92 protein-coding genes, 1 tRNA gene and 1 other RNA gene are annotated in these 107,978 nt (G+C 43.5%); 53 read left to right on the top strand and 41 right to left on the bottom strand.

Translation table 11 applies throughout. The features are described from left to right. Positions 1-282 precede the first annotated feature (282 nt). From CFE23_RS01625 to CFE23_RS01610, 4 genes are all read left to right on the top strand, one after another. Positions 283-1,080 carry a DUF3667 domain-containing protein gene (locus tag CFE23_RS01625; protein ID WP_291083048.1) on the top strand — a complete coding sequence of 266 codons (798 nt, stop codon included), beginning with the start codon at positions 283-285 and terminating at the stop codon, positions 1,078-1,080. A 133-nt stretch (positions 1,081-1,213) separates the two neighbouring features. Next, a complete protein-coding gene (locus tag CFE23_RS01620; RefSeq protein ID WP_291083045.1) occupies positions 1,214-1,474 on the top strand; it encodes a hypothetical protein in 261 nt (86 codons plus the stop codon). Positions 1,475-1,538: 64 nt separating this feature from the next. Continuing rightward, positions 1,539-2,006, top strand: a complete 468-nt coding sequence (locus CFE23_RS01615) for a hypothetical protein (protein ID WP_291083043.1) — start codon at positions 1,539-1,541, stop codon at positions 2,004-2,006. 88 nt (positions 2,007-2,094) lie between these two features. Continuing rightward, complete coding sequence (locus CFE23_RS01610; RefSeq protein WP_291083040.1) at positions 2,095-2,460, top strand: SCP2 sterol-binding domain-containing protein; 366 nt, start codon at positions 2,095-2,097, stop codon at positions 2,458-2,460. A gap of 218 nt (positions 2,461-2,678) precedes the next feature. Here CFE23_RS01610 and carB read toward each other — a convergent pair whose 3' ends face one another. The 3 genes from carB to rpmH all read right to left on the bottom strand — a co-directional run bounded on the left by carB (position 2,679) and on the right by rpmH (position 6,470). Further along, on the bottom strand, positions 2,679-5,531 hold the full coding sequence (gene carB / locus CFE23_RS01605) for a carbamoyl-phosphate synthase large subunit (protein WP_291083037.1): 2,853 nt from the start codon (positions 5,529-5,531) through the stop codon (positions 2,679-2,681). Positions 5,532-5,556: 25 nt separating this feature from the next. Then, positions 5,557-6,057, bottom strand: coding sequence for a hypothetical protein (locus tag CFE23_RS01600; protein ID WP_291083034.1), 501 nt, complete (start codon positions 6,055-6,057; stop codon positions 5,557-5,559). A gap of 251 nt (positions 6,058-6,308) precedes the next feature. Further along, positions 6,309-6,470 carry a 50S ribosomal protein L34 gene (gene rpmH, locus CFE23_RS01595; protein ID WP_008464848.1) on the bottom strand — a complete coding sequence of 54 codons (162 nt, stop codon included), beginning with the start codon at positions 6,468-6,470 and terminating at the stop codon, positions 6,309-6,311. Between the two features lie 152 nt (positions 6,471-6,622). Between rpmH and CFE23_RS01590 the strand changes: the two genes are divergently transcribed. Together CFE23_RS01590 and CFE23_RS01585 are read left to right on the top strand one after the other, a co-directional pair. Beyond that, positions 6,623-7,138 (top strand): DUF2892 domain-containing protein, encoded by a 516-nt coding sequence (locus CFE23_RS01590; RefSeq protein ID WP_291083031.1) that lies wholly within the window; start codon positions 6,623-6,625, stop codon positions 7,136-7,138. A gap of 165 nt (positions 7,139-7,303) precedes the next feature. After that, positions 7,304-7,981 carry a redoxin domain-containing protein gene (locus tag CFE23_RS01585; RefSeq protein WP_291083028.1) on the top strand — a complete coding sequence of 226 codons (678 nt, stop codon included), beginning with the start codon at positions 7,304-7,306 and terminating at the stop codon, positions 7,979-7,981. On the opposite strand, the gene CFE23_RS01580 is transcribed toward CFE23_RS01585, so the two are convergent. From CFE23_RS01580 to CFE23_RS01570, 3 genes are read right to left on the bottom strand one after another with little or no spacing between them, the layout of a single operon-like run. Further along, positions 7,982-8,356 carry a sulfite exporter TauE/SafE family protein gene (locus tag CFE23_RS01580; RefSeq protein ID WP_363331541.1) on the bottom strand — a complete coding sequence of 125 codons (375 nt, stop codon included), beginning with the start codon at positions 8,354-8,356 and terminating at the stop codon, positions 7,982-7,984. It lies immediately after the preceding gene. Between the two features lie 3 nt (positions 8,357-8,359). Next, positions 8,360-9,253: a lytic transglycosylase domain-containing protein gene (locus tag CFE23_RS01575; protein WP_291083025.1), complete on the bottom strand. Its 894-nt coding sequence runs from the start codon at positions 9,251-9,253 to the stop codon at positions 8,360-8,362. A gap of 49 nt (positions 9,254-9,302) precedes the next feature. After that, a complete protein-coding gene (locus CFE23_RS01570; RefSeq protein WP_291083022.1) occupies positions 9,303-9,959 on the bottom strand; it encodes an alpha/beta hydrolase in 657 nt (218 codons plus the stop codon). Positions 9,960-10,078: 119 nt separating this feature from the next. On the opposite strand from CFE23_RS01570, the gene CFE23_RS01565 reads away from it, so the two are divergent. Genes CFE23_RS01565 through CFE23_RS01555 form a run of 3 tightly spaced genes read left to right on the top strand, consistent with a single transcriptional unit; the run spans position 10,079 to position 11,445 of the window. Next, positions 10,079-10,795, top strand: coding sequence for a pirin family protein (locus CFE23_RS01565; protein WP_291083019.1), 717 nt, complete (start codon positions 10,079-10,081; stop codon positions 10,793-10,795). A 12-nt stretch (positions 10,796-10,807) separates the two neighbouring features. Next, entirely contained in the window at positions 10,808-11,092 is a 285-nt protein-coding gene (locus CFE23_RS01560) for an N-acetyltransferase (RefSeq protein WP_291083016.1), read from the top strand. Positions 11,093-11,103: 11 nt separating this feature from the next. Then, entirely contained in the window at positions 11,104-11,445 is a 342-nt protein-coding gene (locus tag CFE23_RS01555; RefSeq protein WP_291083014.1) for a hypothetical protein, read from the top strand. 110 nt (positions 11,446-11,555) lie between these two features. Here CFE23_RS01555 and mtaB read toward each other — a convergent pair whose 3' ends face one another. Beyond that, entirely contained in the window at positions 11,556-12,917 is a 1,362-nt protein-coding gene (gene mtaB, locus CFE23_RS01550; protein WP_291083011.1) for a tRNA (N(6)-L-threonylcarbamoyladenosine(37)-C(2))-methylthiotransferase MtaB, read from the bottom strand. A gap of 216 nt (positions 12,918-13,133) precedes the next feature. On the opposite strand from mtaB, the gene CFE23_RS01545 reads away from it, so the two are divergent. Then, positions 13,134-14,738 (top strand): ABC transporter substrate-binding protein, encoded by a 1,605-nt coding sequence (locus CFE23_RS01545; protein WP_291083008.1) that lies wholly within the window; start codon positions 13,134-13,136, stop codon positions 14,736-14,738. 3 nt (positions 14,739-14,741) lie between these two features. Here the strand turns inward: CFE23_RS01545 and CFE23_RS01540 are convergent, their stop codons facing one another. From CFE23_RS01540 to CFE23_RS01530, 3 genes are all read right to left on the bottom strand, one after another. Beyond that, positions 14,742-15,074, bottom strand: coding sequence for a hypothetical protein (locus CFE23_RS01540; RefSeq protein ID WP_291083005.1), 333 nt, complete (start codon positions 15,072-15,074; stop codon positions 14,742-14,744). Positions 15,075-15,085: 11 nt separating this feature from the next. Beyond that, positions 15,086-16,261: a GlmU family protein gene (locus CFE23_RS01535; RefSeq protein WP_291083002.1), complete on the bottom strand. Its 1,176-nt coding sequence runs from the start codon at positions 16,259-16,261 to the stop codon at positions 15,086-15,088. 348 nt (positions 16,262-16,609) lie between these two features. After that, a complete protein-coding gene (locus CFE23_RS01530; RefSeq protein WP_291082999.1) occupies positions 16,610-16,861 on the bottom strand; it encodes a type B 50S ribosomal protein L31 in 252 nt (83 codons plus the stop codon). A 232-nt stretch (positions 16,862-17,093) separates the two neighbouring features. Here CFE23_RS01530 and CFE23_RS01525 point away from each other — a divergent pair, with 232 nt between their 5' ends. The 9 genes from CFE23_RS01525 to CFE23_RS01485 all read left to right on the top strand — a co-directional run bounded on the left by CFE23_RS01525 (position 17,094) and on the right by CFE23_RS01485 (position 27,537). Further along, complete coding sequence (locus CFE23_RS01525; protein ID WP_291082996.1) at positions 17,094-17,624, top strand: DUF4199 domain-containing protein; 531 nt, start codon at positions 17,094-17,096, stop codon at positions 17,622-17,624. After that, entirely contained in the window at positions 17,624-18,580 is a 957-nt protein-coding gene (locus CFE23_RS01520) for a glycosyltransferase family 2 protein (protein ID WP_291082993.1), read from the top strand. The genes CFE23_RS01525 and CFE23_RS01520 overlap by 1 nt, the downstream gene beginning before the upstream one ends. Positions 18,581-18,582: 2 nt before the next feature. After that, entirely contained in the window at positions 18,583-19,071 is a 489-nt protein-coding gene (locus CFE23_RS01515) for an ORF6N domain-containing protein (RefSeq protein ID WP_291082990.1), read from the top strand. A gap of 177 nt (positions 19,072-19,248) precedes the next feature. Beyond that, complete coding sequence (locus CFE23_RS01510; RefSeq protein ID WP_291082987.1) at positions 19,249-20,973, top strand: phospho-sugar mutase; 1,725 nt, start codon at positions 19,249-19,251, stop codon at positions 20,971-20,973. After that, positions 20,974-22,806 carry an ABC transporter ATP-binding protein gene (locus CFE23_RS01505; RefSeq protein ID WP_291082984.1) on the top strand — a complete coding sequence of 611 codons (1,833 nt, stop codon included), beginning with the start codon at positions 20,974-20,976 and terminating at the stop codon, positions 22,804-22,806. It abuts the gene before it with no gap. 69 nt (positions 22,807-22,875) lie between these two features. Next, positions 22,876-23,577, top strand: a complete 702-nt coding sequence (locus CFE23_RS01500; protein WP_291082982.1) for a hypothetical protein — start codon at positions 22,876-22,878, stop codon at positions 23,575-23,577. A 103-nt stretch (positions 23,578-23,680) separates the two neighbouring features. Then, entirely contained in the window at positions 23,681-25,033 is a 1,353-nt protein-coding gene (locus CFE23_RS01495) for an autotransporter outer membrane beta-barrel domain-containing protein (RefSeq protein WP_291082979.1), read from the top strand. Positions 25,034-25,051: 18 nt separating this feature from the next. Then, the gene (locus CFE23_RS01490) at positions 25,052-26,134 is read left to right on the top strand and encodes an imelysin family protein (RefSeq protein ID WP_291082976.1); all 1,083 of its coding nucleotides are present in this window, start codon (positions 25,052-25,054) and stop codon (positions 26,132-26,134) included. A gap of 26 nt (positions 26,135-26,160) precedes the next feature. Then, the gene (locus CFE23_RS01485; protein WP_291082973.1) at positions 26,161-27,537 is read left to right on the top strand and encodes a di-heme oxidoredictase family protein; all 1,377 of its coding nucleotides are present in this window, start codon (positions 26,161-26,163) and stop codon (positions 27,535-27,537) included. A gap of 29 nt (positions 27,538-27,566) precedes the next feature. Here the strand turns inward: CFE23_RS01485 and CFE23_RS01480 are convergent, their stop codons facing one another. The 4 genes from CFE23_RS01480 to CFE23_RS01465 form a co-directional block, all read right to left on the bottom strand. Next, a complete protein-coding gene (locus CFE23_RS01480; RefSeq protein WP_291082970.1) occupies positions 27,567-27,920 on the bottom strand; it encodes a hypothetical protein in 354 nt (117 codons plus the stop codon). Between the two features lie 265 nt (positions 27,921-28,185). After that, positions 28,186-28,917 (bottom strand): hypothetical protein, encoded by a 732-nt coding sequence (locus CFE23_RS01475; protein WP_291082967.1) that lies wholly within the window; start codon positions 28,915-28,917, stop codon positions 28,186-28,188. Positions 28,918-28,982: 65 nt separating this feature from the next. Continuing rightward, entirely contained in the window at positions 28,983-31,409 is a 2,427-nt protein-coding gene (locus CFE23_RS01470; protein ID WP_291083333.1) for a TonB-dependent receptor, read from the bottom strand. A gap of 76 nt (positions 31,410-31,485) precedes the next feature. Further along, complete coding sequence (locus CFE23_RS01465; RefSeq protein WP_291082964.1) at positions 31,486-33,183, bottom strand: peptidoglycan DD-metalloendopeptidase family protein; 1,698 nt, start codon at positions 33,181-33,183, stop codon at positions 31,486-31,488. Positions 33,184-33,376: 193 nt separating this feature from the next. Here CFE23_RS01465 and CFE23_RS01460 point away from each other — a divergent pair, with 193 nt between their 5' ends. From CFE23_RS01460 to rny, 4 genes are all read left to right on the top strand, one after another. Continuing rightward, complete coding sequence (locus CFE23_RS01460) at positions 33,377-33,667, top strand: hypothetical protein (protein WP_291082961.1); 291 nt, start codon at positions 33,377-33,379, stop codon at positions 33,665-33,667. Positions 33,668-33,670: 3 nt separating this feature from the next. Then, complete coding sequence (locus CFE23_RS01455) at positions 33,671-33,994, top strand: cell division protein ZapA (protein ID WP_291082958.1); 324 nt, start codon at positions 33,671-33,673, stop codon at positions 33,992-33,994. Positions 33,995-34,046: 52 nt separating this feature from the next. Next, positions 34,047-34,155, top strand: a non-coding RNA gene (ssrS, locus tag CFE23_RS01450) — 6S RNA. A gap of 50 nt (positions 34,156-34,205) precedes the next feature. Then, a complete protein-coding gene (rny, locus tag CFE23_RS01445) occupies positions 34,206-35,771 on the top strand; it encodes a ribonuclease Y (RefSeq protein WP_291082955.1) in 1,566 nt (521 codons plus the stop codon). 45 nt (positions 35,772-35,816) lie between these two features. Here rny and CFE23_RS01440 read toward each other — a convergent pair whose 3' ends face one another. From CFE23_RS01440 to CFE23_RS01430, 3 genes are all read right to left on the bottom strand, one after another. Beyond that, on the bottom strand, positions 35,817-36,212 hold the full coding sequence (locus CFE23_RS01440; protein WP_291082952.1) for a response regulator: 396 nt from the start codon (positions 36,210-36,212) through the stop codon (positions 35,817-35,819). After that, on the bottom strand, positions 36,205-37,722 hold the full coding sequence (locus tag CFE23_RS01435) for a PAS domain-containing sensor histidine kinase (protein WP_291082949.1): 1,518 nt from the start codon (positions 37,720-37,722) through the stop codon (positions 36,205-36,207). Before CFE23_RS01435 ends, CFE23_RS01440 begins: the two co-directional genes overlap by 8 nt. Positions 37,723-37,804: 82 nt before the next feature. After that, positions 37,805-38,704: a site-specific tyrosine recombinase gene (locus tag CFE23_RS01430; protein ID WP_291082946.1), complete on the bottom strand. Its 900-nt coding sequence runs from the start codon at positions 38,702-38,704 to the stop codon at positions 37,805-37,807. A 395-nt stretch (positions 38,705-39,099) separates the two neighbouring features. On the opposite strand from CFE23_RS01430, the gene CFE23_RS01425 reads away from it, so the two are divergent. After that, positions 39,100-39,648, top strand: a complete 549-nt coding sequence (locus CFE23_RS01425) for a porin family protein (RefSeq protein WP_291082943.1) — start codon at positions 39,100-39,102, stop codon at positions 39,646-39,648. A 33-nt stretch (positions 39,649-39,681) separates the two neighbouring features. Here the strand turns inward: CFE23_RS01425 and CFE23_RS01420 are convergent, their stop codons facing one another. After that, positions 39,682-40,485 carry a hypothetical protein gene (locus CFE23_RS01420; protein WP_291082940.1) on the bottom strand — a complete coding sequence of 268 codons (804 nt, stop codon included), beginning with the start codon at positions 40,483-40,485 and terminating at the stop codon, positions 39,682-39,684. A 117-nt stretch (positions 40,486-40,602) separates the two neighbouring features. Here CFE23_RS01420 and CFE23_RS01415 point away from each other — a divergent pair, with 117 nt between their 5' ends. The 3 genes from CFE23_RS01415 to CFE23_RS01405 all read left to right on the top strand — a co-directional run bounded on the left by CFE23_RS01415 (position 40,603) and on the right by CFE23_RS01405 (position 44,039). Beyond that, positions 40,603-41,010 (top strand): TM2 domain-containing protein, encoded by a 408-nt coding sequence (locus CFE23_RS01415; RefSeq protein WP_291082937.1) that lies wholly within the window; start codon positions 40,603-40,605, stop codon positions 41,008-41,010. A gap of 69 nt (positions 41,011-41,079) precedes the next feature. Then, entirely contained in the window at positions 41,080-41,493 is a 414-nt protein-coding gene (locus CFE23_RS01410) for a type II 3-dehydroquinate dehydratase (protein ID WP_291082934.1), read from the top strand. A gap of 65 nt (positions 41,494-41,558) precedes the next feature. Then, the gene (locus CFE23_RS01405) at positions 41,559-44,039 is read left to right on the top strand and encodes a DUF5686 and carboxypeptidase regulatory-like domain-containing protein (RefSeq protein WP_291082931.1); all 2,481 of its coding nucleotides are present in this window, start codon (positions 41,559-41,561) and stop codon (positions 44,037-44,039) included. Between the two features lie 107 nt (positions 44,040-44,146). Here the strand turns inward: CFE23_RS01405 and murA are convergent, their stop codons facing one another. The 3 genes from murA to CFE23_RS01390 form a co-directional block, all read right to left on the bottom strand. After that, positions 44,147-45,460, bottom strand: a complete 1,314-nt coding sequence (murA, locus tag CFE23_RS01400) for a UDP-N-acetylglucosamine 1-carboxyvinyltransferase (RefSeq protein WP_291082928.1) — start codon at positions 45,458-45,460, stop codon at positions 44,147-44,149. A gap of 70 nt (positions 45,461-45,530) precedes the next feature. After that, positions 45,531-46,250: a DUF4290 domain-containing protein gene (locus CFE23_RS01395; RefSeq protein WP_291082925.1), complete on the bottom strand. Its 720-nt coding sequence runs from the start codon at positions 46,248-46,250 to the stop codon at positions 45,531-45,533. Further along, positions 46,251-46,535 carry a DUF493 family protein gene (locus tag CFE23_RS01390; RefSeq protein WP_291082922.1) on the bottom strand — a complete coding sequence of 95 codons (285 nt, stop codon included), beginning with the start codon at positions 46,533-46,535 and terminating at the stop codon, positions 46,251-46,253. A 291-nt stretch (positions 46,536-46,826) separates the two neighbouring features. On the opposite strand from CFE23_RS01390, the gene CFE23_RS01385 reads away from it, so the two are divergent. From CFE23_RS01385 to CFE23_RS01365, 5 genes are all read left to right on the top strand, one after another. Beyond that, complete coding sequence (locus CFE23_RS01385) at positions 46,827-47,366, top strand: AAA family ATPase (RefSeq protein WP_291082919.1); 540 nt, start codon at positions 46,827-46,829, stop codon at positions 47,364-47,366. An 83-nt stretch (positions 47,367-47,449) separates the two neighbouring features. Next, on the top strand, positions 47,450-49,348 hold the full coding sequence (locus tag CFE23_RS01380) for an ATP-dependent DNA helicase RecQ (protein WP_291082917.1): 1,899 nt from the start codon (positions 47,450-47,452) through the stop codon (positions 49,346-49,348). Beyond that, positions 49,345-50,292, top strand: a complete 948-nt coding sequence (gene fmt / locus CFE23_RS01375) for a methionyl-tRNA formyltransferase (RefSeq protein ID WP_291082914.1) — start codon at positions 49,345-49,347, stop codon at positions 50,290-50,292. The genes CFE23_RS01380 and fmt overlap by 4 nt, the downstream gene beginning before the upstream one ends. 177 nt (positions 50,293-50,469) lie before the next feature. Further along, entirely contained in the window at positions 50,470-50,742 is a 273-nt protein-coding gene (locus CFE23_RS01370) for an HU family DNA-binding protein (RefSeq protein ID WP_291082911.1), read from the top strand. Positions 50,743-50,883: 141 nt separating this feature from the next. Beyond that, positions 50,884-51,444, top strand: coding sequence for a YqgE/AlgH family protein (locus tag CFE23_RS01365; protein WP_291082908.1), 561 nt, complete (start codon positions 50,884-50,886; stop codon positions 51,442-51,444). Here CFE23_RS01365 and CFE23_RS01360 read toward each other — a convergent pair. Beyond that, entirely contained in the window at positions 51,441-52,280 is an 840-nt protein-coding gene (locus tag CFE23_RS01360) for an aminotransferase class IV (protein ID WP_291082905.1), read from the bottom strand. The genes CFE23_RS01365 and CFE23_RS01360 overlap by 4 nt on opposite strands. A 50-nt stretch (positions 52,281-52,330) precedes the next feature. Beyond that, positions 52,331-52,723 (bottom strand): START-like domain-containing protein, encoded by a 393-nt coding sequence (locus tag CFE23_RS01355; RefSeq protein WP_291082902.1) that lies wholly within the window; start codon positions 52,721-52,723, stop codon positions 52,331-52,333. 150 nt (positions 52,724-52,873) lie between these two features. Here CFE23_RS01355 and CFE23_RS01350 point away from each other — a divergent pair. The 5 genes from CFE23_RS01350 (at position 52,874) to CFE23_RS01330 (ending at position 74,051) form a co-directional block, all read left to right on the top strand. Then, a tRNA-Met gene (locus CFE23_RS01350) sits at positions 52,874-52,947 on the top strand. Positions 52,948-53,283: 336 nt separating this feature from the next. Next, complete coding sequence (locus CFE23_RS01345; protein WP_291082899.1) at positions 53,284-58,722, top strand: reprolysin-like metallopeptidase; 5,439 nt, start codon at positions 53,284-53,286, stop codon at positions 58,720-58,722. 341 nt (positions 58,723-59,063) lie between these two features. Continuing rightward, complete coding sequence (locus tag CFE23_RS01340) at positions 59,064-66,149, top strand: choice-of-anchor D domain-containing protein (protein WP_291082896.1); 7,086 nt, start codon at positions 59,064-59,066, stop codon at positions 66,147-66,149. Between the two features lie 334 nt (positions 66,150-66,483). After that, positions 66,484-73,056, top strand: a complete 6,573-nt coding sequence (locus CFE23_RS01335) for a choice-of-anchor D domain-containing protein (RefSeq protein ID WP_291082893.1) — start codon at positions 66,484-66,486, stop codon at positions 73,054-73,056. Between the two features lie 209 nt (positions 73,057-73,265). Next, positions 73,266-74,051 carry a T9SS type A sorting domain-containing protein gene (locus CFE23_RS01330; protein WP_291082890.1) on the top strand — a complete coding sequence of 262 codons (786 nt, stop codon included), beginning with the start codon at positions 73,266-73,268 and terminating at the stop codon, positions 74,049-74,051. Between the two features lie 66 nt (positions 74,052-74,117). On the opposite strand, the gene hisS is transcribed toward CFE23_RS01330, so the two are convergent. Then, positions 74,118-75,488 (bottom strand): histidine--tRNA ligase, encoded by a 1,371-nt coding sequence (gene hisS / locus CFE23_RS01325; protein ID WP_291082888.1) that lies wholly within the window; start codon positions 75,486-75,488, stop codon positions 74,118-74,120. Between the two features lie 132 nt (positions 75,489-75,620). On the opposite strand from hisS, the gene CFE23_RS01320 reads away from it, so the two are divergent. Next, a complete protein-coding gene (locus CFE23_RS01320; protein WP_291082885.1) occupies positions 75,621-76,865 on the top strand; it encodes an ABC transporter permease in 1,245 nt (414 codons plus the stop codon). Here CFE23_RS01320 and prmC read toward each other — a convergent pair whose 3' ends face one another. Both prmC and CFE23_RS01310 read right to left on the bottom strand, forming a co-directional pair. After that, positions 76,866-77,708 carry a peptide chain release factor N(5)-glutamine methyltransferase gene (prmC, locus tag CFE23_RS01315; protein WP_291082883.1) on the bottom strand — a complete coding sequence of 281 codons (843 nt, stop codon included), beginning with the start codon at positions 77,706-77,708 and terminating at the stop codon, positions 76,866-76,868. Positions 77,709-77,718: 10 nt separating this feature from the next. Beyond that, positions 77,719-78,201 carry a GNAT family N-acetyltransferase gene (locus CFE23_RS01310; protein ID WP_291083330.1) on the bottom strand — a complete coding sequence of 161 codons (483 nt, stop codon included), beginning with the start codon at positions 78,199-78,201 and terminating at the stop codon, positions 77,719-77,721. Positions 78,202-78,237: 36 nt separating this feature from the next. On the opposite strand from CFE23_RS01310, the gene ribD reads away from it, so the two are divergent. The 3 genes from ribD to CFE23_RS01295 are packed head-to-tail and all read left to right on the top strand — an operon-like array spanning position 78,238 to position 80,469. Next, positions 78,238-79,260 (top strand): bifunctional diaminohydroxyphosphoribosylaminopyrimidine deaminase/5-amino-6-(5-phosphoribosylamino)uracil reductase RibD, encoded by a 1,023-nt coding sequence (ribD, locus tag CFE23_RS01305; RefSeq protein WP_291082880.1) that lies wholly within the window; start codon positions 78,238-78,240, stop codon positions 79,258-79,260. After that, positions 79,238-79,855: an HAD family phosphatase gene (locus tag CFE23_RS01300; protein ID WP_291082877.1), complete on the top strand. Its 618-nt coding sequence runs from the start codon at positions 79,238-79,240 to the stop codon at positions 79,853-79,855. The genes ribD and CFE23_RS01300 overlap by 23 nt, the downstream gene beginning before the upstream one ends. Then, a complete protein-coding gene (locus tag CFE23_RS01295; protein WP_291082874.1) occupies positions 79,852-80,469 on the top strand; it encodes a YigZ family protein in 618 nt (205 codons plus the stop codon). The genes CFE23_RS01300 and CFE23_RS01295 overlap by 4 nt, the downstream gene beginning before the upstream one ends. 13 nt (positions 80,470-80,482) lie before the next feature. Here CFE23_RS01295 and CFE23_RS01290 read toward each other — a convergent pair whose 3' ends face one another. Continuing rightward, entirely contained in the window at positions 80,483-80,893 is a 411-nt protein-coding gene (locus CFE23_RS01290; protein ID WP_291082871.1) for a thioesterase family protein, read from the bottom strand. A 199-nt stretch (positions 80,894-81,092) separates the two neighbouring features. Here CFE23_RS01290 and dnaA point away from each other — a divergent pair, with 199 nt between their 5' ends. Genes dnaA through CFE23_RS01275 form a run of 3 tightly spaced genes read left to right on the top strand, consistent with a single transcriptional unit; the run spans position 81,093 to position 83,732 of the window. Then, a complete protein-coding gene (dnaA, locus tag CFE23_RS01285) occupies positions 81,093-82,520 on the top strand; it encodes a chromosomal replication initiator protein DnaA (RefSeq protein ID WP_291082867.1) in 1,428 nt (475 codons plus the stop codon). Then, positions 82,520-82,987 carry a low molecular weight protein-tyrosine-phosphatase gene (locus tag CFE23_RS01280; RefSeq protein ID WP_291082864.1) on the top strand — a complete coding sequence of 156 codons (468 nt, stop codon included), beginning with the start codon at positions 82,520-82,522 and terminating at the stop codon, positions 82,985-82,987. The genes dnaA and CFE23_RS01280 overlap by 1 nt, the downstream gene beginning before the upstream one ends. Before the next feature lie 28 nt (positions 82,988-83,015). Then, on the top strand, positions 83,016-83,732 hold the full coding sequence (locus CFE23_RS01275) for an SAM-dependent methyltransferase (RefSeq protein ID WP_291082861.1): 717 nt from the start codon (positions 83,016-83,018) through the stop codon (positions 83,730-83,732). A 30-nt stretch (positions 83,733-83,762) separates the two neighbouring features. Here the strand turns inward: CFE23_RS01275 and CFE23_RS01270 are convergent, their stop codons facing one another. The 7 genes from CFE23_RS01270 to dapF form a co-directional block, all read right to left on the bottom strand. After that, positions 83,763-83,969: a helix-turn-helix transcriptional regulator gene (locus tag CFE23_RS01270; protein ID WP_291082859.1), complete on the bottom strand. Its 207-nt coding sequence runs from the start codon at positions 83,967-83,969 to the stop codon at positions 83,763-83,765. Continuing rightward, positions 83,959-84,441: a hypothetical protein gene (locus CFE23_RS01265; protein WP_291082856.1), complete on the bottom strand. Its 483-nt coding sequence runs from the start codon at positions 84,439-84,441 to the stop codon at positions 83,959-83,961. The genes CFE23_RS01270 and CFE23_RS01265 overlap by 11 nt, the downstream gene beginning before the upstream one ends. Before the next feature lie 173 nt (positions 84,442-84,614). After that, the gene (locus CFE23_RS01260) at positions 84,615-85,253 is read right to left on the bottom strand and encodes a peptidoglycan-binding protein LysM (protein WP_291082854.1); all 639 of its coding nucleotides are present in this window, start codon (positions 85,251-85,253) and stop codon (positions 84,615-84,617) included. Between the two features lie 98 nt (positions 85,254-85,351). Beyond that, complete coding sequence (locus CFE23_RS01255; protein WP_291082852.1) at positions 85,352-86,182, bottom strand: DUF2279 domain-containing protein; 831 nt, start codon at positions 86,180-86,182, stop codon at positions 85,352-85,354. 83 nt (positions 86,183-86,265) lie between these two features. Next, a complete protein-coding gene (gene mltG, locus CFE23_RS01250) occupies positions 86,266-87,306 on the bottom strand; it encodes an endolytic transglycosylase MltG (RefSeq protein ID WP_291082850.1) in 1,041 nt (346 codons plus the stop codon). 12 nt (positions 87,307-87,318) lie between these two features. After that, positions 87,319-87,852: a GNAT family N-acetyltransferase gene (locus CFE23_RS01245; protein WP_291082848.1), complete on the bottom strand. Its 534-nt coding sequence runs from the start codon at positions 87,850-87,852 to the stop codon at positions 87,319-87,321. A gap of 3 nt (positions 87,853-87,855) precedes the next feature. Then, on the bottom strand, positions 87,856-88,638 hold the full coding sequence (dapF, locus tag CFE23_RS01240) for a diaminopimelate epimerase (protein WP_291082845.1): 783 nt from the start codon (positions 88,636-88,638) through the stop codon (positions 87,856-87,858). 148 nt (positions 88,639-88,786) lie between these two features. On the opposite strand from dapF, the gene CFE23_RS01235 reads away from it, so the two are divergent. Together CFE23_RS01235 and CFE23_RS01230 are read left to right on the top strand one after the other, a co-directional pair. After that, a complete protein-coding gene (locus CFE23_RS01235; protein WP_291082842.1) occupies positions 88,787-90,184 on the top strand; it encodes a Do family serine endopeptidase in 1,398 nt (465 codons plus the stop codon). A gap of 192 nt (positions 90,185-90,376) precedes the next feature. Then, positions 90,377-91,825, top strand: coding sequence for a glyceraldehyde-3-phosphate dehydrogenase (locus tag CFE23_RS01230; protein WP_291082839.1), 1,449 nt, complete (start codon positions 90,377-90,379; stop codon positions 91,823-91,825). Between the two features lie 59 nt (positions 91,826-91,884). Here the strand turns inward: CFE23_RS01230 and CFE23_RS01225 are convergent, their stop codons facing one another. Further along, a complete protein-coding gene (locus tag CFE23_RS01225) occupies positions 91,885-92,580 on the bottom strand; it encodes a hypothetical protein (RefSeq protein ID WP_291082837.1) in 696 nt (231 codons plus the stop codon). Positions 92,581-92,724: 144 nt separating this feature from the next. Here CFE23_RS01225 and CFE23_RS01220 point away from each other — a divergent pair, with 144 nt between their 5' ends. From CFE23_RS01220 to CFE23_RS01195, 6 genes are all read left to right on the top strand, one after another. Beyond that, on the top strand, positions 92,725-92,850 hold the full coding sequence (locus tag CFE23_RS01220) for a hypothetical protein (RefSeq protein ID WP_291082834.1): 126 nt from the start codon (positions 92,725-92,727) through the stop codon (positions 92,848-92,850). 15 nt (positions 92,851-92,865) lie between these two features. Beyond that, positions 92,866-93,147, top strand: a complete 282-nt coding sequence (locus CFE23_RS01215; RefSeq protein WP_291082831.1) for a hypothetical protein — start codon at positions 92,866-92,868, stop codon at positions 93,145-93,147. Positions 93,148-93,279: 132 nt separating this feature from the next. After that, positions 93,280-94,866 carry a hypothetical protein gene (locus CFE23_RS01210; RefSeq protein ID WP_291082828.1) on the top strand — a complete coding sequence of 529 codons (1,587 nt, stop codon included), beginning with the start codon at positions 93,280-93,282 and terminating at the stop codon, positions 94,864-94,866. A 33-nt stretch (positions 94,867-94,899) separates the two neighbouring features. Then, on the top strand, positions 94,900-95,448 hold the full coding sequence (locus CFE23_RS01205; protein WP_291082825.1) for a hypothetical protein: 549 nt from the start codon (positions 94,900-94,902) through the stop codon (positions 95,446-95,448). A gap of 194 nt (positions 95,449-95,642) precedes the next feature. After that, positions 95,643-96,224, top strand: a complete 582-nt coding sequence (locus tag CFE23_RS01200; protein WP_291082822.1) for a DUF6705 family protein — start codon at positions 95,643-95,645, stop codon at positions 96,222-96,224. Between the two features lie 205 nt (positions 96,225-96,429). Next, complete coding sequence (locus CFE23_RS01195) at positions 96,430-97,011, top strand: DUF6705 family protein (RefSeq protein WP_291082819.1); 582 nt, start codon at positions 96,430-96,432, stop codon at positions 97,009-97,011. Between the two features lie 267 nt (positions 97,012-97,278). Here CFE23_RS01195 and CFE23_RS01190 read toward each other — a convergent pair whose 3' ends face one another. Next, positions 97,279-99,546 (bottom strand): aconitate hydratase, encoded by a 2,268-nt coding sequence (locus CFE23_RS01190; RefSeq protein ID WP_291082816.1) that lies wholly within the window; start codon positions 99,544-99,546, stop codon positions 97,279-97,281. A gap of 324 nt (positions 99,547-99,870) precedes the next feature. On the opposite strand from CFE23_RS01190, the gene CFE23_RS01185 reads away from it, so the two are divergent. After that, positions 99,871-101,019 carry a hypothetical protein gene (locus tag CFE23_RS01185; protein WP_291082813.1) on the top strand — a complete coding sequence of 383 codons (1,149 nt, stop codon included), beginning with the start codon at positions 99,871-99,873 and terminating at the stop codon, positions 101,017-101,019. Here CFE23_RS01185 and CFE23_RS01180 read toward each other — a convergent pair. The 5 genes from CFE23_RS01180 to CFE23_RS01160 form a co-directional block, all read right to left on the bottom strand. Further along, positions 101,000-101,953, bottom strand: a complete 954-nt coding sequence (locus tag CFE23_RS01180; RefSeq protein ID WP_291082810.1) for a MoxR family ATPase — start codon at positions 101,951-101,953, stop codon at positions 101,000-101,002. The genes CFE23_RS01185 and CFE23_RS01180 overlap by 20 nt on opposite strands. Before the next feature lie 45 nt (positions 101,954-101,998). Further along, entirely contained in the window at positions 101,999-103,408 is a 1,410-nt protein-coding gene (locus CFE23_RS01175) for a peptidylprolyl isomerase (RefSeq protein WP_291082807.1), read from the bottom strand. Further along, on the bottom strand, positions 103,392-104,240 hold the full coding sequence (locus CFE23_RS01170; protein ID WP_291082804.1) for a hypothetical protein: 849 nt from the start codon (positions 104,238-104,240) through the stop codon (positions 103,392-103,394). Before CFE23_RS01170 ends, CFE23_RS01175 begins: the two co-directional genes overlap by 17 nt. Further along, entirely contained in the window at positions 104,241-106,205 is a 1,965-nt protein-coding gene (locus CFE23_RS01165) for a peptidylprolyl isomerase (RefSeq protein ID WP_291082801.1), read from the bottom strand. A 204-nt stretch (positions 106,206-106,409) separates the two neighbouring features. Then, the coding region (locus CFE23_RS01160) for an OmpA family protein (RefSeq protein ID WP_291082798.1) at positions 106,410-107,978 on the bottom strand (1,569 nt) is incomplete at its 5' end.

Genomic DNA, 107,978 nt, shown 5'->3' with positions numbered 1-107,978 from the left:
GTTGTTCTCTGTCGTTTTCTGGTTGGTTCCATTCGGTGGCTGGTTAGTCTCTTACGCCGCCTGGTTGGTTCCATACGCTGGAACAATGGGGTGATCAGTGGAAGTGGGGATGGGTTCATCAGATGACGTGCATGCACAAAGTGGAAAGCTATTGCACCCCATCGGTACAGCGTTTGTCGTTGGCGCTTCTACCAACAGCAAGAAAGTGGAATGGCATACAACGGAAGCGCTTTTTTTATAACTTCGTCGCAGCCGCCTAAACAAAAAACCGTCTTAACACCGATGACCCACAAAACCTGCCTGAACTGTGACAAAGAATTAACGGATCAATTTTGCGCGGGTTGCGGGCAAAAAGCCGATACACACCGCATCTCCTTTAAGCATTTCATTTTCCACGACGTGCTGCACGGCACCTTCCACATTGAAAGGGGCATGCTGTTTACCGCGACACAGGCGTTGACGCGCCCCGGAAAGGCAGCATTGGATTACATCGCGGGAAAACGGAAGCGTTTTTACAACGTGTTTTACCTGATCCTGATCCTGTTTGGAGTCATCCTGTTTTTGAAGCATTTCTACCATGAACTGGCGATTGCCCAGGGCGGGCATTTTGAGGAAGCTCCTTTTAGCGATGCTGCCAGCCGAAAGATGGACGACATCATGTCGCAGAAAAGCAAGATTATCGTATTGCTGTTTGTCCCGTTGGCGGCATTGAACAGTTTCCTGTTGTTTCGGAAAAAGCGGCTGAACCTCAGCGAACATTGTATCATTGCGGGTATGATGCTGCTCGGCATTATGTCGTTGTCTGCGATCGGCCACATCGTTTTTTACCTTTACCTGCTTACGGACAGCGATATGGTTGCCGATATCGTTGATTTCGGCACGCCGTCATTGATTGTGCTGTATGTGGGTTACGGATATTACAATGCTTTTGCGGCAACGTATTCCAGGGTGGGCGTTGTGGCCAGGATCATCTTGTTTTTTGCGTTGCTGTGCCTGGAGGCGGTTGCCCTGCTCTTGCTGCTGATTGGGTTTGTCACCGACTGGAAGTTTGGCACGGTTCATTTTTCGCCGTTTTCTTAAACAGTGCAGGAAAAATACTGAAGTGAACATGGCGCAGTCGGGTAGATGAATCGTTTTTTTGAATAACTTCGTTGTTACCGTATCGTTGCCTGAAAAGGTGCTGCACCATTGCTTAAACCAAAAACAATAAACCATGAAACACGAAAACCTGTCTGCCTTAAGCGACGACGCGCTGCAGCAGAAATTAAAGTCGATTAAAAACAAGAAAATAACCGACGGGGTGCTGATTGGATTTGCCTTTGGGATATCCGTTTACGGCGCGGCAAAAGGGCACTGGGGTTTGTTTACGTTCTTTCCTTTGATGATGGCGTTTATTGTAATCCGAAACGCGGCGGACACGAAACTCCTTGAGAGTGAAATCCTGAAGGAGCTGGACGCGCGGAAAGTGAAATAGTGCCGTTAAAACAAAGCCTGAAGAGTTCTTCTACAACTGTCTGAATTCCCTCTTAGATTAAAAAATGAAAATATCCTTTACCCTATTGTTTGTGCTGATGGCATGGACTGGTTTCTGCCAGGTCGAGGCCTGTGAGGAGTTTGACCTGTCCGAGGGTGAAATCAGCATGCAGATGGGCGCCGGTACGCCGCAAGCCTTTATTGCGCTGTCGCGGCGCGTTGGCGAGGCCACCGATGAGCGGAAGATCGTGTTCACCACGAATGTGCCCAAATGCAACAGCTTAAAGGGTATTTATGTCCGGCTTTCGAACTATGATATTCTGGGTTTCGAAGCATACCATCTTTTGTGCGAAGACCTGCCGGGCGGTGGGTATGCGCTGTCGGGGAGCATTGCCCTGACTGATGACCTGTATGACACCCTTTCGAAATACGAGATTGTTGAATTCAATCTTGGCGGCGTGGGCGTTTTGGTGCATCTGGAGTACTACGACGAATTCCGGTCGATGCTGGCCTGCCTGCACGAGGCGAAGTAGCTGCTGAAAGTCGGAAAAAAAATAAAAACAGGCTATTACAATATGTAATAAAATTCTTTATTTTTGGAAAAACAAAATCTTTAAAGATATGGCAGTAACTCCACAAGACGCGGCAACCATTTTTGACATCATCATTCCTGAGCATTTAGCACAGTTTCCAGATAAAGCGAACGAATTAGGCGGCGTCTATCAACTTAACATACATGATGATTACAGTCAATCTGGTGGCGAATGGACTCTTGACTGCGTATCCTACCCCCCTACCTGCCTGCGCGGCACTGTTGACCATGCCAATTGTACCATTGCGATCAATCATGAGGATTTTATGAACATCATCAGGAATAGAGATGACGCAATGCAGGAGTATTTCTTAGGTAAATTGCGTTTATTCGGAAGTGACGGGGAGCTTGCTCGATTTAACGATTTTCTCAATATTGTACGACCCGAATCCTGATTGAAATTTGTGTTGATCCTACATGGACCGCATCTTTTATTGACGTGATGTTTCATATGCATTTTTGTGACTGCACGTGGTGCGGATAATGGGCCGATTTACGCTTTGGGATCAGCATCGTCCATATCCTTTGCATTGCGCATCCGAATTAACTTTGGACCTGATACAAAAAAATCCCCTCATCACTGAAGGGATTTTCATTTTATGAATGCGGAAGATTATCTTGACAAGTACATCTTCCTTCTTGAGTACAATTCGTAGAACTGGTCGTCCTTCAAATCGTCGATAAACAAAATGCTTTCTCCGGTAGATTTCATTTCGGGCCCGAGTGCTTTGTTTACATTCGGGAATTTGCTAAAAGAAAACACCGGCTGTTTGATCGCGAAGCCTTTCAATTGTGGATTAAAGGTAAAATCTGTGACTTTATTCACACCCAGCATCACTTTGGTAGCGTAGTTTACATAAGGTTCACCATATGCTTTTGCAATGAATGGAACCGTACGGGACGCCCTCGGATTGGCTTCAATGATGTACACCGTATCGTCTTTGATAGCAAATTGGATGTTGATCAAACCGACCGTCCTTAGCGCCAAAGCGATTTTCTTCGTATGGTCCTTGATCTGCTGCATGACGAATTCGCCGAGATTGAATGGTGGCAAGGTCGCATTCGAATCACCCGAGTGGATGCCGCAGGGTTCGATATGTTCCATGATGCCGATGATGTAGACGTTCTCACCATCGCAGATCGCATCGGCTTCCGCTTCGATCGCGCCATCAAGGTAATGATCGAGGAGTAATTTATTTCCGGGAATATTTTTCAGCAGATCGATCACATGTTCCTCAAGTTCCTGTTTGTTGATGACGATTTTCATCCCCTGGCCTCCCAATACATAGGAAGGGCGTACGAGCAATGGAAAATCAAGCACATCAGCCAGCGCCGAAGCCTGATCGGCATTTTCAGCGACACCAAACTGCGGGAACGGAATCTTTAATTCGGTTAACAACTCTGAAAAACGTCCGCGGTCTTCCGCGAGATCCAGTGCATCGAACGAGGTTCCGAGAATCTTTATACCGTATTTGGATAACTTTTCAGCAAGCTTCAGCGCGGTCTGTCCGCCAAGCTGAACGACAACGCCTTCTGGTTTTTCATGACGGATGATATCGTAAATGTGTTCCCAGAAAACCGGTTCGAAGTACAATTTATCGGCGGTATCAAAATCGGTGGAAACGGTTTCAGGGTTGCAATTGATCATGATGGTTTCGTAACCGCATTCTTTTGCTGCCAATACGCCGTGTACGCAGGAATAGTCAAATTCGATGCCCTGCCCGATGCGGTTTGGCCCTGATCCTAATACGACGACTTTCTTCCGGTCGGAAACGATGCTTTCATTGGAAACGTATCTCTTCCCGTCAGCAGTTTCGATTTCTGCTTCAAAAGTGGAGTAATAATATGGGGTCTGCGCTTTAAATTCTGCAGCACAGGTATCCACGAGTTTGTACACGCGGTTCACGCCCATTTCCTCACGCAGTTTATACACCTGGCTTTCGAGGCAGCCCATCATGTGTGCGATCTGGCGGTCCCCGTAGCCTTTCTGTTTGGCTTCGAGCAACAATTCTTTAGGAAGCGTATCAATTTTATAAGTGGCGATTTCTCTTTCGAGCAAATGCAGTTCTTCGTATTGCTTTAGGAACCACATATCAATTTTGGTGATTTCGTGGATGCGGCTCAGCGGAATACCCATGGCAATGGCATCGTAAATTACAAACACACGGTCCCAGCTGGCGAAAGTCAGTTTTTCGATAATCTGTTCGTAGTTCTTATAGCCTTTTCCATCGGCACCGATTCCGTTCCTTTTGATCTCAAGCGATTGTGTGGCCTTGTGCAGCGCTTCCTGAAACGATCGGCCAATGCCCATCACCTCTCCTACTGACTTCATCTGAAGTCCCAAAGTCCTGTCGGCGCCTTCAAATTTATCGAAGTTCCAGCGTGGGATTTTGACGATTACGTAATCCAAAGTGGGTTCAAAAAGTGCTGAAGTCGATTTGGTGATTTGGTTTTGGAGTTCATCCAAATGATACCCGAGCGCTAACTTCGACGCAATCTTTGCAATCGGATAGCCTGTGGCTTTTGACGCCAGTGCTGACGACCTCGATACCCTTGGGTTGATTTCAATGGCCACGATATCTTCCTTTTCATCCGGTGAAACGGCAAACTGCACGTTACATCCGCCTGCGAAATTCCCGATCGAACGCATCATCAGGATGGCCATATCGCGCATCTTCTGGAAGGTGGTGTCAGATAGCGTCATCGCCGGAGCGACGGTAATCGAGTCGCCGGTGTGGATTCCCATCGGGTCCATGTTCTCAATGGAACAGATGATTACAACATTGTCATTCTTATCGCGGAGTAATTCCAATTCATATTCTTTCCAACCCAATAAAGCCTTGTCAATCAGCACTTCATGAATGGGAGAGGCTTCGAGTCCGCGTGTCAGCAAATCATCAAAATCTTCTTTTCTATGTACGAACGCGGCCCCGGTTCCGCCGAGTGTAAACGATGGGCGGATGACGAGTGGAAAACCGAATTCCTGCGCGATCTCTTTTCCTTTCAGAAAGGAGGTTGCTGTCTTTGCGGGCGCGGTGGGTACGTTGATGCGTTCGAGCAGCTGTTTAAACTGTTCGCGGTCTTCCGTAATATTGATGGCGTTGATGTCCACACCGATAAGCCTGATGCCGAAGTCTTCCCAAATTCCCTTTTCATCAGCTTCAAGACAAAGGTTCAGGGCGGTTTGCCCTCCCATCGTTGGTAAAACAGCGTCTATTTGCGGATGCTCTTTCAGAATCTGGACGATGGATTTGGTGGTCAGCGGCAGCAGGTAAACGTGATCGGCCATGGAAGGGTCGGTCATGATGGTTGCCGGATTCGAATTGATCAGGATGACTTCTATCCCTTCTTCGCGGATGGAGCGTGCGGATTGTGATCCCGCATAATCGAATTCGCAGGCCTGCCCGATGACGATGGGACCGGACCCAATTATCAGGACGGATTTGATGGAGTTGTCTTTTGGCATGTGTAGTTAGTTCAATTATAGTTGGTTATTGTTGTTGTGCGTAATAGTGTCCCCGAAGGCCCCTGGCTAATTTCTTGTTCCTGTTTTGGTCAAAGAGAAACATGTTCCAGAACCACATGGTTTGTCGCAGTTCGATACGGAATTCCCGCGTTGTAATCTTACCGTCGCGATTCTCTTCAAAACTGAAAACTTCACCGTCCTCCATATGAATGGGCAGTTGTCCCAGCGTTACAAACAGCGCGGTGACCGCCCCGGTACCGCAACTGGGGCCAAGCCTACCGATGGAGGGCTGGGCCAGCGTTATTTTTAACGGCGTCGTGGCGTCGTCTGTCAGTTCAAAAATCTCGGATTTGCGCAGGATTTTGTATTGCTTTTTAAGACTGTCCTTGTTAACGACATAAGCTTTTTCACGTTCCGACTTTATTTTCACATGGCGGTACTCCCGGGGCATGACCTGCCATGAATTGCAGGAAGTGGCCAACACCGACAGGAGCAAAAGCGTCAGGAAAAATAATTTCTGTTTCATTTCAGAACAGCGGATTAAAGGTTTAAAAGTTCCATATTTAACGGAGCGCTTAGCCCTGATGGAAGCGGCATCCTTTTATTTTTTTCTTTAAAAAATAAAAGATACAGCGGACAGCAGGAAAATGCTCCTGATCAAAAGCCTGCGAGGTCTTTCGCATTTCGACTTTTCACTTTCGACTAAAACGTAATGACAAGGTATAAAAAAAGGCGATACTAATTGAAGTAACGCCTTGATGATGTTTTTGTCAAACATTATTTTTTGTGTCTTGGTTCGCTGGAAACAGTCAGTTTATGTCTTCCTTTGGCCCTACGACGAGCAAGCACTTTTCTTCCATTTGCAGAAGCCATTCTGTCCATAAATCCGTGCTTATTTCTTCTTTTTCTTTTCGATGGTTGAAACGTTCTTTTGCTCATTGCTTGATATCTTTAAAATCTTATTTATTCTCTTTAGGTAGGCTTATTGCAAAACCGAGTGCAAATATACAAACTCTTTTTTTTCTGGCAAGTGGTTTTGAAAAAATATTTTTAATTGATTTTACTATCTTTGCAGCCTTAAAAAACCTAAGATGTACAACAAAAATATAAAATTGATTCTTGCTGCCGCTATCATTGGCACAGGAGTTTGGCAATTTATTGAAGGTGAAATCGGAAACGGGATTTTCCTGCTTCTTTTATCCCTCATTTTTATCTTCCTATATTATAAGAACGAATTTATCCTGCTCGCGTTCCTGAAATTAAGGAAACAGGATTTTCCGGGAGCACAGCAGTGGCTTTCCAAGATCCGGAATCCACAGACAGCATTGGTCAGGAAACAACAGGGTTATTACGAGTACCTGCATGGGTTGATGGTTTCGCAAACGAATTTATTGCAGGCCGAGAAGCACTTCAAAAAAGCGATCGAACTGGGATTGTCAATGGATACAGACCTTGCGATTGCAAAACTGAATCTTGCCGGTGTAGCCATGAGCAGAAGGAGAAAACTTGAAGCAACAAACTTAATGAACGAGGCAAAGAAGCTCGACAAGCAGGGATTGCTGAAGGACCAGCTCAAAATGATGAAAGAACAATTGAAGCGAATTTAGCCATTCATTATCAACATTATAGCAAGCCGTTCTCGATGAACGGCTTTTTTTATAGGTGAAATGCGTATTTTTACCATAAAATTGTTGTCGGTAAATATTTTTTAATACTTTTGAATGGTAAATCTTAAAAGATTAACTATTGAAATGAAAAATACTTTGCTTTTTATGACAATAATCTTTATTTCCGGCTATGCGTTTGCGCAGGAGCCCGAAAAGACTTTTACTGTCGCTGTGAAGCAAAATATCAAGAGATACAATGCTTTAAGCAACAGGGCTTATGAAAAAGGCGACGTTGAGCACGGACAATTTCTATTTGATACGCTGGTCAACAACCAATTGGTTGGTACCAAATTTGAGGACTATACCTTAAAAAAAATAAGCGGTGGAAAGCTGAAGCTCAGCACCATCAAAAAGCCCATTCTGTTACAAACCTATTCCTCCTGGTGTGTACTGAATAAAGGTGAAATTCCCGCTTTAAACAAACTAGCCCGAAAGTACTACAAGGACTTAAAAATAGTCGTGGTGTTTTGGGACAGGAAACAAGCGGCGAAAAGCCTGGCTTCGCAATTCAACAGCAATATCGAAGTGTGCTATGCGAATGAGAATTACAAAAAAGACGAGTCGGTTGTCGCAACACTTAAATATGCTATCGGTTTCCTGACCTCGTATTACCTCGATGAAAATCTAAAGGTAGTCTCAATAAAAAAGGGAGCCCCGGCACAGACGCCTAAGAAAACCCCGATAAAGGAGGCCATTAAGGTTAATTACGACATTTATAACGAGAGCCTTTCTGACCTGCTTCTTAAATCGGACAGCCGTAAAGAAACGCTGGCCACACATTAATCATTTTCCAAACAACATTTTCCCGGCGACAACGAGTAATACTACACCAAATACCTTTTTCAAAGTCTTTTGATCAATATTGATGGCTACTTTACTTCCAAAATAACTCCCGATGATAAAGCAGAGCGAAATAATGATCGCATATTTCCATTCGATCTGCCCTGCTTTGTGGTAGTTGATTACGGCTAAAAAAGCAATTGGGGGAAGCATCACCGCAAGACTTGTTCCCTGCGCCTGTTGCTGAGTGAGGCCTATTATCAGCAACATGGGAACAATAATGATTCCGCCCCCAATACCGATAAGCCCGCTGAGCATCCCGGCCACCAGGCCGATGCAAACTAAAATCAGAATAATACCTACACTCATCTTTTTCATGATTTAATAACCGGTAGTCGGGATTTCAATTATGTATTTCTTTTTTGCGGCGTTGAGCAACTTCCTGTCGCGCAGCCACGGGTTGTGGATTTTAAGGATTTTGTAATTGATCCCCTGTTCCAACGCAAATGCGGCAAGATCTGTAATGGTCGTATCTACTTCGAGTTTTCGTGTCGGAATGTTGCTGTAAAGATCCTGCGGCGCGATGGTAAAGCCGTACATTTCGGGATTCTTCATAATTTCCTTTAAAGCCAGTATCCTGAACACATACCTTGACGTTTCGTCATTTAACAGCAAATCATAATAATTGGATACTTTTTGCAATTCGATTTGCTTGTTTACACCTGTCATCCCGCCATTATAAGATGCCGCTGCCAAAGTCCATGATCCGAACTTATTTTTGGCATCTAACAAATATTTGCAGGCCGCTTCCGTGGATTTCTCCAGGTGATACCGTTCATCCACGATCTCGTTCACTTCCATACCGCGTTCCTTTGCCGTTTCAGGCATAAACTGCCAAACGCCACGCGCACCGGCAGGAGAAACCGCATTCACGAGACCGCTCTCAATGACAGCGAGGTACTTAAAGTCATCGGGCACACCATACTTATTCAGTATTGGTTCAATCACCGGAAAAGCGCGGTTTGCTCTTTTAATAATCAATAAAGTGGTGGCATCGAGGTTTGCGTTTACCAATAGTTCACGTTCAAAACGTTCCCTCACGTCAGTAATATTCAGCGGTGTCCTTTCTCCCGAAAAATCGACATCGGCCGGAATGTACTGTGCCGTGCCCTTGTGGGTTTGTATGTCAATCTTCTCCTTTGGAATTCCATATATAAAAATGCCGCTGGTCGCGATCAGCGCAGCAAACATAACTATTTTGTGACTCTTCTTCATAATATTTGTCTTATTTGTAAACCTACGAAAAACTGTTTGCTCTAAGGCGCTAATCATTGATAATTTTCGGAAGATTCTCATTCAACCAACGAAATTTGTTTAGAATCATAATGTGCGTTCCGCCTTTTACGACTATTGGGTCCGTAATGTATTTTATCGGAAAAACGTCATCAGCATCACCATGGATGTGTATTACCCGACCATCCGGCTCGCACCTGTCCCATAAAATCACATTTTCTACTGCCCATTCCAAATAACGTTTATCGCGAACAGACAGGAATTTTTCATACAATTTCAACCGTTGGTTGACCCGGCTTCCAAAAGAAAATTTAGCAAGCTTTTCTACATTAATTAATAAATCCATCGGAATTAATTTATATGCTTTGGTCGCTTTGGCCACCTTAAAACGGCGCGGGAATTCGGTGTTGCATTTCACACTGGAAATGATGATTACTTTTTTTGCATCAAGAAACGCCGCCATTTCCTGTACCAATATACCCCCAAAAGAAACCCCAATTAAAACCGGGTCTTTACGGGTTACTTTTTCAGCAATCCTTTTGGCATAATCCTTCAGGGTTTCGTTCTCAAGCGGAATTTCCCATTCCAGCAATATCATTTCAAACGCGTCTTCGGGAAGTGAAATCCGTTCAAATATCGATGGACTGGCAGCCAATCCGGGCATAAAATAGACGGGTATTTTGCTCATCAAAATGTTTTAACGCTTTTATAATAGCAAATTCAGGTATTTCTCACGAAATTTGCAATAAAATTAATTGTTTTTAATCTTAAACAGTTTTCTTTCAACTTTATTTTACCAATCTATTTATGGCACTCACAATATTTCCCGCAGACCAGAGAGGAACGGCCGACCACGGTTGGCTGAAAGCGAATTTTTCGTTCTCTTTTGGGAACTATTTCAATGCGGACAACACGCAATTTGGAATGCTGCGCGTATTGAACGACGACACTATCGCGCCCGGCGTCGGTTTTGGAACGCATCCGCATGACAATATGGAAATCATCACCATTCCGCTGGAAGGTGGCCTGAAACACAAGGACAGCATGGGAAATGAGGGCGTCATCGGATTTGGCGAAGTACAGGTGATGAGCGCAGGAAGCGGAGTACTTCATTCTGAAATGAATGCCAGTACCACGGAAATTGCGAAGACCTTGCAGCTTTGGGTTTTTACTGAAAAAGAGAATGTTGCTCCGCGTTACGACCAAAAATCGTTCGCGCTGGAAGACAACAAAAATAGATTATTGACGGTGGTTAGCCCCCACGACAAGCAAAGTGAAGGATCGCTTTGGGTGTATCAGCAAACCTGGTTTAGCCTTGGCATTTTTGAAGCCGGTCAGGAATTCAACTACGAACTACACCATCAAAACCACGGTGTTTATGCGTTCCTCATTGAAGGCGAAATCGAAATTGATGGCCAAAAGCTTCACAAACGCGATGCTGCCGGCATTACACAAACTGCTCATTTCAAAATAAAGACAAACTCGGAATCAAAAATATTATTGGTTGAAGTACCAATGTCATAAATTTAAAGCATCATGGAAATCAAGGACAATACTTTTTTAAGGCAGTTTGAGGCTTCTGATGACGGAAAGCTGATTTCTGTAGAGTACTCATTTCAGGAAAAAAAGATTTTCCTGACTAAGATTATTGCACCGGACAATTACGATCATGAGGAATTCATCAACGAATTTTTAAAGGCAATTTTGGAAAATGCCGCAGAACGTAAATTCAAAGTGGTACCTATTTTACCGAAGATCGCGGCGTTTTTCCGGAAGAACCCGATTTACAAGGAATTGCTTCCGCCGGGAATTAAAATTTAATATTTCAGCAGATGATATCGGAAGAGAATCGCCTTAACGTCATTGCTTTTTTTGAAAGCATCAGCAAATATTACGGCTGCGAAACCGAAATTACCGAAGGCCTCTACACCGACGACGGACACCTAAATGCCGACACAACCACCTGGAACCTTTCAGAATTCACGTTAATACGTTCAGCTTACCGAAACAACGGTGCACGATTGATGATGGAAGGTGAAAGAATGTATTACGAAATTTCAGCTGAAATTATTGTCGACTTCAAACAACCCGGAAGGAATACCTTTGAATTTATTGAGCAATATGGTGTGAATGTTTTCCGGATTACGAAGATCAGGTTTCATTATAAGTATTAGTCAAAGGTCGAAAGTCGAAGGTCGAAAGTCGAAAGTCAAAAGTCGAAAGTCAAAAGTCAAAAGTCGAAAGTCGAAAGTCAAAAGCCGAAAGTCGAAACACCTGACATGCTTTAAAAAATTTGCTGCTGCGCTTTTGACTTTTGAATTTCGGCTTTTGACTCGGAAAACGCCATCCTCACACTGCCATCCTCATCAATTTTCGTCAAAGTAATGTCGTGTAAAGTATTCACCAATTCCGGATTCCACGGCGTTTTCACCTTAACATAATTTTCAGTAAAGCCATGGATGTAGCCCTCCTTGTTTTCACTTTCGAATAAAACCGTTCTTGAAGTCCCAAGCTGACTTTCATAAAAAGCACGGCGTTTTTTTACTGACAATCCGCGAAGCATTTTACTCCTTTTCGCACGCACATTTGCAGGAACGACGCCTTCCATCAAAGCGGCTTCCGTATTGTCCCTTTCGGAATAGGTAAAGACGTGCAAATAGGAAATATCGAGGTCATTTAAGAAATGGTAGGTCTCCAGGAAATGTTCGTCTGTTTCTCCGGGAAAACCGACAATCACATCGACGCCAATGCACGCATGCGGCATCACTTCACGGATCTTATCCACCCGCTCCGTATACACCTCACGCAAATAACGGCGCTTCATTTTCTTGAGAATATCGTTGCTTCCGGATTGCAGCGGAATGTGAAAATGCGGCACAAAAGTGCGGCTTTTGGACACAAATTCGATCGTTTCGTTTTTGAGTAGATTCGGTTCAATAGACGAAATACGCAACCTTTCAATGCCTTCCACTTGATCCAAAGCCTGCACGAGTTCCAGAAAAGTATGCTCGTGCTTTTTATTCCCAAATTCACCTTTGCCGTAATCGCCGATATTGACACCGGTCAATACAATTTCCTTTATATTCTGTTCCGAAATCTCTTTCGCGTTTTTGAGGACATTTTCCAACGCATCGCTGCGCGAAATGCCACGCGCCAGCGGAATCGTACAATACGTACATTTATAATCACAGCCATCCTGTACTTTTAGGAATGCACGGGTACGGTCACCGATGGAGTAACTGCCCACGTAAAAATCGGCTTCAGCAATTTCGCACGAATGCACTTCGCCCATGTCATTCTTGGACAAATCGTTGATGTAATCGGTGATCTTAAACTTTTCAGTCGCGCCCAAAACGAGATCCACACCATCGACCGCGGCCAATTCTTCAGGCTTCAATTGCGCATAACAACCCACCGCCGCGACAAACGCTTTGTCGTTCAGTTTCATGGCTTTCTTCACATATTGCTTGAACTGCTTGTCCGCATTTTCCGTGACCGAGCAGGTATTGATCACATAAATATCGGCCACTTCCTCAAAATCCACGCGCTCGAAACCTTCTTCCTGAAAGTTACGGGCAATGGTCGACGTCTCTGAAAAATTCAGTTTACAGCCTAAAGTATAAAAAGCAACTTTTTTCTTTTCCATATGATATTTTTGGCGTGTCCCTTCGGGTCGGGCTGTCCGCTGCAATCCTTTTTGTTTGGAAAAAGCCCCTCGACTGCGCTCAGGGTGACAAACAAAAAAGGATTTCCGCTTCCATCCCTCACGCGGTACCTGCAAAAATTGATACTTTGCAGTCTGATTTTACTATATTTACAACGCGCTAAAAAGCCTGCAAATTTACACACAAATATCGGTTTAATGAAATTTATAATCCGCTACATATCAATATTTTGTATAGCGTTCGCGCTTTTTGCCTGCAGCAAAGCCGACAATTCTAAAAAAGACAAATTGGTTTTCCGCTACAACGAAATTGCAACCATAAGCTCGCTCGATCCCGCATTCTCTAAAAACCAGGCGATGATCTGGCCCTGTAACCAGCTTTACAATGGGCTGGTTCAACTCGACGACAGCCTGCACATTCAACCAGATATTGCAAAATCATGGACCATTTCTCCCGATGGCAGGACGTATACGTTTACATTACGCAATGATGTTTATTTCCACAAAGACGCCGTATTTGGTAAAGATTCCACACGCACCGTCAACGCCGCCGACTTCGAATACAGCCTGAAGCGCCTCACCGACGAAAAAGTGGCCTCACCCGGAAGCTGGATCATGCAAAATGTGGAAAGCCTGAAAACGGTAAGTGATTCCGTGTTTAAAATCAAACTGACCAAGGCATTTCCAGCTTTCCTGGGCCTTCTGGCAATGAAATATGCTTCGGTAGTACCAAAAGAAGCTGTAGATTTTTATGGTGGAGATTTTCGTTCACATCCTGTCGGTACTGGTCCGTTTCGTTTTAAACTCTGGGAAGAAAACGTAAAATTGGTATTGCGCAAAAACCCCATTTATTTTGAAAAAGACGAAAATGGGGTACGCCTCCCCTACCTGGAAGCGGTTGCCATCACATTCCTTCCCGACCGGCAAAGCGGTTTCTTACAGTTTGTCCAGGGCAACATCGACTTTACTTCAGGCCTCGATCCTTCATATACGAACGAAATCCTAACCCAAAAAGGCCAGCTACAATCCAAATACACAGACAAAGTAAACCTTGTTACAAGCCCTTACCTTAATACAGAATACCTTGGTTTTCGCATGGATGGCACAGACAAGGCGGTACTGGACAAGCGCATACGCCAGGCACTGAACTACGGTTTTGACCGCAGCAAGATGATTTTGTACCTGCGAAATAATATGGGGATTCCAGCAGTAAATGGCATGATTCCGGCTGGCCTGCCCGGATTTAACAACATTAAAGGCTACGACTACAATCCAGAGAAAGCGCGGCAGTTAATTGCAGCATATCAGAAAGCAACCGGCGATCAAAATCCGAAAGTAACATTGAGCACGAATGCCTCTTACATCGACATTGGAGAATTTTTGCAGAAAGAATGGCAGAAAATTGGCCTGGATGTACAGGTTGATGTAAGTCCGCCTTCCACGCTAAGAACTGCAATTTCCACAGGAAAAGTTTCGTTTTTCCGTGCGAGCTGGATTGCCGATTATCCTGATGCTGAGAATTATCTATCGCTTTTTTACAGCAAGAATTTCGCACCGGAAGGACCCAATTACACCCATTTCAAAAACGATGAATTTGACCGCCTTTACGAATTGGCATCAAAGGAAACGGACAATGAGAAACGATACGCGCTTTACGCCAAAATGGATAAACTGGTAATCGATGAAGCACCTGTAATTCCGTTGTTTTATGATAAGGTGGCCCGTTTTACATTGAAGAATGTCCAAGGGCTTGGCATCAATCCGTTAAATCTGGTCAGCCTCAAAAGGGTAAAAAAGGCTTAAACATTACAAATCACTTTCATCGTTGCCAATTTTAAGGATCTCGTCTTCAGGAATCACATATTCACGTTGCCATTTTTTACGCAACAAATAATACACGAGCACACAGGCACCAATTCCAAAGGGAAGCGCTACGATTGACATCAATATGGTATTATCCCAATCGATATCCAATCCAAAAAACGCATCCATCAGTCCTAAAATCACTCCGGCGACGGCCGTACCGGCATAGTAGATCACAATCCCGAGAATGGCATACAACCATTTGTTCTGCCTGAATTCTTCCGCCAGTTTATAAAAATATTTCCCGATGAAAATGATAAATAATATTCCAAGCATAGTTTTCTATTTTAGTCGTTCCTGTATTTCTTAGTTTCTTCGAAAATGTGTTCCAGGATGCGTGCCTCCTTTTCATCAAATTCAACATTGCGGCGTGACATTACAATTTTAGCAGTTTCAAACGCTTTTTTTGTAATATAAGTCGTAAATCCGGCCGCACCACCCCAGGAGAAACTCGGCACAAAATTGCGTGGGAAACCGCTCCCAAAGATATTCGTACTCACACCCACGACGGTTCCGGTGTTAAACATCGTATTGATCCCGGATTTGCTGTGGTCACCCATCATCAATCCGCAAAACTGCAGCCCTGTTTTCGCAAAACTTTCTGTTTCATAACTCCACAATTTCACTTCTTCGTAGTTGTTCTTCAGGTTTGAATTGTTCGTGTCCGCACCCAGATTACACCATTCACCTAAAACTGAATTTCCAAGAAATCCGTCATGCCCCTTATTCGAATAGCCAAACAGCACTGAGTTGCTCACTTCACCCCCAATCCTAGAATGCGGCCCGACAGTGGTAGCACCATAAACTTTTGCGCCCATTTTCACCTGTCCTCCTTCGCAAAGGGCAAATGGCCCGCGAATAATCGAGCCTTCCATGATTTCAGTATTTTTCCCGATGTAGATTGGTCCGGTAGCGGCATTTAACGTCACAAACTCGAGTTTGGCACCTTCTTCAATAAAAATATTCTCAGCACCAAGTACATTGACGCTTTGCGGAATCGGCTGCGATTTCCTGTCCTCAGTGATCAAATCGAAATCCTCGCGTAACGCCGCATCATTTTTAGCAAAAATATCCCAGGTATGTGCTATGGAGAGACAGTCGTCGTTGAATTCAATAATCTCATAAGCATCAAAATCGACTTCTTCCTGCGTATCTTCTGTAAAAAAAGCGATCACTTCTTCTCCTTTGAAAATAGCCTGTCTGGGCTCGAGGCTTTTTACCATTTCAGATAAAATATCATTTGGCAGGAACGAAGCATTGATCATCACGTTCTCTTCCATCTCGACCATTGGGAATTTTTCAGACAAGTACTCTTCAGTCAGCGTAGTGGTCGTTGACCCAAGACATTTCTCCCATTTCTCACGGATGGTAAGGATTCCGATACGGATATCGGCAACGGGTCTTGTAAATGTGAACGGCAATAATGCGTCGCGGACGGTGCCGTCAAAAAGGATATAGTTCATCAATAAAAGTTTCAAAGTTTCAAAGTACCAAAGTAGCAAAGTTTTCCGGGAGGTAAAAATAAAAAGCGTTGTTCTACATTATCAAAATGTTTAATCCATCATACGATACCAAAACTTTAACAAAATGTACGTATTTACCGTAATGAAAAACCATTACTTTTCCGTAGGGATAACAGTTTCCCCTTCCCTGAAGGCAAAATACAATTTCCCTAAACATGGCGTTACGGAAAAACCATACTTTTTCTTAATTTTTAGCCGAAATTTATTTCACGAACTATTTCAGTTCAGTACTAAATAAAAAAAGCCCTCCAAACGGAAGGCTTTACTTTATCTTGAAACACGTAAAAATTATTTAATGTGTTTAGCGTATTTGGTTTTGAACTTGTCAATACGTCCTGCCGTATCGATCAATTTAGATTTACCAGTATAAAAAGGGTGAGATGTTCTCGAGATCTCCATTTTCACAACCGGATATTCAACGCCTTCGTGAGTAATGGTTTCTTTAGTGTCTGCCGTCGACTTTGTGATAAAAACTTCGTCATTTGACATGTCTTTAAAAGCGACTAATCTGTAATTTTCCGGGTGGATTCCTTTTTTCATGGTAAATTATTTTTCTTTGATGACCGTCTTTTGTTTTGAAGCTTTCGTGAAATGAAAGGTATAAACGCCGTACTGCCTTTTTGTTTACTTTGTTATTTTAAGCCTGCAAATTTACAATTATTTTTTAATAAACAAACACTTGCCTTTATTTTTTCAAATAATATGCACTGCGTATTTTTTCGTCAGGCGCATCGGAATTATTATATTTGCAGATTAAAACCAAACAACACGCATGAGCGACATCGTAAAAAAAACAGGCCTGCAGCTTGGAATCGTATTGGGAACTGTATTGATAGTAGTGTCTGCTTACATTTATTTTGTTGACTTAAAACTCTTTACAGACGTCTGGATCGGAATGGCAACCGCACTGGGCATGGTGGTTTTCGGATGCATCGCTGCACTGATTTCGCGTAAAAAACTCGGAGGCTACATTACTTTCCGGGAATCATTTTCTACTTATTTCATTACGATTCTCATCGGCCGCGTCATGGTTTGTTTGTTTTCGGTCATCGTCTCGTCGTTTGTATTGACTCCAGAAACAAAAGTTTCGTTAAAGCAACAGATGTATGATTTCAACGTCAAACTGATGAATCAGAATCTGGCACCAAAAGAAGAAACTGAAAAAATGGTCAAATCCTGGCCGCAATACGATCCTTTCACCCCTTCAGAAATTATCACCCCGGCAGTTAAATATTTGTTGCGCGATTGCCTGATTGGATTTTTGGCAGCATTAGTAATCAGAAATAAAAGAGCTTTAATTTAATGAATCTATCGATCGTAATACCCCTGCTAAACGAGGAAGAATCGCTGCTGGAGCTCCATTACTGGATCGTTTCAGTGATGAAAACACACCAATTTTCCTATGAAATTGTTTTTATTGATGACGGAAGCACAGATCGTTCCTGGGAAATCATTGAGAAACTATCTGAGGAAAATCCGGAAGTGAAAGGCATCCGCTTCCTGACAAATTTCGGAAAGTCACAGGCACTACACGCAGGTTTTGCAAAAGCAGCAGGCGACGTAATCATCACAATGGACGCCGACTTGCAGGACAATCCGGAGGAAATCCCGGAACTATATGACATGATCGTAAACCAGAAGTTTGACCTCGTATCAGGCTGGAAAAAGAAAAGATATGACTCGGTGGTTTCTAAAAACCTACCCTCGAAATTATTCAACTGGGCGGCGAGGAAAACATCAGGCGTACAGTTGAATGATTTCAATTGCGGACTGAAAGCCTACAAAAACGTCGTCGTAAAAAATATAGAGGTTTCAGGCGAAATGCACCGCTACATTCCCGTTTTGGCAAAAAATGCCGGCTTTAAAAAAATCGGCGAAAAAGTAGTAAAGCACCAGGCACGGAAATATGGCGAAACGAAATTCGGGATGGACCGTTTTGTAAACGGATTCCTGGATTTGATTACAATCTGGTTCTTATCGCGTTTTGGAAAAAGACCGATGCACCTTTTCGGCGCATTGGGTTCGTTGATGTTTATCATCGGTTTTTTTGCCGCAGGATTTATCGGAATCAACAAACTGATTCGTTTATACAATCACAAACCAACGGTGCTAGTGACGGAAAATCCGTGGTTTTATATTGCATTGGCGACGATGATTATCGGGACGCAATTGTTCCTGGCAGGATTTTTGGGTGAAATTATCCTGCGAACAAAAAGCAATGAAGGACGATACAAAATATCTGAGGAAGTTAATTTTTAAACATGCAATTAGAAATTATCCAAAATAAGATTTTCGACATCAGAGGTCAGAAAGTGATGCTCGATTTTGATTTGGCGGTATTGTATCAAACCGAGACACGTGTATTAAAACAGGCGGTACGCAGAAATTTGGGTCGTTTTCCGTCCGATTTTATGTTTGTGTTATCTGAAATTGAAATCAATCACCTGGTGTCACAATCTGTGATACCATCAAAAAGTTTATTAGGCGGTGCGCAACCTTTTGCCTTTACAGAGCAAGGCGTTGCAATGCTTTCCAGTGTTTTGAACAGCGAAAAGGCAATTGAAATCAATATTTCCATCATACGGGCATTTATAACAATCCGGCAATTTTCATTAACTTACGGGGAGTTAAAACTGAGAATTGAGGAAATCGAAAAACAATTTCCCGACATTTACAAAGCGCTTAACTATCTTGTCGATAAAGATTCTAAAGATAAAAGCGAAAGAACGAAAATCGGATATAAAAAGTAAAATAAAGCGCAATAAATAACTGGTACGAAGTAAGCCTAGCCCTCCTCCCCACGTTTCGAGAGATCCGGTATCCTTACTACAGTCCCGAAACTTCGGAACGAAAGCAAGATAAAAGCGAAACCGGGACACGAGCAAAGCGAATTGGCGAAGCAAACAGCTCCTAAAAATAAGCACACCATGGACAAACAACAGATTTTTAACAAGGCCAACGAGTGGCTGACATCGGTTTTCGACAAGGCAACGCAGGAAACCATTAAGAAAATGATGACCGATTCTCCTAAAGAACTCGAAGAAAGTTTTTATAAAAACCTCGAATTCGGGACCGGCGGAATGCGCGGCGTGATGGGTGTGGGTACAAACCGCATCAACAAATACACGCTTGGAAAAAACACACAGGGACTCTCGGATTACATGCACCGCGCATTTCCCGGAAAAGACCTCAGCGTGGCAATCGCGTATGACTGCCGCCACAACAGCGATACGCTCGCAAAAACCGTTGCCGATGTGTTTTCTGCCAATGGAATCAAAGTGTATCTTTTCTCTGAATTAAGGCCGACACCAGAATTGTCTTTTGCACTGAAATACCTGAAATGCCAGGCGGGAATTGTATTGACGGCTTCGCACAATCCGCCGGAATACAATGGCTACAAAGTCTATTGGGAAGATGGCGGACAGCTCGTACCACCGCAGGATGGTGAAATCATTAAAGTGATTGAAGCGACGGAATACAGTGCGATAAAATTTGAAGCCAATAGCGATTTAATCGAATATATCGGTCATGACGTTGACGAGGCTTTTAAAAAATCGTCAATTGAAAATGCCAGTTTTAATACGCCTCAAAGTGCCAAAGACGCATTGCAAATCGTGTTTACTTCTCTGCATGGTACTTCGATTACCGCGGTTCCGGGTGTTTTGGAACAGGCGGGTTACAAAAATGTGCATATCGTACCTGAACAGGCCGTTCCCAATGGTGATTTCCCCACTGTAAAATCGCCAAATCCTGAGGAGCCTGAAGCCTTGACAATGGCATTGGCATTGGCAGATAAACTGAATGCCGATATCGTTGTGGGAACTGATCCTGATTGTGACCGCTTGGGCGTTGCCGTCCGCGATAACGACGGTAAAATGATCTTGCTGAATGGCAACCAGACCATGGTGCTGATGACGCACTTCCTTTTGGAACAGTGGCGTAAGGCCGGAAAGATAAACGGTAAACAATTTGTGGGATCGACAATTGTCTCTACTCCAATGATGATGGAACTCGCGACAGCGTATGGGGTGGAGTGTAAAGTCGGGTTAACCGGTTTTAAATGGATTGCAAAGATGATCAAGGATTTTCCTGAACTGCAGTTTATCGGCGGCGGCGAGGAAAGTTTCGGATTTATGGTCGGCGATGCGGTTCGCGATAAGGATGCTGTTGCGGCCACTTTGTTGGTATGCGAAATTGCTGCATTGGCCAAAGCCAAAGGCAGTTCCGTTTACAATGAATTGCTCCAGATGTATGTTGACTTTGGATTTTTTAAGGAATATCTCGTGTCACTGACCAAAAAAGGCATTGAAGGTTTGGCCGAAATCAACCAAATGATGGTGGATTTGCGCGAAAACCCAATCAAGGAGCTCAACGGCGAGCGCGTGATTGTCGTAGAAGATTACAAAACATCAGTTGCGAAAAACCTGTTGACCGGTGAGGAAACAACGATGGACATTCCCAAATCCGACGTGTTGATTTATTATACCGAAGATGGCGCTAAAATTGCAGCCAGACCGTCCGGGACAGAACCGAAAATTAAGTTTTATATCAGCGTCAATGCTGAAATTTCCAATGTTGGCGAATTCGCGGAAGCGGAACTACAACTTGATTCCAAAATAAAACATATCATTTCCGACTTAGGAATACAATAGATGGACGAGAATATAAAAAAGATTATCCCTTTTGCGAAGAAGTATAAAACGCATGTGGTATGGAATGTCGTCCATAATATTTTATATGCGCTTTTCGGGACCATCGGCATGGTGATGATTTTTCCCGTGTTGAAAGTGCTGTTTGGCAATGAGAAGAAAGTGACTGAGCTGCCGCACTATAACGGTTTACTTCATATTGATACGTATCTCAACGACACGCTTTTCTATTATGTGAAATATTTTTCCGATTCCTATGGCCCTAATTATGCGCTGTTACTGACGGTTTCGTTGGTGGTGATTACATTTCTTTTTAAAAACCTGTTCGGCTATCTGGGATTGCAACACCTGACAAAAGTCAAAACCGGCGTACTGCGTGATCTGCGGGAAAAAATGTTTAGAAAAATCATCGAACTTCCGGTGCCTTACTATTCTGAGAAGCGGAAAGGCGACGTGATGGCACGCATGCTCGGCGACGTAAATGAAGTGCAAAACTCGTTTTTTATGGTTTTGGAATTGATTGTAAAAGAACCCTTGACCATCCTTTTCTCGTTGATTGCGATGATTAACATCAGCTGGAAACTAACATTGTTTGTTTTTATATTCATCCCGGTTTCCGGTTTTATTATTTCCAGGATTGGAAAATCGTTAAAAGGCAAATCAATTAAGGCACAACAGGAGAACGGCTACCTGATTTCGGTCGTTGAAGAAACACTTTCCGGCCTGAAAGTCGTAAAAGGCTATAATGCTGAAAATCATTTCAGGAACACCTTTAACGATTCTATCAACCGCTTGTACAAGCTCACGAACAGCATTGGAAAGAAGAACAATCTGGCTTCACCGATGTCGGAATTCCTGGGGATCATCGTCATTTCCATACTATTGTTTTACGGTGGCAACCTGGTTTTGGTTGATAAGTCGCTGGACGGCGAATTGTTTATCGCTTACATTGCCCTGGCATACAACATCCTGACGCCCGCAAAATCGATATCCAAAGCTTCCTATCAGGTCAAAAATGGCTTGGCCGCTGCCGAAAGGGTCTTCGAAGTTCTGGAAGTGGAAAATACGATTACCGACAAGCCCGACGCGCATGACCTACAGCATTTCGAGAACGAAATCATATTGAAAAATATTGATTTTTCTTATGGAAAAGATGCCGTCCTCAAGGATTTTTCACTCTCCATTCCGAAAGGAAAAACCGTGGCGCTGGTAGGACAATCCGGAAGTGGCAAAAGCACGATTGCAAACCTGTTGACCCGTTTTTATGATGTCAATAGTGGCGCAATCCTAATCGACGGCCACAACATCAAGGATGTCACAATGCAGTCACTACGCAACCTGACCGGTCTTGTAACCCAGGACAGCATCATGTTTAACGGGACAATCAGGGACAATATCCGCCTTGGCAACCTTGAGGCTACGGATGATGATGTCATCAACGCGCTGAAAGTTGCCAATGCCTATGAATTCGTGGCCGACTTACCGGACGGAATTTACACCAATATCGGCGACAGCGGAAACAAACTTTCAGGTGGACAAAAACAAAGGCTTAGCATTGCACGTGCCGTTTTGAAAAACCCGCCAATTATGATCCTGGACGAAGCGACGTCAGCATTGGATACAGAAAGCGAAAAATTTGTGCAGGTCGCTTTGGAAAATATGATGCAAAACCGAACTTCCATTGTCATTGCACACCGGTTGTCAACCATCCAGAAGGCAGACGTGATTGTTGTGATGCAAAAAGGAAAAATCGTCGAAATGGGCAAGCACGAAGAATTGCTCGTATACAACGGCATTTATAAAAAGCTGGTCGAAATGCAGAGTTTTGAATCTTAAAGAATGATGAAAATAGGAGATTTCAGAATGCTACCTTATAACTTCCTAAATTTCCCAAAAGCCTTTTAAATGTACATCAACGACAACAACATCAAGCTCCCAAACAATCCTGATACGATAGTATGGAAGTACCTTGATTTGTCTAAATTCGTCGATCTGTTGCTGTATCAGAAACTTTTCATGTCGCGCTCCGATAAATTCGAAGACCAGTACGAAGGCACTTTCAGCGAACCCACCTTTGAGGAAATCCGCAAGCTTTCCGTCGATAACCCTGAATTTCTCGATTATTATAAAATCCACCGTCAGCAGGTCGTGATAAGCAGTTGGCATATCAACGAATACGAGTCTTTTGCCATGTGGCAGATCTTTACGCAAAAAAGTGAAGGGCTCGCTATTCAATCGACTTTAGGAAGATTACAGCAATCACTTTTAGCGGATAAGGAGTACGAACAGCATATTGGCGAGGTCAATTATATCGACTATAAAAAGGAGTATATCCCCTTTGACAATACGTTTTTTCCCTTCCTGTTCAAACGGAAAAGTTTTCAATACGAACGTGAAATCCGGATTATATCCGACATGACGCCTTACAATATGAAAATCGACAACGGCGTCAAGATTGATGTTGACCTCACCACATTAATCGAAAAAATCTACATCCATCCAAAATCAGAAAACTGGTATAAAAACCTCGTCATCCAATTGGTGAAGCGCCTTGGCTTCCATTTTGATATTGAAAAATCAGACCTCGAAAGCGACATCCTGATCTAGCTGTTTTCCTATAAATTTTTCTCAAAATAAACTGCCGAATCGCTTTTCGGTACGCTAAGTTTTTTCTACATTTGCGTACTATTCTTAAACAGTCTAAATAAAGATGAAGAACAATTATTTGTTTTTAATGCTCTTTGCATTCGCCGCCAATGCGCAAACCCAACAGGAAGTCGACCGTGAAAAACTAAAACAGGAAATCAAAAAAGAACTTAAAGAAGAGCTGAAGGCTGAAGTTAAGAAAGAAATTGCAAATGAAAACATCTCCGTTTTCAATTGGGGAAAATTTGACCTGAACGCGTACGGCATTGTGAACTACTACAACTACGATTACGACACTGACATCAACCTTAAAGACAAACTCGATGCCGAGCGGCTCAATTTATACCTCGGATACCAATACAACAAATGGGTTCGTTTCCAGTCAGAAATTGAATTTGAGCACAACGGCGCAGGGATCACAATGGAACTCGACACCCAGGAAGAATTTGGGGAATATGAAGCCGAAGTGGAAGCCGGTGGCGAAGTACGCGTAGAGCAGGCTTTCATCGAATTCGGGGTTACACCCACTTTTACCGTCCGCGCAGGAAAACTGAAAATTTACTTCGGGCTTGCGCAAAGCCTCGATGACCCGGACGACTATTTTACCACCCACCGCCCTGAAATGGAAAACGAAATCCTGCCACTAGGCTGGTATGAAAGCGGTATTGAGCTCAACGGTACTTTCCTGAAAAATAAATTTGAATACCGATTTGCGGTAACCAGCGGACTCGACGCCTCCGGTTTCAGTTCCAGAGGCTGGATAAAAGGCGGTTACCAGAAGCGCTTTGAAACGTCCAACGCCGAATCATTTGCCTACATGGCCCGTCTGGATTACAAATTTGGGAAAAGTGGTAAAAACTACATTGGCGTTGCAGGCTACGTGAATGACGCTGCCGCAAACCGCCCGAAAAACGATATGAACGAAACAGCATACGTAAAAATCGCCGAGGCGCACATTACCTATGACCAGAATTACCTTAGATTCAACTCCATTTTTCTTTTTGGAGACCTTGAAAATTCGGATATCGTATCCAGGAAAAATGCGAGTATTTCCAATAATCTTGGCGTAAAACGAACACCCGTTGGTAAAAATGCGCTGGGTTTTTCAGTAGAAGCGGGCTATGACCTAAAACACTTTTGGGAACCAAGAACCAGAAGCTATATTTATCCGTTCCTGCGTTACGACTATTATGATACCATGCGCAATGTCGAAGGAAATGTCGTGGACAATCCGCGTTGGGAAAGGAGCTCCATCACTGGCGGTATCAATTGGTACGTAATACCACAGGTGATCGTAAAGGCCCAATATTCAAACCGCAGGCTCGGATCACAGAACGTGAATCCATCAACATTGGCCTTCACCGGTGAACGACAAAAAGAAAACACCTTTTCAACAGGAATATCGTACGTATTTTAATCACAAATCATTTTTATCATGAGAAAAAGAATTTTCAGTTTAGGGATACTCACCATCGCAGCGCTGTCGTTTGTAAACTGCAGCAACAATGAAGCCACCGAAACGACCAATCCAAATGCCGCATTGTTCGACGAAGTACTTACAAACATTTCTAATAATGTGATTGTAGAAACCTACGGCGAACTAAACGCAAAAGCTACTGCGCTGAGGAACGCAATCAATTCACTGACTTATCCGATAACAGAGCAACAACTTAACGAGGTGAAACTCGCCTGGCAGGCCACCCGTTCTCCATGGGAACAATCTGAGAGCTTCCTTTATGGACCGGTCGGTATTGAAGAGGTGGTTGATCCCGCGATCGATTCATGGCCCGTTGATGTGGCAGCGATCGAAGTTATTAAAACCAACGGCGCGCCCATTACAGCCACTTCCCTCGCCACCAATGATGATGCCCGTGGTTTTCACACGATTGAATATTTCATCTGGGGCATCGACAGCAATAAAACTGCCGCAGACCTCACCGCGCGCGAAATTGAATTCCTAAAAGCGGCCGCCACCGACCTACAGCAAAATACACAAAAACTATATGATGCCTGGAGATCCGGCGGTGGTAATTATTCCATCAATTTTACTGACGCAGGCGGTACCGCAAGTGTCTACCCTTCACAAAAAGCAGCTTTGGATGAAATTTCACAAGGATTGACCGGCATTGCTGCCGAAGTGGCTACGGGTAAAATTGAGGAGCCCTTAAACGGAAATGCAGGCGCTGAAAAACCGGAAGCCGAAGAATCCCGTTTCAGCAACAACTCGAAACTTGATTTTGCAAACAACATGCGAAGCATCCAAAACATTTACCTCGGCGACTTTAATGGGGCTTCCGGAAAAGGACTGACCGATATCGTAGCATTGTCAAACCCAACACTTGATGCGAGTATCAAAACAAAAATCGCTGATGCCATTGCCGCCATTGAAGCGATTCCGGGCACATTTACAAACGCCATCAGCAACAACCGCAATGCCGTACAAAATGCCCAGATCAAAGTAAATGAACTCAAAGCATTGCTGGAAAGCCAATTGCAGCCATTTATCACCAACTTGTAATTATTCTCCCCGAAAATAAAAACAAAATGATTCGAAAACTGTATTTATTGCCGTTATTATTGATCACGATGTACTCCTGCACCGGAAATGATGATTCAGAATATGAAAACATCAACCTTGAAGAACGTGTCGATGCCGGAGGTGAAACTACCATCTACTCCACCACAACAAATGCGTACAGCAGTCCGGCACCCAACCTGACCGGTGCTGAATATGACAATCATTTTGAGGGTGACCTGCTCTTCGAAGCCACATTCGTTACCGCTCCCGCGACCGTCAATCCGGGTTTGGGATCGATTTACAACAACTCGGCATGCATCAATTGCCACCCGCGTGACGGACGCGCAAAACACCCCACAGACGTCAATTCTGCGAATGGATTGCTTGTCCGTGCCAGCATTTTCGGTACGGATGAACACGGCGGACCAGTCGCTGTTCCAGGCTTTGGGCTGCAGATCCAAAACCGTGCCATCAGCGGATATGCGCCCGAAGCGGCCTACACCGTAAGCTATACGACGCACACCGAGACTTTTGCCGACGGTACAACCGTTGTTTTACGCAAACCGACCATCGCGCTTTCCAATCCCTATACCAGCCTTCCCGGCGGCGTGATGCTCTCCACACGCCTGGGAACGCCCATTTTCGGGCTGGGCCTGCTCGAGGAAATTCCGGAAACCAATATCCTTGCCCAACAGGACCTCAGCGATGCGGACGGTGATGGGATTTCAGGCAAAGCCAATTATGTGTGGAACCCATTTACACTGCGGACAGAACTTGGCCGCTTTGGATGGAAAGCGAATACCGCGAGCATTATTGTACAATGTGCCAGCGCTTATGTGGAAGATATGGGCATCACAAACCCCATTTTTACACTCGAAACCGGACACGGACAAACCAACGGCGGCATTCCCGGACTGGAACCGGAAGTCACCATGGAAACATTGGAAAAAATCGCATTGTACTGTAAAACGCTTGGTGTTCCCGCTGCAAGAAATACCGACAAACCCAGCGTGAAACGCGGCGCCAGGCTGTTTGAACAACTAGAATGTGCGAAATGCCATACCCCGAAACAGGTTACCGGAAACTCCTCGATCATTGCCTTGCGGAACCAGACATTCTATCCGTATACCGACCTGCTGGTGCATGACATGGGTGAAGGACTGGCCGACAACAGGCCTGATTTTATGGCCACCGGTACCGAATGGAAGACGCGTCCGCTATGGGGTATCGGACTGACGAACCTCGTGAATGGACACACTGATTTCCTTCACGATGGCCGTGCTAAAAATGTAGAAGAAGCCATCCTCTGGCATGGCGGCGAGGCAGAAAAATCGAAAACCAAATACAAAAACCTCAACGCAACGCAGCGCAGCGAATTGCTTGAATTTATCAACTCGTTATAAAAGGAATCCGGTTTAGTCCGGATTTTTTTTTACCCTTTTCGCAGCGCTTCCAGCAGTACGGCTTTCTCTGTACGAAGCGTCTCGTTTTCCTTTTCAAGCGCCGCAATGCGCAACAACCGCTCGTCTTTATCCGGATAGGAGATGCTGTACGACGGATCAATCCGCGCCGCCATGTCCGCAAAGAAATTGTGCTTCAATCCATCGCATATTTCAGCGACAATATACACCTGCATCGAGTTGCGGTTCAACAAAGTATTCACTTCCCCATTCTTCCTGCCGATGCGCCTTCCCAATTCGCTCTTGGTGATGCGTTTGGACAAAATATACCTCCAGATCATATCCCCAATGTCGAAAGAGGGCATCTTTTTAACTGATTTTTTCATGCGTAAGCCCCATTTATGACGTTTATAATACCTAAAATTAGGTTGAAATATTCATTTTTGACGTTAAAGACTTCATAAATAACAACTTATACCCTATTAATGACGTTTTAAATACCTTAATTGAAGCTTTATACCTCTATTATAATATATTAAACGTGTATTTTGACGTTTGTTACGTGTAACACGGGGTAGCCTGCCGCACCAGTGGGCCATAAACAAAAAAATCCGGACAATAGCCGGATTCAGGTGGGTGTAACTGATGCGTTTAATTCACAGGATCGTAGTTTTCAGGTTTCCATTCCTTCGCCATCAGGTCTACGAAATGGTATTTTACGACATCATCCTTATCAAATTCACCATTTTTATTGGTATCCTCAATGGTACGGAAATAAAGCCGGTTTTTGGATTCGACGACATTCCAGTCGATCAGTTCCTGAAAGTCGCCCGACAGTTTCGTAAACCGCGCGCCACTGATGTCGCTGATGTATAACGTCTTGATGTCACTCGAATCGAGCTTTCCATCTTTGTTGGTATCCATATCGGCCAACGCATACACCATCAATTGCAATTTGCTTTTCAGGGCCAGCGTGTTCAGGTAGGTCGCGGATTGGATCAGCACCGGTGTTTTTGTCAACGCATGTATGGCCGTGGAATCCACATGCTGGAATTTCAGGTTTTGCAGGAAGCCTGTAATTTCAAAAAGGTTGTAATTGGAAACGGAGTAGCTGACCCGCTCGTCAGAAGCAGAGTTGGCGGCCGTTTTTGACCTTCCCTCATAAATCCGGTAATCGCCTATGGGATGAATCAGGTATTTCGTGCCCTCCATCTGGATTGGAAGATCGGCAATTTTAATTTGTGCGGTATCCTGCTTCACCTGTGGCGCCGGGGCCTTGGAGCTTTCGGTGTAGATTACTTTGGGTTTCTCCGGCTCTTCCTGTTTGCAGGATACCGTAAGAAACAAGAGACTGAGTGCTATATATCCGGGTATGCTTTTCATGGATGTGACATTTGAATATCAAATATAAGGCTTTCGGGCGATAAAAAAACCGCCGTTCACCCCGTTTAAAGCCGTGCGCTGAATTTAACATTAAAAACCCGTGAGGTCAGGTAGTTTGGTACCGCATATTGCGCCTTGGTATACACATCCCGCACCCACGTATTCGTAATGGCATTTTGGTTGTCAAACAAGTTAAAGATTTCAAACCCAATTGACATATCCTTAAATCTCTTTAACCAATGCCCTTCAGCACGTTTGTCGTTGTTTTCAGTCAGCACATACGAAAACCCGACATCGGCCCGGCGGTAATCGCGAAGACGGTTTTGGTACACATACGGATCCGCATAAGCTGGGGAGCCGCCCGGAAGCCCGGTGTTGTACACGAGGTTCAGGTACAACTTCATGTTCGGCAATTTCTCCATATAGTCCTGGAACAAAATCCCGAATTTAAGCCTTTGGTCCGTCGGCCGTGCGATATAACCGCGGTCATTGATGTTCTCTTCGGTCTTGAGATAACCAAAGCTCAACCATGACTCGGTGCCTTTTACAAATTCACCATTAAGCCTCATGTCAAAGCCTTGCGCGAAAGCCTTCGCATCATTATTTGCGGCGTAGCGGATGCGTACATTTTCCAACGTAAACGGGTTTACATCGGTCAGGGACTTATAATAGGCTTCTGAAACCAACTTAAATGGCTTGTTCCACATTGTAAAACTGTACTCATGTCCGGCCACGATGTGCACCGCCTGCTGTGCCTTGACATTTGGATTGACTACGCCATCGGCGCCGCGGAGTTCCCTGTAGAACGGCGGTTGGTGGTACAATCCACCGGAAAGGCGGAACACCATGTCTTTATCGCGGTTGGGTTTTACAGCAAATTGGACCCTCGGGCTGATCACGGACTGGCTTTTAGAATCGATACCGTCTCCCGAAACCTGCCATTGGTGCATGCGCACGCCGGCGGTAAATGCAAAATCACTGTTTCCAATTTCGGTTTTGCGGTTCCATTGGGCATATCCGGAAAGCCGGTCGATGGTGACGTAATTGGTGGCGCGTACGTTTTGATATGGCACTAAAGGTCCGGTGTATGGGATGTAAGGCTGTTGGTTGTTCGGCAAATCGACCCTCGGCGGATTGATGGAAAACCCAGCCGAATCAATGACTTCCCATTCTACCACGCGGTCGCGGATGTCTTCTTTGGTATACTTAATCCCCCACTCGATCAGGTTCTTTTCCCGTTCTTCCTTCATCTTGCTGCTGATATCGTGAATCCCTTTGATTTCAGCGTTCACGATCAGTGCGTCGAGGTCGTTTCGCGCGTGGTTGAACTGCGATCCAATGCCTTCGGTGAACTTCACATCGCCAAAATCTTCCGAACCGATATTGCTGTCGACTTCACCCAAACGGTACTGCGCGAGGATGTCAAAATACTCCTGCTCTACCGTGTGGTACGCCGACCCGATGAACTTTAGGGTGAATCGGTCTGTGGCATGAAACTCCGACTTGAATGCGCCAAAAACGGTTTCATAGCGGTCCTTTTCCTGGCCTTCATAAAATATCTGCAGTGCAATCGGGTCGTCGATGGTCCCAAAGTTTGTCTGCCTGGTCAAAGGCGTGTAGTCGTATTTGTTCTGCGAAATGTTCCCGAGGAAACTCCATTGCCATTTGATTGAAGGCGTAAACGTCACATACGTCTGTACATCGACGAAAGACGGACGGTAGTTTGTCTCCGTCTCCTTGCTGTTGACAAAAAGGCTGTTGTCCCTAAAACGGAAACCCGTTACGGCGGTCCACTTCCTGTCTTTTGAAACCAAATCGACAGAAGCCGCCCCGCCCAGCAGGCTGGCATCGAGAGAGGCCCCAAATTTGGACGGAATCCGGTAGGTAATGTCCAGCACGGAAGAAAGCTTGTCGCCATATTTCGCCTGAAAGCCCCCTGCAGAGAAGTCCACATTCGAAACGAGATCGGTGTTGGTAAAACTCAGTCCTTCCTGTTGCCCCGAACGGACGAGAAAAGGACGGTATACTTCAATTTCGTTCACATAAACGAGGTTTTCATCGTAGTTTCCACCGCGCGCAGAGTAAGAGGTACTCAGCTCATCGCTCCCGCTGACGCCGCCAAAACTCTTCAGGATACTCTCGACTCCGCCGTTTGCGCTGGGGTTCAGCCGGATTGTTTTTGGGTCGATGTTTACAATGCCCTCGAGCCGTGCCCGCGTTTTGGTACTGATGACGACTGTCGCCAACTGTTCTTCATGTGCTTTGAGCTCCGGGTTAAATTCAAAACTCTCATTGGCTTTCAGTTGTACTTTTACAACCGCTTTCCTTAAAGTGGTATGGGAAAATTCAATAGTCACTTCCGTATCTGCGGGAATGGAAAGGATGTAATAGCCGTTTTTATCGGTTACTGTAGCGGTTGTTGCCGTCTTCACATTGACATATTCGACGGGTTTGGCATTTTCGTCCAAAACGATTCCCTGGATGCGGGCCATTTGTGCGAAAGCATTAAATCCGATAAATAAAAGGAGGATAAGGATGAATCTGAATCTTGTTTTCAATGTTGCGTTTTTATTGTTTTTTTCTGAAAAAATGCGTTTCAAAGATAGCAGAATTTCCCACATTATCAGAGACTGTGACTTTTAAATCATTCCGGCCGTCCTCGAAAATCCCATCATCGAAGAAATGCGTGATCGATCTGGTTTTATAGTCGTATTCGAACAGGATCCATTTGCCGTTTAATGTGCCATTATAGGTTTTAACGCCGCTCAGGTTGTCGCGGATGGACAACACAAGGGTATTTTGTTTGCTCAGCCATTTTCCTTCCTTAAAATTTACAGCTTTTATCGTGGGTGCGATGGTGTCTTTTGCCAGTACGAATTCGCCGAGATTCTTTGTGTAGGAAGTAAACACGTTGCCTTTCCGGGTTGTCGGGTTGTAGCTTAGTTTCTTGCCGTCGAGCGAGGCGATGAACATTTTGTCTTTGTCCGCTTCCGCAGATTTCGTATCGGTAAAAGTGATCGTCATGTTCTTTTGCACGGGTACCGAATCATCCTGCAACGTAAGCTTGCCGTTCTTTACATCGAAATTCAGGTAAAAATCATCATAAAAAGTATCGGCTGGAATAAATACGGAGACATCGTCTTTGCTGTAGTTGTTGTCATTTCCCGATTTGAGGTAATAGGGTGTTTTCTTTACATCCGGTGTGGCATCTACCGCGGGCAGATCGGAAAAATCGAGCGGCACATCGATGTTGACCTCGTTACTGTGCGCATCGGCTACTTTGATCTTATAAGTCTGTGAAAGGTTCGGCACCGCTTCCAGAATTCCGTTTTTATCATCACTACGGATGATGCTCAGCGGGTATGGCCTTTCCATGTACAACTGCTGGATCCGCATACCGGTGTTTTTGAAGCGCGAATAATCCAGCAATGCATTGACGTAACGGCCTTCATCAAAAGCGAAAGTATCAAACTGGTAACCAAAAGACTGGTTTCCGTTAGCAAATGCCTGCACGCTGAATATGCCACTTTTGGTGTAATTGGAATCCGTCACATCATAAGCACCGATGCCGAACCCGACTTTGCCCTTTACGAGAATCTTGTCTGCGATATAATTGCCGTCGGGTTGCAGCGCAACATTGATCGCGAGCGGCTTGTGGCATTGATTGATTAAGGATTCCGTGCCGATGGGGTAAGCCATAAGTGCGGTAATGATTGGCTTGCGGGTGTCAGCGACCTTTGCCATAAATCCAAAAAGCATCGGATTCAGTATCTTTTCAGTGAAGGTGTCGCGGATTTCAAAATGCAGGTGCGGCCCACCGGATCCACCGGTATTTCCGGAGAATGCAATGGTATCGCCTTTGAGGACAGGCAGTTCTTCCGGTTTGGGAAACAGCTCGACTTCAAAATTCTGCTGAGCGTATTGGGCGGCCTTAATATAGGCTTCAATGGCGCCATTTGCTTTTGAAAGATGGCCATAAACGGTCGTGAATCCGTTTGGGTGGTTGACATAAATGGCCTTTCCATAACCATAAGGAGAGATTTTGATGCGTACGACATAACCATCGGCCGCGGCATGTACGGGCCAGCCTTCTTTTTGCTGGGTTTTAAAATCGAGTCCGGCATGGAAATGATTCGCGCGAAGTTCCCCGAAGGAACCGGAAAGAAACAGCGGAATGTCGAGGGGTGCGCGGAAATAATCTGTAGGATACTGGTTTTGTGCAAATAAAGCGGCGGATAGGAATAAGGTAAAAACTAACGATTTCATAAAATATTGGTTTTGGCTAATAGATACTGCTAATATAAACATAAACGCCGAGTGCAAAAAACCATGTGGTAATAACTTCCTATTTATGGTAATATTTTAGCGCCGGAATAAAGTTTTGAAAAATTCACCAAAACTATTGGTATAATAAAATAGAATACTAACTTTGTGAGATTAAGCGACGAATGGCAAATTTATGAGCGAAATCGCGGAAATTATTGATACTCTGGAAGCTAGGCTTGAGAGGCTTTTAACAAAACTGAAAAGTCTTGAAAAAGCGTCTGAAGTGTTAAAACAGGAGTTAAAGCAAGCCACCGCTGTGATACAACAACAATCAACGGAGATTGCCTCGTTGAAATCACAACACGAAACGCTCAGGATTGCGAATTCATTGCTTGGCAGTGATGAAAATAAAAGAGATACAAAGCTTAAAATAAATTCATTAATCCGGGAAATTGATTATTGCATTGCGCAATTATCAGATTAGAACATGGAGGAAAAGCTGAAGATTAAAATATCAATTGCAGACCGAATATATCCGCTGACCGTGGATCCGTCTCAGGAAGAAGGGCTTAGGAGCGCTTCGAGAAAGATTGATATGATGATTAAGCAGTTTGAGCAAAACTACGCCGTGCGTGACAAGCAGGATGTTTTGGCCATGTGTGCGTTGCAGTTTGCTACGCAGGTGGAGCAGAAACAGCTGGATAAGACGGCGGATAATGCAGAAACGAATGAAAGACTTTTAAAAATCAGCAATATGCTCGCTGACTATCTCGATCCGAAAAGTACCGCAGACGCTACCGACGGAAATTAAATACGTTCTTTACATAGACTAAGATACTGCCTACATTAGTTCAATTTGGTAAACTCAACACTAACAATTTAGAATGAGCGAATCACCGTTTCTAAAGCAAGCTGCCATTTCGGGCAGATCCTTGAACAGCGGGTTAGCTCAAAACTTGTCTTTACGAGTTTATTCATTCACTCTAATGTAGGCTTTTTTTATACATAAACACTAAACAAAAATGGATACAATTTTAATTATAATTATTTCGGCCATCGCAGGCATAGCTGGTGGTTTTGCCATCGCGAAGTTTCTCGAAAAGAAAAACGTCTCAAACCTCATCAAGAATGCGAGGAAAGAAGCAGCATCAATTTTGAAAGACGCAAACTTTGAAGCCGAAAACACCAAAAAAGACAAAATACTTCAGGCAAAAGAAAAATTCATTGAACTTAAGGCCGAACACGAGCAGGTCATTCTTGGACGCGAAAAAAAGGTCGCGGAAGTAGAGAAAAGGGTTCGCGACAAAGAATCACTGGTATCCAATGAACTTGCAAAAGCCAAAAAAATCAATGATGATTATGAGGCCAAAACAAGCGAGTACAACAATAAAATTGAAATTCTTGACAGGAAGCAGGCCGAAGTGGAAAGAATGCACAAAAGCCAGTTGGAGCAACTGGAAGTGATTTCAGGATTGTCAACTGAAGATGCCAAGAACCAACTGATTGAAGGCCTGAAGGCAGAAGCGAAAAGCAATGCGATGTCTTACATTCAGGACACCTTGGAAGAAGCAAAACTGACTGCACAACAGGAAGCCAAGAAAATTATCATCAATACAATACAACGTGTCGGAACGGAAGAAGCAGTAGAAAACTGCGTTTCTGTATTCAACATTGAATCAGACGACGTGAAAGGAAGAATCATCGGGCGTGAAGGAAGAAATATCCGTGCCATCGAGGCTGCTACCGGCGTTGAAATCATCGTAGACGACACCCCGGAAGCGATCATCCTTTCCTGCTTTGATCCCGTAAGAAGGGAAATTGCACGATTATCACTGCATAAATTGGTAACCGACGGGCGTATTCACCCTGCACGTATTGAAGAAGTTGTTGCCAAAACGACGAAGCAAATCGACGACGAAATCGCAGAAGTTGGAAAACGTACTGTGATTGATTTAGGAATCCATGGGCTGCACCCGGAATTGATTAAGGTTGTAGGAAGAATGAAATACCGTTCTTCTTACGGACAAAATCTTTTACAACACTCGCGTGAAGTTTCGAAGTTATGTGGAATTATGGCAGCGGAATTGGGACTGAATGTAAAATTGGCCAAAAGGGCTGGATTGTTACACGATATTGGTAAAGTGCCTGATACTGAAAGTGATCTTCCACACGCACTGCTGGGAATGCAGTGGGCGGAGAAATATGGTGAAAAAGAGGAAGTGTGCAACGCCATCGGTGCCCACCACGATGAAATTGAAATGAAATCATTGCTGTCACCAATCGTACAGGTTTGTGATGCGATATCAGGAGCAAGGCCGGGAGCAAGACGCCAGGTACTTGATTCGTACATCCAAAGACTTAAGGATCTTGAAGAGATTGCTTTTGGATTCCACGGCGTGAAAAACGCTTATGCCATCCAGGCGGGAAGGGAACTTCGTGTGATTGTAGAAAGCGAAAAAGTATCGGATGACCACGCGGCCAGCCTGTCATTCGACATTTCACAGAAAATACAAACCGAGATGACTTATCCGGGACAAGTGAAAATTACAGTAATCCGGGAAACAAGAGCGGTAAATATCGCGAAGTAATGTTTTCAAACTACAATAAAAAAGCACCTTATTACAGGTGCTTTTTTATTGACTAAATATTTTGGCTATGTCTTTCTCATCGATCGGCTTCAGGAAATAATTCACGATTTCATCTGCCGCCTCCTTTGCTTTACTGATGTCGGTACCGTCGTTCGAAGAAGTAATAACATAGACATTTGTATGGAGATCGTGCGCCAGTTTCAGTTTGCGGAATTCGTCAAGGAATTGCCAGCCATTCATAATTGGCATGTTGATGTCCAACAAAATTAAATCGGGGAAATTTCCCTGTTCCAACCTTTGTCTGAGGCCTTCAAGTGCGTCCAATCCATTAACAAAAAAGGAAGGTTTTACGTTGATTCCGAGCTTGTGCAACAGGTTTTTAAAAATAAAATGATAGATCTTATCATCATCAACAACAAAAACATCCTTGTATTTATTCATTAAAATAAATTTTAAAGATGGTTCCTGAATTCACTTCGCTGTCTACTGTAATTTTTCCGCCCATCGCCTCCACCTGATTTTTGGACATAAATAGTCCGAGGCCTCGGGAATTGGGATGCCTATGAAAGGTCTTGTACATTCCGAAAAGTGAACTTCCGTGCTTTGCCAGATCAATTCCGAGTCCATTATCAGCAATGGATAACACTTTCACACCATCATGATAGAAGAAATTATAATGAATGAGTGGGCGTTTATTCGGCTGGGAATATTTAACCGCATTCGTCGAAAAATTCAACAGCACACTTTCAAGATAGGCCGGATTAAAATACACTGTTTCATGGTCTGGAATGTCAATTTTGAACTCCACATGATGCCGCTCAAACTCTTCCATCAGCAGATTGAGCATTTTACCGAGGTATTCCCTGAGGTTTAAATGCTCTTTGACTGGCTTCAGATCCGATTGGATTTCGACCAGTTCTTTTAGGTTATCAATCGTCTCAGTAAGGTCATTTGAATTGGTTCGAAGGTGCAGCAGGCTTTCTTTCCGCAGTTCCTCATCGTCGTCAAACTCAATAAAATCGAGTAGCATTTTGAAATTACCCGCATGCGACCTCAGGTTATGGGATACGATATGGGCAAAATTCAACAATTTCTTGTTCTGTTCACTTAAAATTTCCAGTGTTTTCTGCAGCTCGTTTTCCCTCTCAATCCTCGACGTCACATCGCTGTGCGTACCGATAACCCGCAAGGGATTGCCATCAAGATCCCGATCGATAATTTTCCCGCGGCTGAGGACCCATTTATATTCGTCGTTTCGCGTACGCACCCTTTGAAGGTTTTCGTAGTAAGGCGTGCGGTCTTCGAGGTGACGCTGTATGTCTTTTTTATAATTTTGAATGTCATCCGGGTGGATTCTTTCATCCCAAACGTCGATATCCAGTATGGCGTCTTTCTCAGCAAAATGAAGCATTTTCATCGATTGGGAAGAAAAGAACACCTTATTGGTACGTACATCAAAATCCCATATTCCCTCAGACGAGGCTTCCAACGCAAATTGATAGCGCTCTTCAGATATCTTAAGTTTCAGTGCCTGGATGCGGTTATCAGTACTGTCGTTGACCCTTCCGTAAAAAACGAAACCACCTTTGCAATCCTTCTCCACCGTGGCCCTCGCGCGAAACCAACGGATCCCTTTGACGGGCAGGTTGCAGCGAAATTCAAAAAGCAGGTGCTGCATGTGTGTTTTTGCATGGGCAACGGCGTCCATGAACCTATCAAAATCTTCAGGCACGATTTTGCTTTTGAGGACATCGATGGTGTAATGCCCGATTTCCTCGTCGGTAAGTTCGAAATGGTTGATTACGGATTCACTTAGGAATGGAAAATTGATCCTGCCTTCTGCAGAAATGGTCATCTGAAAAATGAGATCAGGAACCTGTGATAAGAGTTTACTATAAAAATTAATCCTATCGTCCTGCTGCAATGAATTCGCAAAGAAATCTAATTTCATCTATTGATTTGAAATTGAATACGCTACCGCAGTAACTTATTGATTTGAGGCTACACAAATTTAAAAAAAATATGATACAAACCTACTTTCTCGGATGAAATGCATTGACAACCTGTGTAAGATGCCTGCGATCAAGATGTACGTAAATTTCGGTGGTGGTAATACTTTCATGCCCCAACATCAATTGTATGGAACGAAGATCGGCCCCGTTTTCGAGCAGATGCGTGGCAAAAGAATGCCTGAAAGTGTGTGGGCTGATTGATTTTCCGAGATTAATTTCCACGGCGAGGCGTTTGATAATGGTGAAGATCATCGCCCTGGTGAGTTTTCTACCATTTCGGTTTAGGTATAGCGTATCTTCATGACCTTTCTTAATCGGGAGGTGCGTCCTGATTTCGTTTTTGTAGATCTCTATAAAATGCCTGGTCTGGTTTGCAACCGGAACGAAACGCTGCTTATTGCCTTTACCGGTTACGCGCAGAAATCCCTCATCGAAAAACAAGTCAGAAATCTTAAGGTCTACAAGCTCGGAAACGCGCAAACCGCAACCATAAAGCGTTTCCAGCATGGACCGATTTCTTTCCCCTTCAGCCGTTTCGAGGCTAATGGCCCCAATCAAACGGTCGATATCTGACAGCGAAAGCGTGTCTGGGAGCTTACGCCCTATTTTCGGCGTCTCGATCAGTTCCATCGGACTGTCTTTTCGGTAATCCTCAAAAATCAGGTAACTGAAAAAACTCTTTAACCCCGATATGATTCGGGCTTGTGAGCGGGCATTGACTTCTTTCGAAATGTCGTAGACGAATTGCTGTATGAGTTCAGAATCGATATTGACAGGCGAAATATCCATACTGTTTGATTCCAGAAAACGGCAAAGCCTTTCAATATCGAAGGTATAATTGCCGATGGTATTTGCGGACAGTCCGCGCTCTATCAGAAGATAGGACTGGTAGCTTTTTATAAAAGAAATCCATTGGGCCATAAAACAACTGGGTTAACGGTGTTGAGATTTTTATTCACCGGTTTTTCGATTGTTTCAAAACGGGATGCACAACCCGATAGTGAATTACTCCATAAAGATAAAATAAAAAAAGCCCGTAGAACAGGAGGCTTTAAAACATTTGTGAAATACCGGAAGTACGATGCAAATCCAATATTTGCCGAAAATCGGCTTTCGTAAAAACCTGTGTTCAGCGTATTTGTGTTCTAGTGGGCTTAAATTTTTTATTTATTAACACCATTTTCTAGTTATGAACACAGGTACTAACAAGTTATGAACACGCCAATAGCTTTAAAGTATTGTTAATTTATTTGACACTGTAATCTATTAGGGGTAATTTAGTTTTAACGATAAACCATTAATCTAAAAAAGCAATTATGAAAAAAGTATTTTTATTAGCAGCATTTATGATCGTTGCCACTGCTAGTCAGGCACAAGGCGTAAAATTCGGAATCAAGGGAGGGGCCAACTTTTCAAATTTAGACGGCAATCAGGACAGCAAGAGCATTACCAGTTTTCATGGCGGAGTGTTCGTAGAGTTGGGATTGACGCCAAGTTTCTCAGTACAGCCTGAAGCACTTTATTCTTCGCAGGGTGCAAAAGTAGAAGGATCTGACGACATCAACTTCGACTACGTCAACATCCCGGTAATGGCCCGTTTTTACATTTTACCGAGTGTATTGAGTATCGATGCAGGACCTCAGTTTGGGTTTCTTGTAAATGACAATATCGATAGCATTCCGGGAGATTACAAAACAAAGAATTTTGATTTCGCGATTGCTGGTGGTGCCACAGTAAATATTGCTGCTGGATTTTTCGCTTCTGCCCGTTATGTAGTTGGGCTAACTGATGCCAGCGAAGAAACGACTTTTAAAGATACCGCAAAAAACATGACGGCACAACTTTCTTTAGGATATAAATTCTAATTTTTTTTAAGCCGGTCCCAAAAAGGCCGGCTTTTATTTTTCGGCTCTTAATATCGTTATTTTAGTGCTTTTTCCCTTTGTAAGCGTCGAGAGCACTTTCAGGTCATTTTCTTCGTCTTTTATTTCGATATAAGCCGTATTCGGGACAACAGTGCCTTCACTAATCGCCTTAATTTCTATATCGGTCTCGTCTGAATCGATATTCAACGACAATATCTTCACCTTTTTTGTGACCGTATAATCAGAAAGCAACACTTTTTTATTAACGGTAATCGTGATCTTGTCACCATCTTCTTTACCTGAGTCGTAAATATTGAGGTTTACGGTACGTGATTTCGTAAACATACTCATATTCTGGTCCTCCCTAAGTACATTAAGCGCCAAAGTATCCAACGACTTTACAAGGTTCACTTTATCTTTTTTCGCCTGGGAAACCAATTTGGTTTTCTTAACTTTCTTTTCAAGTTTAACTGCCTGACGCTCAATTTTTGCGACATTCACCAAATTTAGCTCGCCACTTATACATTCCTTACCATCAGTATAAAGCCCTTTAAATTTACCTTTAACAGCTTTTCCGGTTTGAATGTTACTAAGCTTCCCTTTAAAATTTACAAAGCAGAAATCATATTGGGTAACTTTTGATTTTGTGTAAATGATGCCTTTTTCCTTAAAGGAAATTTCACCCTTTTCTTTATTGAATGTTCCGGTAATCTTTGATTTTGTTTCATATTTCCCACCAATATCCGTTATCGAGTACCCTGAAATGATGCCTTTGGACTCATCAAGATGTACTCTGTAAGAAATGAAAGAGCTGTCATTCAACTTTAAAGCTCCCATATAATTTCCACCTGTTTGAGAATATACTGAAAATGAAATTGCTAAAAGAAAAGTGAAAAAAAGTTTGGAAGTTAAACGCATTAGTTATTATTTTGGTACAAATAAAAACATTTAACCATGAAAATCAAAATTATTTTGACGATGTTGGTGTTGGCATTGACCACGTCAGTTTCGTATGCGTCTTTCCCTGTGGAAAGAAAAGTTGTAACCACAGAGCGTGTGACAACTTCCTCTTCGGAGAATCAAAATGTAACAACTGCGAAAAAGACAGAAGCGAAAGCGACTGCACTTACTTCACCGGCTGCAGCCTCAGGTGAAAAAAGCCAGGGAATTGCGTTTTTGTTCTGGCTGATTCTGGGTGGATTTGCAGCACACAGATGGTATCTTGGTAGCCCATGGTACTGGAATGTACTGTTCATCATCACACTGGGTGGTTTGTTCATCTGGTCGCTGGTTGATGTAATCGGAATCCTTACAGGAAGCTACGAGCCTAAAGACGGCAGCTACAAAGACAGTTTCTTTTAGTAGAAATTAAGATTTTATCAAAAAGGGAGACAAATTGTTTCCCTTTTTTTATTTTTACAGAAAACACTTATGCGCATTGCTATCATAAACGGTCCTAACTTAAATCTCTTAGGAAAACGCGAACCCGAGATTTACGGCGACCAGACATTTGGGAATTATTTTGACATCCTGAAAACACAATTTCCGGACATTGACTTTTCGTTACATCAAAGCAATATAGAAGGTGAAATCATCGGTTTTATACAGGAATTCGGATTTTCCTGCGATGGCATTATTTTAAACGCCGGCGCCTATACCCACACTTCAATAGGTATCGGTGATGCTGTAAAAGCCGTGGACACACCCGTCGTTGAAGTACACATTTCGAATACTTTTTCACGAGAGAGCTTTCGCCACCAATCATTTATCTCCCCAAATGCAAAAGGTATTGTTATCGGTTTTGGCTTAAAAAGCTATGAACTCGCTATCCATTCTTTTTTATAAACGCCATGCAACCATTTTAAACCTATTTTCGTCTACCATACAAAACCAAAAACACCCAAAAACACATGAAACAAATTTTTACGCTACTGCTCTGTTCCTTTGCTTTTACTGCGTTCTCGCAAATTCGGGGAACCGTTACTGACGACACCAAACTGCCACTTCCCTACGTGAGCGTGAGGATTGAGAACACTTACAATGGTACCTCCGCCAATGAACAGGGGCAGTACGAACTTAACATTACAAAGCCCGGCCAATACACGATTGTTTTTCAATACATTGGTTATAAGACCAAAAAAATTACTGTCAATATCGATAAGTTTCCTTTCACACAAAATGCGCAGCTTAGCGAAGAAACGTTGATCCTGAACGAAGTGGTCGTCAACGGTAAGGACAATCCTGCAAACGAATTAATTCGCAATGCCATAAAATCAAAAAAAGCAAATTCTGCACGAACAGCGCGTTTTACCGCTGATTTTTATTCCCGGGGGATTTTTAAGCTTAAAGACATGCCAAAGAAAATTTTTGGCGCCGAAGTTGGCGATATGGACGGAATGCTTGATTCAACAGGCACTGGCATCCTTTACCTTTCCGAAACAGTTTCAAAACTCACATTCGAGAAGCCAAACAACCTGAAAGAACGGATCATCGCATCTAAAATAAGTGGAAACGATAATGGATTCAGCTACAATACTGCACTTGCAACGCGGTATGATTTTTATGATAATACGATCAGGTTTGGCATGAATATGGTCTCCCCTATCGCCGACAATGCATTTAACTACTACAAGTATAAACTGGAGGGAAACTTTACTGATGACAGCAATCAGATCATCAACAAAATCAAAGTGATTGCGCGTCGGGACAATGAACCTGTTTTTGAGGGCTACATCTATATTGTGGAAAACACCTGGGCCATTTATGCAGTAGATCTTGACATCAAAGGATATCGCGTCAAACAAGAATTCATGGACACGATGAAACTCGTACAAAATTTCAGTTACAACGAAAACAATAAGATTTGGTCAAAAAGCACACAAAACCTCGAATTTACGGCAGGTGCTTTCGGAATCAAATTCAATGGTAAATTTTCATATGTATACACCAACTACGACTTCAAAGAATCGTTTGACAAAAAGACCTTTACAAATGAAATTGTGAGCTTTGAGGACAATTCAAACAAAAAGGATGACGCATACTGGAGCACCAACCGCCAGGTTCCGCTGACAGAGGAAGAAAGCCGGGATTACGTAAAAAAAGACAGCATTTTTAAAGTCCGTAATTCACAGACTTACCTCGATTCTGTAGACAATAAAAGAAACAAGTTTCACCTTCTGGACCCCATCCGCGGCTACCACTACCGAAACAGTTTTGCGAAAAAATCGTTCAACTATGATGGCCTGATCAACCTGACATCCATTAGTTTTAATACCGTACAGGGCTGGAACTTAAACTCAGGTTTCAACTTCCGCAGCTGGAAAGGAGAAGAAAAGGGAAAATACACTGCGGCGAGTGCTACTTTTAATTATGGATTTGCCGAAGACCGGCTGAGGATTAAAGCCGATTACACCCACCGATTCAACAATCAGAACTACGCGTTTGTGTCTGTGTCCGGAGGAAGTACTGTGGCACAATTCAACCCTGAAGAGCCCATTAGCAAGTTCATCAATTCGGTAAGTACTTTGTTTTTCAAGGACAATTACATGAAATTGTACAATAAGGAATTTGCGGGTATTACCTATGGCCGCGACGTACTAAACGGAGTGAATGTTATGGGTCGCGTAGAATACCAACAAAGAAAGCCTTTGACAAACAACACTGATTATGTATTGTTGAAGCAGGACGATTTATACACATCAAATAATCCTCAAGATCCGTTTAGCGACGCACCCGCTTTTGCCACACACCACCTGACTAAAGCCACACTTTCAGCACGGATTTCATTTGGCAACAAATACATCACCCGCCCTGACGGCAAAATCAACCTGCGCAATCAAAATTACCCAACGGTATACCTGAATTACGAACATGCGTTTGCGGCAAGCGAAAAAGACTATGAATTTCAGTTGTTATCATCCCGTGTGACCTACGAGGTGACTGCTGGGAATAAAGGAAGCTTTTCGTTTAATCTAAAAGGTGGAAAATTTGTCAATGGCGACAATATCTCTTTTATTGATTACAAACATTTTAACGGCAACCAAACGCATGTTGGTACGGAGGAGCGCTACCTAAACGTCTTTAACCTGCTGCCATACTACGCCGCCAGCACGAACGACTCGTACTTTGAAACGCACGCGGAATATGATGACAACGGTTTTATCATGAATAAAATTCCCTTATTGAACCTGTTGAAAACAAAACTTATACTCGGATTCCACAACCTGGCCGTACCGGATCGGAGTCCGTATCAGGAATTTTCTGTAGGATTGGACAACCTTGGATTTGGAAAATTCAGGCTGTTCCGCATAGACTATGTGCGTTCTTACCAAAATGGCTATCAGGGTGATGGTGTAGTTTTCGGCCTGAAACTCTTAAACATATTAAAATAAATCAGCCTAACAATCCGCACATTTAAGAATTAAAAAACGCCGGCGAATCGGATTCGCCGGCGTTTTGTTTACAATATATTGTGATATTTAACTTCCCTGTCGAATTATTAATCTTCGCGTGAAATTCTGGCACCAATAGCACGCAGTCTCGCTTCAATATCTTCGTATCCACGGTCAATCTGCTCGATATTCTGGATCGTACTGGTTCCTTTTGCTGACAAGGCCGCAATCAACAACGAAATTCCGGCACGGATATCCGGTGATGACATGGTCGTGGCTTTAAGTTGTGATTTAAAATCATGCCCGATAACGACCGCACGATGGGGATCGCAAAGCATAATTTTTGCTCCCATATCAATCAGTTTATCGACAAAGAACAAACGGCTTTCGAACATTTTCTGGTGGATCAGCACATCGCCTTTGGCCTGCGTGGCAACCACGAGCACGATACTGAGCAAATCGGGTGTAAAACCAGGCCATGGTGCATCGGCAATGGTCAGGATCGATCCGTCAATATCTGTTTTTACTTCATAGCCATCGGTGTGCGCGGGAATATAGATATCATCGCCCTGACGTTCTAAAGTAATCCCAAGTTTCCTGAAAGTATTGGGTATTATACCGAGATTATCCCAGCTTACATTCTTGATCGTAATTTCGCTTCTCGTCATGGCGGCAAGCCCAATCCATGAACCGATTTCAATCATGTCCGGCAAAATCGTATGCTCACAACCTCCTAATTTGTCGACTCCTTCAATTTTCAAAAGGTTAGACCCCACACCGGTAATCCTGGCACCCATTGAGTTCAGCATTTTTGACAATTGCTGCAGATAAGGTTCGCAGGCGGCGTTGTAAATTGTCGTAGTACCTTTGGCTAAAACAGCGGCCATCACGATGTTCGCCGTTCCTGTTACAGACGCTTCATCAAGAAGCATGTCGGTACCGGTCAATCCATCTGTAGCTTCAACGCCATAGAAATGGTCTTCACGGTTGTAACGGAACTTAGCGCCCAGGTTTATAAATCCTTCAAAATGCGTATCCAATCTCCTGCGGCCAATCTTGTCACCGCCCGGTTTTGGGATGTAACCACGTCCGTAACGCGCCAACAATGGTCCTACGATCATAATCGATCCACGCAGCGAACCGCCTTCCTTTTTAAACGCTTCGGTTTCAAGATAGCCAACATTTACTTCATCGGATTGGAATGTGTAAGAACCTTTCCCTATTTTTTCCACCTTAACACCCAGATTTTTGAGTAGTGTGATGAGTTTGTTTACATCGATAATATCTGGTATATTATTGATTGTTACTTTTTCGGGCGTCAGCAACACCGCACATAAAATCTGTAACGCTTCATTCTTTGCTCCCTGTGGAGTGATTTCACCTTTTAGCGCGACGCCTCCTTCAATTTTAAAAGTTCCCATTTTAATGTAATTAGGAATTAGGAATTGGGAATTGTGCTTACAAAATTCTTAATTCCTAATTTTTAATTGTTTATTGTATTTTTCTGTTTTGGTTATTTTTATGGCCGGAATTCATTTTTCCGTTTTTATTATTCTTGATTTTTGGTGGCGCAGCCGGATTGATTTTATTGGAAATCCGCATATTGGTCCGCATCAGATCCGTGGTGTTCACCAATTCCTCTGAACTTTGTGTCAGGTCGATCTTCCCGCCGGACAACTCAAGGAGATGTTCAAAAATCACATCATCTTTCACCGTATCCTTATTCCAGCTTAAATAGGATTTTTTCATGTGGTTTGCAATGACTTTAATCAGTGCATTTTTCAAATCACCATCCTCCCAGCGGTTGGCCACATCGATCATATACTTGATATTGTTGCCATAAAAACGGTATTTTGGAAAGTTCTGCGGATAACTTAACACATCTGGTTTCAACTGCAACACCTCACGTGAAGGCACAGGATACGGGGAATCAACCTCGAGTTTAAAATCAGACATGATAAAAATCTGGTCCCATAGCTTATGCTGGAAATCGGGCACGTCGCGCAAATGCGGGTTCAGGCTTCCCATCACCTGGATGATGTATTTTGCTGCCTTGTTGCGTTCCTCGCGGTCTGCAATCACCACAGCCTGGTCAATCAGTTTCTGCAGGTGACGGCCGTACTCCCTGATGATCAGGTGCGGACGCTCTGCATTATATTCCAGTTCGTTGACAACGTCGTTGGCGTTCTCCTTGATATATTTTTGATTCATTTATAATGAAATTATGCCTTCAATGTTCGAAACGGCGATATATTTTTCAATTACTGCATCAGGGGTCGCCATCGTAACATGAATTGAAACGGAAGTGTATTTTCCTGTTTTGGACTGATGCGTTGTGATGACGGCGCCCAGGTTGTTAAAAGCATTCTCAACCTCCAGGATTTTTTCCTTTTCCGTGGGCACGATAAACTTAAATAAATATTCTGACGGCCAGCTGCTTGTAGTGGATAGCTCTTCCTTTAAACGCACATAAAATTCTTCTGTCTTCTTATCCATTTTATTAAAATAAACGCAAATATAAGGTTTTAGTATGGAGATTTTATGTTTTAGATTTCTGATTTAACGTGTCAACGTTATTTTTGTTTATCAGGAGCTGTTTCCCGCTGTCCGCTGTATCTTTTTTATTCTCAAATTCATCCCCCGAAGTCCGGCGCGACAGTAGAATAAAAAAGGATGCCGCTGCCATCGGGGCTAAGATCCAGGTTTATGGAAATACCTTGTAATTATTAATTATCCATTATTAATTATCAATTGTGAATTGCTATATTTGCGCCTTATTTTTAAATCGTGCGCAAAGAAGTTGTTGTCATCATAGGCGGCCCTGGTACTGGGAAAACCACTATCATAGATGGGCTGACGGCACAGGGATACTGTTGTTATCCTGAAATCTCGCGCGAAGTGACGATGGAAGCCAAAAAGCAGGGTATCGAACAACTGTTTCTCGAGAACCCGCTTCTTTTCAGCGAATTGCTGCTCGAAGGCCGGAAGAAACAGTTCCTGAATGCCTGTGATGAAACCCACGATATTGTGTTCCTTGATCGTGGCATCCCTGATGTGCTGGCCTATATGCACTACATCGGCGACAGTTATCCAGCCCATTTTGACGCTGCCTGCCGGGAGCATATTTACTCCAAAATTTTTATCCTTCCGCCATGGGAGGAAATTTATGAAAGCGACGACGAACGCTACGAGAACTTTGAACAGGCCAAATTAATCTACAGCCATCTTGCGGAGACCTATCAAAACTATGGTTATCATTTAATAGATGTCCCTAAAGGCACCGTTGCCGAGCGCATTGATTTTATTTTAGGCCGTCTTTCCCAGTAACGCCTCAGTTATTTTCAGTTTATTTGACTAACTTTCCACTTTGATTGTCGAAAACGATACATTTGAATTTCGAATTATAAGCCATGCCGACACCTGTTGAAATCCTCAGAAAATATTGGCATCATGATCAATTCAGGCCCGCCCAGCAGGAAATTATAGACGCTGTACTGGCCGGGAACGATACGTTCGCCATACTCCCAACCGGTGGCGGAAAATCAATCTGTTTTCAGGTACCGGGAATCATGAAAGACGGGATTTGCCTTGTCGTTTCCCCATTAATCGCCTTGATGAAAGACCAGGTTGCAAACCTCGAAAAAATCGGCGTTAAAGCAATCGCTCTGACTGGCGGCCATTCTACTGATGAAATTTCAGACCTCCTGGACAACTGCCAGTTTGGAAATTATAAGTTTCTTTACCTCTCGCCGGAAAGGCTACAGGCCGATTGGATTGTTGATCGCCTGAAAAGCTTGAATATCAATCTTATTGCCATCGATGAAGCACACTGCGTATCGCAATGGGGACATGATTTCAGGCCCGCATATCTGAAAATTGCCCACCTCAAAGCGCATTTTCAAAACGCACCTTTTCTGGCATTAACGGCGTCAGCCACTAACAAAGTGCAGGAAGATGTTATCCTTCAATTGGGACTGAGAAATCCTGAAGTTTTCAAAAGGTCTTTCGAAAGAAAAAACATCGCCTATATGGTTGTTGAGGCAGAGGACAAGCTCCATCGCATCGGACAGATTTTGAAGAAAAACCCAGCACCTTCCATTATTTATGTGCGGAACCGGAAATCATGCCACGATATCGCTTCACAGTTGCAAACTCTGGGATTCTCGGCGACCTTCTATCACGGCGGGCTCCACAGTTCCGAAAAAACTAAAAATATGCAATCGTGGATGGAAGAAAAATCCCAGGTAATTGTCGCGACAAATGCTTTCGGGATGGGCATCGATAAGGCGAATGTCAAAACGGTCATTCACATTCAACTCCCGGAAAATATCGAAAATTACTACCAGGAGGCCGGGCGTGCCGGCAGAAATGACGAAAAAGCATTTGCAATATTGCTGTTCAGCCCGTCAGACCCGATTCAGGCACAAAACCAGTTTATTTCGGTTTTGCCTGATAAAGCCTTTTTAACAAAGGTATACGTCAAACTGTGTAATTATCTGCAAATTGCTTACGGAGAAGGAATTGGGGAGGAATACCCACTAAATTTGAATCATTTTTGTGTCCTGTACCAATTCCCTACTTTGAAGGCTTACAATGCCCTACAGTTTTTAGACAGACAGGGCATCGTCAGCCTGTCACAGGAATTTTCTGAGAAAGTTTCCGTTCAATTCGTGATCGAGTCAAAAGAAGTACTCCGTTACATGAGCCTAAACCCGCAGGACGAGCCGGTAATACTGGCCATTCTAAGAAATTACACCGGAATTTACGATGCGCCTTCAGCCATAAACCTAAGCCTGATTTCGAAAAAAGCAAACACCACTGACAATGCGATCCTGGGTTTATTGAAAAAGCTGCACGAACGTGGACTTATCGATTACAGGGCCAAAGGCAATGATACCACAATCATCTTCAACGAAGTACGCGAAGATGAAAAAACAATCAACCGGATTTCGAAATACCTTGAAAACCAAAATGCGCAAAAGGTGCGTCAATTGGAGGCTGTAATTGCCTATGTTACCGACAAAAAAACCTGTAAAAGCCGACTCATCCTGAACTATTTCGGCGAAAAGAAAACCGAAGACTGCGGCATTTGCTCCTATTGCATTTCGAAAACAAAAAAAAGTGGCTCAGCGGTTTCTGTTGCGGCAGAAATCCATGGCTTACTAACGCAACAGGCTTTAACTTCAAGGGAAATACAAAACCTTGTCAAACATCCGTCAGACGACATTATATTTGCATTACAACAATTGTTAGACCACCACGTCATCCGAATCGGCAGTGACAACAGGTACTTTATTCCAAAATCATGAAAAAATTAAGAATTGTCTTTATGGGAACTCCGGAATTTGCTGTCGGCATTTTGGATACCATACTTAAAAATAATTACGAAGTGGCTGCGGTGATTACCGCTCCCGACAAACCGGCAGGCCGCGGCCAGAAAATCAAATACTCGGCGGTTAAGGAATATGCGCTGGAACAAAATATTGATATCCTGCAGCCAACGAATTTAAAAGACAGCGATTTTCTGCGACAGCTAAAAGATCTTGATGCCAACCTGCATGTCGTTGTGGCATTCCGAATGCTTCCAAAGGCAGTTTGGGAAATGCCCGAATATGGCACGTTTAATCTGCATGCATCCTTGTTGCCCGATTACCGCGGCGCAGCGCCCATCAATTGGGCAATTATTAATGGCGAAAAGAAAACCGGCGTCACCACTTTCTTCATTGATGATAAAATTGACACTGGCGCCATGATACTAAGTGCTGAAACGCCCATTTCCGAAAATGAAAATGCAGGCCAGTTGCACGACCGGTTGATGGAAATTGGAAGCCAGGCAGTCGTGGAAACTTTGGATAAAATTGCGAAAGGAAATGTCGAAACCCAGCTACAAAAAGAGTCAGGCGGACTGAAAACCGCTTATAAGCTGAACCGTGAAAATTGCAAAATCGACTGGGAGAAATCCGGAACTGAAATTCATAACCTGATCCGTGGCCTCTCACCTTACCCGGCAGCCTGGAGTGATTTCAATGACGGAATCGCAGCAGTGCAGGTTAAAATTTACGAAGCCGGTTTTGAAAAGCGAGATCATAAGCTTCCCATAGGCTCCATAAAATCATCAAAAAGGGAAATTACTGTCGCGGTGTGTGATGGTTTTATAAATATTTACAGCCTGCAATTTCCTGGAAAGAAGAAAATGAATGTTTCCGAATTGCTGAATGGAATGCCAATCGGGGAGAATGCAACATTCTGCTAACTTGCGTCATTGTTGATGTGAGCGTATTTTCGAAAAAAACAACAAAGTTTATCAACAAAAGAATTGACTTATCAACAAATCAGCGAAAATCAGCCCTCAGCGCTTGCACAGTAAGGAATTCCTGCTAAATTTGTTTCTATTAACAGAATTTTTAACCAACAATTAATAACTATTATTATGAACAAATCAGAATTAATCGATGCAATGGCTGCTGATGCAGGAATTTCTAAAGCAGCTGCAAAAGCGGCATTAGAGTCAATGTTGAAAAATGTAGCCGAAGCGTTGAACAAAGGTGGAAGAGTATCTTTGGTTGGATTCGGATCTTGGTCAGTATCTGACAGAGCTGCAAGAGATGGAAGAAACCCACAAACCGGAGCAACAATTAAAATTGCAGCTAAGAAAGTAGTAAAATTCAAAGCTGGCGCTGAGTTAGAAGGAGGCTTGAAATAGTCACTTTTAAAATATAAAATTAGAGCCTTTCATTTTGGAAGGCTTTTTTTATTAAAATTTTTAAGCGGTTGACTAAAAAACGTAAAACTATATTTGGTAATTTAATTTTTTTATTGCTAAATTTAGTAAAATTTCAGCAAAATGATTTCAGACAAGCTCGAAAAAGGACGTCTGCTGATTGCAGAGCCATCGATCATAGGAGACCTTTCTTTCAACAGATCGGTCATTTTGCTTGCAGACCATAACGACGAGGGATCGGTCGGCTTCATTATCAACAAACCGTTGCGGTATACGATTAATGATCTTGTACCAGAAATCAATGCCCGTTTTAAAATCTACAATGGCGGACCAGTAGAACAGGACAATCTTTATTTCATTCACAACATCCCGGAGTTAATTCCAAACAGTATTGAGATTTCTAACGGAATCTATTGGGGAGGCGATTTCGAATCCACCAAAGATTTAATCAACCAAGGAGAAATCAATAAGGAAAACATCCGTTTCTTTTTGGGATACACGGGATGGGAAGCAAACCAGCTTGCCTCTGAAATGGATTCAAACTCCTGGATTGTGGCAAAAAATGATTATGAAAATCGCATCATTGGAAAGTCTACCACGAATTTCTGGAAGGAAAAAATTATTGAATTGGGCGGAGATTACCTGATATGGTCGAATGCCCCCGAAAACCCAATCCTGAATTAACCCAACCGCACTTCCGCATTCAATTTCTGCAGTAACTTTTCTGACAGTTCGGATTCAAATTGCTTTTTGCGGTATTGCGTTACGGGTTGGATTCCCATGATAATGTTGGTAATGAAGATTTCGTCTGCTTTTTGGAGGTCAAACGGGGAAATCACCGATTCCTCCACCTCAATTCCTTCGATGTTCTTTGACAATGCCAGAATCTGACGGCGCATCACGCCATTGATGCAACCTTCCGAAACCGGTGGCGTCAAAAGCTTCCCGTTGGTCAGCATAAAAACATTTCCATTGATCGCTTCCACAACATTTTTCTCATCGTTCAACAAGAGGCAATTCTGCAACCCATTTTCCCTGGCATAAATTGATGCCGTGACATTGAGCAAACGATTCGTCGATTTAATTGACGAAAGAAGTTGTTTGGTCATGTAGAAGTCCCGAAATAAATCGACTTCATAGGTTTGATTTTCGATTCGGTAAAGAATATCCGGAAGCCCTTCTGAAGTTACTAAAAACGATACATTATTTTCGCAGGGCAAATACCGTCCTCCATCATTCCTGTAAACGGTAATGCGCGCCCGGGCAGCATTACTGTGGCCGTTTGTTGCCACAAGATCTACAATTTGCGCTTCGAAATACTCAAGGGTAAAGTTCATCGGAATCTCCATCCTGACCACACGCATTGAGGCCATCAGCCGAAAATAATGGTCTTCTGAAAACAGAATCCTGCCCTCGACAACCTTTACTGTTTCAAAAACTGCATCGCCATACAGCAATCCGCGGTTGTTTTCGAGTTGGACCTGAGCGTAATCAACAATGGAACCGTTAAAATTTATCATAAAAAAACCCTGAAAAAATCAGGGCAAATATAAGTGTTCTGTTTCGGATTCTAAACAGAACCGATCACATGTTTTAAATCTGAAATCTGGTTTTCCCAAAGCAGGGCAGCTTCATCCAATTCGCTCTCGGGCGCAAAGTCGATAATCATTAACGACACGTCCTTTGTAATCTCGTCCTCCAATATCCTCAGTTCAAAAAAGTAATCTGTATCCTCGTTGTCTGTATCAATCCATCTGAATTTAATTTTTTCTCCCGTCTTCTTGGATGCGACACGTGCTTTTTCTTCAGAATCATCCCAAATGAAAGTGAAATATTCACCTCGGGAATTTACATTGTCTGCAAACCATTCCGACAAACCGGAAGGTGTTGATATATACTGATATAAGAGCTGGGGAGAAGAATTTATTGGGAATTCTAATTCATATTTTACTTTAACTTCCATTAACGACCGGTATTTTTTTGGAAATATATAGAATAAAATTCAAAAAAGAGCATTTTGAAAAATTAATTTTTTTGTCGAATTTTAATTTGCAACCTATAAATATAGTTTTATATTTGCACCCGCATTCGAGAATGCACTTAACCGTAATTTGGCGAGGTAGCTCAGTCGGTTAGAGCGCAGGATTCATAACCCTGAGGTCACGGGTTCAACTCCCGTCCTCGCTACAGAAAAAAAACCGGACAAAACAGTCCGGTTTTTTTTATACCCTTAAATCCAGTTTTCTAAGGAATTTATTTGGCTTTTAGGGCATTTTTATTTTGTAGTCCGAACCTTATTTTTTAAAACAATTTTAAGTGAAAATTGCACTTAATCGATAAAAATGCGCATTTTATCGATAAGAAATTTGGTAGATTGAAATTCATTTAATACGTTTGGCATACCAAATCTGATTAAAAATGAAAAAATCTACCCTACTGGCAATTTTTGCCATACTCCTTTTTGCCCCATTTTCGTTTTCGCAATCTGTAAATCCATGGCGGGCAAAGGCTAAAACAGCCGCTATGAAACAGCCGGATCGCAAGACGATTCCTGAGAAGTATAATGTCGTCACGCTGGACATCCCAACACTCAGGTCCCAATTGGGCCGCGCAGTAAAACGGGACGACAACAACAACCTCCCCTTCGCAGTCCAAATTGATTTTCCACTTGAAGACGGTTCAACGGAGACTTTTAACATTGAACGGGTCAGTGTGTTACATCCTGACCTCGAGGCGAAATTCACTGAAATACGTTCGTATTTTGGAGTCAGTGCAAAAAATCCGTTAAATAAAATTTTTATCAGTATGGACCCGGGCGGTTTCACCGGCCTCATCACTGGTGAGAAAACCATTTATATCGACCCATACAATTTTCGCAACAACGGAAACGACTACATTGTTTATGATCGGTCGGAAGCATCTAGGGACCCTGAAAATCCCTTTATCTGTATGGCAGACATGAAAGACCTCGACATTAATCTCGCTGATGGGATGCCTACACCCAGCACTGCGAGAAACTCCATAGATGGTAAATTGCGTACCTACAGAATTGCCATCGCCTGTACTTCCGAATATTCTGCCTACTTCGGAAACACGATGAGTACCATCCTTGCGGCGGTAAACACGACAATCACAAGGGTGAATAGTGTCTATAGGAACGACTTTGCAGTTGTTTTTCAGGTCGTCGCGAGCGAAAACCGCCTGGTTTACATTAACGAGTTCAACATCGACACCCCTACTCCGGATCCTGATCCATACGACAATTACAACGGAAGTACTATGCTGAGTGCGAATACCAGTAATATTACTGGAATTATTGGTGCAAGCGCTTATGACATCGGTCACGTGTTCAGTACAGGTGGTGGTGGAATTGCAAGCGTTGCTCCTTGTAACGCATCCAGCAAGGGAAGTGGTGTCACCGGAATCGTGTCTCCACAAAATGACCCTTTTGATATTGACTATGTATGCCACGAAATCGGCCACCAATTTAGTGCAGGGCACACCTACTATAATGCCTGCTTCGGCTCGAAGGTATCGGATGATTATGAGCCCGGCAGTGGAACCACGATTATGGGCTACGCCGGCGTGTGTTCGCCAAACGTACAATACAACAGCGATGCTTATTTCCATTCCCGAAGCATTGCCCAAATTACCGCTGCGATAGCTACGCACACTTGTGAGACTGAAACTGCCATTGCCAATACGGAACCGATTGCATCGGCTGGCCTTGATTATACTATTCCGAAAGGAACCCCTTTTACATTAACCGGTAGTGCAACCGATGTCGACACTGCAGATGTGTTAACCTATTGCTGGGAACAATTCGACGCAACTGACGGCGGAACACAGCCTCCAGTAGGAACCAATACGGCCGGACCAGTCTTTAGGTCATACTTCGCCACCACAAGCCCCTTACGGACTTTTCCAAAAATGAGCGCAGTGGTAAGCAACACCACCCCAACATGGGAGGTATTGCCGAGTGTGGCACGTGCTTTGAACTTCAGGTTAACCGTCCGTGACAACAGTACGCTTGGCGGACAGACCAACAGCGATAATATGCTCGTAACCGTCTCCACTGCCGGACCATTCGCTGTGACCGCACCGAATACCGCCGTCGTTTGGTATGTTGGAGAGACAAAAACGGTTACCTGGAACGTAGCAGGGACTTCAGCCACGCCGGTGTCAACGGCAAACGTAGCCATAAAGTTATCCACAGATGGTGGTTACACTTATCCAGTCACCATTTTGGCTTCTACCGCTAATGACGGAACAGAGAATATTACGGTTCCGAGCAACATCGGAAAGAATATGAGGATTAAAGTAGAAGCAGTCGGAAATATTTACTTTGACATCTCTAATGTCGACTTTGAAATAAAAGCCAACACCTTCGAACTTACTACAGCACAGGCTACAGTACCCACGTGTAAACCTGCGAATGCCGTATTCTCGATAACTTATACAAAAGCGACTCCTTTTACCGAAACCACAAACTTTTCAGTGACCGGGTTGCCCGCTGGTGCTACTGCGGCGTTTTCACCAACATCGTTGGCGGCATCGGGAACAGTTACCATGACCATCAGCGGCATCAGTGGCGTGGCCGCAGGAATCTATCCACTTACATTCCGCGGTATATCACCAAGTGCTAACATTCCGTTATCACTGACCTTAAAGGTTTTTGACAATGCCATAGGTACAGCAACCTTAACCAGCCCGTCAAACGGTGCAGGAAATCAACAAACCTCTACTTTGCTAACTTGGTCAGATCTTGTAACCGCCTCTTCTTATCTTGTACAAATTTCAACGAATCCAACGTTTTCTACGATCACCGAAACAGCGACTGTTACCACACCGTATTATCAAACTACCGGTCTTACGCAGGGAACAATCAATTATTGGAGGATTAAGCCAATTAACCCATGCATCGATGGAGCATTTTCAGAAGTTTATGTATTTCAAATTGCAAACGACTTATGCAAAACTTATTCGAATGTTTATTTTCAGGGCAATGATGCAGTCTGGGAAACTACCGGTACAAATGCAGTAAGCGCGCGACTCGACGTACCAGATGACATCATGATAAGCGATGTAAACCTGACGCTCACAGGAACGCACACTTCAATGACTGACTTAAAAATGCAGTTTAGTGGACCCACAGGAAACTTTGCAGAAATTTACAATAGGGATTGTTCAGGCTCAGGCATGAATGTAACCTGGGATGATAGTGCATCACCGATTCCTACCGGCTGTAGCGGTGGATTAACTGGTACGAAGCAACCGAACCAGCCACTTTCTAACTTTAACGGATCATCATCGCTCGGAACATGGATTTTACTTGCTACAGACCGTGTGACCGGTGCTGGCGGAACTTTTACCGGAATGAGTATGACGGTTTGCGGAAAATTACAGATTGTAAATAATGTTACTGCCACAATAAATCCTTTGGGCATGCAGTCGGCCGCTACAGCAACGATTCCGTCAGGGAAACTGCTGGCCGTACAACCATCCGCTACTGCTGCACAGCTGACTTATAACATTACCCAACTTCCTGCCTACGGAACGCTGAAATTGAGCGGAACAGCACTAACACTTGGAGGTTCTTTTACCCAGGCAGATGTAAATAACAACTTATTAACCTATGTACACGGCGGCGCAAACACCAATCCCGATAATTTCAAGTTTTCAGTAAAAGGGAATAATACGGCATTGTTAGGCGGCCAGGTGATGAACATTAATATTTGTTCTGTATCCAACACATCTTCACAAACTAATGTGTCCTGCTTCGGCGGAACTGATGGATCTGCAACCGTGGCGGCTTCAGGCGGAACTGCACCGTACACCTATTCATGGTCGCCATCAGGCGGTACAGCAGCAACGGCAAGCGCGCTTTCGGCGGGAACTTACACCTGTACCATCACGGATGCATCAGGTTGTACAAAAGACCAGTCTTTCACCATTACACAACCAACAGCTGCTATTTCTAATACCACAGCACAAACCAATGTGTCCTGCTTCGGTGGAACTGATGGATCAGCAACCGTAGTGGCATCAGGTGGAACACCGGGGTATACTTACCTGTGGTCACCATCAGGTGGTACTGCCGCTTCAGCAACAGGACTTGCTGCAGGAACTTATACCGTTCGCATTACCGATACAAAAGGATGCTTTAAAGACCAGTCCTTCACCATTACACAACCGGCAGTGCTGAGCAATACTTTTTCGCAGACAACTATTTCATGTTTTGGAGAAACGGATGCCACAGCAACAGTGATTGCATCTGGCGGATCTGGTGTATACTCCTATTCATGGTCTCCTACCGGAGGAAATAGCGCTACCGCGACCAACCTGGCCCCTGGAAGCTATACGTGTACCATTACTGATTCAAATGGTTGTAGCAAAATCCAGAACTTTACGGTGTCAACCCCAATCATCACCACATGGAACGGCTCTGTCTGGGATAACGGTTACCCTACCAATGGTGTAAAAGCAATTGTTAACGCAAATTACACGTCGGTTGGCGATTTGACAGCTTGTCAGCTTGAAGTTAACGGCAGTTCTCTTGTAACCGTTCAATCGGGTCACGACTTCAACATTGCCGGTAAGGTCACAGTAGCTTCGAACGCGCTTATTACGTTTGAAAATAATGCTAACCTTTTACAGACTATCGATGTTGCCAACTCAGGAAGCATTATCTCAAAAAGAAATGCACAAATGCGTCGCCAAGATTATGTGTACTGGTCTTCGCCGGTATTAAACCAAAATCTTCTGGCTTTTTCACCATTGACTTTAACAAACAGGTTTTATACTTTGGATGAACCTTCAAATGCCTTTGCACCGATAAATCCATCTACAAATTCGTTTGACGTTGCGAAAGGTTATATGATCAGGGCCCCTAACAATTTTACAACAGCAGTATCGACATTTTTCGGTCAGTTCATTGGAGTACCAAATAATGGAACAAAAACAATACCTGTTACGGTAAGTGGACAAGGTTACAACCTTATTGGTAATCCGTATCCATCACCAGTAAGCGGAAACGCATTCCTGGCAAGCAACCCAGGGACCTTATATTTCTGGACACATACCTCGCAGGATGCAGCAAGCGGTGCAAACTACGCGAGTTACAATACCACTGGAGGCGTAGCTTCTATCGCCGGCGGGGCTGTTCCAAACGGGACGATACAAACAGGACAGGGATTCATCCTTTCAAAGTCAAGTGCTGGTGTTGCTACGTTTACTAACGCAATGCGAAGCGGTAACAACAATGGGCAATTCTTCAGGGATGCCGACGTTGAAAGACACCGCATATGGCTTAATCTAAGCGATACAGCAGGTCCAAAGAACCAAATTCTGGTGGCTTACATGGACGGTGCTACGCAGGCATTTGATGAATCAATCGACGGCGAGCTGCTTGAAAATGGAAGTGCTATTTCCAGCATCATTGACAATTCAAATTATGTAATTCAGGGAAGAGCGTTGCCTTTCAGCGATACCGATAGCGTTCCGCTTCACTTTAAGGCAGCGGCCGCAGGTACTTTTACGATTGGTATTGATCACATGGACGGACTATTTGGACTGGGTCAGAATGTTTATATCAAGGACAACCTGATTGGCTTGACACACAATCTTTCATCGGGCGACTATTCATTTGATACCGCAGAGGGAAATTTTGCGGATAGATTTGAAATCGTTTATCAGAGTGCACCACTGGGGACAGAAACGCCAGTCATGGAAGCTAACCATGTTGTGGTATTCACGCAATCGGGGATCGTTAACGTAAAAAATTCGAAAGAGGAAATCTCGAAAATCAAAATCTTTGATGTTCGGGGAAGACTGATTTACGAAAAAGAAAACATCAACGCCCAAACCGCTACGTTGAACGACCTTAAAACGCAGCAACAGGTTTTGTTGGTTCAGGTTACATCAGTCAACAATATTGTAGTCACAAAAAAAATAGTGTATTAAGTTTAATTTCAGATTAGTAAAGGAAAAAGTCTTCTCTATAAGAAGGCTTTTTCTGTTTCTATATACTTTTTTGGGAGAAATTGGATTGGTCAATTTTAGGAAAAGCAAATTTTGACTGATTTTTAGAAAAAAAGCTACCAAAACTTGCAAAAAATATCCTTGTTAAAAAAATCTTAAAATTCCTTATTTTATGCACTTTGGCGACGATAAAAAACACTTAGTCGATTTTTTTGTTAAAATTTTTCTTCGAAAAGCTTTTGTGTTAGGAAATAAAATAGTAGTTTTATCGCAGTTCTCTGAAAAAGAATAAATACATATTTTAATATCTAACCCCAAAGGATATGAAAAAAACTACCCTACTAATGGGCAGGCTAACCCTACTAGCCTGCTTGCTCCTGTCTGCCTTAAGTTTTGCGCAGACGCAAACATTTACAACCTCAGGATCTTTCACAGTTCCGGCTGGTGTTACCTCAATTCAGGTGGAAGCCTGGGGTGGCGGTGGAGCCGGTGGAGCCGCAACCGGAAACCCCTCAGCGGGTGGCGGTGGATCGGGCGGCGCTTATGCAAAAAACACTGCTATTACAGTAGTTCCCGGAACGGTTTACACGGTAACAGTGGGAACCGGAGGCATCGGGGCTTTGACAGCCGGAGCCAATGGAGGTTCCTCCTGGTTTGGATCCACAACAACCTTACTTGCCGTAGGCGGAAATGGCGGCGCGAGATCAACTACAAACTCTAACACAGCGGCAGGTGCCACAGCACCAGTAACTGGTAATGTGGGTGGTACCGTAAATTTCTATGGAGGGAATGGAGGTACTGGAGTCCTTGCAGGAGTATCTGCTGGCGGCGGCGGCGGAAGTGCCGGAACAGCCTCGAATGGAAACGCAGCAATTACAGTTACCGGAGGTATTGCGGTAACCGGAGGGAGCGCAGGCGCCAACGGATCAACAGCTAGCGGAGACGGTGCGAGTGCCACAGGAGTTGGCGCCGGAGGCGCGGGCGGAAGAGCCGGAAATAACACCGATCGAAACGGCGGAAGCGGCGCAGACGGTAAAGTCATCATTACCTATGCCTGCCCAACTTATAGCCTCACAGCCACATCAATAGGATCATCGATATGTGCGGGCGGTACCGCGACCGTAAATTTAACCGGCTCGGCGACCAGTTTGCCAAGAGGCACTTACACTGTAACATACAATTTATCCGCGCCCAATGCGGCTACTGGTGCTACGGCTACCATGACCGTTACAACCGCAGGAACAGGCTCATTTACAACATCGGGATTGGCGACTTCGGGTGCCACGACCGTTACCATAACATCACTTGCAAGCGGGGCGTCTCCAAGTATTTGCAGTTCAGCGATCAGCACCAATAATACTGCCGTCATTACTGTTAATGCCGTTCCGGCACAGCCGAGTTCCATTACTGGAAATACTACCCCATGTTCAGGCACTTCTTTGACCTATTCCGTGACGAATGTTGCAGGGGTCACTTACAATTGGATCTTCCCTGCAGGATGGACACAAACCGGAGGAGGCACAACAAATTCGATCACTGTTACCGTAGGCAGCACCTCTGGAAATGTACAAGTGACTCCGCAAAACGCATGTGGCACAGGGGTAGCACGCACACTTGCTGTAGCGACGATCCAAACTCCTGTTCAGCCTTCAGCAATTACAGGAAATACCGCTCCATGTGTTGGTGCCACGTCTCTGTCGTATGCCGTCACCAATGTAGCAGGAGTGACTTATAACTGGACCTTGCCATCAGGATGGACGCAGACGGGTGGAACAAATACAAACGCTATTACGGTAACCGCTGGAAGCGCTTCAGGCAATATAAGTGTAACGGCCACAAACTCATGTGGAACCTCATCCGCCAGTACATTAGCGGTTACCGCTTCAGCTGCTCCGGCACAACCAAGCACCATTACAGGACCAACTTCTGCATGCCAGGGGACCTTGCAAAGTTACAGCGTAACAGCAGTCTCTGGTGTCAGTTACACCTGGACCTTTCCAGTCGGTTGGACACAAAGTTCAGGCGGCACGACAAATGCCATTACAGTTACTGTGGGCAGCGGTTCCGGAAATATTACTGTAACACCTACTGTAGGATGCGGAAGTGGTCCGGTCAGAACGCTTGCTGTGACAGGCAATGCTTTGCCAGTCATTTTGACTACCACGCCGGGATCAAGGACTGGATCGGGACCAGTTGTCCTTGGAGCAACCGCTTCTGTTGGAACCATCTCATGGTTCGCGGCAGCAACCGGAGGTACAGCATTAGGAACAGGAACAACATTTACCACACCTGATATCATTACTTCAACGACATTTTATATTGAAGTATCGAATGGAGGATGTACAACTTCGCCAAGGACTGGTGTGCTTGCTACAGTAAACGCGCCGGAAATTGCAGTTTCAGGAAACGGTTACAACATTGCAGACGAGGATACCACACCCGAGACGACCGATTACACCGACTTAGGAACTTCTAACGTACTCATTCCTTTGACGCGGACCTACACGATTCAGAATATCGGTTCCTTATCGCTGACTATTGGAACTTTTACCATTTCGGGAGCGAACGCATCCGAATTTGTATTGGTCACCTCCCCTGCTGCAACACTTGCCAGCGGCGCTTCGACCACATTTTCAATCAGATTTACACCAACTGCGGTCGGCGTTAGAAATGCCTATGTGTCTTTTGTAACAAATGACTCAGATGAAAATCCATTCAATTTTAATATCAGCGGGACTGGTGGTACCGGTGTAAGTCCGGAAATTAACATCAGAGCCGGTGCTACGCCAACAGATATTCCTGATGGAAGTGCCTTAACCCAGACGTCGAATTACACCGATATGGGCAGCGTTACGATAGGCAGCAGCATTACCAGGACCTATACCATTCAAAATACAGGAACAGGTCCGCTAACACTCACAAACAGTCCGAACTTTGTTGTCCTTACCGGCAGTGGATTCTTTACCGTGGCAACACAGCCAAGTGGAACTATTGCAGCCGGTGGAAGTACAACTTTCTCCATAAAGTATACCCCAACGACGACAGGAAGTGCTGTCGCGATTGTAACCATTGGAAACACTGATACCGATGAAAGTACATACGACTTTACGATCACTGCAAATGCTACAGTGAGCGGCAGGGACATTGGTATTCAAGGAAATGAAGTACTGATTGAAGATGGCGCAACGACAGCAAACATTACAGACCAGACGGATTTCGGGATTACCGACCTAACCACACCAATTGCAATTCCGTTCAACGTATATTCGTTTGGAAGCACGAGCGTGACGGTAGCTTCCACAGGAATAACTGCAGGACAGGACTTTACAATCACGCCGCTTAACAATGTAACGGTGGTTTCAGGAACACCAAACTCATTCGTTGTTACGTTCACACCAACCGCGATTGGGGTACGAACTGCGACCGTAACCATTACCAGCAATGCAAACAGTCCTTCCACAAAAGCTTCCTATACGTTTGTCGTAAAAGCGGAGGTTCAAAATCTGGCAGCATTAACAACCGCGCCGGGTGGTGTCACCTCAAACCTTAAATTCTGGTTGAAAGCGGACAGTGAAATTGGCGCCGTTTCAGATGAAGCAACAATTAACATCTGGAACGACCAGACCACAGGAAGTACAAAAGACGGGCTTGCTAAATTTGGTAAAGAACCAAAATTCAGGAACAATACTTCTAGTAACGTTAATTTTAATCCGGTGATTCACTTTAATGGATCAAACACCATGTCGGGCAGCCAGGGATTCAACCATCAGGATATGTTTGTGGTGCTGAAACCAACCAATGCAATTTCTTACCTGACCAGTGCACAGGATATTTATTGTGGCGATGACGTTACCGTCAATAAAAACAGCCAGGATGTCACCGGTTTTCAAATGGGAAACACCTCTGCCAGGTATAATGCTTCAGGAGGAAATGATCTCGTTGCCTATAACCAGGCTGCAAATACCTCGTACGGTGTCGGCGAATTAAATTCCACGAAGACTTATTCCGGCGTAAACATCTTCAACCCAAGAAAAAGTTCTTTGAATAGAATGATGCTGCTTTGCAACGGCAACACCCTTAGCACAATAGAAGTAAATACAGGAACATATAAAAACATCATAAACTCAAGATACTGGCTCGGCCGAAGCGAGTTTTACGATGCCAGTTACGATGGTGACATCCTTGAAATCATCAATTACAGCGGCCTGAATTCGGCAGCAGATAAAAGCAAGATCGAATCATATCTTGCGATTAAATACGGCATCACGTTAGGAGTAAATGGGGTAAGCCAGGATTATGTAGATTCTGATGGCAACACGATTTTTCCGGCATCTAATGGTTTTAACTATAACATCGCTGCGATTGGAAGGGATGACAAATCTGGCTTAAACCAAAAACAGTCAAAAACTGAAAATACGTCAAATGACGTTACAATGGGGTTAACAAACATTCAGCCGAGAAACTCCGACAATACAAGTACATTCGATACCGATAAGGACTTTTTAATTTGGGGAAGTAACAACGGAACTTTGGGAGCACAAGCGCCAATTTTGGTGAACATGAGTTCCGGTATTTCCGGATTAACAACCCAGGTAGATTTCACTTCTATTGGCAGGACCTGGAAAGTAATCGAATATGGCGGTGATGTAAAAACTGTTACTGTGTCAGTACCTTCTACCCTATTGACTTCGACCATTACACCTCCGGGGGACTTCCTGATGTTTATTTCAAGCAGCCCTATCTTCAGCCCTACCGCTGAATATAGGATCATGCGCGCCAACGGCTCAAAATTAGAGACTACCTATGATTTCAACGGGACTACCTACATTACGTTCGGTTATGCACCTGAAAGGACATTTGTAAGATCGGTCACTTTTGATGGAGTCGATGATTATATGGACGCTGGAAATGTACTGAATCTTGACAACACCAATTTCACCGTATCGGCATGGGTCAAAAGAAATACCGCTGGCAGGACCATCTTGTCAAAACGAAACAGCACTTTTACCGCGGGTTACGACTTAATGATCAACAGCGGCGGCTATGCTGAGATGAGCTGGATCAATGGTACAAAACAAACGATTACCTCTTCTGTAATTATTCCAACTGACAAATGGCACAACATCGCCGTAACTTTTGATGGAACAAATGCTAAAATGTATATCGATGGCGTACTGGATGTAACCGCACCGTTGCTCCCGGTACTGTCCAGCACGCAGTCATTTATCATTGCCGGCGCCGGCAGCACGGCGACAACCTCGTTTTTTAATGGTACCATTGATGAAGTGAGGGTTTGGGGTACTGCATTAAGTGTAGCCGAATTGCGCTATGTGATGAATCAGGAGTTGTTAGAACATTCTGACAGCACCGTAAACGGAAATATTTTACCGCAAACCATCACGTTAAATGAAGTAAAAGACATCCCATGGTCAACGGTTAAAGCCTACTATCCAATGTCTACTTACACCTATACGAATGCAAAAGATATGTCCGATAACGACTACACTGCCGCCATTAAAAACCTTTCAACCGTGAACTACCAAACTGCTCCTCTTCCCTACGTATCAGCGGCAAATGGTGACTGGTCAAGTGATGCTACCTGGAAAAACAGCGATGTCCAGGACATTCCCTACAGCTATTCTATCGTCGACGGCACCACCCGAATTGGTTGGAACATTGTTCAGACAACCCACAACATTACTTCAACTTCGAATGAAGTCGTGCTTGGCCTTGACATGCAAAGCGGACAAATAACCGCAGATAATGATATCAAAATTGAAGTGTCGCATTATCTGAACCTCAATGGCAAAATTGACTTGGTCGGGAGATCCCAACTGGTTCAGTCATTTGGCAGTGACTTAAATCCGGCGAGCTCCGGAACTATTGAAAGAGACCAGCAAGGACAGACCAATTTGTACAATTATAACTACTGGTCTTCTCCTGTTAGTGCTCCGAGTACCGTTGCAAACAATCTAGGATATACGATTACCGAGGTATTTAAAGATGCTACCGATCCTGATAACATCAAGAATATCAATTGGACAGCCAGCCAGGACGGGGCGCCAACCAATCCCATCACTGTGTCTTCCGCATGGATATTTAAGTTCCAGAACTTGAGTAATGCCTATGCAAACTGGGGTTATATAGGCTCAAATGGCACGTTACTCCCTGGAGAAGGATTTACTATGAAAGGATGCGGTGTGGCAGCAGCTACACAAAACTACGCTTTCACCGGAAAACCAAATAATGGACCGGTAACACTTCCTATTGCCGCTGGTAACCTAAACCTTTGTGGAAACCCATATGCTTCATCGCTGGATTCACAAAAATTCATCAATGATAACCTAGGTTCGATTGACGGGACGTTGTACTTCTGGGAACATTATTCCACCAATAATACACACGTTTATGCCCAATATCAGGGCGGATACGCAGCATTGACCAATACGGGGGGAACTCCGCCAGTAAGTCCGGTTGGCATCAGTGGCTTGGGCTCGAGTACCCGTATACCAAAAAGATTCATTCCGGTGGGACAAGGATTTTTTGTAGTAGGAAATACAACAGGGGGTACAATAAAATTTGACAACAATCAACGCTTGTTTGTAAAAGAGTCCAGTACCTCATCAAACGTGATGTTCCGAAATGCGAACCAAACAAATACAGCCAATACTCCTGCGGACAACAATGGCATTTCGAATCAGGATGACAGCTACAACATTCAGACCACATTTTCAAAAATCCGCCTTGGATACAACTCTGCAACGAATTACCACAGACAGCTATTGTTAGGCTTCATGAATGAAAACGCATCCAGCGCCATTGATCCAGGATACGATGCCGTCATGTTTGATCAACTTCCTGACGACATGTATTTCCTAAACAATGGCGTGAAACTGCTTATTCAGGGAGAAGGCTTCTTCAACGAAGCAAACATCTACCAATTGGGAGTAAAAGCCGGGATTGATGGTATGGTCCAATTCGGTATAGACGAAATGAATGACTTTGATCCAAATCAGGACGTTTACATCTACGACGCTGAAGACCAGTCCTATCATGATATTAAAAATAACGACTTTAACATCATCCTCGCACAGGGAACTTATGACGATCGCTTTTCATTGCGATTTGTAAATACTACTTTAGGAACTGACAATCAACAAACAACCGGTCCGCTAATCGGTTTTACGAACAGCAATAACACGATTAACATTCAGGACCAAACACACAAGTTTGAGATAAACAGTGTTACGATGTACAATGTACTTGGGCAAAGCCTCCAGGTTTGGGATACAGTGGACAACAATAATGGCTTATTGCAAATTCCAATCAGCAACTACGCGGCTGGAACTTACATTGTAAAAATCAACACTTCAACGGGAAATTTCAGTAAAAAGATTGTCGTGAAATAATGTAAATTTTCCTGATTTACAACCAAAAGTGGTCAGTTATTCTGGCCACTTTTTTTTGTAAGAAAACAACTAAATTGAAAGGTAAAATTGCGGTGAATTGCAGCATTGTTTCGGTGAAATTGAAAACCCACAAATCCCTGATTTTGTGCGCGCTAAGCAAATCATTGCAGCCGAAAATGAGCATGATGGAAAAACGCCCTTTTTTTTTCACTTTAAACAGTAAAAAACGTGCATTTTAACGATTAAAAATACCTGTCAACGAGTATTTTTTAAATGTTAATTTTAACAGTCTACTTTCGCCCCAGATTTTAATCCCAAATCAAAATCTGTTACGATGAAGACAAAATACAATTTTAAAACCCTGCTTTTATTTTTTGGAGCGATCTTGTTCCTCCAGAATTCCAGTGCCCAAAACACTGCTACCTACAACTTTACCTCGGCAGGTGCTACTCAGACATTTACAGTTCCAGCTGGCGTTACCAGCTTAACAATCGAAGCATGGGGCGGCGGTGGACGCGGTGCCAGTATTGTTTCAGCAACAGGACGCGGCGGCGGCGGCGGAGCGGGTGGTTATTCTAAACATGTAATGACAGTTACGCCCGGAACGAGCTACAATATTGTGGTGGGTGGTGGAAGCACCACGACGGCTTCAGGTGGAAATACAACATTCAATAGCACCACTGTAGTCGCTAACGGAGGCTTAAGTGCTGGTGACAACGTAAACAATGGTGTTGCCGGAGGCGCTGCATCAGGCGGAAGTCTTTTTAACCGTGCAGGAGGTGCTGGGGCAAATGGCCAATCCGGCAGTTACGGCGGCGGCGGCGGTGCATCAGGTAGTACCAATGGTAATGGTGTTGCAGCCACAAACGCATCTGGGGCTACAGCTCCTTCTGGAGGTGGAAACGGCGGCGCCGGCCGATCTACAACTACAGGAACAGGTCTTCCCGGAACAATCCCAGGTGGTGGTGGTGGTGGTGCTTTTAGGACTACCAGCGGTACTTCTGCAGGAGGTAGCGGAGCAAATGGCCAGTTGCTAATCACTTATGGTATTGCTGAAATTAATGTTTTCAGCGCATACGGAACCAACCTCGTGGATGGAGATAACACTCCTACTGCATCGGAAGGCAATCTTTTTGGATCTGTTAATACAGGAAGCGCCCTGACTAGTGAGTTTATCATTATGAATACCGGAAACGTTGCGCTTACACTGGGTACACCAACTTTTTCAGGAACCAATGCGTCTGAGTTTACCGTACTGACTTCACCCGGCACTTCAATAGCTGCAGGTAGTACAGCAACAATGGTAATTAGATTTTTACCAACCGGTACAGGAACCCGAACGGCGGCAATAAGCTTCAGCACAAACGACGCTGACGAAAATCCTTTCAATTTTTCTTTACAAGGAACAGGCACAGCTCCTGTTATTGCGGTAACGGGCGGACCCTCTGTCCCTACTACCATTCCAAACAATATGGTGGTTGCTTCTGCTACCGTTGCCAATGGTTGCGATTATGGCACGCAAATCACAACAGGATCAATAACCAGAACATACACAATAACTAATACAGGCACAGGACTCCTTACCATAACAGGTGTTTCCCTAACTGGAGGAAACGCTGGTGATTTTGCAGTCGCAGTAAACCCTGCTTCGACGGTTGCTGTGGGTGCGTCGACCACTTTTTCGATTAGATTTGACCCTTCTACCGGTAGCACCCGTACGACCACAGTAAATATCGCAAGTGATGCCGGAACTTTTAAATTTGACATTAAAGGTACGTATAGCGCATCAACCGCTGCTGATGTCAGCGTTTATAGCTCCGGATCTGTAGAGATCCCATTATATGCAGCAGCAAGTACAGGCTATAATACCGACTTCGGCTCGCTTAACACACTCGATACACCCATTACAAAAACATATACCATTAAGAATGACTCTGCTACACTATTGCAAAACCTAACAGGCGTTACCGTAGCGGTTTCGGGAACTGGTTTTAGTGTGTCATCATCTACCATTCCCATCAGTCCTTTAAATTTAATTGGACCAAGTGGCTCAGCAACGTTTACGATCCAATTTGACCCGACTACAGTGGGAACGGTTACAGGTATGGTGACAGTGACTACATCAGATGCAAATGAAGGAAGCTATACCTTTTATATTACAGGAACAGGAACAAACCCTGAAATCGCTGTAACAGGCGGAAACCCTGCTGCGAATATCACCGACAACGCTGCAGCCTCTTCTACCACGGGGACAGATTTTGGGCAGCAATTCACTGTTGGCTATATTACCAGGGAATTCACCATCACAAACTCAGGAACTGGTCCATTGACCATTGGCAGTGTCAATGTTGCCAATACCAGCACGACTCAGACTACAAATATAGATTATGCTGTATCGGGTATCGGAGCAGGAACATCTATAGCAGCTGGCACCTCTTTAACTTTTACGATTACTTATGATCCAGCCGCCAGTTCGGCCGGAACAAGAACTGCTACCCTCACAATCAATTGTAACGATACGGACGAAAGTGCTTTTGATATCCGAGTTACCGGAACGGTTGGTACCAGTTCGCGCGAAATAAATGTACAGGGCGGATCGCCATTGGTTGACATCAACATGTTTGATTACCCAACCATAGCACAAGGAACGAATTTCGGCGGTATTTATGTTACCAATGGAACAATTGCAAAATCATTCACCATTCAAAATACAGGAGGCGGCGCCACATTGACAATTAGCTCCGTGACCATCACAGGAACCAATGCATCGGATTTCACCCTGACAACCGCTCCGTCCTACACTGCACTACCGACCACTACAGGATCCACCACGATGACAATCACATTTAATCCGAGTGGAACAGGAACAAGGTCAGCGATTGTTACGATCAACAATAATGACGCCAATGAAGGCACGTATGTGTTCTATATCCAAGGCGATGGAAATACTTATGCCGATTCAGATTTTGACAGTGTAACAGATGACAATGATGTGGACGATGACAATGACGGTATCCTGGACACGATGGAGCAGTCGGCTTGTGCATTGCTTACCACTTCCACAACGACTTCAAAAGTATTCCTGAATGAAACATTTGGAACGGGTACCGCCAGAACAACTATTGACGCGAACAATGCCGATGCCGGCACTACCTATACCTATGGCACCACAAGCCTGGATGACGGTCAATACACGGTATTCAATAGTGCTCAGATTACAACCTGGGCAAGCGAATATTGGTACAGGGGTGCTGATCACACCGGAGATACCAATGGAAAAATGGCTATGTTTAATGCCAATTTCACGCCGGAAAAATTTTACACCAATACGATTTCAGGTGTTACACCAAATGTAGAGGTTACCTTCAGCTTTTACGCTATTAACTTAGACCGGTCGGATGCCACTGACGTAGCCAACCGTATCAGGCCAAACGTAAGGGTTGAAATCAGGAAAGTAAGTGATAATACGCTGATCACATCGCTTTCTACAGGAAACATCCCTCCGAGCCCGTCAGGAACGGCAACTGCTTCCGACTGGACAAGATACCCGCTTACATTTACCACCTCTGAAACAGAATTTAAAGTTACCTTTATCAATAATGCTCCGGGAGGATTGGGTAACGATATCGCAATCGATGATATCACCGTATCGCAAAAATATTGTGACATGGATCACGATGACGAAGCAGATATGTTTGATCTCGATGATGATAACGACGGTATTCCGGATTCTGTTGAAGCAGGTTTCAAAGCCTACACCAATAACAAAAGTAGAATAGACACTGCCGATAACACAAAATGGGTAGACGTTAATAAAAATGGATTAAACGACAACATCGATCCAGACTATATCAGCAATTACTACACTTCCTTTGTACAGGATACAGATGGAGACGGGATTTATGATTTCATGGATTATGACAGCGATAACGATACTAAGTTTGACATAGACGAAGCACAAGCCGATACCTTTTATTTGAACAATACGGGCGGCGCTTACACCGGAGACGGGGATATTGATGGAGATGGTAAAGGTGACGGCGTTGACACAGATGGAGACGGTTTATTAGATTTAAACGATGACTCTTCTTCCTATGGAACCACTTTTAAGGCATTTCCAACTGACACAGACGGTGACGGTACGCCAGATTATCTTGATCTGACTTCCAATGGGTCTGCTAAAGATATCGCGGGAACACTTTATGCGGGTCTTGATTCGAATAATGATGGAAAAGTAGATGGCACAGCCGATGTTGATAAAGATGGTATCTTAGATGCTTTCGACAGTTACAATATCGTATCAACCGGAAGTACCGTATCAATTGGCTCGCCAAGAGATATTGTCGACAAATCTTTACTTATCGATTTTGATGGAAGGAATGACTACGCAGAGGGAGACCAGCTTCTAAGCGGCTTGTCTAAAGCCACCATCATGGGTTGGATAAAATTAGATACCTATTACCCATCGACACCTACAATTGTATTGGGTCAGGATAATTTCTATATAACGATTACGGGAAGTGCTACCAGAAACGTTTCTGTAGTCGCAGGATCTTACAGCGCAGCATGGACTACCGCATTGGATTTAAACCGTTGGTATCATATCGCAGCGATTTACGACAGTGCCGGCACATTAAAATTGTATGTCAATGGAACTTTAAGACAAACTACCGCAGTTACCGGCAGTCTTGGAGCAACGTCTACTAAATTTACAATGGCTAAAAAATCAAGTGCATCAACCAACTATTTTAGAGGGTATATCGATGAAGTACGCGTTTTTAATACCGCCATTACGGAAGACCAGTTACAGAAAATGATTTATCAGAAGATTTCCCAAAATGGAACTGCCATTAGAGGAGCTATTATTCCGAAGAATATTGAATCGTCTACTTGGTCTAATTTAAAAGCATACTACAGGTTAGACGACTATAAAGGTAATGTTACCGATGACTTTACCATCTCCGGAACGGATAATGGCACCAGCAGCACTTTTTGTAAAATCTACAACGTCAAATACATTAAGACAGAGAATACACCGTTGCCGTTTAAAACGAGACAAGCTGGTATATTAGATAGTTCTGCTTTAACCGATGCAACAAATTTCATTTATGGACCTGACATTAAAGACAATAACTATTCAATCGTTCAGGTAAAGCACGATGTCACAGTAGCTAATAATTTTACCAGTGTTGGGTTAATTGTTGATGCCGGTAAAAAGATTACTGTAAATAACGATAATAAAATAGAAAACTCCTGGTACCTGGATTTGCAGGGCACCATCGATTTGACTGGAAAATCTCAATTGGTGCAGGGTCTTAACAGTGACCTGGCGTCAACAACGACCGGATCTATTGAAAGAGACCAACAAGGTACCAAGATTAAATACAACTATAATTATTGGTCTTCCCCTGTAAGTACCATCTCCAGCTCTACTGTTAATAACGGCTATACAATTGCTGGTGTAATGAAAGACGGCACAGCTACCACCCCTGCCAATATCTCATGGACTGATAGCCAGGATGCACCAGGAAATACTACGCCGATTACACTAAGCCGCGCATGGGTTTACAAATACCAAAACTTAGGTATTGCTTATGCCAACTGGTCTTATGTAGGTGAAAATGGAAGTCTTAGTGCAGGTCAGGGTTACACGCTAAAAGGGTCTAACGCTTCCACTTCGAACCAAAACTACGTATTTGTTGGAAAACCGAATAACGGAACGATTACTTCGCCAATATCAGCCAGTAATTTGAATTTGTCTGGTAACCCTTACCCAAGTGCGATCAGCGCTTCTGAATTTATCAAGGATAATCTTCCTGCTTCAAGTCCATCAGCAAATCCAGGCACGAGCGGCGCCCTTACCGGACCACTATATTTTTGGGAGCATTCATCAACAAACAATTCACATGTCTACGCGAGCTACATTGGTGGGTATGGCGTTTATAGCCTTGTTGGTGGCGTAGCACCTCTTAATGCTGCCACAGGTACGAGCGGACAAGTTGGGGCGGCCAACACGCCTCCCGGTGACTATATTCCGGTAGGTCAGGGATTCTTTGTTCAGGGAAGCACAACGGGTGGAAACATTACTTTTAAAAACAGTCAGCGTGCATTCGTAAAAGAAAATGCAAGCAATAGCAATTCCCTGCTGAGAAATGCAAATAGCACACAATCAGGAGATGAGCCTTATAACAATGAAAACACCCCACTTGTAAATAATGGAGATAATTTTATTAAAATAAGATTAGGATTTAATAATAATGTTGATGCGCATCGTCAGGTATTGATTGGATTTATGAATGAATACGCGACCGATGGTATTGACCTTGGTTATGATGCACTTAATTTTGATTCCAATCCAAGTGATATGTATTTCAAAACACCTGATGGCAATCTAATTGTTCAAGGGGTAGGGAGTTTTACCAATACCGCCATTTATCCACTTGGTGTGACCGCTGATACTGCAAGTCCGGTATCCTTCACTTTGGATGGCGTAGAAAATTTACCCGAAAATCAGAATGTGTTTATATTTGATGCACTTGATAGTTCTTACCACAATATCAAAGATGGTGATTTTGAAACTACTCTCGATGCTGGCACGTATAATGAGCGTTTCTCTTTAAGATTTATGAATCCATTAAGTACGAATAATCCTGTTGTTGAAGACAAAATTAATGTTGCCTATACGAATGGCGATCAAATTTTAACAATCCGTAATAATGCTTTGAATACTGTAGTGGAATCTGCAATGCTATTTAATATTTTAGGACAGCAAATTGCTGCCTGGAACATCGAGAATGAAAATCAACAAAATATTCAATTCCCGATCAAAGGTTATAGCGCTGGCACCTACATTGTGAAGGTAAAAACATCGACTGGATCATTGGCTAAAAAAATCATCATCAGATAAGCTAAAAACACATCATCGTTAAAGAAGCATCCTGAAGAGGGTGCTTTTTTTATTTTGACATACTTCATGTAACAGTAATGAAATCAGTATATTACAGCACAAAAAATAAGAAATTACGCAATACATCGAGTATAAATGCAACTCAACGAAAAGAATCTTTAACAAATATTTTATGGTATATATTTACTCAAAATAAAACCTACTACACCATGAAAAAAATCTACAAACACGCCTGTGCAATACTCCTTTTGGGATTATTGATGATAACCTCAAATGCGCTTGCTCAGGACGACGATTTTGAAACTCCTGTCTATACTAAAATCAGATTAGGTTTCCATTCCCACAATAATTTCTACAGACAGATCCTTATCGGATTCGAAGAAGATAACGCCACCGAGGGAATTGATCCCGGATTTGATGCCGTAAACGTGTTTAATCTGCCGAATGACTTTTATTTCCTATGTGACAATACTGAACTATTTATTCAGGGAGTCGGGTACTACAACACCAATAATGTGTATCCCCTGGGTGTACGCTCAAACTCCGTAGGTACCATTACCATTAACATTGATGCAACAGAAAATTGGGATCCAACCCAGGAAGTTTATATTTATGATGCGGTAATGAATACCTTTTCTAACATTAAAAATGGCCCTTTTACTGCTAACGTAGGCATAGGAACGTTTAATGATCGGTTTTCCCTGAGATTTTCAACACAATCCACTTTAGGCGTTGGCAATACACCGATTGTGAGCAACATCAGCGTGAATTATGTTACGACAGACAAAACACTATCCATCCTGAACAATTCCACGTCCACGGCTACTACCGTCACGCTATATAATCTTAGTGGACAGTCCGTAAACACCTGGAATGTTTCTAAAATGAACCAAACGTCCATTTCGTTACCCGTATCGAACCTTAGCGCCGGCGTATATCTTGTTAACGTCGATACATCAAATGGAGCAGTCACCAAAAAGATTTTACTGAAATAAATTGAATATCTACAACTAAAAAAGCTCCTTGATTAAAGGAGCTTTTTTTATACATCAATTTTTTGACTAACTACTCAGGACATCAAGCAATTCATCAAATCCCAACAGCTGCTGTTCGCCTGTTGCCAGGTTCTTCAAAGCATACCGGCTACCCGCCATCTCCGTTTCCCCTGCAATGACTGCAAATGGGATTTTCCTTTTGTCGGCATATTGAAATTGCCTTCCTACTTTAACCTGATCAGGATACAGCTCTGCTTTGATGCCAGCCTTCCTCAGTGCTGTAATGGCTTTCATGGCATACAAGGCCTCACCATCGCCGAAATTAAGAAACAAAGCCTTGGACGTTGCCGCAACGGTGGAAGGAAACAAGCCCAGCGCTTCAATGACCAAATAAATGCGATCCAGTCCGAAAGAAATGCCAACACCACTCATGTTTTTTAACCCAAAAATTCCGGTAAGATCATCATAGCGACCGCCGCCACCAATTGACCCCATGGATACACCCGAAGGCGGACCCACCTCAAAAATGGCACCAGTGTAATAATTGAGTCCACGCGCCAACGTCACATCAAGATCAAGCACCGATTTATCCAAACCTAAAACTTCGATTCTATCGCATATGAAACGCAACTCCTCTACCCCCTTCATACCTTCATCAGAACCGGAAAGCAATTGGGAGAGCTTAACTAACTTTTCCTTTATTGTTCCTGAGAACTGGAATAACGGTTGGATCTGTTCCAAAGCTTCCGGAGAAATTCCCTTCTCCAGCATTTCCTTTTTCACTCCATCCTCTCCTATTTTGTCCAACTTATCAAGTGCCACCGTAAAATCAATGAGCTTATCCTTCGCCCCGATTACATCTGCTATTCCCGACAATATTTTACGATTATTGATCTTTATCGTAACGCCTTCTAAACCAAGTCGACTGAAAACAGCGTCGTACAATTGCACTAACTCAATCTCCTGCCACAGACTCGTTGAGCCCACTACATCTGCATCACATTGATAAAACTCACGGAAACGCCCTTTCTGAGGACGGTCAGCACGCCAAACCGGCTGAATCTGGTACCGCTTGAACGGAAAATCAATTTCGTTCTGGTGTTGGACTACATAACGCGCAAATGGAACTGTAAGATCATACCGGAGCGCTTTCTCGGAGATTTTCGGTGTCAGTGACCTGGCATTTTCAACCATCAATTCTTCTGCTGAAATTTTCTCTAAAAAATCGCCGGAATTTAAAATCTTAAAGATCAATCGATCCCCTTCGTCTCCATATTTACCCATTAAGGTATCAGAATTCTCGAAAGAAGGTGTCTCGATGGGCTGAAAGCCAAACCGCTCAAAATTATCTTTTATGATATCAATGATATACTGTCGTTTCGACACTTCTTCAGGTGAAAAATCTCTTGTTCCCTTCGGTATTCCCGGCTTAGCCATCTTAACTGTTTTTAAAATAAAAAAAATGCTATTCTACGCAATTTCCTGCAAATATCTTACTTTTAAAATAAATACAAGAATCCACCAAACAAACTTGAATCAAAAATTGTAATTTCGTACCAAACTCAACGGATGTTTAAATTATTCAGGGAAAATATACGCGTCGCAATGGGTTCGATCAGGACGCAGTTGCTGCGAACCATCTTAACCGTCCTGATTATAGCAATCGGGATTATGGCTTTGGTCGGAATCCTGACTGTTGTAGCAGCCCTGGAAAACAAGTTGACTTCTAATTTTGCCTCCATGGGGGCAAATACTTTCACCATCAATCAATACGATTTTTCATCACGGCGTCATGGCGGCGGAGAAGAAGAAGAAAAACCGCGGCCCACTATTACTTACCCTCAGGCACGTGCATTTAAGGACAAATACAGCTTTCCGTTCTCCAACTGCTCGCTATCCTTTACAGCCACCGCCACAGCAGAAGTCCGCTTTGAATCTGAGAAAACAGACCCGGAAATTTCAGTCCTCGGAGTCGACAATTATTTTATGACCAATTCAGGACTTGAAATGCAGCTCGGACGCGATTTTACGGTTTTTGACATCGACAACAACAACTACAGCTGTATCCTTGGCTCAGACTTCATGAAAGGCCTGTTTAAAAGCACTCCGCCAATAGGAAAGACCATTTCAATTCGTGGTGCGCGTTTTAAAGTTGTTGGTGTGTTAAAAGAACGCGGTTCGACTTTTGGAAATAGCCAGGATTTGCGTGTCTTTATTCCAATCCAGATTGCACGATCGCTTTTCTCCCAACCCGACACCAATTACAAAATCAGCGTCATGGCCGGAAGAAATGAGTTGCTTAGCGCATCCGTTGACAAAGCCATCCTGACGATGCGCGAAATCCGGAAGCTCAGCCCGGTTGAAGAAAATAATTTTGGTGTGGTAAGAAGCGACGACCTGATTAATAAAGTGATGAACATTTCTAAATACCTTGATGGCGCCGCATTCTTAATCAGCATCATTACGATTTTTGGTTCTTCCATTGCGTTAATGAACATCATGATTGTCTCGGTAACAGAACGAACACGTGAAATAGGTGTGCGCAAGGCGCTTGGCGCTAAAAAAACAACCATTGCGGTTCAGTTTTTTATAGAAACGCTTTTAATTGGGCAAATGGGCGGAGCTGTCGGCTCGATAATCGGATTACTGATTGGCTACGTCGTTTCATCCCTTATCGGATTCGATTTTGTGATTCCGTGGGGAGCGATTGCATGGGCTTTCATAGTGAGTTTCCTCGTCGCCATCGCATCGGGATTGTATCCGGCAATTAAAGCTGCAAAGCTGGACCCGATCGAGGCATTGCGCTACGAGTAATTATTGCGTGGCACGGATCATGCGGTCATTTCCGTAAATGTCTTTTCTCAAAACAACATCATTAAAACCCATACCATACAGCATTTCAATCGTTTCTTTTCCAAGATATTGATTGATTTCAAAATAGAGCTTCCCACCAGACGCAAGGTTTTTTAAAGCCAACGAGGCGATTTTTCTATAAAACACCAATGGATCGTTGTCCGATACAAACAACGCCAGGTGCGGCTCGTACTCAAGTACATTGGCACGAATTTCTGTCTTCTCTAAATTGCGGACGTACGGTGGATTGGAAACGATAATGTCAAATTTTTTCGCCAAATCGTCGATTTCAAGAACATTATCCAAGACAAAATCGACGCTGACATCATTTGCCTTCGCATTATTGCCCGCCACCATCAGGGCATTTTCAGAAACATCCAGTCCGGTTACTGTTGCGCCGTCGAGCATTTTGGCCAAAGTAATGGCAATGCAGCCGCTTCCAGTGCCAATATCGATGATGTTGAGCCCTCGGGATTTGTTTTCAGAAATTATCCATTCGACAAGTTCTTCCGTCTCAGGCCTTGGAATCAATACATTGTCGTCCACCTTAAACGAAAGCCCGTAAAATGTGGTCTTCCCCAGAATATATTGAATCGGGATTTGCTGCTGAAGCAGTTTCAGGACACCGTTCCATTTTTCTACTTCTGCGTCCGTAAAGCTGCGCTCCGGATGTAAGGCAAGGTCCACCCTGCGTAAACCAGACCATTCGTCGAGAACAATGTAAAAAAAGCTTTCGGCTTCCATTTCGTCATAAAACGGCAGCAGTGATTTTACAAACAGCGTTCTGTAGTCCTTTATCAACATGTATTTAATTTTAAGGTTCCAGGCTTTTAATCATCCATACCGGGCAACTTGTATGGCCGGTACAGCCCATCGGGGAATCAAGATATTCAAAGCCAGACAACACATATAGTTTTTGGGCCGCTTTCATGTAAGGCATTGTTTCAAGATAGCATTTTTCGAAACCAAATCCAGCCGCTGCCGTGAGGCACAGCTCCATCATTTGATTTCCTAATCCCCTACCGCGTGCTTCAGGAAGAAAATACATCTTCTGCAACTCACAGATGGTATCGCTTTCGTTTGCCAGTTGCATAATTCCTGCACCACCAATTATAATTTCATTTTCTTCAATAACGAAATAAACGGCCCTCGGGACACCATAAGCTTCAAACATATAATCCAATTGCGGATCTGCATAAGCCGTTCCCACTTTAGGTACATCGAATTCTGACAACACCGCCCTGATCAATAACGCCACCTTTTCGTTATCCTGCTTTTCGATTTGCCTGATTACCATGGCTTCTTCCAATTGATTTTTAGTTTATTTTTGTGTGTGAAATTACATGAAAAATATATAAAACGCTGTATTCAGCTTGCGAAAAACGGATTTGGCTCGACGTACCCAAACCCGATGGTAGGCTGCGTGATTGTGCATAACGGTTTAATCATCGGCGAAGGCTGGCATCAAAAAGCAGGTGAACCGCACGCTGAAGTGAATGCCATCCGATCCGTCAAAGACCAAACTTTGCTTAAGGAATCAACAATTTATGTGAGCCTCGAGCCGTGCAGCCATTTCGGGAAAACACCGCCTTGCTGCGATTTGATTATCGCGAAGGATATCCCGAATATCGTTGTCGGCACGGTTGACCCATTTGCAAAAGTCGCCGGTGAAGGAATCCGGAGGCTGAAGGAAGCGGGAAAAAATGTCACTCTGGGCGTTTTGCAGCAGGAATGTGCTGAGCTCAATAAACGTTTCTTTACCTTCCACAATAAAAATCGTCCATATATTATTTTAAAATGGGCTGAAACAACCGATGGCTTTATTGCGCCGGAATCCAAACTGAAACAACAACCCGTTTGGATCACGAATGCCTTTTCACGGCAAATGGTCCACCGGTGGCGCAGTGAGGAACAGGCAATACTGATCGGGACCCAAACCGCAATTGACGACAATCCGTCTTTGACAACGAGGGAATGGGCTGGAAAAAATCCTTTACGAATTGTTGTCGACAGCCATGGCAGAATTCCAAAAGAAAATCATATATTTGATAATCAGGCAAAAACGACGGTTCTTTCAGCCGCGGAAATCAATTTTGAGGAAAATATTCCCGCCCAAATTGCTGAATGTTTATTTAAAAACCATATCCAATCGGTAATAATCGAAGGCGGGAGACAAACGATCCAAACTTTTATCGATAGCGGGATGTGGGATGAAGCGCGAATTTTCAAAGGGAATAAAACTTTTGAAAAGGGACTGAAATCACCTGTTATCACGGGTACCATAATGTCAAAACAAACGATTTTGGAAGATGAACTTTTAATCCTAACAAACGATGATCAACACAATTATTTTTGATTTTGGTGATGTTTTTATCAACCTCAACAAGGAAGAATCGATAAATGAATTTAAAAAGTTAGGGTTGGATGGACCAAACGAAGCGCTGCTGCAACTTAACGACGACTTTGAGCGCGGTAAAATCACCGAAGAGCAATTTTTAGATGGGTTCAAAAAACACCTCCCAAATGTATCCACTGATGAAATCAAAGCAGCGTGGAACAGCCTTATCGGTGAATTTCCACTGTATCGATTGGAATTTCTGCAGTTATTAGCTACCAAATACAGGCTGTTCCTGTTGACAAATACCGACATCATCCATATGGAAAATTTTGAAAACCAGGTTGGTATTTCATTTGCAAGTGATTTCTACCGCTGTTTCGAAAAAGTATATTATTCGCATGAGATGGGGATGAGGAAACCCGACGCGGCCATTTTTAATTTCATTATTAAAAAACATGATTTGTCCCCAAAGCGAACCCTGTTTGTAGACGACAAAAAAGAAAATACTGATGCTGCGGAATTACTTGGCCTTCAGGTTTGGAACCTGCAACCGCATGAAGATGTGGTGGACTTATTCCAGAAAAAATTCATGAATGCCACACTACATGCATGATTTCAGATTTAAAAGATACTTACAAAACGATTTCGGCAGCCTCAGAGGAGGTTTTGTTTAAAGAGAAAAACAGCAAATTTTTTGGCTACTCTTTCCCAGTAACTTCTGAAATTAAGGTCAAAGAAATCCTCGACCAATTAAAGAAAAAACATTTCAGTGCACGCCATTGGTGCTACGCATACCAACTTGGCACAGAAAAAACCGTATTTCGGGCCAACGATGACGGGGAACCGAACAACAGTGCCGGAATGCCCATCTATGGCCAAATCCAATCGTTTGAACTGACCAACGTCCTGGTCGTTGTGGTGCGTTATTTCGGAGGAGTAAAACTGGGCGTTGGCGGACTGATTTCGGCATACAAAACCACAGCCCAGATGGCACTACAGGAAGCACAAATCATCGAAAAAACGGTCGACGTTCATTTTCTTGTCAAATTCGACTATAAAAACATCAACAAAGTGATGCGGATAATCCGCGAAAAAAACCTCACCGTTGTTTCTCAGAAAATGGAAATGGACTGCGAAATTGAAATCTGCGTTCGGAAAAAGTTCAAAGAAAATGTGTACGGAATTTTCAACGACGCGTTCGAAATTGACATTCAGTTGATGGAATAATTTTAACAAGATTTTATTCCATCTCAAACCCTGCAATTTTCTCCAAAATATAGTCCGGCGGGGGTGTCGGACGGCCCGTTTTCATGTCCACAAAAACCAAAATTGAATGCGCAATTGTTAATAACTCACCCCGCTCATTATGAATCTCATAATCGAATTCGATTCGCACAGACGATTGACTTTTCAGAATCGTTTTAACAATTAGCAAATCATCATATTTTGCGGGCCTTTTATAATTCATGGTCAGGGAAACCACCGGAAGCATAATTCCATTATCTTCCATCCATTTGTAGGAAATCCCAAGGTTTCTGAGCCATTCCACGCGTCCCATCTCAAAATACTGGGCATAATTACCATGGTAGACGACCCCCATTTGGTCCGTTTCAGCATACCTTACTCGGAATTCTATAGTGTGTTCTCTCATATTTATATTGATTCTTCTTTACGAAATTTTAACATTTTCTAAACTTTATACTTACGATATTTTTTTTACAAAATCAATCCCGATTTATTTTTTTTTAAAGAAATTTGTTCACATATTTGTTCTCCCGAACAATAGAAGATTTTTCACTTCCGTTTTTGTAAGATAACCATTAGTAAACGAACAAAATTAGGCCAACAATATGAACAAAACTGCGCAATCAGTATGGGAGAACTGTCTTGTTTTTATAAAAGATAATATCCAGGACCAGGCATTCAAAACCTGGTTCGAACCGATTAAGTCAGTGGAGTTAACCGATAACGCTTTATACATCCAGGTACCCAGTAAATTTTTCTACGAATGGCTGGAAGAACACTATGTTAAATTGTTGAAAGTGGCCCTTACCAAAGAACTCGGAAAAAACGCGAAGTTACTCTATAAAATCAAGATGGAAAACACTTACGGCAACAAACAGCCTTTTACGGAACAGTTGCCCAGTGCGCATCGCTCTCCAATGAAAGCCCAGGAAGTTGATGCTCCATTTAAAAACCTGAATCCGGAACTGAAGAACCCTTTTGTAATCCCAGGAATCAGAAACTTAAAAATCGAATCCCAGCTGAATGCAAATTACAGCTTTGACAACTTTCTTGAAGGTGACTCAAACAGGCTTGCCCGCTCCGCCGGTATGGCCGTCGCAAACAAACCCGGAGGTACTTCATTTAATCCGCTGTTGATTTTCGGAGGTGTCGGACTCGGTAAAACCCACCTGGCGCATGCTATTGGTGTAGAAATCAAAGACAAATATCCTGAGAAAACGGTATTGTATATTTCTGCTGAAATTTTTACCCAGCAATACATTGATTCTGTAAAGAAAAATAACCGCAACGATTTTATCCATTTTTATCAGTTGATTGATGTGCTGATCATTGATGATGTTCAGTTTCTTTCAGGCAAGACAGGAACCCAGGATGTGTTTTTCCACATCTTTAATTACCTGCACCAAAATGGCAAACAGGTTATCCTTACTTCCGACAAAGCTCCTGTAGACATGCAGGATATTGAGCAGCGTTTGCTTTCCCGTTTCAAATGGGGACTTTCAGCAGAGCTTCATCAACCTGATTATGAAACCAGGATTTCGATCTTAAAGAATATTCTGTATCGTGATGGTGTGGAAATGCCTGAAGAGATTATTGAATACGTTGCACGGAATATCAAATCCAATGTACGTGAGCTTGAAGGCGCTATTATCTCACTGATTGCCCAATCGTCTTTCAACAAAAAGGAAGTTACGATTGACCTTGCAAAACAGGTCGTTGAGAAATTCGTGAAAAATGTAAAACGCGAAATTTCAATCGAATACATCCAAAAGGTAGTTTCTGATTATTTTCAACTGGACATCGATATGCTTCAGTCAAAAACCAGAAAAAGACACGTGGTTCAGGCCAGGCAGTTGGCTATGTTTTTTGCGAAAAAATTCACTAAAGCGTCTCTGGCGAATATTGGGTCACAAATTGGTGACCGTGACCATGCTACAGTGCTTCATGCATGCAAAACTGTTGACAATCTGGTTTCAACAGACAAACAATTTAAGAAATTCGTGGACGATATCCACAAAAAACTATCGTTATAATGCCCGTAAGGATTTTAATGGTATGCCTTGGAAACATTTGCCGATCTCCGTTGGCTGAAGGCATACTGGAATCGAAACTTCCAAAAGACCGATTTCGGGTTGATTCAGCCGGAACCGGAAACTACCATTCTGGAAAACAGCCCGATCAACGTTCCATCAACATTGCCAGAAAGAAAGGGCTTGATATCTCCATGCAAAGAGCCAGACAATTCAAAGCAGAAGATTTTGCGATCTACGACCATATTTTCGTCATGGACCACAGCAATTATAGAGATGTGATGCTTTTGGCTCCCGATGAGAAAGCCGGAAAAAAAGTTTCTTATCTACTCGACCCATTATTTCCGGGCGAAAACGTGGATGTGCCAGACCCTTATTTCGGGCTTGAAAACGGTTTCGAAACGGTATACGAGATGATTGATGAAAGCTGTACGTTAATCGCTGAAAAACTGCTCAGCGAATCGAAATAGCCCGATAATAAAAATTAAACCAACAGCTATGCAATCCACAGGAAAACTTTACCTGATTCCTACCACTTTAGGCGAATCAGAACCTATGGATGTGCTGCCGCATTCTGTAAAAAGAATTATTGAGCAGCTTGACACTTATATTACGGAAAACGAAAAAACCGCCCGAAAGTTCATTAAAAGCGTGGTTCCTGAAAAGATCCAGGCCGAATTAAAGTTAAGCACCTTAAATAAACACACTCAGGTTTCCGAACACCTTGAAATGATCAAACCTTGTCTCGAGGGCCGTCATATCGGATTGATGAGCGAAGCAGGCTGTCCTGGCGTGGCTGATCCCGGCGCTGCAATCGTTAAACTCGCCCACGAAAAAGGCATACAGGTAATCCCGATGGTGGGACCTTCCTCTATCCTACTCGCTGTAATGGCTTCAGGAATGAACGGGCAAAGTTTTGCGTTTAATGGGTACCTGCCCATTGATAAGTCTGAAAAAAAATCGACTTTAAAGCAACTCGAAAAGCTGTCGCTCGATAAAAACCAATCCCAGCTGTTTATTGAAACACCCTACCGCAATAATAAAATGTTTGAAGACCTTTTGCAGGTTTTACAGCCGTCGACGCATTTGTGCATCGCTGCAGACATTACACTTCCCACAGAATTCATCCGAACAATGAAAATACAGGATTGGAAAAAAATGAAAATCGATCTGCAAAACAGGCCCGCGATTTTTATCATACACAAACTGTATTAACCAATGACAACTACAGCGTAAACAACTGGACTAAACTCCGTCACTGTCTTCAAGCTGAAAAATTTCCTCTACCGGTTTTTCAAAAAAACGTGCCAATTTTAACGCCAATACGGTTGAAGGGACATACCTCCCGGTTTCCATGGCATTAATCGTCTGGCGGCTTACCTGAATCTTATCGGCAAGATCTCCCTGCGAAATCGAAGCCATCGCGCGCAATACTTTAAGGTTATTCTTCATTTTCGGATACTTTTCGAAGTTGGTACAGCTTATAATGAAATCGAATGATAAAAAACAAAATCAAAGTAAAGGTATTGTAAAACAACACGTTCAGAAAAGGTGTGCCGTAAATAAAAAACGTCAGGAAAAGAACAATACCATAATTGCAATACGTTGCCCAAACCAGGCTTTCATAGCGAATCTTCGAAATGAACTCATCTTCGTTTTTCAATCTGGAAAAACATACAAAGATACCGCCCACAATCAGACACAACAGACACAATTCATCTACAATGCTGTTTTCAATAAATGAAAAAGAATTCGTGACTGATCCTAAAAAATTTTCGTTGGCAAATGCAAAGACACGACAAACCAGGTAATCCTCGGTATGGATGTTAAACACGGAAATGGATACACTAAGCAGGAAAGCCGGAACAAACAATATCCAGCCGACAGGTTTAAAAGCATTCGGAAATAAAAATGGTGTTTTCATAATGTAGCATTTAAGTTATATTCAAATGTAAAGTTTATTTTACATATAGACAATTTTATTTTACAAAATGTTGTGTTTGCTTTACAAAAAAATATCCTTCAAACAACTTAACATTGCTGAAGGATATACTATTACTGGCGCAACACAGCGTCGTGCCGTTAAAAGAATCAACCCTATAAACTCACCGTTGGATTGTCCTGGGCCACAATATGCGAGGTATCATAGTTCGCATAGCGTCTAAGGTAACTCTTTAAAGAGGTCCCAAATCCATCCGTAATTTGCCTTTTCCCTTTGTATCTGAAAAATTTCTTAACGGATCCCGCGCCGACAAGATGCGCAGCAGCCAGCATTCCGGATTCTGTGATTTTTATACCGCCCACCGTCTTGCCGTCATACTTCTCAATTTCATCTTTGAGCTCCCATTTGTTTTTTGCAATCAGGGCAGTAAATGCTTTTTCCTGCAATTGTGGGTTATTTAGGAAATTGGCCGTGTTGTGTATTCCAATGGCATGAAGCGCGCCCGCACCAAACTGGTACTTGCCCATATAACCGTATGCATTGACTAACTTGTATTGTCCCTGCGATTCTTTAAAAGCGATAGCTTCTTTAAAGCCGGTGAAAGATTTACCGGTACTTAGTAAATTCGAAACAGGGTAATCTAAAATATTCTGGGAGGGAAACTGAAATAATGATTCGGGATCATCTACAGTATAAAACCAAGGCTGGTTTTCATTTTTAAAGGTTTTAAAACCTGAACTGATAAAGGCAACCGCAATTGCAATGCTGGTGTAATATATCCATTTTTTTAACATAAATTGGTTTTCTTCCAACCCTGTCACCATCGGAAATTTCTGAGGGGCAAATATACGATAAAAAATATAAAACTGGAAATCAACTAGTTAATAAAATACTAAAAGTAAAACAAGTGCGCATTGACCTTTCCTGAAGTACTGATTTCAAAGGCGGGAGCGGGAATCTTAACTGTGTTGAAAAGTGAGAAAAGTGTGCTTAAAATACGTGATTTAGTATGAATTCCTTCCAAATCCACGTCCAGCGAAAGGTAAAACTGGCGCGATCTTTTAAAATTAACAGGCAAATTCACGATATTTTCACCCCTACCCGACACCATGCCGTCCGCGCCATAACCCACGGCAACATTCAGCCACTTCGGTAACGCTTCTGATTTGAAAAAAGAATAGATGTTTGCTGAAAGCCAATACGTCTGGCCATTGTAATCTTTTAAGAGCTGTTCTGAAAAAGAGCTGCCCAATACCTCAGGCCTTAACCCCGCGTAGTAGGTTCGGTGAAAAGAAAATTTAGGGATAATCCGCTGCTCTTTCCATAGCAATTCCTGTCCGGCAAATAAGCCCGTCCCTGCAGCATTTGCAATCAGGTCGCCCGACGACGCTCCCCATTGTGCGGAGTACCCGTCGAAAACCTCAACAACTGCCAGGAATGCAAAACCCAACGTACCGCCGTAAACCAATGATTTTTCACGACTGACGCCGCTCCACCGAAGTGTTTCAAAACCCACTTTCCCCATATGGTAAGCTGAAAATACATGCCCGGCCTTGTCCATCTGCAGCCACTCGCTGTTGTCGTTGATAAAATGAAAGCGGGTTGTAGGGTAGTCATTGTACCACAGTGTACTTAAGCCTACAATGGCGCCGGTAGCCAACACCGCCTCGGTCCCGAGGACAAAATTTCGCCTCTGGTAGTTTATAGAATCTGATGGGGTCAATAGTTTCCCGATTCCGTCCTGCGCGAAGGCGAATCCGTGGACCAGGAGGAGTCCGAAAATGAAATGTCGCAGCCGCAGCAAACCTATCGCTTGATGCCCTGTGAATTAACCCACGCAATATACTTCTGGCGATTCACCTCATGCTGTGCTGGGGTAACCGCAAATTCATGGTATCCGAATTTCGTTACACTGGCACAGAAATAAATATAATTGTGCTTTTCCGGGTTTAATACCGCTTCTAACGCGGTAATATCCGGCATGGCAATGGGTCCGGGAGGCAGTCCTTCATACATATAAGTGTTGTATGGGGAATCGGTTCGTAGGTCTTTGTTCAGTACCCGCTTGATGACCTGGGTAAAGTCGCCTGAAGATTTTTTAACGGCATAAATCACTGTCGGGTCGGCTTCCAGTTTGATGCCGCTGTTCAATCGGTTTAAATATACACCTGCGACTCTCGGCCTCTCGTCTTTTTTTACCGTTTCCTTGTGCACGATTGACGCCAGTATGGAAACCTGTATCGGTGTCAGGTTTTGCTTTTCAGCCAATGCTATGCGCTCCGGAGTCCAGAATTTCCGGTATTCTTTGGCCATGCGGTCGCGGAATTTCACGGCGTCGACATTCCAGAAAAACTCATACGAATTCGGGATGAACATGGCCAGGACATTGTCTTCGGTAAAACCGTTCTCTTCCAGAAACTTCGGATCCCGAAACGCGGTCAACAGCGACAGGCTGTCGGCTTCAATTTGTTTGGACACCCTTCCCGCGAGGTCTTCAAGACGTTCCTGGTTGTTGAATGTCAGGTCAAAATGTACATTCTGCCGTAAGGAGTTGACGATATCATTGCTGCTCATTCCTTTCTTCAACAGGAATTTTCCGGGCTTTACATTCTTTGGGTACGATTTCTTTTCGGCAACCATTTTAAAACGGTCCATATCCTGTACATAAGGCGCCATTATCGAAGTCACCTGATTGAAATCAGCATTCGTAGGGATAAAAACGTACAATTCCTGTTGCTCGAAGGCCGTATTCGGAGCGAATATCTTCCGATACATCATATAGCCATATACCGACGCGGCTACCACAACAACAAGTGAGAAAATGACGAGTAATTTTTTTGGTTTCAAGACAAATCTATTTTAAAATTGATGATTTATAAGTTGGTACAGGGCTTCATCCCGATACGTTCCGCCAATCAGGTTCCATTGTGCCTTCACCCCGATCCGGAGGAAGCCAAAATTAGTAAAAAGCCTGATACTCGCTTCATTTTCGGGATCAATATTTGCATATAACTGGTGTAAATTCAGGTGCGAAAAGGCATACGAAACCAAAAGTGCCAATGCCTCTGCGCCCACGCCCTTGTTCCGGTGCTCACGCTCGTGGATTAAAATCCCCACGCCGGCACGATGGTTCCTGGGATCATATTCAAAAAGGTCAATGAGCCCGATAGGTTTTTTTTGGTCGCGGAAGCAAATCGCCAGCCGCAACTGTTTGGCTTCAAAAATATCCTGATGGGCGTTGCTCAGGTATTGTTTGATCAGGAAACGGCTGTAAGGGGTATTCGTGTTGCTGACATGCCAGATGCGCTCATCATTTTCGACTGCATACACGAAATCGAGGTCTTCGGGTTCCAGGGCACGAAGCCGGATATGTTCTCCAGTGAGGGTTACCATCGCTTAAATGGAAATTTCACCTTTGAAAACAAAAGTCGCAGGGCCTTTCAGGAACACGTTGGAATACACGCCATCGTTTACAAAGAAAGAAACCTGAAGCTGGCCACCGGGAACATTCAGCGTAACCTCATCGGCATGGGTTTTTCCCAATGAACGCATCGCAATGGCCACAGCCGTCACGCCGGTTCCGCAAGAAAGCGTTTCGTCTTCCACACCGCGTTCGTACGTCCGTACCTTAAATACGGCATCGCCTTCCTGTTCCACAAAATTGACATTGCTGCCTCGCTGTCCATACAGGTCAGAGTAGCGCACTTTCGCCCCACGTCCGGCGACATCAGTAGCCGCAACGCTGTCCACGACCTCAACATGGTGCGGGGATCCGGTGTCCAGAAAAACATATTCCGGCGTCACGGTTATCGCATCCACATCTTTCATTTGCAGGGATACCATATCGTTTTCATAAACGGTGGCAAAGTGAAGCCCGTCCGTCGCATCGAAAGTGGTCTCCACATCAATCACGCCCAGGCTTTTTGCAAACGCCACAAGGCACCTGCCGCCATTGCCGCACATCGAGCTTTCATTGCCGTCGGAATTGTAGTATACCATCTTAAAATCCTGAACCGGATCGTTCTCCAATAAGATTAAACCATCGGCGCCAATACCAAACTTCCGGTCGCACAACCGCTCGATCAGCTTCGTGTCCGCTTTCGGGAAGACTTCCGTCCGGTTATCGATCATGATAAAGTCGTTTCCGGTACCCTGGTATTTATGGAATGCTATGGTCATCCTCGTGTGATTCTGGTTTAAAAAATGCCTTTCAAAGGTACAAATTATCTAATAAAAAGTTAATCAATGTTAACCGTTCGTTAAAGCGTTTTACAGAATCTGAAAATCCTATATTTTTGCCGTTAAATAACTTAATTATTACTACACAATGAAAAGATTTTCTAATTTATTCTTGGTTTGCTTGTTAAGCGGTGCCACAACATTAGGAGCTTACAAGTTATTGTTCGAAGGCAATGGTTTACTTTCCCCAAAGAAATCAATTGTTACCGTTGCTTCACCAAATTACACGAAAACGGTTGGCCTTTCCCCGGAAACCGTAGATTTTGCAGCCGCTGCCGACAAAGCGGTGCATACCGTAGTCCACGTGAAGAACGTGTCGTACAGAACGGTCTCCAACCCGATTATGGAGTACTTTTACGGCTATCGCGGCGGACAGCAACAGGAACAGGTGGGAACAGGTTCCGGTGTCATCATTTCTGAAGACGGCTACATCGTCACCAACAACCACGTGGTGCAGGACGCGTCGGACATCGAAATTACCTTAAACAACAAAAAGGTCTACAAGGCGAAACTGATTGGTACCGATTCCAAAATGGACATTGCCTTACTAAAGATTGATGCCGACGACAAACTGCCTTATGTGACCTTCGCAGATTCCGACAATATTAAGGTAGGCGAATGGGTGCTGGCCGTGGGTAACCCGTACAACCTCACTTCTACGGTAACCGCCGGAATCATTTCAGCAAAGGCAAGAAACCTCGACACCAATGGCATCCAGTCCTTTATCCAGACCGATGCGGCGGTGAATCCCGGAAACAGCGGCGGCGCATTGGTCAACACCAACGGGGAACTGATCGGAATCAACACCATGATTTCCTCGCAAACCGGATCGTATGTGGGTTACTCTTTCGCGATTCCGTCAAACATCGCGCGCAAAATCATCGAGGATATTATGGAGTACGGTAATGTACAGCGCGGTATCCTTGGGGTACGCGGTACCGAATTAAACGGCGCCGTGTCCAAAGAACTGGGCCTGAGCCGTACCGAAGGATTTTATGTGGGCAGCGTCGATAAGAATTCGGGCGCAGATAAAGCCGGCCTGCAAAAAGGCGACGTGATTGTAAAGATCGACAACAGCAACATCAATTCGTATGCGGATCTTTCCGGGTTTATCAACACCAAACGACCAAATGACAAAGTACAGGTGACCTACATCAGGAACAACGAAACGAAGACTGCGGCAGTGACGCTGACGAAAAATGAGTTTGTAAATGCCGAATTCAAAGGAATCGAGCTTGAAGACATCAGCCCGGCGGATAAAAAACGCTTTAACCTGAACTATGGCGTGAAGATCAAGGACATTTCGAACGAAAGGTTTGCGGCCTATGCCAATGACCTCAAAGGCGGCATCATCTTAAGCATCAACAATACCAAAGTACAGGATGTAAAGGCAGTGTCGGAAATGCTCGACGGCATCAATGAAAACGATAGTGTACAGATCGAAATGCTGACCCGAAACGGACAGGTCGTACGCTTCATCCTTTAATTATTTTCCCATACTGCAGAAAGAGCCGGTTTCATACCGGCTTTTTTTGTGCAATGCATTGAACGCCAATGTTCATACTTTTGAACATATCGCAATAAATTTTAGAAAAATATTTTACGAAAACGTTTGAAATATTTACTTTTGCGTCAAATTTGTAAAAAACAACACTAACCCTTAACAACCTCATCCAACATGAACAATACCGCTTTATACGAAAGAGAACTTTCTTTTCAGGCTGACAGGCGTCGCGCCGGTGTAGAATTTATCAAGATCATCAGCGACTTATGGTACGACAAAGCCATCGAAATGGTGTTGTTCCGAAACCAGCTGATCGACCGCAATGTGAGCGATATTATCAATTTACACGAATATGCGGGTGCGTTTGTAGGCAAACCGATCTCCATCTTTGATTCGGTCGAGATTGCCAAAGCCATCCTGTCCCTCGATTTGCCGCCGTCAAAGCTCGATATCGGGAAACTGACGTATGAATTCCATCTTGAAGACGACAAATACCCGAATGCGAAACATTTTGTCATCGACAAACTGAAAAATGCCAAAACCAACAAGGACATCCAGCCAAAAGACGTCATTCTCTACGGCTTCGGGCGTATCGGCAGGCTGTTGGCGCGGGAACTGATGTCAAAAATGGGCAAGGGAAACCAATTGCGCCTGCGTGCTATCGTCACCCGCGACAAGAATGACGCATCGACTTTGGAAAAAAGGGCCTCCCTGCTTCGTAACGACTCGATTCACGGCGACTTCCAGGGTTCGGTGATTGCCGATCCGGAAAACAACGCCCTGATCATCAACGGCACAACCGTGCACATCATCACGGCCAACGCCCCTGAAGACATTGACTACACGCTTTACGGCATCGAAGACGCGTTACTGATTGACAACACGGGCGCGTTCACCACGCAGGAAGCCCTCGCCAGGCACCTGACCTCCAATGGCGTGTCGAAGGTGTTGCTGACTGCTCCGGGCAAAGGCGTTCCAAACATCGTACACGGCGTGAACCAAAACGATTACAACCCAGACAACGTGGACATCTTTTCAGCCGCTTCGTGTACCACCAATGCGATCACACCGGTACTGAAAGCCATTGAAGATACGTTGGGCGTCGTGAAAGGACACCTCGAAACCATCCATGCTTATACGAATGACCAGAACCTAGTCGACAACATGCACAAGAAATACCGCCGTGGCCGTGCGGCTGCGTTGAATATGGTCATTACCGAGACCGGAGCCGGAAGCGCCGTGGCCAAAGCGTTGCCGAGCCTTGCCGGAAAGCTGACCTCGAATGCGATCCGCGTTCCGGTTCCGAACGGGTCACTGGTCGTGTTGAACCTTGAGGTCACTCGCGAGACCACAATTGAGGAAGTGAATGCGATCATGAAAAAATACGCGTTGGAAGGCGAATTGGTCGAGCAGATTAAATATTCGCTGAGCAATGAACTGGTGTCTTCAGACATTGTAGGCACGTCGGCGCCATCGATCTATGACAGCAATGCGACGATTGTCTCGGCAGACGGGAAAAATATCGTGTTGTACATCTGGTATGACAACGAATACGGCTACAGCCACCAGGTGATCCGTTTGGCGAAGTATATTGCGAAAGTAAGAAGGTTTACGTATTACTAGGAGACCTGTTTTATGGACATAAAAAAACGCCCGGTTTGTCGATCGGGCGTTTTTACGTTTTAAGCATTTGCAGGTTCTTCGGGCGCTTCGGCCTCGCCGCTGACGGTGTTGTAGATCACATAGTCGTTGTACTTCGCGAGGTCGCTGGTTTCCCAGATGTTGCGGCCTGTGGTGGTATAGCTCACGAGCTGGGTGTAGATCGCATTGCCTGCTTCGACGCGGTCTTCCTGGATCACGTCGCGGTCAGCAGCCTTCAATTTGGCATCGAGCATCAATGCGTCAAACTCGTTGCATAATGTGGTGATGGCGGCCAGCATCGCTGCGGTAAGGCCATTGGCGGCAAGATCGGTCAGCCCCAGGGTGCCGACGCGAACGACCCTTTTCCCGGTGATGAGCAAATCGGAGTCCGGTTGTTGCGACAGTTCGGAAGTACCGAATTTCCTATACCGCGCACTGGCGGTACCATACTTTGCTTCGACGCGCGTCATTACCGCGCGGATGGCGACACGGAGTTGTTCTGCTTTGGCATCCTTGGCGGCGGTAGCGGTCACCTGGTCCGCGAGCGCCTCAATGTCGGTTACCGAATTCATAAAGCTGTTGACGGACGTTTCAAAAGCGGTGAGGCCTGCCGCAGTCACCCCAAAAGGTGTAAATGCTGACGCATCCCTGCGCATTAAACCAATCTTTTCCTTAGCGATCGTGCCAAGCCTGGCATCTGAGAATTTGTAACCTCGGGTTACTTCTGCTTTTTTCATAATGAACTAATTTTTAATTGTTTGTGAAACAAATATATATAAGAAATAACTTCACAAAATGACATTAATATTTAATTAACGTGCTGTTAATGAGATGTTAAAGGAAATTAAACCGTTAAAATCGGTAGCAGCAATTGTGTATTTGTGAACAAACACGCGCGATACGACCAAAACAGCAAACAGCACCTGAACAGTAGGAACAGCCGTGGCGGAAGGATGGAATTGCCCCCGGGAAGCCGCGGATTGGGAGGCGGAAGTATTGGATTTTGACGCGGAAGCCGTAAAATGTGGGACGGCAGTGTTGGGCTGGGATACGGAAGCATTAAATTGGGACACGGAAGCATTGAATTGGCACACGGAAGCAGTAAACTGGGACACGGAAGCATTCATCAGGGACACGGAAGCATTCATCAGGGCATGTTTGGGCCTTCCGGGTCATCGGGCAGTTTTACCGGGCAGGCTGGTTTCGAATGCGGGAAATTAGGGTTCACAAATCAATGTTTACCAGTCATTTATAACCGTGAATGGCTGAAATATCAGGGTTTACCCTTACGAAAATCAGTGTAAACCCTGATACATTTATCATTTTGATGCAGTTATCTTTACGGCAACGGCAGTACCCCATGCCGCGTTGACGGGAATCACGACACTTTGCTGCCCGGCTGTTGCTAAAAGCGGAGGAAAGAAAACAATTAAAAGATGAAAAAAGTCTTAAAGCTATCGTTTGTATTTTGGCTATTGTTCGCGTGCAGCACGGAGCAGGAAACGGTACAGCAGGAAAAAAAACAGGACAACACCATCACACTGGAAGCATTCAAAAAAGCAACGGGATTGAAGGATTTTGGTAGTACGATCCGCATCCCGCATAAATCGGGAGATTTGGCAGCGAGAAATGCAGGGATGGAAGATTTCATCATCGATTCCGAATTCATCCGGCAGACGCTCATTGATCAAAAGATCACCTATAGTTTCAGCATTGAGCCTAAAGTGATTAAAGCGCAAAGAACACTCTACAACCTTATCGTGTATTATGCCCATGGCAGCTGGCAATTTTCGATATTGGAAATGAAACCCTCCTTCGCCAAATTCCAGCAGATCAAATTGGGTGAGGAAGTGAAGCTCGACGGCGAAATTTCAGAGATATACCACACCGATACGGCAAGAGGCGCTGATTGCTCCATGTTTAGTATGGAGATCCATCACTGCACACATACAGGAGAATGCAGAAGCGGGGAATGTGATGGGTGTAGCCTATGTGTTACTTACATTAATTTTAAAGTATGCCGTTTTGACACAGAGGATTATAGCACAGCAACATATATCGAACCGGAAAATTCAAATGATGGTGGCGGTGGCGGCGGAAGCATACCAATCATCGACCATGAGTATGTGTTTGTTCCAAACTTCAGCCCGGGTAACATCAGGGCTATAAGGGCTGAGCGCGCAGGGCTTTTCTATGATGTATTGACCCCGGAGCAGCAGGCATGGGCGAATAGCCATGCGGAAAATTATAACGCAGTAATCAATTATTTTTTGGATCATTATTACACGGGGGACGTTGGGTTTGCGATTGAGGCTTTGGAAGCATTAATGAATAATGAAGAAGTTGATTTTCCGAAAAAAATCATTTACGCGATACAAGATAAACCCTGCCAGACGGCCATCATAAAAGACGTTATGGAAAGCTGCTCTCCTTTTACTAATTTGATTAATAATACGTTTAATGTTTCGGAAAAGGTGAACATTAAATTTCTTAATGGCGAAATCCCTAACAATCCTGATGCTTTGGCTTACACAAATCCATCCCCTTTGGGTAGTCCTGAAAGTTATGCGATTAGAATTAAATTTAAGAATAGTTATTTAATTTCCGCAACCGACTTATCGATTGCTGCCGTAACTTTACATGAACTAGTCCATGCCTACTTAATCAATCAGTTTATGCATGGAAAATTGCTTGCCGAAAATACTGAATACAATACTTTATTAAATGCATTTTTGACATTTTATGCAAATGAAAATAGTCAAACTGGTCAAACACTTCAAGATGAAATGCACTATGCAATGAGCGTATTTATTGACCGGATAGCCGATAGTTTATACAACTATGCAATATCGAAAGGAATGTCCGTAACACCCGAATATTGTAAAGCAATTGCATGGGGAACAATGAGTGGGACTCCAATGTTTACAGAAATCCTAAACCCGGAACAACAACAGGAATATGAAAATACAGCAGCCATTGAACAGGATAACTTATCCGGAGCACATGGAACTCCATGCAATTAAACTCTGTTTTATTAATAGGCTTAAAACTAAATAATGAATAAGAAAATAATTCTAATACTATTTCTAGCTGTACTTTTTCAAGCCTGTTCATCCAACAAGCCCATAGAAGTATTCCTTAAAACCGAAATTACTGCAAATAAAGAAAAAGGTGTCAAGTCACTTCTATTCGATAAAAAGAAGAATAATCAGGATGTGCTGAATATTTATGCAGGAAAAAACTTGCCCAAGTTATCTTCAAAAGCAGCATCTTTTCTACAGAAGGATTATAATTATTTAATGAAAATATATTGGAATGATACTACCAGCTTATATTGGAATGAAAAGAAAAGAAAAGAATTTTCATTTTCTGAACTTGTCTTAACCAAGGACTGGATGAGGAAAATGTTACCTGAAAAAGACACTATTAAATACTTGTATAATGTATCTGCTCCATTATTCAATAAAAATAAAAAACTGGTTATCTTTTCGATATCGATCAGTTCCCCACCTATAGTACCTGTAGCGGAATACTTAGTGATTATGAAGAAAGAAAAAAGGAGATGGGTGTTAGTGGAAAAAGTTTATGACGGTGGAGTATATTGATTTTATAAGTAAAATTCAATTGAATCCGAAGTTAATAAAAAAAATATGAAACGGGTATCACCGCGCGGGCGTGGGCGTCACGCCCATACACACACGCACAGAAAAGCTGAAAACTAATGTTTAACCTGCGTTTTTTACTGGAATTTAATTAGATTAACCGGCACTAGCATGACGCTCGCCTTTAAAAAAATTAAATGATGAAAAATATATTTTTAGCATTTATACTCATTACAGGCTTTTGCAGCCACAGCCAGATCACTGTTGGCCTTCGAGATGGTTATTGGCTTGAGGATATGCCGCCCGGCAGCTACATCAAAGACATAAATAATGAGTTTGATAAGTTTCAGGGAAAATGGGTGTGGACTAACGGGAACGAAACAGTGACTTTTAAATTGCAGAAAGTGATTCATCATCTTAATCCCTGCGGATCATACGAAGATTTTATGATTGGCAATTATTCATATACGAAAGATAATGGCCTTAATGTCGTAGTCAACACAATTAATCAATCATTGAGTTTAGCGGCGGACGATAATCCTATGTTTTCATTTATAACTAAATCACAATCGATGATTGACTTCTATTTTCACGATATTGCATTAAACAAAGAGGATTGTCGCGCTATTTTCGAATTCTTGCCGGGAAGCACTACACAAATGACCGTTAAATTTAAAAACCGGGAGACATTTGGCATTGTAGTTGATCCAAACAATCCGCCGCCTCCGTATGACTATAGTTTTACGATTCCCCAGGGGATTGTGTTAACAAAGGAGTAAAGAATTCATATCCAAAGGGCTATTGATGTTTTGATGTTCGTTCTCTTGTGATCGTTCGAGCCCCGCGCTAGCGTAAGCGTCACACTAGTACACACACCCACAGAAAAGCTGAAAACTAATGTTTAACCTGCGTTTTTTACTGGAATTTAATTAGATTAACCGGCACTAGCATGACGCTCGCCTTTAAAAAGATTAAAAAGATTAAATGATGAAAAATATATATTTAGCATTTATACTTATTACGAGCTTTTACAGCCGCAGCCAGATCACTGTTGGCCTTCGAGATGGTTATTGGCTTGAGGATATGCCGCCGGGCAGTTATATTAAAGATACAAACAATGAATTCGACCCCTTTGCAGGCAAATGGGTCTGGACAAACGGTGATGAAAAGGTGATCTTCAAATTGGAAAAAGTGGTTCATTACCGTTATCCTTTTGGGTCGTATGAAGATTTCATGATTGGGAATTATTCATACACAAAAGATAATGGGCTGACTATCGTTGCCAATACGATCAACCAATCATTAAGTTTGAATCCTGACGAAAATCCAATGTTTGCCTTTATCACTAAACCAGGATCGAGTATCGATTTTTATTTTAATGATATTCCGTTAGATAAAGATGACTGTCGGGCTATTTTCGAATTTATACCCGGAAGTACTACACAAATGACGGTCAGATTCAAAAACCCTGAAGTAATCAGTTCAATTGAAGATCCAAACAATCCATCACCTCCTTACAATTATGAATTTACCATTCCACAGGGGATAATTTTGACCAAACAGTAACGATTAAGTCATACGGGAGGGTGGCTTTACTCTGTTATTATGAAAACATATATTTAATACTGGATTTGATGATCAGCATTTATAGCAATGCCCACCACTGGCGTGAGGGTCAAGCTCGTGCACACATGGACAGAAATGTTAAAAACTGTTGTCTAAGCTGCGGCTATTTACTGGAATCGCAAAAAAAATCAGAAATCCGTGCAGCGATATTGATAAAAAAACGCCCTGTTTTCACAAGGCGTTTTTTTTTATTAATGTAGGAGTATACTATGCTTTTCCGGCAAGCGCAATCAGGTTCAGCGCGGATCCCGCTACAAACCAGCCAATCTGGCCTTCGTTGTAGGTGTGGTTTGCGAGGATCACATCTACTGAACCGTCTTCGTGTGCAAACTCGAGTGTCAAAGGCACACCCGGAGCAAACTCGGTAAGGTTCGTAAAGCTGATCGTGTCATTCTCCTGGATTTTATCATAGTCCGCTTCATTGGCAAAAGTCAGCGCCAACATACCCTGTTTTTTCAGGTTTGTCTCGTGGATCCTGGCAAATGATTTTACCAATACCGCTTTTACACCGAGGAATCTTGGCTCCATTGCGGCATGCTCCCTTGAGGAACCTTCACCATAGTTATGATCGCCCACCACAACCGAAGGAATTCCGGCAGCTTTGTAAGCACGCTGTACGGTTGGTACGGCTTCATAAGCACCCGTCAATTGGTTTTTCACAGAGTTTGCTTTTTGGTTAAATGCGTTAATGGCCCCAATCAGCATGTTGTTGGAGATGTTGTCCAGGTGTCCGCGGAAACGCAGCCACGGTCCCGCCATCGAGATGTGGTCTGTGGTACATTTTCCAAAAGCTTTGATTAACAATTTGGCTCCCGTAATATTTTTGCGGTCCCATGGGTCGAATGGCGCAAGCAATTGCAGCCTTTCAGAAGTTGGGCTCACTACAACCGATACCCCAGAACCATCCAGTGCAGGTGCTTGGAAACCGGCATCTTCTACTGCGAATCCACGTGGCGGCAATTCGCTTCCTGTTGGTTCGTCTAATCTTACTTCTTCACCATCTTCGTTGATTAACGTATCCGTTAATGGGTTGAAAGAGAGATCTCCTGCAATCGCAAGTGCCGACACCAGTTCAGGCGATCCCACGAAAGCTAATGTATTTGGATTACCGTCCGCACGTTTGGAGAAGTTGCGGTTGAAAGAGTGTACAATGGTGTTGCGCTCTTCTTTTTCAGCCCCTTCCCTATCCCACATCCCGATACATGGTCCGCAGGCATTGGCAAACACGGTCGCCCCAATCGCGTCAAACGCATCGATGAAACCGTCGCGCTCAATGGTGTAACGCACGAGTTCAGAACCCGGCGTGATGGTAAAATGTGATTTTGTCTTTAGGTTTTTCGCAGCCACCTGTTTGGCCAGCGAAGCCGCACGCGAAATGTCTTCGTAAGAAGAGTTGGTACACGAGCCGATTAGTCCGTACTCTATTTTTAAAGGCCAATCGTTTTTGATTGCTTCTTCTTTCATTTTGGAAATGGGCGTTGCCAAATCCGGCGTGAACGGCCCGTTTAAGTAAGGCTCCAGTTCAGAAAGGTTGATTTCGATCACCTGGTCAAAATATTGCTCAGGATTTGCATATACTTCCGCATCACCGGTAAGGTAAGCGGCAATTTTATTGGCTTCGTCAGCGATTTCAGCACGGTCGGTAGAACGGAGGTAACGGTCCATTGACGCGTCATATCCGAATGTTGAAGTTGTCGCACCGATTTCGGCACCCATGTTACAGATGGTACCTTTTCCGGTACAGGACATGGCTTCAGCGCCTTCTCCGAAATATTCCACAATCGCTCCGGTTCCGCCTTTTACGGTCAGGATTCCGGCCACTTTTAAGATTACATCTTTTGGAGCCGTCCATCCGGAAAGTTTTCCGGTTAGTTTTACACCAATCAGTTTAGGAAATTTAAGCTCCCAAGCCATACCGGACATGACATCTACGGCATCAGCACCACCAACACCGATGGCGACCATTCCCAATCCGCCGGCATTGACCGTATGCGAATCCGTCCCGATCATCATTCCGCCCGGAAATGCATAATTTTCCAGCACTACCTGGTGGATGATTCCTGCACCTGGTTTCCAGAACCCAATGCCGTATTTGTTGGATACAGAGGAAAGGAAATCGAATACTTCGTTGCTTTGGGTCTTGGCACGTGCCAAATCGGTAACCGCATCCACTTTTGCCTGGATCAGGTGATCACAGTGCACGGTGGTGGGTACAGCAACTTTAGATTTCCCGGCGTGCATGAACTGCAGTAGGGCCATCTGTGCGGTGGCATCCTGGCAGGCTACACGATCCGGTGCAAAGTCAACGTAGTCTTTACCTCTTGTGAACGCTTTCGAAGGAAGTCCTTCCCAAAGGTGGTTGTATAGGATTTTTTCAGTCAGTGTGAGTGGACGTCCGACAATTTCCCTTGCTTTATCAACGCGGGTAGTCATATTCGCGTACACATTTTTAATCATTTCGATATCAAAAGCCATAAAAAATGTATTGTTTGTTTTTTGTGTTGCAAATTTAATGAATTCGGTGCATACTTGAAAGATTTCTAATAAAAGTAAGCTTTCGAAGCATTATTATTGCTGAAAACGAAATTAAAGAACGATTTTTTGATTAAATATGGCTTTTGAATTAAAATTTTGCCTAATTGTTAATTTAAGGAAGTTTTTTTGATGATTTCGGAATCCATCTCTTTTTCGATAGGGCTCAAAATACAAAGAATGCTTCTAAATTATCAATATAGGTTGAAATTATACTAAGTTTGTAAACGATTTCTTAGCGAAAATATCCGTAAAAATGAATTGGTTGTGCGTGTAAAAAAAATACTCAAAATTTTTGGTCTTGTTTCATTGGTGCTGCTTTTGGCTTTTGGATTGGCGTATACCCAATTTTCAAACAGGCACAAGGCCGTTTTAAAAAACAATCTCTTGTACAAGTTAGGCCTGTCTGATTCAGAATGGCACGTTGGCAACGATTCCCAAAAATACGTCATGTTGTCCCCGACCTTCATGATTGACGACATTTATAAATCGATGCAGGGACCCGCAGGGTCCAGAATGATCCAGATCTCCAGGGATACTTCGATGATCTGGTTCACCGGCTTTGGTGTAGAAGCGCTGGATGCCAAAACAAAAAAGAGGATTTCGAACGATTTTATCTGCCATACCAATTTTGATTTTAATGATGTGCGTTATTACGATGGTCTTGGGCTGAAAGACCGGATTGGGCAACAATTCCCCAGAATGGCTTCTTTATCCCATGGGATGGAGTCATTCCATCTCCCAGCCGGATTTGGTATACCGATGCGTGGCAACGATTTGCTTGAGGTCACCACCCAGGCGCTGAACCACAATGTAAAAGACAGCACGATTTGGGTAAAGCACCAGGTTTCAGTGGAATATTCAAAGGCTGCGTTGAAGCCTTTGCGTGTAGGACATGCGTTTATCATGCTTCCATATGATGAAAAGGACCCTTATCGGGAACCGCTTGATCCTTCGAGGAATTATTGTATCCCGGTTACAACTGACAGCCATGATTATTGCGATGCGAAAGGCCGTAAGCTTTCCGGGCATTGGGTTGTACCCGCGGGAAAAAATACCTATCGTTGTAAGGTCAATGACCAATTGATGATTAAGGATAGTTTACGACTACACGCATCTGCAATCCATGTGCATCCATTTGCCACTTCGATTACTTTATTTGACAAAACAAAAAATGCCGCCGTTTTCACGAGCAGCATTGTAAATTTTAAAAATCGGATTGGTATTGAAAGTATTGCTCCTTTCACATCTGAACAAGGTGTCTGGCTATACAAGGACCATGAGTATGAAGTTGTTCTTGAAGTTAACAATACCACTTCTGTAAAGCAGGATATGATGGGCAGTATGTTCCTTTTCTTTTATGACAGTGAACTTGACGCCCGAATGGATCCGGGTTCTAAAAAAGCGAAGCGATAATTCTCTCTATGGTAATGCCTTCGGCGTCTGCTTTGTAGTTTTTCACCACCCTGTGCCTCAGTATTCCGGTAGCAACCGCTTTAACATCTTCTATATCCGGTGAGAATTTACCATTAAATGCAGCATTGGCTTTCGCGGCCAAAATCAGGTTTTGGGAAGCCCTCGGTCCTGCGCCCCAATCAATGTAAGTCTTGATGTAATCGTTTGACAGTGTATTGTCAGGCCTCGTTTTGCTCACAAGTGTTACAGCATACTCAATCACATTATCAGCAACGGGCACCCTACGGATCAACTGCTGGAAGTCAATTATCTCCTGTGCGCTAAATAACGCATTAATCGTGGCTTTAGCGTCGGACGTCGTGCTTTTTACCACCTGAACTTCTTCCGCAAACGAAGGATAATCAAGTTTTATGGAAAACATAAAGCGGTCAAGCTGTGCTTCAGGAAGCGGATAGGTTCCCTCCTGCTCAATTGGATTTTGGGTTGCAAGCACAAAGTAAGGCAAATCGAGCTTGTAGTTGTGTCCGGCAATGGTCACCGCCCTTTCCTGCATCGCCTCAAGTAGTGCGGCCTGGGTTTTAGGTGGTGTCCTGTTGATTTCGTCGGCCAGGATAATATTGGAAAAAATAGGGCCTTTTATAAATTTAAACTGGCGGCTTTCATCCAGAATTTCACTTCCCAGAATATCGGACGGCATCAAATCCGGTGTAAACTGGATCCTTTTGAAGTCCAACCCCAACGCCTGTGCGATCGTGTTTACCATCAGTGTTTTTGCGAGACCGGGCACGCCGACAAGCAAAGCGTGTCCGCCTGAAAAGATGCTCAATAAGATCTGATCAACAACTTCTTCCTGTCCTACAATGATTTTTGATATCTCGTTTTTCAATTCGGTTCTTTTCTGAACCAGTCTTTCTATAGCAGTTACGTCGGACATGTTGGGATTTTAATTTGGTTGATTATGCATTTGGACAAATATAATTTATTTTTTAAGCCAGTTGCTTTCGAATTCGCAATTTCTGTACTCGCCATTCACCTTGATGTAGGTTTCCTTTATTTTCTCGGTGGTCCATTTTCCGATTTCCTTAATTTGCTTTTCCTTCAAAGCCAAGTCCTTAATTTTCAGGTAATCCTTAGCATAGTCCGCAGTATGTGTTGGGATTTTATTCGTCACCATCACAATCTTATACATTTTTTTCCCACTTTGATCCTCATCTTCAAAAGGCGCGGAAATCTCACCGGTTTTAAGGTTTGAAACCTGCCCATAAAGCACAGGATCCATTTTGGTCATATCAAATTTAGTATCAAGCGTCTTTGGGTTAATCAGTGCGCCGCCATTGGTTTTTGTCTCTTTTTCGTCAGAAGAGCTGCGTGCTGCATCAGCGAAGGAGATCTGACCGCTGACGATTTTCTGCCTGATATTGGTAATTTCTTCTTTGGCATCGTTCATCGATTCTTCGGTAATTTTAGGCATCAGCAAAATATGCCTTAAATCGACTTCCTGGCCTCTGATTTTTTCAATATAAATAATGTGGAATCCAAACGCCGTTTCGAATGGCGCAGATATCTGTCCCTCATCGAGGCTGAATGCTACGTCCTTAAATTCTTTGACAAAAGGTGTTTTGCGGTTCATTTTGTAATATCCGCCATTGGACTTCGATCCAGGATCCTGAGAATACAGTACCGCTTTACTGAAAAAGCTTGAGCCTCCTTCCTGGATGTCCTTTTTGAATGAATTGAGCTTGTCAATTACCTTTTGCTTTTCCTCCTGTGATACCTTCGGCTGGATAACGATTTGGGAAACCTCTACTTCTTCGCCAAACTCCGGCAATTCGTTTTGTGGAATCTTCTTAAAGAAGTTGCGGACTTCTTCGGGCGTAACTTCTACTTTTTCCACAATTTTCTTGCGCATTTCATTGGTTAGCTTTCCCATTTTCAATACATCAAAGAAATAAGATCGGAAATCCTCTTCACTATCCTTTTTGTAAAATTTCACCAGCTTGTCCATCGTACCGCCAGTTTGTTCAAGCATTGCAGCTATTCTCTCGTCCATCATGCCGTTGATTTCGGCATCGGTGACTACAATACTATCCTGAATGGCCTGGTGCGCATACAACCTGTCTTCCATCAACATTCCCAGCATTTGGCAACGGCTGATGTCTTTAATTGAATTTCCCTGACTGGAAAGCTCGATAAAGTTTTTATCAATGTCGGAATCAAGAATCAGGTAATCTCCGACAGTTGCTACGACCCCATCAATTTTTTGTCTTTTGTTGCTGGATTTCTTTGCGGGCGGTACAGTATCCTTTATGATTTCCTGCGCTCCCGCATTTAAAACCGTCAACAACATTACGGCCCAAAGCATTCCAATCTTTTTATTTATAAATTTCATATTTGTCATTTTTGATGGCATCATCTGTTATTTCCTTTTCAAACTTTTTAATCAATTCCAGCTTTCTTTTATTCAGGATCACTTCTATTAATGTGGGCTTCAGGTAGGCATAAGGCGCAATCTGGTTTTTATCAATGACATCCCGTACCTTAACAAGATAGACATTATTTCCTTCGGGCCTTTGAAACGAAACACCTCCTGAAATATATGTGTCCCGGTTGTCTGGATTAATGAACGGCAACTTTCGATAAATCTGCCCCATGTCTACCCAGACTGAATCGTTGAGCGCCGAATTTTTGAACTGTACCTGATAGGTATCCCAAAACTTCCTATCAGATTTCCTGAAATCAAGGAACTTACTCCTTATGGTTTCAAACTTTGGGTGATCCTTAGGCAGGTTAATGAACCGAAGCCGCACTAAAATTCCGTTTGTTCTGAAATTATCCTTATTCTCCTTATAATAATCCTTCAGTTCATTGTCGGAAACCAACGTGTCGATTGACCGCTTAACAATTTCCTCCAGATACGCTTTGGTGTAAAGATCACTTTTGTACTGTTTAATCAACTCGTTGAATTCGGCCTTCTTATCTTTTCCAAGATTTACTTCGGCAGCTTTAATCAGCAGTTTCTGGCTTGCCCAGCGGTCGATAAAATTTTTCACGATAATGACACTGTCCGGTTTGGATGTTCCCGGAGGAATTAAATCCCGGATATCGTCTTTGTACAGATAGGATTCTTCAACACGGGCAATGGCTTCCGGCTTCGCCTCAGGCTTGAAATTTTTGCATGACAAAAAGCAGCAAACAAGTAATATGCCGAGGCTGCGCCCCATCTATATCTTGATTTCCTTTTTCACTTTTTCAAAAACATCCTGATTCACCTTGATGCTGAATTCCTTTTTCAACGCAGTCACCCAATTTTCCTCAAGATACTGCTGGTAATCATTAATTGCCTTGCCTTTACATTCCTCCAGCTTTTTGGAGCCTTCGGGGATAACCTTGTTTACTTTGGCCACAAAATAGTAATCACCTTTTTGCGAAGTCTCGGTAACGCCCGGCTGTGACAGGATATTTTTTGGAAGCACGTCATTGCCTTCTTCGTATACACCTTCACTGATCATAATATTCACAGATTCCTTCGTGTTCAGTTTTTCTTTTATAAAATCTGCAGATTTCCCCTGCTCTAACATTTTCCTGGCTTTTTTAGCAAACTCAGGATTGGTGGAAGAAGCGATCAAAACATCATACCTTTTCTTCCATTTGTAATTTTGCTCGTGGCTTTTGTAAAAGTTCTCGAGTCCGAGCGTATCCGTTTTAGACTTTTCCCAGATCTCTTTCTCCATAAGGTCAAACAACAGCAGGCCGTCGCGGTATTCTTCCATGACATCGGCAAATTCAGGAAACTCTTTTTCCAAATCGTCATTATAGTAGACATTCAATTGTTCGTCAACGAAGTCTTCATACAACTTGTCTACAGCCTTATTGATTGGTTTCAGTTCAATTGGGTTTTTCTGTCTCTTGTCAACATATTCCAGAAAAGTAGTCGCGTTAATCGGCTTTTCCTGAATTTTAAACAGCGGCTTTTCAAAATCCTTACCCTCAGTTGGACGCTTCCAGGCACTGGTATAGTAATCATTGGTCACTGTTTTTGCTGCCAATGCGTATAATTTATCATCGCGTTTTAACGGAAATTTCTTTCTCAATTTTTCATTCATTGAATTGGTGATAAGCCTGGAACGCTCATCCTTCCTGATTTTACTATCCAATTCTGTTTCCATTTGCTCATACGTTTTTACCGGGAATTTATCCATAAGCTTCACGATATGCCATCCAAACTCTGATTCAAATGGTTCAGACAATGGCTTTTCCTTTGTTAGGGAGAATGCGACGTCTTCGAACTTCTCAGAACTCAATTCCCCTGAAGAGAACCTGCCCAATACACCACCTTTTGCTGCTGAAGATTTATCTTCAGAAAATTGCTGCGCCAACGTCTCGAAACTTTCACCCTGCTGTAATTTCTTATAGATATCCTGTATTGTAGACTTTGCTTTTTGCGCCAGAACCGGATCAGACGGACGGTTAATCATGATGTGTGCCACGGTGATTTCGCCACGGTTGTCGCGGATGTCTTCCACTTTGATTAAATGGTATCCGAAACGGGTGCGCACAACATTTGAAACCTTCCCTTTTTCGGTTTTATAAGCCGCTGACTCGAAAGGGTAAATCATTCTGAAGACAGAAAAATACCCTAATTCACCTTTGTTTTCCTTGGCAGAGGGATCCTGTGAGTATTGCTCGGCAAGCCTGCCAAAATCCTCACCATCAATGGCTTTTCTGCGAATATCCTGAATTTGTTTGTATGCTTTCAACGTATCCTCTGGGGTAGCATTTTCATCAACCATCAGTAGAATATGAGACGCTTTGATTTCTTTTAGGGATCGGTTATAAGCTTCCTGAATCAATTCTTTGGTCACTTTTGAATCCGTCAGGTAATTCTTGGCCAACTGGCTTCTGTAGGATTTGAGTTCGGTCTGGTACTTGGGATTGTTTTGCAGTCCGAGCTTATTTGCTTTGTTGATTTTGAGTTTGTAACCAATAAAAAGTTCTAAATATTGGTTTAAATCCTTCTGGCTTTCGTCTTTTACCAAATCGATATTTTTCTTGTAAACCCTCGCAAATTCGTCGGTGTAATAAGGTTTGTCATCGATGGAAAAGAGCACTTCCTTTTTGCTGTTTTGGGCTACAGCTGCCAGATTCAGGGTTAGAAACAGCCCTAGAAGCAATTGTTTCATTCTCATTATTGCTAAATTTTCAATTTAAATTTTAATTGTTTTTGCGCACATGGTATTCCAATTTTCAAAAAACACGGAAAGCCACCATTTTAATCTGTAACAACCCGACAAAATTAACAATTCAAATACATTGTGCAAGTTTGTTGAATACTATTAACATAAAATTATAGCGAAGTTTTTTGAACGTGTAAACGCTTAAAAACATTGGCATTACATCGCTGTGACAATAAATTGGCTGCGCCTGTTTTGCTGGTGCTCTGCTTCGGTGCAGTCAATACCATCAACACATTTGTTTACCGGTTGCGACTCGCCGTACCCTTTTGCCGTGAGCCTGCCGGGTGAAATGCCCCTCTTTACAAGCCAGCCCATTGTAGCTTTCGCGCGCTTATCAGATAATTTCTGGTTGTATTTTCGCGTCTGTCGGCTGTCCGTATGGGAACGGATATCAATTTTGAGGTTGGGATTTTTCTGCAATAATACCAATACTTTTTCAAGCTCCAATGCGGCGTCAGGCCGGATGTTTGCGCGGTCTAAATCAAAATAAATCATACGGATTCCGAGTTTCGGGCCAACATCATCACCTTTAGCGTAGGTTTTAAATCTTTTATCCAGCGGAATATTTACGCTTGTTTTCCCGTACGCCTTCGGTACATCAATGGTCATTTCTTTGGTTTCATGTTTCAGTTTGCTCGCGCGGATGTAGTACTTTCGATCACAGTCCACGTGAAAGCTGTAGAATCCCAGCTCACTCGCGTACATTTCTTTAACAATATTGAATTGTGCGTCCAGTAAAACGACTTGTGAATTTCCAAGAAAATCTCCGGTCTCCTCGTCAACCACATACCCCTCAATTACCTGTTCGCAGCTAATCTTCCTGGTTTCGGTAAAACGGTAAATATCATCTGACCCAACGCCTCCTGGTCGATTTGAACTAAAAAAGCCATTCCTGCTTTTGCTGTCAATCAGGAACGCGAAGTCATCGTCCTTTGAATTAAGCGGTTGTCCCAGATTCTTTACCTCTTCAAGCGTACCATCCTCTTTTATCTTAGCAACAAATACGTCAAGACCGCCCAATCCGGGATGGCCGTCAGAGGCAAAATACAACTCATTGTCATCGGAAATGAACGGAAAGGTTTCTTTTCCTTCGGTATTAATTGTCGGCCCTAAATTGACTGGCTTTCCAAAAGTTCCATCGGTATATACTTTTATTTTATAAATGTCAGACTGGCCAAATCCGCCGGGCATGTCGGAGGCAAAATACAATTCCCTGTCATTTGTACTCAAAGCGGGATGCGCACAGCTGAATTCATCGCTATTGAAATCGAGCTCTTCAACGTCTACCCATTCAATTTCGTCAAAAGTAGCACGATACAGCTTCAATAATGTCCTTTTGTCTTTGCTTCTACCCTTTTTGCCGTCAGTGAAATTATTGCGGGTGAAATACATCGTTTTCTGGTCCTTTGTAAAGATGGCAGACGCTTCGTTAAACTTTGAATTCAGGATGTTGGTGAACTTTTCGGGTGCTGCCATACTGCCATCGACTTTGGCTTTTGACGCATATAGGTTACTGAACGCCTGATTGCTCCATTTCATTTTCCTGACGAAAGGCCCACCGGTGTCTCTGGCCGTGGTGAATACCAGTTCGTCTCCGAAAAATGCACCGCCGTAATCGGACTGTTCCGAGTTGAGTCCGGCATTTTTGATATTGAACCGTCCTGAATTTTCCTGAATTTTTTCAAGATAACCTTTATCTGCAGCGTATAATCTGGCCCGTTGGTC

This window comes from Flavobacterium sp. BFFFF1, from assembly GCF_002256285.1.
GTDB lineage: Bacteria > Bacteroidota > Bacteroidia > Flavobacteriales > Flavobacteriaceae > Flavobacterium.
This window is presented reverse-complemented; position numbering and strand designations above follow the sequence as displayed.

What these genes read in the sequence shown, in the direction of transcription:
- CFE23_RS01340 (WP_291082896.1), top strand. Translation starts at nt 59,064, where the DNA reads ATGAAAAAAACTACCCTACTAATGGGCAGGCTAACCCTACTAGCCTGC.
- CFE23_RS01440 (WP_291082952.1), bottom strand. Translation starts at nt 36,212, where the DNA reads ATGAATAAATACAAGGATGTTTTTGTTGTTGATGATGATAAGATCTAT.
- murA (WP_291082928.1), bottom strand. Translation starts at nt 45,460, where the DNA reads ATGGGAACTTTTAAAATTGAAGGAGGCGTCGCGCTAAAAGGTGAAATC.
- CFE23_RS01270 (WP_291082859.1), bottom strand. Translation starts at nt 83,969, where the DNA reads ATGAAGAATAACCTTAAAGTATTGCGCGCGATGGCTTCGATTTCGCAG.
- CFE23_RS01515 (WP_291082990.1), top strand. Translation starts at nt 18,583, where the DNA reads ATGCAATTAGAAATTATCCAAAATAAGATTTTCGACATCAGAGGTCAG.
- CFE23_RS01420 (WP_291082940.1), bottom strand. Translation starts at nt 40,485, where the DNA reads ATGGGAGCTTTAAAGTTGAATGACAGCTCTTTCATTTCTTACAGAGTA.
- CFE23_RS01275 (WP_291082861.1), top strand. Translation starts at nt 83,016, where the DNA reads ATGCAATCCACAGGAAAACTTTACCTGATTCCTACCACTTTAGGCGAA.
- CFE23_RS01230 (WP_291082839.1), top strand. Translation starts at nt 90,377, where the DNA reads ATGAACAATACCGCTTTATACGAAAGAGAACTTTCTTTTCAGGCTGAC.
- CFE23_RS01290 (WP_291082871.1), bottom strand. Translation starts at nt 80,893, where the DNA reads ATGAGAGAACACACTATAGAATTCCGAGTAAGGTATGCTGAAACGGAC.
- CFE23_RS01495 (WP_291082979.1), top strand. Translation starts at nt 23,681, where the DNA reads ATGAAGAACAATTATTTGTTTTTAATGCTCTTTGCATTCGCCGCCAAT.
- CFE23_RS01600 (WP_291083034.1), bottom strand. Translation starts at nt 6,057, where the DNA reads ATGAAACAGAAATTATTTTTCCTGACGCTTTTGCTCCTGTCGGTGTTG.
- rpmH (WP_008464848.1), bottom strand. Translation starts at nt 6,470, where the DNA reads ATGAGCAAAAGAACGTTTCAACCATCGAAAAGAAAAAGAAGAAATAAG.
- CFE23_RS01530 (WP_291082999.1), bottom strand. Translation starts at nt 16,861, where the DNA reads ATGAAAAAAGGAATCCACCCGGAAAATTACAGATTAGTCGCTTTTAAA.
- CFE23_RS01265 (WP_291082856.1), bottom strand. Translation starts at nt 84,441, where the DNA reads ATGAAAACACCATTTTTATTTCCGAATGCTTTTAAACCTGTCGGCTGG.
- CFE23_RS01260 (WP_291082854.1), bottom strand. Translation starts at nt 85,253, where the DNA reads ATGTTAAAAAAATGGATATATTACACCAGCATTGCAATTGCGGTTGCC.
- CFE23_RS01565 (WP_291083019.1), top strand. Translation starts at nt 10,079, where the DNA reads ATGGCACTCACAATATTTCCCGCAGACCAGAGAGGAACGGCCGACCAC.
- CFE23_RS01235 (WP_291082842.1), top strand. Translation starts at nt 88,787, where the DNA reads ATGAAAAGATTTTCTAATTTATTCTTGGTTTGCTTGTTAAGCGGTGCC.
- CFE23_RS01490 (WP_291082976.1), top strand. Translation starts at nt 25,052, where the DNA reads ATGAGAAAAAGAATTTTCAGTTTAGGGATACTCACCATCGCAGCGCTG.
- CFE23_RS01225 (WP_291082837.1), bottom strand. Translation starts at nt 92,580, where the DNA reads ATGAAAAAAGCAGAAGTAACCCGAGGTTACAAATTCTCAGATGCCAGG.
- CFE23_RS01200 (WP_291082822.1), top strand. Translation starts at nt 95,643, where the DNA reads ATGATGAAAAATATATTTTTAGCATTTATACTCATTACAGGCTTTTGC.
- CFE23_RS01455 (WP_291082958.1), top strand. Translation starts at nt 33,671, where the DNA reads ATGGAGGAAAAGCTGAAGATTAAAATATCAATTGCAGACCGAATATAT.
- CFE23_RS01485 (WP_291082973.1), top strand. Translation starts at nt 26,161, where the DNA reads ATGATTCGAAAACTGTATTTATTGCCGTTATTATTGATCACGATGTAC.
- CFE23_RS01480 (WP_291082970.1), bottom strand. Translation starts at nt 27,920, where the DNA reads ATGAAAAAATCAGTTAAAAAGATGCCCTCTTTCGACATTGGGGATATG.
- CFE23_RS01360 (WP_291082905.1), bottom strand. Translation starts at nt 52,280, where the DNA reads ATGATAAATTTTAACGGTTCCATTGTTGATTACGCTCAGGTCCAACTC.
- CFE23_RS01345 (WP_291082899.1), top strand. Translation starts at nt 53,284, where the DNA reads ATGAAACAGCCGGATCGCAAGACGATTCCTGAGAAGTATAATGTCGTC.
- CFE23_RS01310 (WP_291083330.1), bottom strand. Translation starts at nt 78,201, where the DNA reads ATGGTAATCAGGCAAATCGAAAAGCAGGATAACGAAAAGGTGGCGTTA.
- CFE23_RS01205 (WP_291082825.1), top strand. Translation starts at nt 94,900, where the DNA reads ATGAATAAGAAAATAATTCTAATACTATTTCTAGCTGTACTTTTTCAA.
- CFE23_RS01575 (WP_291083025.1), bottom strand. Translation starts at nt 9,253, where the DNA reads ATGAAGAAGAGTCACAAAATAGTTATGTTTGCTGCGCTGATCGCGACC.
- CFE23_RS01435 (WP_291082949.1), bottom strand. Translation starts at nt 37,722, where the DNA reads ATGAAATTAGATTTCTTTGCGAATTCATTGCAGCAGGACGATAGGATT.
- CFE23_RS01195 (WP_291082819.1), top strand. Translation starts at nt 96,430, where the DNA reads ATGATGAAAAATATATATTTAGCATTTATACTTATTACGAGCTTTTAC.
- CFE23_RS01370 (WP_291082911.1), top strand. Translation starts at nt 50,470, where the DNA reads ATGAACAAATCAGAATTAATCGATGCAATGGCTGCTGATGCAGGAATT.
- CFE23_RS01540 (WP_291083005.1), bottom strand. Translation starts at nt 15,074, where the DNA reads ATGCTTGGAATATTATTTATCATTTTCATCGGGAAATATTTTTATAAA.
- CFE23_RS01390 (WP_291082922.1), bottom strand. Translation starts at nt 46,535, where the DNA reads ATGGATAAGAAGACAGAAGAATTTTATGTGCGTTTAAAGGAAGAGCTA.
- prmC (WP_291082883.1), bottom strand. Translation starts at nt 77,708, where the DNA reads ATGTTGATAAAGGACTACAGAACGCTGTTTGTAAAATCACTGCTGCCG.
- CFE23_RS01295 (WP_291082874.1), top strand. Translation starts at nt 79,852, where the DNA reads ATGATTTCAGATTTAAAAGATACTTACAAAACGATTTCGGCAGCCTCA.
- carB (WP_291083037.1), bottom strand. Translation starts at nt 5,531, where the DNA reads ATGCCAAAAGACAACTCCATCAAATCCGTCCTGATAATTGGGTCCGGT.
- mtaB (WP_291083011.1), bottom strand. Translation starts at nt 12,917, where the DNA reads ATGGAAAAGAAAAAAGTTGCTTTTTATACTTTAGGCTGTAAACTGAAT.
- CFE23_RS01355 (WP_291082902.1), bottom strand. Translation starts at nt 52,723, where the DNA reads ATGGAAGTTAAAGTAAAATATGAATTAGAATTCCCAATAAATTCTTCT.
- CFE23_RS01580 (WP_363331541.1), bottom strand. Translation starts at nt 8,356, where the DNA reads ATGAAAAAGATGAGTGTAGGTATTATTCTGATTTTAGTTTGCATCGGC.
- CFE23_RS01180 (WP_291082810.1), bottom strand. Translation starts at nt 101,953, where the DNA reads ATGTCCGACGTAACTGCTATAGAAAGACTGGTTCAGAAAAGAACCGAA.
- CFE23_RS01520 (WP_291082993.1), top strand. Translation starts at nt 17,624, where the DNA reads ATGAATCTATCGATCGTAATACCCCTGCTAAACGAGGAAGAATCGCTG.
- CFE23_RS01500 (WP_291082982.1), top strand. Translation starts at nt 22,876, where the DNA reads ATGTACATCAACGACAACAACATCAAGCTCCCAAACAATCCTGATACG.
- CFE23_RS01300 (WP_291082877.1), top strand. Translation starts at nt 79,238, where the DNA reads ATGATCAACACAATTATTTTTGATTTTGGTGATGTTTTTATCAACCTC.
- CFE23_RS01395 (WP_291082925.1), bottom strand. Translation starts at nt 46,250, where the DNA reads ATGAATCAAAAATATATCAAGGAGAACGCCAACGACGTTGTCAACGAA.
- CFE23_RS01330 (WP_291082890.1), top strand. Translation starts at nt 73,266, where the DNA reads ATGAAAAAAATCTACAAACACGCCTGTGCAATACTCCTTTTGGGATTA.
- CFE23_RS01335 (WP_291082893.1), top strand. Translation starts at nt 66,484, where the DNA reads ATGAAGACAAAATACAATTTTAAAACCCTGCTTTTATTTTTTGGAGCG.
- CFE23_RS01245 (WP_291082848.1), bottom strand. Translation starts at nt 87,852, where the DNA reads ATGGTAACCCTCACTGGAGAACATATCCGGCTTCGTGCCCTGGAACCC.
- CFE23_RS01505 (WP_291082984.1), top strand. Translation starts at nt 20,974, where the DNA reads ATGGACGAGAATATAAAAAAGATTATCCCTTTTGCGAAGAAGTATAAA.
- CFE23_RS01585 (WP_291083028.1), top strand. Translation starts at nt 7,304, where the DNA reads ATGACAATAATCTTTATTTCCGGCTATGCGTTTGCGCAGGAGCCCGAA.
- CFE23_RS01415 (WP_291082937.1), top strand. Translation starts at nt 40,603, where the DNA reads ATGAAAATCAAAATTATTTTGACGATGTTGGTGTTGGCATTGACCACG.
- CFE23_RS01475 (WP_291082967.1), bottom strand. Translation starts at nt 28,917, where the DNA reads ATGAAAAGCATACCCGGATATATAGCACTCAGTCTCTTGTTTCTTACG.
- hisS (WP_291082888.1), bottom strand. Translation starts at nt 75,488, where the DNA reads ATGGCTAAGCCGGGAATACCGAAGGGAACAAGAGATTTTTCACCTGAA.
- CFE23_RS01590 (WP_291083031.1), top strand. Translation starts at nt 6,623, where the DNA reads ATGTACAACAAAAATATAAAATTGATTCTTGCTGCCGCTATCATTGGC.
- dnaA (WP_291082867.1), top strand. Translation starts at nt 81,093, where the DNA reads ATGAACAAAACTGCGCAATCAGTATGGGAGAACTGTCTTGTTTTTATA.
- CFE23_RS01280 (WP_291082864.1), top strand. Translation starts at nt 82,520, where the DNA reads ATGCCCGTAAGGATTTTAATGGTATGCCTTGGAAACATTTGCCGATCT.
- CFE23_RS01625 (WP_291083048.1), top strand. Translation starts at nt 283, where the DNA reads ATGACCCACAAAACCTGCCTGAACTGTGACAAAGAATTAACGGATCAA.
- CFE23_RS01190 (WP_291082816.1), bottom strand. Translation starts at nt 99,546, where the DNA reads ATGGCTTTTGATATCGAAATGATTAAAAATGTGTACGCGAATATGACT.
- CFE23_RS01320 (WP_291082885.1), top strand. Translation starts at nt 75,621, where the DNA reads ATGTTTAAATTATTCAGGGAAAATATACGCGTCGCAATGGGTTCGATC.
- dapF (WP_291082845.1), bottom strand. Translation starts at nt 88,638, where the DNA reads ATGACCATAGCATTCCATAAATACCAGGGTACCGGAAACGACTTTATC.
- CFE23_RS01615 (WP_291083043.1), top strand. Translation starts at nt 1,539, where the DNA reads ATGAAAATATCCTTTACCCTATTGTTTGTGCTGATGGCATGGACTGGT.
- CFE23_RS01560 (WP_291083016.1), top strand. Translation starts at nt 10,808, where the DNA reads ATGGAAATCAAGGACAATACTTTTTTAAGGCAGTTTGAGGCTTCTGAT.
- CFE23_RS01175 (WP_291082807.1), bottom strand. Translation starts at nt 103,408, where the DNA reads ATGAAATTTATAAATAAAAAGATTGGAATGCTTTGGGCCGTAATGTTG.
- CFE23_RS01170 (WP_291082804.1), bottom strand. Translation starts at nt 104,240, where the DNA reads ATGGGGCGCAGCCTCGGCATATTACTTGTTTGCTGCTTTTTGTCATGC.
- CFE23_RS01380 (WP_291082917.1), top strand. Translation starts at nt 47,450, where the DNA reads ATGCCGACACCTGTTGAAATCCTCAGAAAATATTGGCATCATGATCAA.
- CFE23_RS01620 (WP_291083045.1), top strand. Translation starts at nt 1,214, where the DNA reads ATGAAACACGAAAACCTGTCTGCCTTAAGCGACGACGCGCTGCAGCAG.
- CFE23_RS01545 (WP_291083008.1), top strand. Translation starts at nt 13,134, where the DNA reads ATGAAATTTATAATCCGCTACATATCAATATTTTGTATAGCGTTCGCG.
- CFE23_RS01535 (WP_291083002.1), bottom strand. Translation starts at nt 16,261, where the DNA reads ATGAACTATATCCTTTTTGACGGCACCGTCCGCGACGCATTATTGCCG.
- CFE23_RS01405 (WP_291082931.1), top strand. Translation starts at nt 41,559, where the DNA reads ATGAAACAAATTTTTACGCTACTGCTCTGTTCCTTTGCTTTTACTGCG.
- CFE23_RS01465 (WP_291082964.1), bottom strand. Translation starts at nt 33,183, where the DNA reads ATGAAATCGTTAGTTTTTACCTTATTCCTATCCGCCGCTTTATTTGCA.
- CFE23_RS01525 (WP_291082996.1), top strand. Translation starts at nt 17,094, where the DNA reads ATGAGCGACATCGTAAAAAAAACAGGCCTGCAGCTTGGAATCGTATTG.
- CFE23_RS01215 (WP_291082831.1), top strand. Translation starts at nt 92,866, where the DNA reads ATGTGGGACGGCAGTGTTGGGCTGGGATACGGAAGCATTAAATTGGGA.
- CFE23_RS01165 (WP_291082801.1), bottom strand. Translation starts at nt 106,205, where the DNA reads ATGAGAATGAAACAATTGCTTCTAGGGCTGTTTCTAACCCTGAATCTG.
- rny (WP_291082955.1), top strand. Translation starts at nt 34,206, where the DNA reads ATGGATACAATTTTAATTATAATTATTTCGGCCATCGCAGGCATAGCT.
- CFE23_RS01610 (WP_291083040.1), top strand. Translation starts at nt 2,095, where the DNA reads ATGGCAGTAACTCCACAAGACGCGGCAACCATTTTTGACATCATCATT.
- CFE23_RS01430 (WP_291082946.1), bottom strand. Translation starts at nt 38,704, where the DNA reads ATGGCCCAATGGATTTCTTTTATAAAAAGCTACCAGTCCTATCTTCTG.
- CFE23_RS01555 (WP_291083014.1), top strand. Translation starts at nt 11,104, where the DNA reads ATGATATCGGAAGAGAATCGCCTTAACGTCATTGCTTTTTTTGAAAGC.
- CFE23_RS01425 (WP_291082943.1), top strand. Translation starts at nt 39,100, where the DNA reads ATGAAAAAAGTATTTTTATTAGCAGCATTTATGATCGTTGCCACTGCT.
- CFE23_RS01460 (WP_291082961.1), top strand. Translation starts at nt 33,377, where the DNA reads ATGAGCGAAATCGCGGAAATTATTGATACTCTGGAAGCTAGGCTTGAG.
- CFE23_RS01510 (WP_291082987.1), top strand. Translation starts at nt 19,249, where the DNA reads ATGGACAAACAACAGATTTTTAACAAGGCCAACGAGTGGCTGACATCG.
- CFE23_RS01410 (WP_291082934.1), top strand. Translation starts at nt 41,080, where the DNA reads ATGCGCATTGCTATCATAAACGGTCCTAACTTAAATCTCTTAGGAAAA.
- fmt (WP_291082914.1), top strand. Translation starts at nt 49,345, where the DNA reads ATGAAAAAATTAAGAATTGTCTTTATGGGAACTCCGGAATTTGCTGTC.
- CFE23_RS01470 (WP_291083333.1), bottom strand. Translation starts at nt 31,409, where the DNA reads ATGGCCCGCATCCAGGGAATCGTTTTGGACGAAAATGCCAAACCCGTC.
- CFE23_RS01570 (WP_291083022.1), bottom strand. Translation starts at nt 9,959, where the DNA reads ATGAGCAAAATACCCGTCTATTTTATGCCCGGATTGGCTGCCAGTCCA.
- CFE23_RS01365 (WP_291082908.1), top strand. Translation starts at nt 50,884, where the DNA reads ATGATTTCAGACAAGCTCGAAAAAGGACGTCTGCTGATTGCAGAGCCA.
- CFE23_RS01210 (WP_291082828.1), top strand. Translation starts at nt 93,280, where the DNA reads ATGAAAAAAGTCTTAAAGCTATCGTTTGTATTTTGGCTATTGTTCGCG.